This window comes from Kitasatospora sp. NPDC058444 (assembly GCF_042721415.1).
GTDB lineage: Bacteria > Actinomycetota > Actinomycetes > Streptomycetales > Streptomycetaceae > Kitasatospora.
In genome coordinates this window covers 56,038-145,156 of sequence record NZ_JBHXLL010000023.1, presented here as the reverse complement: position 1 = coordinate 145,156, position 89,119 = coordinate 56,038, and the positions used below count along the sequence as shown (strand labels likewise).

The window sequence follows — 89,119 nt, the reverse complement described above, 5'->3', positions numbered from 1 at the left end:
GGGGGGCCCCGGTTTTTTTTCATTTCCCGGGGGGGGTCTGGGGGGGGGGGCGCCGGCCCCGGGGGGGGGCCCCCCCCGGGGGGGCGGGCCCCCCCCCCCCCCCCCCCGACCGCGCACCGGGCCCGACGGTTCCCACCGTCGGGCCCGGTGCGCGCGGCGCCGTTGTCAGTACCCGGCGACCTCGTCCAGGCCGTGGCCGCGCAGCGGGACGAGGAAGCTGCGCTCGAACACCACCACGACCTCGCCGGTGGACTTCGCCCCGCTGGTGCGGCAGCGCACGATGCCCTGCCCGGGGCGGCTCTCGGACACCCGCTTGGCGAGGGTCTCCGTCTCCGCGTAGAGGGTGTCGCCGGTGAACACCGGATGGGTCATCCGGATGTTCTCCCAGCCCAGGTTGGCGATGGTGCGCCCGCTCGTCGACCGGGCGGTCATCCCGCCGACGATGCTGAGCGTCACCAGGCTGGAGACGATGGGCTTTCCCCAGGGGGTGTGCGCGCTGTAGGCGGCGTCGATGTGCAGCGGGGCGTCGTTCATGCTCAGCATGCTCATCAGCACGTTGTCGAGCTCGGTGACGGTCCGTCCGGGGCGGTGCTCGACCACCTCGCCGACCTCGAACTCCTCGTAGTAGCGCCCGACCACCTCGCGGTAGCGGCGCTCGCCGATCCGCCGGTAGCCGGCGGGTTCGGTGGTGTCCATCGCGGCTGCTCCCTGGTCCTAGAGGTCGGCGGTGAGTTCCTTGACGTGGCCGGCGAACTCGCGGATCAGCCGCTCGTCCATGTCGGCGCGCAGCATCAGCCGGAGCCCGGCCTCGCCCTTGGGCACGATCGGGAAGAACACCGCGGAGCTGTAGAAGCCGCGTTCGAAGAGCTGGGCGGACAGCTTGACCGCGCGCTCGCCCTCCCCGACGTCGACCCGGCGCACGGGCAGGCCGTTGCCCGCGAAGGTGGTCGGCAGCAGCTCGTCGAAGAGCTCGATGTTGCGGGCCAGCTTCGCCTGGAGCTCGCCCAGTTCGGGGGAGCGGTGGATGGCCGCGCTGGCCAGCGAGGCGCCGACCATCGGCAGCGGGATGTTCTGCGACCAGCCGATCGGGCCGGCGTGCCGGTGCAGGAACTCGAACTGCTCGCGGTTGCCGAGCATCGCGACGCCGCCGCTGGTGCCGAAGGCCTTGCCGAGGCTCGCGGTGATCACCGTCAGCGGGTTCATCTCCAGCCGGGAGCGGACGTAGCCCTCGCCGCGCTCGCCCGCGATCGACAGCGAGTGGGAGTCGTCGATGTAGAGGAACAGCCCGTAGCGGTCCTGGAGTTCGAGCAGGCCGTCGAGGGCCGCGGTGCCGCCCATCGAGTAGGCGCCGTCGGCGACGTAGGCGACGCGCGGGTACTTGCGGCAGATGTCCTCCAGGTAGTTCAGGTCGTTGTGCGGACAGGTCAGCACCAGCGACTCGTCCGCGCAGACCGGCTTCATGTACGCCATGCAGAAGTGGCAGAAGCGGTCGAAGACCATCACCCGGGGCCCGCCGCCGCCCTGACAGGTGCCGTCCAGGTGGCCGGAGGCGATCAGCGGCAGGATGCCGGCGGTGAGCGTGGTGCAGGACGCTCCCGGCAGGATGTGGGCGCCGAACAGCTCGCCGAGTTCCTCTTCCATGCGCACCAGCAGGTTGTGCCGGATCCGGGTGGTGGAGAGGACCAGCGAGGTGCCGCGGGCCTCGGTCAGCGCGTCCACCGCGCCGGCCAGGATCGCGGGGTGGTTGTTCAGGCCCAGGTACGAGCAGGAGACCATGTTGGCGAACTCGTGGCCGGTCTCGCGGACGATCAGCCGGTTGTTGGACTCCGAGTCCGCCGTGATGCCGATCAGGCCGTTGGCGGCGGCCGCCTGCCACACCGGGTCGGCGGCGGCCAGCATGGCATCGGCGTTGCGGTACCGGCGCGGGCCGAGGATGGATTCGGTCATCGTCACTTCTCCGTCGCGTGGGTCGGGGGGTCGGTGGGCGCGTGGTCCTGCGGTCGGTGCGGTGCGTGCGGTGAGGGGTGAGCGTGGTGCGCGTGGGGTGAGACGTCGGGCCGGGGCGGGTCGAACTGCTCGATCAGGCGCTGGGAGGCCTCGAAGAACGGCATGCCGACCATCACCCCGTCCACCACGGTGACCGAGCGGCCGTTCTCCAGACCGGCCGCGACCACCCGGCGGGCTCGTTCCAGCAGCTCCTCGTCCGGGCTGAACATCTCGTTGATCAGCGCGAGTTGGCGCGGATGGACGGCGATCTTCCCGCTGAACCCGAAGTCCCGGGCGAGCCCGGCCTCCCGGCGCAGCCCGACGAGGTCCGAGACCTCGAAGAACGGCGCGTCCATCGCCTCCACCCCCGCCGCCCGGGCGCTGTTGACGACCCGTCCGCGGGCGTGGGACAGGGCGTCCCAGGAGAGCCGGGCGCCGACCGCGAAGGCGTAGTCCGCCGAGCCGAAGACCAGCCCGCGCAGCCGGTGTCCGGCGGCCGCGATGGCGGGCGCGTGCTCGATGCCCAGCGGCGTCTCCACGACCGCCAGGAACTCCGTCTCCGGGCAGTCCGCGCCGAGCGCGCCGGCGGCGATCTCGATGTCCCGGGGGGACTCCGCCATCGGGATCAGCACCAGGTCCGGTTTGACGCGGTACCGGGCGATGGCGATCAGGTCGCGCAGACCGTCCGGTCCGGACAGGGTGTTGATGCGCACCGCGCTGCGCGCGAGCTTGGCGGACGGCAGGGCGAAGAACTCCTCGGCGAGGTGACGGGCCTCCTCCTTTCGGGCGGGTGGGACCGAATCCTCCAGGTCGACCATGGCGATGTCGGCCCCGGACTGGTGGCTCTTGGTGTACCGCTCCACCGCCATCGCGGGTGTGGACAGGAGGGAACGGCAGTACCGCGTGAACCTCATGGATATCTCCGAAGTCAGCGAAGGCTGCGGGTTCCGGTTCTATCCCAACGGCTTTGTTCGGCGCCGTGCGGCTGGACATTGAACATCAACTCGGAACAACCGACCCGCACGCACCATTGTTTGACGCCAACGGTCCTGTGCATGATGAATCACCGGGGGGGATGGACACGAGGCGCGCGCGGCGCGTGTGACGCGTGAGCACTCAAGGTTTCAGGACACCGCTTCAACGGAGAAGGGGGCCGTAGTGCCGCGTCGGGAAAGTCCGCTGGACCCTGGTGACGGGCCGCTGCTGCGCTTCGCGGGCGATCTACGGGCCCTTCGGCAGAGCGCCGGAAGTCCGCCGTACCGTCAACTCGCCCTGCGGGCCCATTGTTCGGCGGCCAGCCTGTCGGTGGCCGCGGGCGGCCGTCGGCTGCCCAGCCTCGCCGTGACCGTCGCCTATGTGCAGGCCTGCGGCGGGGACGTGCGGGAGTGGCGGCACCGCTGGCAGCTGCTCGCCGCCGAACTGGCCGCCGACACCGCCGCCCGGCGGCGCTCCCAGGACGCCGGACGCGCCCCCTACCCGGGCCCGGCCGCGTTCGAGGCGGTCGACGCCGAGCGCTTCTTCGGCCGGGAGGCGCTGCTGGACCGGCTGGCCGCCCTGCTGGCCGAAAAGCGGCTGGTGATCCTCTCCGGGCCGTCCGGGGCGGGCAAGTCCTCGCTGGTCAGAGCCGGTCTGCTGGCCCGGCTCGGCGGGGCCGCGGGCGCCGCGGCGCCCGCGGGGAGAGCCGGGGCCGGGGGCGGAGCGCGCCGGCCCCCGGCCGACGGCGGTGCTCCGGTGGCGCTGCTGACCCCCGGTGAACGGCCGATGGAGGCGTTCGCGCTCGCGCTCGCCCGGCTCGGGCAGCGGGCCGGGGAGACGGCGCGGGGTACGGCCGGTCCGACGGCCGGGGATCCGGTGCTGGTGGTGGACCAGGGCGAGCAACTGCGCACCCGCTGCCGGGACGCCGCCGAGCGGGCACGCTTCCTGGACGCGCTGCTGGCGACCGCCGGGGGCGCTCCGGGCGAGGCGCCGGACGGGCTGCCGGTGCCGGCACCGGCCCGGTGCCGGGTGGTGCTGGTGCTCCGCTCCGACCAGTGCGGGCCGCTGTTCACCGAGCACGCCGGGCTGGCCGAGGCCGGCCGGCACGCGATGCTCTCGGTGGGCCGTCCGGCGCCGGACGAGCTGCGGCGGGCGATCACCGAGCCGGCGTTACGCTCCGGCTGTACCGTCGAGGGCGCCCTGCTGGCCGTCCTCATCTCGACCGCCGCGCAGCAGCCGGGCGCGCTCCCGCTGGTGTCCGCGGCGCTGCTGGAGACCTGGCGGCGGCGCAGCGGCAACGCGCTCACCCTGGCCGGGTTCCAGGCGACCGGAGGTTTCGAGGGCGCGCTGGCCCGGACGGCGGAGACGCTGTACAACGGGCTGGATCAGGCCGGCCAGGAGCGGGCGCGCGCGGTGTTCCTGCGGCTCGGCGGGGAGTTGCTCGGGGCCGGCGAGGACGCGGCCGGCGGCGCGATGGCCCTGGACGACGGCTTGACGCCGGGCGGTGGACTCCTGGCGGCGGACCTGCTGCCGGGAGGCGACGAGGGCACCCGCCGGCCGGTCCGGCGGGCCGAGTTCGACGACCCCGGCGTGCCCGAGGTGATGGAACGGCTGGTCCGGGCCCGGCTCGTGGTGGTGGACCGGGACACCGTCGAGCTGTCCCACCACGCGCTGCCGCAGGCCTGGCCCAGGCTGCGCGAGTGGCTGGCGGAGGGCCGCGAGGGGCTGGGGGAGCAGCGCAGGCTCTCCGCGGCCGCCCGCGGCTGGGCGGCCTCCGACCGGGATCCGGAACTGCTGTACCGGGGCGTCCGGTTGGAGCAGCTCATGCGGCGGGTGGCGACCGGCGAGCTGGCCGCGGCCGGGGTCGAGCGGGCCTTCCTGGCGGCCTCCGCCCAGGCGGCCGTCGCGGACCGCCGCCGGGCGCAGCGGCAGAGCCTGACGGTGGCCGGGGTCGCCGCGGCGGGCGGGGCGCTGCTGGCCCTGGCGGGTGGGAGCCGGATCCGCCGGGCCTGGCGGTGGTGAGCCCCGGGACGTGGGGCGCAGCCGCGTCGGCCGGGTGGTGATCGGGCCGGTCGTCGGGGTGTTGATCAGCGTCGGAGTGCGGGAGTCGAACAACGGGCGGGCCGGGCGGAGGGGCGTGGCGGCGGCCTGTCCGGTGCCGATCACGGTCCTTGCGCGGCCGTCGGTCGTCCGGGTAGCTTGACGTCGATCCCGGCCTTCGAAAGGTGAATTCGGCTGCCCGGCCGGGGATTTCCCGTACGCCGCGGTCGGCCGGAGCCGGCCCGGCGATTGATCCGTCCCGATTTCCGTCGCTGGTTCCGCGTGTTCGGGGCCTCCGCTCCGTCGGCGGCGCACGGTCTTTCGGCGCCGACCGGGCGCTGCCGTCCCGCGGTGCGCTTCCACCCCGTCCGGTTCCGATCCGTTCGGCTTCGATCCGTCGCGTGCGCCGTCCTGTCTGCGTTTTTCCCCAAAACCCGTGTCAAGGGAGAGCCATGTCCGATTCGGCCCGTCCGGTCCACAGCTGGGACGAATTCACCACACTGCGGGAGATCGTGGTCGGGACCGCCGTCGGCGCCCGGCTGCCCGAGCAGACCGAGCCGTCCTCCTGGCTGTCCTGCTTCCCGAAGACCAGTGCCGCCGACCTCGCCTCGATCGAGGTCGGCCCCTACTCCCGACAGGTCGTGGAGGAGACCGAGGAGGACCTGGACGCGCTGGTGGCCACCCTGCGCGGCCTCGGCGTCACCGTCCACCGGCCCGAGCCGGTCGACCACGCGGCCGAGTTCGCCTCCCCGCTCTGGAAGGCCGACGGCGGCTTCCACTCCTACTGCCCGCGGGACCTCACCCTGGTGGTCGGCGAGACGGTGATCGAGGTGGCGAGCCCGATGCGGCAGCGCTACTTCGAGGTGTTCGGCCTGCGCGGACTCTTCCAGGACTACCTGCGCCGCGGCGCGCGCTGGGTGGCCGCTCCCCGGCCGCAGCTGAGCGACGCGCTCTTCGAGCTCGACGAGGACGGGCTCCCGCTGCTGGGCGAGGCCGAGCCGGTCTTCGACGCCGCGAACGTGCTGCGGCTCGGCCGGGACGTGTTCTACCAGGTCTCCCGAAGCGGGAACGAACTCGGCCTGCGGTGGCTGGAGTCCACCCTCGGCCTGCTCGGTGACGGCGGACTGCGGCTGCACCCGCTGCGCGACATCTACGGCTACACCCACATCGACAGCACCATCGCGCTGCTGCGGCCGGGCCTGGTGCTGCTCAACCCCGAGCGGATCAGCCCGGACACCGTACCGGAGCCGCTGAAGGGCTGGGACGTCCTGTGGTGTCCGCCGGCCGAGCCCGCCGGGGACACGCCCGAGCACGCGCTCAGCGAGAGCTGGATCAGCATGAACCTGCTGATGGTCTCCCCGGACACCGCGATCGTCGAGTCCGGCCAGGAGAGCCTGATCAAGCTGCTGGAGCACGCCGGGATCACCGTCCTGCCGCACCGGCTGCGGCACTCCAGGGTGCTCGGCGGCGGCTTCCACTGCGTCACCCTGGACACCCGGCGCGACGGTGGGCTGGAGGACTACCTGTCCTGACCGGGCGGGCGCGCGAAGAGCCCGGCCGACGTCCGTCGGCCGGGCCCGTGCCGCCCGGGGTCCGCGCAGCTCGGTTCGACGAGCCGATCAGCGCTTGCGGGCCAGCGCGCAGGAGATCATCCGCTCCCACACCGTGCCCTGCTCGCTGTGGCGTCCGGACGCCGGGGCGGGGAACGGAGTCGCCGCGGGCGACGGCGATCTGACGGGGGCAGGGCTGACAGTGCCGGATGGCAGAGTGCACCCCATGAACATCACCACCACGCCGCACAGTTGGGACGAGTCGGTGGCCCTCTTCGAGCGCCGCGGCCTGCCCGTCTCCTCGTACGAGAACCTCTACGAGGAGTCGTACGACGTCCACGCCGGCGCCCTGTCGGTCGACGGGCACCTCGACCTCGACGCCGCGGAGCCGGAGGGCACCGGCTGGATCGTCGACGGGGACCTCGACGTCACCGGCGCCGTCCTCAACACCGACGACGGCTGCCCCGCGCTGATCGTGCTCGGCGACCTGCGGGCGGCCGCCGTCTACCTGGAGGGGGACGCCAAGCTGCTGGTGCGCGGCAGCGTCCACGTGGAGGCCTTCGTCGGCAACATGACCGACAAGCTGGTCATGCTCCACGGCGACCTGCACGCCCGGGTGACGGTACTGTCCGGGGAGTTCGAGCCCGACCTGATCGAAGGCACCCTGCACGGCCCCGTGCTCGCGCCGGCGTACCTGGCGCCCTCCGGCACCGGGATACCCGCCGCCGGGACGGTGCTGGTGCCCGAGGTCCTGTGCACCGGCACCGACGACGACCCGGACGACCTGCGCGGCTTCGACGCCCCCGGCGTCCACGGCGGCCGCCTGCTGCGCCGGATCGAGGCCGGGCTGCCCGTCACCCTGGCCGTCGGACGTGCCTAGGTCTTCCGGATATCGGGCGCGACCACTCGCCCCCGTGGCGCAGACTGGGGGCGCGAACTTTTCACACTGGAGGACGGATTCTCATGGCTGACCGGCCGTTGACGCTGATGGCGGTGCACGCCCACCCCGACGACGAGGCCACCGGGACGGGGGGTGTCCTCGCCCGGTACGCGGCGGAGGGCATCCGCACGGTGCTCGTCACGTGTACGGACGGCCGGTGCGGGGACGGGCCGGGAGGGGTCAAGCCGGGCGAGCCCGGGCACGACCCGGAGGCCGTCGCCGCGATGCGCCGGCAGGAGCTGGAGGCCAGCTGCGAGGTGCTGAAGGTCAGTCACCTGGAGCTGCTGGAGTACGCCGACTCCGGGATGATGGGCTGGGCGAGCAACGACGCGCCCGGGTCGTTCTGGCGCACGCCGGTGGAGGAGGGCGCCGCCCGCCTCGCCGAACTGATGCGGCACTACCGGCCCGACGTGGTGGTCACCTACGACGAGAACGGGTTCTACGGCCACCCCGACCACATCCAGGCCCACCGCATCACGATGGCGGCACTGGAGTCGGTCGAGGAGCCGGCGTCGAAGGTCTACTGGACGACGGCGCCGCGCTCGGCGATGCAGCGCTTCGGCGAGGTCATGCGCGAGTTCGGCGGGGACTGGGAGGAGCCGGACCCGGCGGAGGCGGCCGAGATGCCCGACATGTCGGAGATCGGCCTGCCGGACGAGGAGATCACCACCTGGGTGGACACCACCGCGTTCGGCGGCCGGAAGTTCGACGCCCTGGCCGCGCACGCCAGCCAGGGGGAGAACATCTTCTTCCTGAAGATGGGCAAGGAGCGGTTCGGCGAGCTGATGGGCGTGGAGACCTTCCTGCGGGTCAAGGACACCACCGGCGCGGCCCTTCCCGAGAACGACCTCTTCGCCGGCCTGCGCTGAGCCCCCGTCCGGGCACGGAAACGGGCCGACTGCGAGGCGGATGGGCCTCGCAGTCGGCCCGGTGCGGACGAGGTGTCCGCAGGTGGGTCCCGTCAGAGCAGCGCGGCGCCGACGATCGGGCCCACCGTCTTGACGACGCTCCAGGCGTCGTCCCAGAAGCTGTCCGCCTCCACACCCGGATTCCGGCCCAGGGCACCGCCGGTGCGGCCGGTGCGGTCGACCGGCGGGGCGAGCCTCGGGAGCTGCGGGGTGGGGGACCACGCCCGGTGTTCCTCGCGGACGTTCTCCATGGTCATGGTCGCTCTTCCCTTCGTGTGTGCGGGGATGGGTGGCAGTGGTCAGTAGAGGCCTCCGATGGGGGGTGGCGGGGGCGGCAGGCAGCCGGGGGTGGGGGCGCCGCCGCAGGCCCAGGGGGCCGGGTCCGCGAAGCTGGGGCCGTAGATCCCTCCGGGGCCGTCCATGATCAGTGTGGTCGGGTGCTCGGCGGGATCCGCGCCCGCCTTCAAGGCGGGGGCCACCACGCCGGTCGGCCGGGGGCCGCCGGTGAATCCGACGGGCATCCGGACGGGCGGTGAGACCGCGTTCCGGTCGTCGCCGACGTCGACGGTCTCCTTGTACACCTTCAGGTACGCGTCGTAGCCGACCGTGCGGTCGATCGGCGGCCTCTGGGGCGGTGGCTGCTCGTACATGGTCCTGCCTCTCCTGTTCGGTGCTCCGGTGGCCGGCCGCGGACGGCTCCGTCACCGGGCGGGGTGGCCGGCGACGGACCGCTCGGGCCCGTCGCCGGCACGGGGTACCTCGTCAGAAGATGCTGGAGGCCACGTTCGCGAGAGTGCCCGCGAGCTTGCCCCAGTCGAAGTCGGCCTCGACGCCCGGGGTGTCGCCCAGGGCGCCGCCGGTGCGGCGGGTACGGTCCACCGGCTCGGCCAGCTTCGGGAGCTGCGGAGTGGGGGACCACGTCCGGCGTTCCTCACGGAATTCTTCGTTGGTCATGTCTGCTCATCCCTTTCTGGTGGTGCTGGTGACACTCCGTCCTGCGCCGGTCCCGCGGGGGCGGGCCGTCAGAGGGCGGCGTAGCACATGCTCCGGGCGGGGCCGGTGAGGCCGGCGCAGGTCGATCGGGCCGGTGCGACGCCCGGTCCGCCGGGCAGCGGGCCGGCCTCGTCCCGGCCGTCCCGGCGGACGGGTTGGGCGAGGACCGGCAGTCTCGGCGTGGGCTTGGGGAGCGCTGCGGGGGTTTTCATGATCCGCCTCCTCCTGACGGGTGGCGTGGGCGCGTCCGGTCGATGCGGACACCGGCGGTGCCGGGTGTTCAGGACTCGAGGAACTGGTGGGCCGGCGCCAGGGTGACGGGGAACTCGTCGCTGACGTCGATCGTGAACAGCATGGACACCCGCGCGTGCCGGTCGTCCTCGGGGTCGAAGAAGGTCACCTTCACGTCCTGGCAGTCCGATCCCATGCGGCAGTACGGGCTCTTCGCGACGGAGATGGTGTCGATGCAGTAGAGGGAGATCGGCTGGTCGGCCCTGCGCACGGTGCTGGGGACGCTCTGGCCCAGCAGCATGGCCTTGCTGATCGGGCCGGCGACCGAGAACGCGTTCGTCCCGGCCGAGTTCAGCGCCCGGTCGGCGGAGGTCTGCCCGAGGTTGCGGAACTGGTAGTAGACCTTGTCCAGGAACGCGTCCATGGTCTTGCGGATGTAGGCCTCGTCGACCGTCAGCGAATCGTGCACCGCCTGGTGCAGGACGGCCTGCACCACGGCGTCCACCAGCTGCTTCTGGTACCAGATGTAGACGCCGCGGCTCTTGACCTCGACGACCGGCACGACCTGTCCGGAGAACAGCCGGACGGTCCGGTCGGTCAGCCGGCCGGGTATCGAGATCCGGGAGATGTAGCCGTCCTCGTCCTGGGTGTACTTGTGCTGGCCGAGGTACGCGTCCCGGAACGACCGGTAGATCGTGGACACCGGGGCGGCGGGCGCGGCGAGTGCCAGCAGGGCGTCCGCGAGCCTCCTGCGGTCGTTGACGATCGCCTCCACCTCCGCCCTCGACCCGAGCTGCACCAGGGGGTTGCTGGTCCAGTCCATGCCGGCCGCGGGTTCGGCCTCCAACGCGTAGACCGGTGTGCTCTCCAGGTTCAGCGTCCAGGTGACCTTGTCGGAGGCCCACGGGTTGGCGGTCAGGTACTTGTGCAACTGGTCGGCGTCGTAGGGGTTGGCGGGCAGTTCCTTCGTCACACCGGGCTTGCCTTCGACCGGCACCTCGACCGGGTCCATCAGCTGGCGGAAGCTGTCCCGGCGGGCCTCGGTCTGGAAGTCCACGCCGACCTGGCCGATCGCGAACACCAGCGGGCGGTTGTTGGTGGAGGCGCAGGAGGGCCGGACGCCGCCGCCCGATGACGCGCCGCCCGATGACGCGCCGCCCGACGGAACGGACCCTGACGGCGCGGCCCCCGGCAGCCCGGCCCCCGAAGGCCCGCCGCCCTGGCACGCGCAGGGGGCCGCCGGGGCCTGGCCGAGCGCCGTCACGCCGGTGGACGGCGCGGGCGCGGCCGGGGCGGGCGCGGCCAGTGGCGTGGGCGGCGGGACGGCGGTGGCGCCCGCGGGCTGCGCGCCCGAGGCGGTGGCACCCGTCACCCCGGCGGCGGCTCCGGCCGGGGAGAGGGCTTCGTACGGCGCGCTCTGCGCGGCCTGGTAGGCCTGGACGGCCTCCGGACCCGGTGCGGCCTGCGCCGCGGGGACCGCCTGCGCGACGACCGGGACCGCCTGCGCGGCCGGTGCGGCCTGGGCGGCTTGAACGGCCTCGGCGGTGGCGACGGGAACGCTCTGGGTGTCCATGGTGCTGGCTCCCTCGTGCGAGTCGTAAGGGGAGGTCCCGAGCAGCGAGGGTGCGCCGGCCGTGGCGACCCCGACCTCGGGGGAGAGGGTGGTGCGGCGGGTGCCGTCCGCCGTGGGCCCGGCACCGGCCGGGCGGTCCGTCAGGTCTCCTCGGGTGATCAGCTCGTAGGCCCGGGCCGCGTCCAGGTGGCCGACCAGTCGGCGCCGGCACTCCGGTGCGTCGGCGGGTGAGCAGGGCACGGACCGCGCGCCGCGCAGCAGGGCCTGGCCGGCCGCCCGCGGGTCGGGCGGGTGCCCCGCGCGCACCTGCGCGCCGAGCAGCACGGCGGCGACCCCGGACACCAGCGGTGTGGCGAAGCTGCTGCCGGTCAGGGCCACGCTGCCCCCGCCCGGGGCGGCGCCCTCGATGTCGCTCCCGGGGGCGAGGACACCGCGGGTGGCGTACGCGGAGCCCCAGTTGCTGATCTCCAGCGGCTCGCCGTCGGGCCCCGCCGCGCCGACGGCGAGCACCGTCGGGACGGAGGCGGGCACCTGGGCGCAGTCGCAGCCGTCGTTGCCGACGGCCGCGACCACCAGGACCCCGCTCTCCTCGCACAGCCGCAGCGCCCGCTCCAGCATGGGGTCCGGCTGGACGTCCCGGCCGGCCTCGCCGCCGCTGATGTTGATGACGTTCGCTCCCTCCTGCACCGCGCGTTCCACCGCCCGGGCCAGGTCGAGTTGGGGCACCCGCCCCTCGCCCGCGTCCGTGAAGACCGGCAGGAGCAGTCCGCGGCAGTACGGGGCGATCCCGGGCAGCGGGCCGTCGGGCCGGCCGAAGAGCAGGCTCGCGACATGGGTGCCGTGCAGCGACATCGGGCCGGAGCCGGCGGGTTCGGTGACCAGGGTGTCCAGCCGGGTGAGGTCCGCCCCCTCGAAGCAGGGGTGCGACAGGTCGACGGGACCGTCCAGGACGGCGATGCACACGGCCGGGTCGCCGAGGAGTCCGTCCTCGGGGGCGGGCACGCCGCGCAGCACCGATCTGGCCTTCATGGGGGATCGCCTTCCGGTGGTGGGCGGGACGTCGGATGCGCGCTCCGCCGATCAGCAGGTGGTGCCAGTCAACGGGTCGCCCGTCGCGCGGGTGTGCCGGGCAGCGTCACGGCCGGCGCGGGGGCGCCGTCGCGGACGCGTCGCCTCCGCGTGGCGGATCCGCCGTGGCCGTTCTCCGCGTCACCGGCCGGTGGATGCACGCACCGTGACCGCCGACGGGCCCGCGGATCGGACGACGATTCCACGACGAACCGGCTAAGCCCCCAACACCCGTTCGGGGGCGGCCCATTAGGGTGTCGGCCGGTCGACCGCGGGGCGTGGTCGTGACGGTCGGCGACGACGGCCGTGACGCCAGGGCGGCGTCACCGCGACGCCGCCGCAACGTCCGGGCGACGCGCGCGCGACGGAGATCCGGGGCCGGACGGACACGGCCGTGACGGGCCACGGCCGCAACCGGGCCGCGCCCGAACGGGTGCGGGCGGCGGTGTGCCGCGCCAGAGTGGGGGTGTGGTGTGGGACGGTCCGCGCATCGAACTGCTCCGGGGCTTCGAGGCCACCGGTGAGGGGCACCGTGTCGCCCTCCCGGTGAGTGCGCAGCACCTGCTGGCCTTCCTCGCCCTGCACGACGACGGTGTGCCGCGCGGAGCGGCCGCCGAGCGGCTCTGGCCGGACTGCACCCAGCGCCGCGCGGCCGCGAACCTGCGCACCGCCCTCTACCACGTGCGGCGGCGCGCGTGGGCCGTCCCGGTCGAGAGCCCGGGGCAGTGGCTGCGCCTCGCGCCGGCGGTCCGGGTGGACCTGCGCGCCGCCCGCCGCTCGGCACGCCAAGTCGTCGCCGGGCTCGACCGGTTGCCGACGAGCTGCGACGAGATCGTGGACGACCTCGCCGCCGAACTGCTGCCGGGCTGGGAAGAGGAGTGGCTGACCCTGGAACGCGAGCGGTGGGACCAGCTGCGGCTGTACGCCCTGGAGGGCCTGGCCCACCAACTGTGCGATGCGGAGCGCTACTTGTCGGCGCTCCAGACCGCGCTGGTGGCGATCGCCATCGACCCCGTCCGGGAGACGGCCCACCGGATCGTGGTCGAGGTGCACCTCGCCGAGGGCAACCTCGCCAGCGCGCTGCGCTCCTACCAGCACTACCGCTCGTTCCTTCAGCGGGAGCTCAACGTCGCCCCCTCGCCGAAGATGACCGGCCTGGTGCGCAACCTCCAGCGGATGTGACGGCCCGCCGGGATCCGTCGGATCCGGCCCTACAGCCCGCGCAGGACGGAGAGCAGCAGGTCGATCTCCTCCGGGGTGTTGTAGACGTGCAGGCTGACCCGCACCGAGCTGTCGCTCTCGCCGGCCCGTGCCTGGCAGTGGCCGTCGGCGCGCACCATCAGGCCGTGGCTGGCGAGGATGAAGCCCAGGTCGTTGGAGCCGATCCCGCGGTGCCGGAAGGTGACGATGCCCTCGCGCCGCTGGACCTCGGAGTCGGCGGCCAGGCTCGACTGGCAGCCGAGGACCTCGTACGGGGCCAGGGTGCGCAGCCCGTCGGTGAGTCGGGCGGCCAGGGCGGTGTTCCAGCGCTGGATGCGGTCCGGCCCGGCGGCGTCGAGCCAGTCCAGGGCGGCTTCCAGCCCGGCGATCCCGCTGGTGTTGGGGGTGCCGCTCCAGCCGCCGGGGGTGAAGACCGGGCCCCGGGTGTTGCGGGCCCACACCGCGCCGGTGCCGGGCAGGGCCATGGCCTTGTGGCCGGAGAAGACCACGAAGTCGACGTCCAGGGCGCCGACGTCCACCGGCAGGTGGCCGACGCTCTGCGCGGCGTCCAGGCAGATCGGCACCCGCGGGCCGACGGCGGCCCGGATGCGGTGGACGTTCATGTCGCCGCCGTACACGTGGTGGACATGGGTGGCGGCGACGAACGCGGTGCGCGGGGTGACGAGTCGGGCCAGCGCGCGGTGGTCGTAGTCGTGCGAGGCCGGGTCGTACGGCAGCTCGCGCACCGTGATGCGCATGCCCTGGGCGGCCAGCAGCCGCTGGGCCTCCAGCCAGGGCAGGGCGTTCGCCTGGTGGTCGGCGAACGGCACGATGATCTCGTCGCCGTCCCGCAGGTGGTGGGGGAGCCAGTCCCGGGCCACCGTGCGCAGCCCCTCGGTCGCGCCGCTGACGAAGTGGACGCCGGAGCGCTCCTGCGGGGCCGGGTCGCCGAGGAAGCGGGCGACCCGGGTGCGGGTGCGGTCGACCAGCGCGGTGGTGGCGTTGGCCCAGGTGTAGGTGCCGCGGCCGGCGTTGGCGTTGGCGGTGGTCAGGTAGCGCTGGACGGTGTCGAGCACCGCGCGGGGCTTCTGGGAGGTGGCCGCGCTGTCCAGGTAGGCCTGGTCCGGGTTGCCGGTGACGATGGGGAACTGGGCGCGCAGTTCGCGGTGCCAGTCGTGGAGTTCGGCGAGGATCGCGTCGGGGGTCGTCATGGCCGGCGCCGCTCAGTCCCGGACCAGCGGGGCGCCCGCGTCGCGCCAGGCGATGATGCCGCCGGTGAGGCTGCGCGCGTCCCGGTGTCCCATCCGGCTGAGCAGCGCGGCGTACCGGGCGGACTTCTCGCCGACCGGGCAGGCCAGCAGCACCGGCTGGTGGGTGCCGAACGGCAGGCCGCCGTGCAGGAGTTCGTCGAACAGCTCGTCGACGATGTTGATCGATCCCTCGATGTGCAGGGCCGCGTAGGCCTGCGGGCCGCGCAGGTCGACCACCAGCGGGCGCTCCTCGGCGATCCACTTGCGGGCGGCGTCGACCTCGATGGTCCGGGCGGCGGCCAGCTCGGCCGGTGTCACGGCCTCCACCGAGTTCGGCCGGGCGGGCTGGTTGAACAGTTCGGGCCGCCGGCGGCGGACGTAGCTGAGGTAGCTCTCCACCCGGTCGCAGGCGATGAACACGGCGGTGCGCCGTTCGCCGGTGCCCTGCCGCGTCAACTCGGCGTCCACGGTGCGCAGGTGGCGCAGCGCGCCGAAGAGGGCGCCGCCGCTGGTGGGGCCGGCCGGCAGGCCGCAGCGGCGCACCAGGGTGAGCATGCCGTCGATGGCCTCGTCGGCGGTGACCGACGCGATGGTGTCATAGGTGGCCGGGTCGAACAGCCCGACTTCGTGCACCTCGTCGATGGTGCGGATGCCGGGGATGAAGTCGGACTTGTGGGCGACGAGTCCGAGCACCTCGACGGCCGGGTGGTGGGCGCGCAGCACGGCCGCGACGCCGGTGGACGAACCGGCGGTGCCGACGCAGGCGATGAAGTGGTCCGGGGCGCGGCCGTCGAGGTCCCGGACGATCTCCGGCCCGGTGCCGGTGAGGTGGGCGTCGACGTTGAGCCGGCTGAAGTACTGGTCGGTGTGCAGGTAGCCGGAGTCGGTCTCGGAGAGCATCCGGTGGATGCGGGTGAGCGGGTCGTCGGTGTCGGTCGGGTCGAGGCACTCGGTGCGGCCGGGCAGTTCCTCGATCTCCGCGCCCAGCAGCAGGAGCAGGTCCTTGATCTCGGGGACCTTCATCCGGTTGGTGACGCTCCTGAAGGGCAGCCCGTGCAGGCCGGCGATCAGTGCGAGGGCCTTGGCGGTGTTGCCGCTGGACAGTTCCACGATGGTGTCGCCGCGCTCGACGGCGCCGGGCAGGGCCTCGCGGGTCATGTTCCAGGCGGCGCGGTCCTTGACGGACCCGAAGGGGTTGAGCATCTCCAGCTTGGCGTACAGGTCGATGTGCCGCAGGCCGGTGACCGCCGGGTCGATCCGGACCAGCGGGGTGTTGCCGATGGCGTCGGTGATGCTGTCGTACCTCATGGCTGTCCGTCCCCCCGGTGTTCCTCGGCCGTCGTGACGTCGACGGGCCAGTACTGCTCGTCCAGGCGCCAGCGCCAGGCGCCGTCCTGCCGGTACGCGGCGACCTTGCGCGCCACGGGCTGGCGCAGCGCCCGGCCGGCGCTGAAGTCCATGAGGTAGCCCGCGGTGTTGGCGAAGGCGAGCAGGTCGCCGGGCGCGGGGAGGCGGGGCAGGAAGACCGTCCGGCGGGTGATCAGGTCGGTCTCCAGGCAGAGGTTGCCGATCAGGTAGACCCCGACCGGGTCCCCGTCCGGGGCCCCGGCGGTGCGCTCCGGCGCGCCGGGCCGGGGGACCAGCAGAGGGTCCATCAGTACCCCGTGCTCCTCCAGGCCGACGTCCCGCGCGTTCATCTCCAGCCGCACCAGGGGTTCGCCGGCCGCCGTGCGCCGCACCTCCAGGACGCGGGCGAGGGTGGCCCCGCACTGGTCGGCCAGGGCCCGGCCGGGCTCCACCGCCAGGTCGTAGAGGTTCTCCAGGAGCAGTGTGCCGAGCGGCCGTCCGAGCGTGGGCGCCGGGGAGGAGAGCAGTTCGTCCAGGTAGGCCGCGGCGGCCACCGGGCGGTGCGCCGGGTACAGGCCGAGGGCGCCGCGCAGCCGGCCGGACTCGGCGCGCAGCCCGTAGCCGTGGCCCTGCCAGGTCAGCGGGGGGCGCTTGCCGAGGACGGCGTCGGTCAGTTCGGTGGTGTACCGCTCCCACTGGGCGCCGTCGGCCAGGTAGTCGACGCCGAAACCGCCGCCGATGTCGACGGTGCGGGGCCGCAGTCCCCGGCGCCGGCACTCGTTCATCACGGTGACGCAGGACTCCAGGGCGACGGCCTTCTCCGCCAGGCCGGTGGTGTCCAGGTGGTAGGCGACGCCGGTCGTCTCCACGGCGTCGCGGTGGCGTTCCAGCGCGTCGAGCAGCTCGTCCAGTTCGGCGACGTCGGTGCCGAACCGGCTGGGCCGGGTGAGCACCGTGACCCCGGGTGCCAGGAAGCCCGACAGCCGGGGCATGACGCGCACCCGGGGCAGGGCCTGCTTGCGCACCAGCTCGGCCAGGTCGTCGAGTTCGGCGCGGGAGTCCAGGTGGACGGTGACGCCGGTGCGGGCCGCCAGCCAGAGGTACTCGCGGTTCTTCGGCCCGGTCGCCATGATCCGCTCGGGAAGGCAGCCGGCCCCGAGCGCGTGCTGGAGTTCGGCGAGCGAGGCGACGTCCACTCCGGCGTCGGTCGCGGCGAGCCGGCGGACCAGGGCGCTGGAGCGGTTGGCCTTGTGGGCGAAGTGGATCCGGCCGGTGAGGTGGTGCTTGCGGTAGACGGCCTGGAAACGCGCCAGGTTGTGCGCGATCTGCTCGGGCAGGAGCAGGTTGAGGGGCGAGCCCAGGGCGTCGGTCAGCGTGTGCAGGAGGTCGCGTTCCTCCAGGAGGGACCGGAGCGGGGCCTCCAGGCGTGGTTCGAGATACAGCGGTAAGGGCCGCATGCGAAACCAGCTCTCCGTGAGAAGTCGGCGTGCGGGGGCAGCAGCCGCCGACAGGCTGCCCCGTGTCGGCCCGCGTCCCCCGGCGGTCCGCGCGTCGGCGTGGGCGCGCGCGGTCGGACGCCGCGTGCGGCTCCCACCGCGGCGGGCGTCGGCGACCGAGGGAAACCGTAACCCTTTCCCCGGGTGATCGACAGGGCGCGTTCGCCACGCCATCGCAAAGACTGTGCCAGGGCGGAACGGGCTGGTCCGGATGGGTCCGGCGGGCGGGTTCGGCGGGCGGGGTCAGCGCAGGGCGACCAGGACGGAGCTGGTGCCGTACTGCCACACCGGTCCGGCCTGCCGGAAGCCGGCCTCGCGCAGCAGTTCGCCGTGCCGGGCCGCCGACAGGCCGTTGCCGGCGCCGTCGGTCGGGGGCAGCTGGCGCTCACGGGCCGTCAGCAGGTCGGCGAACTCGGGGACCCGCCCGGCCGCGGCCCACCACTGGGACCAGTCCTCGGCGGCGTCGGCGCCCCGGCGCTGGGCGCGGCGCCGGCCGATCGCGAGGGCGAGCTCGGCGAGCGGGCGGTCCTCGGGGATGAGGTGGTCGCCGTTGACCAGGACGCCGCCGGGCCGCAGCGCGCCGGCGAGGTCGCGGTAGATCCCGAGCAGGGCGTCCGGCGGCGGGTAGTGCAGCGCGGTGGTGGACATCACGGCGTCCAGCGGGCGGTCGAGTCCCAGCTCCTCGACCCAGCCCGGGCGGCCGATCAGGGTCTCGACCCAGCGGGCGACCTCGGGGTGCCGGGCGCGGCCGAGGGCGAGCAGCAGCGGGTCGATGTCGACGGCGAGGATCTCGGCGTGCGGCAGGCGGGCCGCGACGCGCGCCGACAGCGATCCCGGGCCGCTGCCGAGGTCGGCGATCAGTGGCCGCTCGCGGTGGCCGACGGTCTGTTCCAGCACGTCGGCGATGACGGTGAACCGCTCCTCGCGTTCCACCGCGTAGCGTTCCTGCTGGCGCTCCCAGCGGTCCACCCAGGTTCCGGCCAGGGCGGCGTCCACTCGCATCCCGACTCCCGCCGTGTCCGTGCGCATTCGAGGCTTCGCCTTCCGCCCATGCTTGTCATGTTCATCGAGCCCCGCAACCGGTTCGGCGCGAGATATGCAGCGAAACGATATCCGTTTTCATCTGAAGGTTTCCACTCGATGTGCCGGGAACGGTCGCAGGACCGCCGCCGGAGCCGACGAAGGCCCGGGCGCACGCACCCGCCCGGACCAGCCGGACTGCGGCCCCGGCGCGGTCGGGACCAGGCTGGACCCTGAGCCCGGTGACGGCGGGCCACCGCCCGGTGCGATCCTCCGCCGCCGTCGAGTCGAGGAGGAGAGATGGCCGACCAGCCTGAGGACAAGGGCCGCATCGTGGTCGGGGTGGACGGCTCGGAGCCGTCCGAGCGGGCCCTGCGCTGGGCCGTGCGCCAGGCGGAGCTCACCGGCGGCGCGGTGGTGGCGGTGATCGCCTGGGAGTACCCGACCTACCACGGCGCGCGCGGCTGGTTCCCCCCGGGGATCACCGACGAGGCGGCGCTGGAGGGCCGGGCGCGGCAGGAGGCCGACCGGGCCGTCCGGCAGGCCGTGGGGGAGGACCCGCCGGTGGAGGTGCGCACCGAGGCGCGCCACGGCTCCCCGGCGGGTTCACTGGTCGAGGCGGCCCGGGGGGCGGACCTGCTGGTGGTCGGCAGCCGTGGGCTGGGGGGCTTCGCGGGGATGCTGCTGGGCTCGGTGGCCCAGCACTGCACCCGGCACGCCACCGTCCCGGTCGTGGTGGTGCGCGACGAGGAGACGTGAGCGACCGGCGGCCCGGGCCCAGCCCGGGCACCGTGGTCAGCCGAAGAGGACGGCGGAGGCCGACGGGACGGCCAGCGAGCCCGCCCGGCGCGGGACTCCCGTCGCGCCGTCCACGTCGAACCAGGTGACGTCGCCGGAGTGCTCGTTCGCCGCGTACAGGCGGGTGCCCGTGGGGCCGAGCACCAGGTCGCGCGGCCAGCGGCCCCCGCAGGGCACCGAGGTGACCACCCGGGCGCGCTCGCCCGTGCCGTCGAGGGCGAGCACCACGATGGTGTCGGTGCCGCGCTCGGCCGCCCACAGGAACCGGCCGTCGGGGGAGACCACCGGGGCCGACGGGGAGACCGGGCCCTCGACGCCCTCGGGGAACAGCGGGACCTCCCCGACCGGGTCGAGTGCCCCGGCCGCCGCGTCCCAGCGGCAGACCGTCACGACGGGGCGCAGCTCGCCGAGCACGTACGCGTGGCGGCCGGAGGGGTGGAAGGCGAGGTGCCGCGGGCCGGTGCCGGGCGGCAGTGCGGTCTGCGACCGCACGGCCAGCTCGCCCGTCGCCGGGTCCAGGGCGCAGATCCGCACCGAGTCGGTGCCGAGGTCGACGCTGAGCACCCAGCGCCCCGAGGGGTCGGGGAGCACCTGGTGGGCGTGCGGGGCCTCCTGGCGCTCCGGGTGCGGCCCGCTGCCGCGGTGGCGCAGCACGGTGCTTGGGGGCCCGGGGGTGCCGTCGTCGGCGAGCGGCAGCACGCTGACGCTGCCGGAGCCGTAGTTGGCGGTCAGCAGGTGGCCCTGGCCGAGGCTCAGGTGGGTGGGGTGGTCCCCGTCCACCGGGACCGGGGCGCCGAGCGGGCGGGGCGCCGGACCGGCGATGTCGTGGGCAGTGACGGCGCCCGGCTGCGTCTCGGACACGGCGTACAGCACCGGCCCGTCCGCGGCCTGCCCGACGGCGAGGTAGGACGGGTCCACGGCGTCGACGACACCGGTGGCGGTCAGCGCCCCGGTGTCCGGGTCCAGCGAGGCCAGGACGATCCCGCGCCCGCCCGTCGAGGTGAACGACCCGATGAAGGCCCGCTCCGCGCCCCTGTCAACCATCGCAACCTCCGCCGTCCGCCGTTTCGCGCTCAGACGCTAGCAGCTGCCCCGGTCGCCCGGCAGGGCCACGCGGGCGCCGGGCGGGCGCCGGGCGGGTCGGCTCCGGGCGCGCGGTGCGCCGATTTTCACCGGAATGCACCGCTGCCGGCGGCGGCCGGATCGCGGGCGGGCCCGATCCCCGGGAACGTGGGAGCCGTCGGCCGCGCGGCCCGGAGGACGTCGTGCCGCCGGTGGTCACCTCCCGGGTGCCCGCCGCGGACGACCTCCCCTTCGACCGACTCCCCCGGCACCGCGGAAGCGAGGCGGCATGCACGACCCCGACCCACCGTTCCGGCCGGTCCACCGGCGCAGGGGCTACCTGCCGCTGGAGGACCTCGGCCTCATCGGGAACGGCGCCACCGCCGCCCTGGTCGGCCTGGACGGCTCCATCCCGTGGCTGTGCCTGCCCCGGTTCGACTCCGACCCGCTGTTCTGCGGCCTGCTGGACCACGCGCGGGGCGGCCACTTCACCCTCGCCCCGCAGGACCTGGTCGAGGCCCGGCAGCGCTACGAACCGGACACCGGCGTCCTGACCACCGAACTGCGCGGCCCCACCGGCCTGGTGCGCGTCACCGACGCGCTGACCCTGCGCTCCGGCGCCGACCTCACCGACGACGTGCCGGCCGACCGCGGCGAACTGGTGCGCTCGGCCGTGGTGGTGGAGGGAACCGTCCGCCTGCGCGCGGAACTGGAGCCGCGCGGCGGCGCCCAGGCCCGGGCCCTGTTCAGCGGACTGGAGGTACGGCCGAACCGGCGCCCGGACCTGCGCCTGCACCTGCGCTCCAACCGTCCGCTGACCGGCCTGCACAGCATCCACGAGCTGCGGCAGGGCGAACGCCTGGACCTCGTGCTCTCCTGGGGCCGCTTCCACCGCCACCACCGCTTCGACACCGACGCCACCCTGAAGGGCACCGCCGAGGCCTGGCGCCGCTGGATGGGCCACTTCAGCTACGACGGCCCCCAGGAGCCGCTGGTCCGGCGGGCCGCGATCACCCTCAAGCTCTGCGACGACTGGGCCAACGGCTCGCTGGTCGCCGCCCCCACCTCCTCCCTGCCCGCCCCGATCGGCGGTGTCCGCAACTGGGACTACCGCTACAGCTGGATCCGCGACGCGGCGTTCGCCGTGTTCGCGCTGCGCCGGATCGGCTTCCGCGGCGAGGCCGACGCCTTCCTCGGCTGGGTCCTGGACGCCTTCGAGGCCAGCCGGGGGCCCCGGATCATGTACGACCTGCGGGGCGGCCTGGTGCCGGACGAGGTGGAGGACGGGGAGCTGGAGGGCTACCAGCGCTCCGCCCCGGTGCGCTGGGGCAACGGCGCGGCCGACCAGCGCCAGCACGACGTGTACGGCGAGATCCTGGACTGCGCCGACCAGTGGCTGCGCGCCGGCGGCGAGATCCAGCCCGCGCTGTGGGCCGGCCTGGCCGGGCTCGCCGACGCCGCCGGGCAGGCCTGGCGGCAGCCGGACCAGGGCATCTGGGAGGTGCGCAGCGAGGGCCGGGTGTTCACCTATTCGGCGGGCCTGTGCCAGGTGGCCCTGGACCGGGCCGCGCGGATCGGCGAGCGGCTCGGCCTGCCCGCCGGGACGGACCGCTGGCGCGCCTCGGCCGAGGAGCTGCGCCGGCTCGTCCTGGAGCAGTCCTGGGACGAGGACGCCAAGACCCTCAGCGCCCACCTGGACGGCGGCGGCGCGCTGGACGCGAGCCTGCTCGCGCTCCCGCTGCGCCAGGTGGTGCCGGCCGACCACCCGCGGATGGTGGCGACCGCCGCGGCCGTCGCCGAGCGCCTGTCGGCGGGCGGCGGGCTGCTCTACCGCTACCTGCACGAGGAGTCCCCGGACGGCCTGCCGGGCGACGAGGGCGCCTTCGTCCTGTGCAGCTTCTGGCTGGTCGACAACCTGATCGGTCAGGGCCGGATCGAGGAGGCCGGGGAGCTGTACGACTCGCTCTGCTCCCGGGCGAGCCCGCTGGGGCTGATGTCCGAGCAGATCAACCCGTCCACAGGAGAGTTCATGGGCAACTTCCCCCAGGCGTTCAGCCACATCGGGATCATCGCGAGCGGCGTCAGCCTCGGCCGGGCGCGGGCGGGCGGGCGGGCATGATCGACCGGCTCGCGATCCTCGGCGCGACCGGGGACCTCAGCGCCCGCTTCCTGCTGCCGGCGCTGGCCGCGCTGCGGGCGGCGGGACACATCGGCGACGCGCCGCGGGTGACCGGGGCGAGCCGGGAGGACTGGGACACCGAGCGGTACCGCAGCTGGGCCGCGGCCCGGCTCGACCAGCACGGCGGCGACCTCCCGGCCGAGGCGAGGGCGGCGGTGGCGGGCGCCCTCCGCTACCGGCCGGCCGACGTCACCGACCCGGCGGACGTCGCCGCGGTCGTCGCCGGCGAGGGACCGGTGGCCGTCTACCTCGCCCTCCCGCCGGCCCTGTTCCCCGCGGTGGTCACCGCCCTGCACGCGGCGGGCCTGCCGGCCGGCAGCCGGATCGTCCTGGAGAAGCCCTTCGGCGAGGACCTGGCCGGCGCGCAGGAGCTGAACCGGCTGCTCGCCGACCTCGTGCCGGAGCGGGCGGTGTTCCGGGTCGACCACTTCCTGGCCATGACGACCGTCCAGAACGTGCTCGGCAGCCGGCTGGCCAACCGGGTGCTGGAGCCGATCTGGAACAGCACCCACATCTCCCAGGTGGACATCGTCTGGGACGAGACGCTGGCGCTGGAGGGCCGGGCCGGGTACTACGACCGGGTCGGGGCGCTCAAGGACATGATCCAGAACCACCTCCTGCAGCTGCTCTGCCTGGTGGCCATGGAGCCGCCGATCACGCTCGGCGAGCGGGACCTCCGCGACCGCAAGGTGGACGTGCTGCGCTCGGTGCGGCCGCTGACCGAGCACGACGTGGTGCACCGCACCCGGCGGGCCCGCTACCTGCCCGGCCGGATCGGGCGGCGCGACGTCCCCGCCTACGCCGACGAGGAGGGCGTGCGCCCGGAGCGCCGCACCGAGACCTTCGCCGAGGTGGAGCTGGAGCTGGACAGCTGGCGCTGGGCCGGGACGCGGTTCCGGCTGCGCAGCGGCAAGGCGCTGGGCGAGGACCGCAAGGAGGTCGCGGTGCACTTCCGCCCGGTGCCCCACCTGCCGTTCGGGCACAGCGGGGAGGCCCGGCCCAACGTGCTGCGCTTCGAGCTGGAGCCGGAGGGGCTGACCCTGGAGCTGACCGGCATCGGCGCCCACGCCCACGGGCTGGCTCCGGTGGTGCTGACCGCGGGGATGGAACCGCAGCGGCTGCCCGCGTACGGCCGGCTGCTGCTGGACGTGCTGAACGGGGACCCGGCGCTGTCCATCCGGGGCGACGAGGCCGAGGAGGCCTGGCGGGTGCTCGAGCCCGTGCTGACCGGCTGGGAGCGGGACCTGGTCCCGCTGGAGGAGTACCCGGCCGGCTCGCAGGGCCCGCCCCCGCAGTACTGGCAGTAGGCGCTCCGACGGCCCCCGGCAGCGCGCGCCGCGCCCCGTGTGTCGTGGTCATGGGGGTGGCCGGCTGGTCGACGGCCCTGGACCTGCTGCCGGGCCCGGGCGGTTTCACTCGCGGCTCAGCCGATTGATTGCGTCGCTTTACGGCACATCCGTCACAGGAGTCCGAGAAATCACTCGGATATTGCGGCGAATAGCTGTTCGAGTTGCTGGTGAGATCTGAACCTCATATTTTCAGCCAAAGAATTCGCGCCCCTGGTCGGGCGTTCCGGGCGCGGCCGGGAGTCGCACCTGGGATTTTGGCGTTCCGATTACCGATGGAGTCGCTTTCCGTTCAATCGGAAGGGGTTGCGAGCGGCTGACCCGCCGTGAAGACTGTTGCGCGTTCGTCGTCCGGACGTTCGGGACGGCAGGGATTCCGCGACACCTCGGCCGGGTCGGCGCGTTCCGCGCGACGGGTCCGGGGCGGATCGCGAAAAAGGGGGATGGACATGCCGGGTACGGCCGTTGCGCAGGTGGGGGCCGGGAGAGCGGCCGGTCGCCGGGGGACGGTATTCTGTCCCACCGTTCCGGCGGGGTAAGGGTATTCGGCCGTTCGCGGTTCACCGTGCGCAGGCCCGCCGTTCATCGTGCGGCGGGAATTCCGGTCGCATTCGCACCGTCCGCTCCGGGCGCGTCGATGCGCCCCGGAACGGCTCCGCGAGGGCGGGCGCGGCGCCCGGCCGCGAGTGCCCCGGGGATTCCCGGTCCCGGGCGGCCGGTCGTGAGCGACGGGGCTTCCCGCGATTCCCCTCGTTCCCGCGCGTCCTGAAGCGGGCTGCGGCGGCCGGAATTCCCGCCGTGCCGCACTCCGAACCGCAATTCCACCGCGGGCGCCCGGCGCGCCCGCACCCGAGAAACCAGTCAACGGGAGCTTCGCCATGCCGTACGCCAGTCCGGCGCCCACCCGAGAACGGGCGCCGCTCCTCCCGCGCAGCGAGCTGCAGCACCGGCTCGACGTGCTCGCGCGCGCCCACCGGGTGCCCGGCGCCCAACTGGTGCTGGACACCGGCGCGGAGACCGTCGTCCTGCACACCGGGGCGGCCGACACCGGCACCGGGGCGCCCTTCACCGAGGACACCGCCGTCCCGGTGGGATCGCTCACCAAGCCCTACACGGCCGCCCTGGTGATGCTGCTCGCCGACGACGGCGACCTCGACCTCGACGAACCGGTCGCCGAGCACCTTCCGGAGCTGAGACAGCTGCCAGAAGTAACGATTCGTCATCTCCTCGGCCACACCGGCGGACTGCCCACCGGCCCCGACTCCGACGCCGCCGCCCGCACCACCGCGACGCGCTACCTGTCCGCCGTCTGCACCGCCCCCGACGCGCTGTTCCGGCCCGGCACGGACTTCTCCTACTCCAACGCCGGCTACGTCGCCGCCGGGCGCCTGGTCGAGATGGTGACCGGGATGCCCTGGCACGAGGCGGTGCGCGCCCTGCTGCTCGAACCCTTCGGCACCGGGCCGGTGTTCGTCGACACGGCCGAGCCCGGGCGGCCGGTCGCCGCCGGACACGCGCTCAACGCCGCGACCGGCCGGCCCCGGGCCGTCCGGCAGAACCTGGCCCCGCTGGAGGCCCCGGCCGGCGCCCTGCTGGCGAGCGCCGCCGACCTCGCCGCCCTCGGCGCCGCCCTGGTCGGCCGGTCCAAGGCGCTGCCCCCGGAGGTCGCCGAACTGATGCGCCGCCCGTACCCCGCCGCCCGGCCGGGAGCGCTCGCGGACGGCTGGGGCGCCGGCGTGGCGCTCTACCGGCAGGACGGGAAGGCCTGGTGCGGCCACGACGGCAACGCCATGGGCACCTCCTGCCACCTGCGGGCCGACCCGGACAGCGGGACGGTGGTCGCCTTCACCGGCAACGCCGGCGCCGCCACCGCGCTCTGGCGCGAACTCGCGGCCGAACTGGCGGAGCTGACCGGGGTGCGGGTGCCCGCGGCGATCGAGCCGGTGGCCGCGGGCGGGCCCGTGCCGCTCGCCGAACCCGGCGCCCTGGCCGCCTGCGCGGGCGACTACCGCAACGGCTCGGTGCGCTACCGGGTCGAGTCGGCCGGAGACGGATCGGCCACCCTCTCGGTGGACGGCGACCCGCCGATCCCGCTGCGCTGCTACACCGACCTCTCGTACGACCTGATCGCCCCCGACACCGGCCGACCCGAGCCCGGCGGGCGCTTCCACCGGGACCTGGCCACCGGCCGGATCGACCGGGTGCAGGTCTCCGGGCGCACGGCCCGCCGGGCCGCCTCCGGTTGACCCGGCCCGGCCCCGCCGCCGTACGCCCGCACCACCCCGCACCGCCGCACCACCCCGACCCACGTCTCCCGGGCCCGAGGGCCGGCTACCGCCTGCCCCGGCGCCCTCGTCGTCGCCCCCATCGGAAGGACCTTCCGCCATGGCCGACCGGCCTGCCCAGCCCGTGCGCCCGTCCGCCCCGCCGCAGGCCGGCGGCACCACCGAAGCCGTCGGAGACACCTCCCGGACGCCTCGGACCCTGGACGCGCTGTTCGCCGCCCAGGCGGCCCGCACCCCGCTCGCGCCCGCCGTGACCGACGGCCGGCGCAGCTGGACGTACCAGGAGCTCGCCAGACGCGTCGAGCGGCTGGCCGGCGAGCTGCGCCGGCGCGGCGCCGGCCCGGAGCGGACGGTGGCGCTGGTGCTGCCGCGCTCCATGGAGCTGGTCGCCGCCGAGCTGGCCGTCGTCCGGGCGGGCGCCGCCTTCCTGCCCGTGGACCCGGCCTACCCCGCCGAGCGGCGGGCGCTGATGCTCGCCGACGCCGCCCCCGCGATCGTCCTGGACGATCCCGCCGCCGTCCGCGCGGCCCTGGAGACCGGGCCCGCCGACCAGGACCCGGCCGCGGACGCGCCGGCCGCCGTGGACGGCACCGACCACCCGGCGTACGTGATCTACACCTCGGGCTCCACCGGCACCCCCAAGGGCGTCGTCGTCACCCACCGGGGGATCGCCGGCTTCACCGCCGCGGCCGTCGAGAACTACGCCGTCCGGCCCGGCGACCGGGTGCTCCAGTTCTCCTCGCCCAGCTTCGACGCCTCCGTGCTGGAACTGTTCGTCTCCGTCCTCACCGGCGCCGCCCTGGTGATCCCCCCGGACGGCCCCTGGCTGGGCGAAGAGCTCGCCGCCGTCCTGGACGAACACCGCATCACCCACACCCTGATCCCGCCCGCCGCCCTGGCCACCGTCCCCGCCGGCGCCGGCCGCCACCTGCGCACCCTGATCGTCGGGGCCGAGGCCTGCTCCGCCGAGCTGGTCGACCGCTGGGCGCCCGGCCGGCGCATGATCAACTCCTACGGCCCGACCGAGGCCACCATCGTCGCCACCTGGACCGGCCCGCTCACCGCCGGCACCGGCGCCCCCACCATCGGCGCCGCCCTGCCGCACGCCCGGGTGTACGTGCTCGACGAGGCCATGCGCCCCCAGCCGCCCGGCACCGACGGCGAGCTGTACCTCGGCGGCGAGGGCGTCGCCCGCGGCTACCTCGGCCGGCCCGGCCTGACCGCCGCGCGCTTCGTCGCCGACCCCTTCGGCGCGCCCGGCGCCCGGCTCTACCGCACCGGCGACCGGGCCCGCTGGACCGCCGACGGGCAACTGGAGTTCCTCGGCCGGCTCGACCGGCAGGTCAAGGTCCGCGGCTTCCGGATCGAACCCGGCGAGATCGAGGCCGCGCTGCGCGCCCACCCCGCCGTCGACCAGGCCGTGGTGACGGTCCGCGAGGACGAGCCCGGCCACGCCCGGCTGGTCGGCTACGCCACCCCCGCCGACCCGCGGCACGCCCCCGACCCGGCCGAACTGCGCACCGCCCTGGCCGCCGCGCTGCCCGCCCACCTGGTGCCCGCCGCCGTCGTCGTGCTGGCCGAGTTCCCGCTCACCCCGCAGCTCAAGATCGACCAGCGGGCGCTGCCCGCACCCGCCCGGCAGGGCGCCGCCTCCGCACGCACCGCCCTGCGCACCGAGCGGGAGCGCGCCCTGGCCGCCGTCTGGGCCGAGGTCCTCGGCCTCGACGCGGTGGGCGCCGAGGACGACTTCTTCGACCTCGGCGGCGACTCGATCCTCGCCGCCCGCACCCTGGCCCGGACCACCGAACGCCTCGGTGTCCGGCTCACCCTGCGGGACGTCTTCACCGCCCGCACCGTCGCCGCCCTCGCCCCGCTGCTCGACCAGGTGCCCGCCGCCCCGACCGGGCCGATCCCGCCCGCCCCGCGCGGGGAGCCGCTGCCGCTGTCCAGCGCCCAGCGCCGGCTCTGGTTCCTGGACGACCTCGCCCCCGGCGGCACCGAGAACCACACCGGGGTCTCCCTGCGGCTGCACGGCGCCCTCGACCGGGACGCCCTCACCCGGGCCCTGCACCGGCTCACCGCCCGGCACGACTCGCTGCGCACCACCGTCGCCACCGTCGACGGGCAGCTCGTCCAGCACGTCGCCGAGCAGGCCGAACTGCCGCTGCGCACCGAGGACCTCGGCGCCCTGCCCGCCGGGGAGCGTGCCGAGGCCATCGAGCGCCTGCTGACCGAGGAACTGCAGCGGCCGTACGACCTGGCCCGGGGCCCGCTCGCCCGGGTGCTGCTGGTCCGGCTCGCCGCCGACGAGCACCTGCTGCTGCTGGCCCAGCACCACATCGTCACCGACGGCTGGTCGGTGGGCGTCCTCACCCGCGAACTGGCCGCCCTCTACCGGGCCGAGGCCACCGGCGAGCCGGACGCCCTGCCCGCCCCCGCCCTCCAGTACCCCGACTTCGCCCACTGGGAGCAGCACCGCCGGACCGACCACGCCCCGGACCTCGCCTACTGGAAGCAGACCCTGGCCGACCTGCCGACCCTGCGGCTGCCCACCGACCGCCCCCGGCCCGAGCAGCGCACCACCGGCGGCGCGGCGCACCGCCACCACCTCCCCGCCGACCTGGTCGAGCGGCTGCGCCACCTCGCCGCCGGCCGCGGCACCACGGTGTTCACCCTGTTCGCCGGGGCCAGCGCGCTGCTGCTCTCGCGCCACTCCGGCCAGCGGGACGTCGCCTTCGGCACCGTCACCAACGGGCGGGAGCGACGGGAACTGGAGGAGGTGACCGGCTTCTTCGTCAACACCGTGGTGCTGCGCGCCGACGTGGACGAGCGGGCCACCGTCGACCACTTCGTGGAGGGCATGCGCACCACCCTGCTGGACGCCTTCGCCCACGCCGAGGCGCCCTTCGACCGGGTCGTCGAGGAACTGGCCCCGCCCCGCGACCCCAGCCGCACCCCGCTGGTCCAGGTCGTCGTCGTCCAGCAGACCCCGGTCGCCCCGGAGCCCGCCGGGGGCCTGCGCTTCACGGACCACCCGCTGCCCCGCCCGGCCGCCCGCTTCGACCTGGTGCTGGAGTTCACCCCGGACGCCGACGGCGGCTGCACCCTGACGGCGGAGTACAACACCGACCTGTTCGACCGGCGGACCGTGACCGCGCTGGCCGGCCACCTGCACCGCCTGCTGGCCGGGATGGCGGACGGGCCGCAGCGCACCCTCGCCGAGCTGCCGATGATCCCGGAGGAGGAGCAGCGGGCACTGCTCGACAGCTGGAAGCCGGACACCGAGCTGCCCGGGGCGCTCACCACACCGCCGGGCTGGACCCGCGGGTACGTCCTGGACCGCGCGCTGCGGCCCCAACCCCTGGGCGTGCCCGGTGAGTTGTACCTCGCGGGGGACTTCCCGGGCCAGGCCGAGCGGCTCGTCGCCGACCCGTACGGCGCGGGCGGGGAGCAGCTGTACCGCACTGGGGAGCTGGTGCGGTGGACCGCCGGCGGCGAGCTGGAGCACCTCGGCCGGGTCGACCAGTGGGCCCGGCCCCGCGGGCTGCGGGTCGACCCGGAGGAGGCGGCGAGGGCGCTGCGGGCCTGCGCCGGGGTGGCCGAGGCGGCCGCCGTCCTCACCGAGGGCCCCCGGCGGCTGGTCGGCTACGCGGTGCCCGTCCCCGGCGGCCGGATCGAGCCCGAGGCGCTGCGCCGCACCCTCGCCCTGACCCTGCCCGACCACCTGGTCCCCGCCGTCGTGGTGCCGCTGCCCGCGCTGCCGCTGGGCCCCGACGGCACGCTCGACCACGGCCGGCTGCCCGACCCCGGGCCCGCCGCGCCCGCCGTCCGTCACGTCGCCCCCCGTACCCCCGCCGAACGCGCGCTCGCCGGCATCTGGGCCGAGGTGCTGCGGCTGGAGCGGGTCGGCGCCGACGACAACTTCTTCGACCTCGGCGGCGACTCCATCCTCGGCATCCAGGTGGTGGCCCGCTCCCGGCAGGCCGGGCTGGCCGTCACCTCCCGGGACCTCTACCGCCACCAGACCGTCGCCGCGCTCGCGCTGGCCGCCGAGGACGCCGAGGCCCCGGCCGCGCCCGCCCCGGTGGCCGCCACCGGGGAGGCCGTGCCGACCCCGATCCAGCGCTGGTGGCTCGACCGGGCCGCCGGCCGGGCCGGCCACTTCGGCCAGGCGCTCTCCCTGCTGCTGCCCGGCGACCTCGACCGGGCGGCCCTGGAGGAGGCCCTGAACGACCTGGTCGCCCACCACGACGCGCTGCGCTCGGCCTTCACCGCCCCGGACGGCGCCGGCACCGCGCGCTGGCACATCCGGCCGCCGGGCGCCCGGCTCACCCTGGCCCGGCACACCGGCCCGGACCGGGACACCCCGCACTTCGGCCCGCACGACCTGAGCGGCACGGAGCCGCTGCTGCGCGCCGTGCTGCACGAGCGCACCGAGGGGCGGCCCCCGGTCCTGCACCTGGCCGTCCACCACCTGGTGGTCGACGGGGTCTCCTGGCGGGTGCTGCTGGAGGACCTCGACACCGCCTACCGCGCCCGCCGCGAGGGCCGCGACGGGGCGGCCGCCCTGCCCGGGAAGTCCTCGCCGCTGCGGCAGTGGGCCGAGCGGCTGAGCACCTTCGCCGCCGAGGGCGGCTTCGAGGACGAGACCGCGTACTGGGCCCGGGCCGTGCCCGCGCTGCCCGGCGACACCGAACCGCTGCCCGGCGACACCGAGGCGCTGTCCGGGGCATGGCCGGCCGCCGAACTCGACGGCCCCGACACCTACGCCACCGAACGCTCCGTCACCGTCCGCCTCAGCCCCGCCGACACCGCCGCCCTGCTGCGCACCCTGCCCGACACCTACCGCACCCAGGCCAACGACGTGCTGCTGAGCGCGCTGGGCCGGGCGCTGTGCGGGGCGAGCGGCCTGGAGCGGGTCCTGGTGGACGTCGAGGGCCACGGCCGCGAGGAGCTGTTCGCCGACCTCGACCTCAGCCGTACCGTCGGCTGGTTCACCACCCGCCACCCCGTCGCCCTGGCCGCGCCCTCCGGGGACGACTGGGACACCGTCCTCAAGCGGGTCAAGGAGCAGCTGCGCGCCGTCCCCCGGCGCGGCCTCGGCTTCGAGGCGCTGCGCTACCTCGGGCGCCCCGGCACGGCGCCCGAGACGCCGCCCGCCCGGATCGCCTTCAACTACCTGGGCCGCATCGCCCTGCCGCAGGACGCCGACGGGCTGTTCCGCGGCACCTTCCGGCCGCTGGAGCTGGACGCCGACCCGGCCGTGGAGCGCCCCCACCCGCTGGAGGTGGTCGGCCGCCTCGACGGCGACGCCCTGGAGTTCACCTGGTTCCACTCCGCCGCCGTCCACCGCAGGGAGAGCGTCGAGGCGCTCGCCCGGCGCTTCGCCGAGGAGCTGGCCGACCTCGCCCGCCACGCGGCCCGCCCCGGCGCCGCCGGGCGCACCCCGTCCGACTTCCCGCTGGCCCGGCTCGACCAGGCGGCGGTCGACCGGATCACCGGCACCGACCCGGGCGCGGTGGAGGACGTGCTGACGCTCACCCCGACCCAGTCCGGGATGCTCTTCCACGGCCTCGCCGAGGAGGACAGCGGCGCCTACTTCCAGCAGCTGGACTTCGTCCTGGACGGCGTGCCCGACCCGGCCCGCCTCGCCGCGGCCTGGCAGTGGGTCACCGATCGCACCGGGGTGCTGCGCGCCCACGTCCGCTGGCAGGAGGTGCCCGAGCCGCTGCTGGTGGTGCACCGCCGGTCGGCGGTGCCGGTCACCCACCTGGACTGGCGCGAGCTGCCCGAGGAGGAGCGCCGGACCAGGCTCGCCGAGCTGCTGGACCGCGACCGGGCCCGCGGCCTCGACCTGGCGCTGGCCCCGCTCCAGCGGCTGCTGCTGATCCGGCTCCCGGAGAACCGGGTGCGGGTGCTCTGGTCCTTCCACCATCTGATCCTGGACGGCTGGAGCCTCTTCCAGGTGCTCTCGGACGTCTTCGCGGCGCACGCCGCCCTGGCCGGACCGGGCCGCGACGGCGAGGTCCCGTACGGCGCCGTGCCGGAGCGCCGGCCCTACCGCGACTACCTGGCCTGGCTGGCCGAGCGCGACCACGCGCAGGACGAGGGGCACTGGCGCACCCGCCTCGCCGGCCTGGCCGAGGCGACGCCGCTGCCGTACGACCGCGAGCCGGTGCAGAGCCACCGCGCCGAGTCCACCCGGGCCGTGCCGTTCACCCTGCCCGCCGCCGCGACCAGGGCGCTGGAGGACCTCGCGCGCGGCGCCGGACTGACCCTCAACACCCTGGTCCAGGGCGCCTGGGCGGTGCTGCTGGGCCGCCAGGCCGGGCGGGCCGAGGTGGTGTTCGGCACCACCTCCTCCGGGCGGCCGCCCGAGCTGCCCGGCGTCGAGTCGATGACCGGCCTGTTCATCACCACCCTGCCGACCCGCACCGCGGTGCCCGCCGAGGGCACCCTGCTCGACTGGCTCAGGACCCTCCAGCGGGAGCAGAGCGAGGACCGGCGGCACGGCTTCGTCGCGCTCACCCGCCTGCGCGCCGGCACCGAACTGCCCGAGCAGACCGCCCTGTTCGACAGTCTGGTGGTCTTCGAGAACTACCCCGTCGACGAGGAGGCGGCCGACGCCCACGGCCTGCGGCTGCGGGACCTGGACGGGATCGAGACCACCAACTACCCGCTCGCCCTGCTGGCCTACCCGGGCCCGGAGCTGTCCCTGCGGTTCTGCTACGACCCGCGGCTGTTCGACGAGTCCACCGTGCGGCGGCTGGCCGGACAGCTCACCGCCGTGCTGACCGCCCTGCCCGAGGGCGCCCACCGGCCGCCCGCGCGGCTGCCGCTGCTGACCGAACGGGAACGCCGGCGCGTCCTGGTCGAATGGAACGCCACCGCCGTCGAGGAGCCCGCCGCCGACATCGCCGAGCTGTTCGCCGCCCAGGTGCTGCGCACCCCCGCGGCCGTCGCCCTGGAGGCCGGCGACCAGCACCTGACCTACCGCGAACTCGACGCCCGCGCCGCCGAGCTGGCCGGACGGCTGGCCGCGCGCGGGGTCCGGGTGGAGCAGCCGGTCGGGGTGCTGATGGAGCGCTCCGTCGAGCTGGTCGTCGCCCAGCTGGCGCTGGTGCGCGTCGGCGCGGTCTACGTGCCGCTGGACGGCCGGGCGCCGCGCGAGCGGCTGCACCGGATGCTCGCCGAGGCCGGCGCCGACCTGCTGCTCACCGACGCCCACCGGGCGGACACCGCGGCCGAACTGCGCCCCGCCGACCAGGTGTTGCGGGCGGACCGGCCCGGCGCCCGGCAGGCGCCGATCCTGGCGGGCGTCCATCCCGACAACGTCCAGTACCTGATGTTCACCTCGGGCTCCACCGGCACTCCCAAGGGCGTCGCGGTGCGCCGCCGGGACGTCGCCGCGCTCGCCCTGGACCGCGCCTTCACCGGCCACGACCGGGTGCTGGTGCACTCCCCGCACGCCTTCGACGCCGCCACCTACGAGCTGTGGGTGCCGCTGCTGCGCGGCGGCACCGCCGTCCTCGCCCCGCCCGCCGACCTGGACGCCGCCGCCGTCCGGCACGCCGTCACCGAGCAGGGCGTGACCTGCCTGTGGCTGACCGCCGGCCTGTTCCGGCTGCTCGCCCAGGAGGACCCGGGCTGCCTGCGCGGCGCCCGCGAGGTGTGGACCGGCGGCGAGGCGGTGCCCGGCGCGGCCGTCCGCAAGGTCCTGGCCGCCTGCCCCGGCCTCACCGTGGTCGACGGCTACGGCCCCACCGAGACCACCACCTTCGCCACCCGCCGGGCCTTCCGCGCCGGCGACGAACTGCCCGCCGTGCTGCCGATCGGCCGCCCGCTGGACAACACCCGGGTGTACGTCCTGGACGGCGCGCTCCAGCCGCAGCCGCCCGGCGTCACCGGCGAGCTGTACATCGCCGGGGCCGGCCTCGCCCGCGGCTACGCCGGCCGCCCCGGCGAGACCGCCGCCCGCTACCTCGCCGACCCCTTCGGCCCGCCCGGCGACCGGATGTACCGCACCGGCGACACCGTCCGCTGGAGCGAGGACGGCGAACTGCACTTCGTCGGCCGCGCGGACGACCAGATCAAGATCCGCGGCTTCCGGATCGAACCCGCCGAGATCGAGGCCCGGCTCACCGCCCACCCGGCCGTCGCCGAGGCCGTCGTCTCGCTGCACCAGGACGCCGGACGCAAGCGCCTCGCCGCCCACCTGGTGCCCGCCGAGGGCGCCGAGCCGCCCGGCGCCGCCGAACTGCGCGCCCACCTGGCCGCCGACCTGCCCGACTACATGCTGCCCGCGGCCTTCGTCACGCTGCCCGAACTCCCGCTCACCGCCAACGGCAAGGTGGACCGCCGGAGGCTGCCCGCCCCCGACTGGTCGGCGGGCGGCGACCGCCCGCACCGCGCCCCCGGCACCGACCGCGAGCGGCTGCTCGCCGCGATCTGGGCGGAGCTGCTCGGCGTCGAACGGGTCGGACTGGACGACGACTTCTTCCTGCTCGGCGGCGACTCCATCCTGAGCATCCAGGTCGTCTCCCGGGCCCGCGCCGCCGGACTCGCGCTCTCCCCGCGCGACCTCTTCCGGCACCCCACCGTGGGCGCGCTGGCCGCGGCCGCCGGCAGCGCCGTCACCGTCGCCGGCACCGAACCCGTCAGCGGCGAGGTCGGCCTGACGCCGATCCAGCACTGGTTCCTCGACCCGAACCCGCCCACCGCCGGGCACTTCGACCAGTCCCTGGTGGTGGAGGCCCCCGGGGCCGTCGACCCGATGGCGCTGCGCCGCGCGCTCGCCGCCCTGTGGGCGCACCACGACGCGCTGCGCTCCCGCTTCACCCGCGGGGAGGACGGCGCGTGGCGCCAACACTGCGCCCCCGCCGAGGAGGCCGCGCCCGACCTGCTGGAGGTCCACGACCACGGCACCGAGGCGGCGGTGACCGAGGCCGCCCACGCCTCCTTCCGGCTGGACGGCGGACCGCTGGTCACCGCCCGACTGTTCACTGGCACGGACGGCGGCCGCGACCGGCTGCTGCTCGCCGTCCACCACCTCGTCGTCGACGGCGTCTCCTGGCGGGTGCTGCTGGAGGACCTGGAGACCGCCTACCGGCAGGCCGTCGAGGGCCGCCCGCTGCGGCTGCCCACCCGCACCAGCTCCGTGCGCGAGTGGGCCCGCCGGCTGGCCGAGCACACCGCCGCCGGCGGCTTCGCCGGACAGCGCGCCCACTGGGAGGCCGCCGCCCGGGCCTGCGCCCGGCCGCTGCCGGTGGACGGCGACGGCGGCAACACCGCCGCCGACCTGCGCGAGGTGACCGTCCACCTGGACCGCGAACGCACCGACGCCCTGCTGCGCGAGGTCCCCGCCGTCTACCGCACCCGGATCGACGACGTGCTGCTCACCGCGCTCGGCCGGGTCCTCGCCGAGTGGACCGGGCGCGGCACCGTCGCCGTCGGCCTGGAGGGCCACGGCCGCGAGGACCGGCTGTTCGACGGCCTCGACCTGTCCCGCACGGTCGGCTGGTTCACCTCGCTCTTCCCCGTCGCCCTCGACGTCCCGGCGGGGGACTGGGGCACCGCCCTGAAGGCCGTCAAGGAACAGCTGCGGGCCGTGCCGGACCGCGGCCTCGGGTACGGCGCGCTGCGCCACCTCGCCCGGGACGGGGCGCTCGCCGACGCGCCCGCGCCCGGCATCAGCTTCAACTACCTGGGCCGTTTCGACTGGTCCGCCGACGGCGCCGCCCTGGTCCGCGCCGTCCCCGGCGGTCTCGGCGGCGCGGAGGCGCCCGGCACCGAGCGCCCCCACCTGCTGGACGTGGTCGCCCGGGTCGAGGACGGCCGGCTGGAGATCGGCTGGTACTACAGCGCCGGCCGGCACCGCGCCGACACCGTCACCCGGCTGGCGCAGGCCATGCTGGACGCGCTGGAGGAGATCGTCGCCCACTGCGCCGAGCCCGGCGCCGGCGGCCGCACCCCCGCCGACTTCCCGCTCGCCCGGCTCGACCAGGCGGCGGTGGACCGGATCGCCGGGGACGGCCGCTCCGTCGCCGACGTCTACCCGCTGACGCCGATGCAGGCCGGGATGCTCTTCCACAGCCTGCTCGACCCGGACGGCGACACCTACGTCAACCAGGTCCAGCTGGTGCTCACCGGCGTCACCGACCCGCACGCGCTCGCCGAGGCCTGGCAGCGGACCGCCGACGCCAACGCCATCCTGCGCACCCGGCTCAGCTGGCAGGACGGCGCCGAACCGCTGCAGGTCGTCCAGCACCGGGCCACCGTCCCGGTCACCCACCACGACTGGACCGGCCGCCCCGCCGAGCAGGTCGAACGGGACACCGCCCGGCTGCTCGCCGAGGACCGGGCCGCCGGGCTCGACCTCACCGAAGCGCCGCTGCTGCGGCTGACCCTGATCCGGCTGACGCCCACCCGGGTGCGGGTGGTGTGGACCTTCCACCACGTGCTGCTCGACGGCTGGAGCGCCGCCCAGGTCTTCGACGAGGTGTGCGAGCGCTACGCCGCCCTCACCGCCGGACGCCCACCCGCCCCGGTCCAGCGCGCACCCTACGCCGACTACCTGCGCTGGCTGGCCGGCCAGGACCGGGCGGCCGTCGAGCGGTACTGGCGCGACACCCTGGCCGGCTTCCCCGCCCCCACCGAACTGCCCCGGGACCGCCGCCCGGCCGGCGCCCACCGCGCCTCCTCCTCGGCCACCGTGCGGGTCGCCCTCGGCGCCGGACTGTCCGAGCGGCTGCGCGACACCGCCCGGCGGGCCGGGCTGACCGTCAACACCGTGCTCCAGGGCGCCTGGGCGCTGCTGCTCTCCCGCTACGGCGGCGGTCCGGACGTGGTGTTCGGCACCATCGTCTCCGGCCGGCCCGCCGAACTCCCCGGCGTCACCACGATGGTCGGGCTGTTCATCAACGCCCTGCCCACCCGGGTGCGGATCGACGACCGGCGCCCGCTGCTGGACTGGCTGCGGGAGGTCCAGGACCACCAGTCCGAGGCCCGCCGGCACGACGCCGTCTCGCTGGCCCAGCTCCAGGGCTGGAGCGAACTGCCCGGCGGCACCGCCCTGTTCGACAGCATCGTGGTCTTCGAGAACTATCCCTTCGACGCCGAGTCGCTGACCCGGCACGGCCTGGGCGTGGAGACCGAAAGCGTGCTGGAGCCCACCAGCTACCCGCTCAGCGTGGTGGTGGCGCCCGGCGAGTCCATCGAGGTCTCCCTCGACCACGACCCGGCCGCCTTCGACGCCGCCACCGTCGAACGGCTCGGGGCGAGCCTGCGCACCCTGCTCGCCGGGATGGCGGCCGGCCTCGACCGGCCGACGGGCGAACTGCCGCTGCTGGAGGCGGCCGAGGGACGCGAGCTGGTGGAACGCCTCGGCGGCCCGGTGCGCGAGGCGCCCCGGGGCACCCTGCCCGAGGCCTTCGCCCGGCAGGCCGCCCGCACCCCCGACGCCCCGGCCGTGAGCTCCGGCGTCGAGCTGCTGACCTACCGGGAGCTGGACGAACGCTCCAACCGGCTGGCCCGGCTGCTGATCGAGGCCGGGGCCGGCCCGGAGCGCTTCGTCGCGCTCGCCCTGCCCCGCACCGTCGAGCTGGCCGTGGCGCTGCTCGCGGTGCTCAAGAGCGGCGCCGGCTACCTGCCGGTCGACCCCGGGTACCCGGCCGAGCGGATCGCCTACCTCTTCGAGGACGTCCGGCCCGACGCCGTGGTCACCTCCGCCGCCACCGAAGGACGGCTCCCCGACGGCCCGTACACCCGGATCGCGCTGGACGACCCCGCCTGCCGGGACCGCCTGGCCGCCGCCCGCACCGAGGCCGTCCACGACGAGGAGCGCCGCGGCGCCCTGCTCCCCGAGCATCCCGCGTACGTCATCCACACCTCCGGTTCCACCGGCCGCCCCAAGGGCGTGGTGGTCGCCCACGCCTCCGTGCTCGCCCTGACCGACTGGGCCGCCGCGGAGTTCGCCGGCCACGGCCTGGAGCACGTCGTCGCCGCCACCTCGCTCAACTTCGACGTGTCGGTGTTCGAGATCTTCGCGCCGCTGCTCTCCGGCGGCCGCGTGGAACTCCTGCGCGACCTGCTGGCCCTCGCGGAACGCCCCGCGGAAGCGAGTTTGACGACCGGCCCCTGGCGGGCCGGACTGCTCAGCGCGGTGCCCTCCGCCCTCGGCGGACTGCTCGCCGACGGGGCCGTGCAGCTGGCCGCGGACACCGTGGTGCTGGCCGGCGAAGGGCTGCCCGCCCGCACCGTGCGCCAGGTCCGCGAGGCCGTCCCCGGCTGCCGGGTGCTGAACATCTACGGCCCCACCGAGGCCACCGTCTACGCCACCGCCCACACCTGCGACCCCGCCGACCCGGACCGCGACCCGCCGATCGGCCGCCCGGCCGGCGGCGCCCGGGCCTACGTCCTGGACGAGCGGCTGCGCCCCGTACCCGTCGGCGCGCCGGGGGAGCTGTACCTGGCCGGCACCGGCGTGGCGCGCGGCTACCTGCGCCGCCCCGGGCTGACCGCCGGCCGGTTCCTGCCCGACCCCTACGGCCCGCCCGGCAGCCGGATGTACCGCACCGGCGACCGGGTACGCTGGAGCGCCGACGGCGAGCTGGACTACCTCGGCCGCGCCGACGACCAGGTCAAGGTGCGCGGCTTCCGGATCGAACTCGGCGAGGTCGAGGCCGCGCTGGCCCGCCACCCGCGGGTGGCGGCGGCCGCCGCCCGGGTGGTCGACCAGGACGGCCACAAGCGGCTGGTCGGCTACGCGGTGCCCCGCGACGGCGCCCTGCCCGATCCGGCCGAGTGGCGGGCCTTCCTCGGCCGCACCCTCCCCGACCACCTGGTGCCCGCCCTGGTGGTGCCGCTGGAGCGGCTGCCGCTCGGCGCCACCGGCAAACTGGACCGGCGCGCCCTGCCCGCACCGACCCCGGCCGCCCGGTCCGCGAGCGGCGAGCGGCCGCCGCGCACCGACGCCGAACGCGCCCTCGCCACGATCTGGCGCGAGGTGCTCGGGGTGCCGGAAGTGCACGCGGACGACAACTACTTCGCGCTCGGCGGGGACTCCATCCTCGGCATCCAGATCGTCTCGGCGGCCCGCCGGGCCGGCCTCGCGCTGACCCCCCGGCACCTGTTCGCCCACCAGACCCTGGCCGAACTCGCCCGCGCCGCCGAACGCTCGCCGAGCCCCGGGGCCGCCGCCGACCAGGGCGCCGTCACCGGCGAGGCCCCGCTCACCCCCGTCCAGCACTGGCTGCTGGACACCCTCGACGGCGACCCGGCCCGGCTCACCCAGTCCGTCTCCTTCACGCTCGCCCCCGACACCGACGAGCCCACCCTGCGGGCCGCGCTGGCCGCCGTCCTGGAGCACCACGACGCGCTGCGGCTGCGCTTCGAGGAGCCCGCCGACGGCCGCCGGCGCCAGCACGGCACCGAACCCGGACAGGCCCCCGAACTGCGCGTCCACCAGGCGGCCGAGGGCGAGGACCGGGAGGCCGTCCTGCGCGAACTCGGCGAGCGCCTCGCCGAGGGCTTCGACCCGGCCGCCGGAGGGCTGCTGCGGGCCGCGCTCTGCCGCTTCGCCGGCGATCCCCGCCCGGTGCTGCTGCTGGCCGCGCACCACCTGGTGGTCGACGCGGTGTCCTGGCGGATCCTCCTGGAGGACCTGGAGCGCGCCCACGGCGCGCTGAGCGCGGGCGAGCGGCCCGACCTCGGCACCAAGAGCACCTCGTTCCTGACCTGGGCCGAACGGCTCGCCGCGCACACCGCGGCCGGCGGCTTCGACGCCGAACTCCCGTACTGGCAGGGCCTGGCGGACGGCGCGGCCACCGCGCTGCCCACCGACCTCGACGGCAGCAACACGGCCGACACCGAGGAGTCGCTGACCCTCGCACTGGGCGCCGAGGACACCCGCCGGCTGCTCCAGGAGGTCCCGGAGGCCTACCGCACCCGGGTCAACGACGTCCTGCTCTGCGCCCTCGCCCGGGTGCTGACCCGCTGGACCGGACGGGACCGCGTCCTGGTCACCCTGGAGGGCCACGGCCGCGAGGAACTCCTCGACGGCGTCGACCTGTCCCGCACCGTCGGCTGGTTCACCGCGATGTACCCCGTCGCCCTGGACGTGCCCCGGGACGCCGACACCGGCACCGCCCTGAAAGCCGTCAAGGAGACCCTGCGCGCCGTCCCCGGCGGGGGCCTGGGCCACGGCGCCCTGCGCCACCTCAAGCCGGAGCCGGGCCTCGCCCTGCCGCGGATCGGCTTCAACTACCTGGGCCGGCAGGACTGGAGCGCCACCCCCGGCGGCCTGCTGCACGCCCCGGCCGGCCCGCTCACCGGCGGCATGGACCGCGCGGCCCACCGCCCCCACCTGCTGGACGTGCTCGGGCAGGTCGCCGACGGCCGGCTCTCCTTCACCTGGTCCTACTCCCGCGCGGTGCACCACGGCGCGACGATCGCCCGGCTGGCCGCCGAACTGCTGGACGAGCTGCGGGAGATCGTCCGCCACTGCGCCGAACCCGGCGCCGGCGGCCGCACCCCCTCCGACTTCCCGCTGGCCGGCCTGGACCAGGCCGCCGTCGACCGGCTGGCCGGCACCGGACGCGAGGTGACGCAGATCCAGCCGCTCACCCCCACCCAGACCGGCATGGTGGTGCACGGCCTCGACGAGGCCGAACACGGCCTGTACGTCGAGCAGATCACCTTCGTCCTGGACGGCGCCCGCGACCCGGGCCTGCTGGCCGCCGCCTGGCAGCACGTCGTCGACCGCACCCCGGTGCTGCGCACCTCGGTGGTGCTGCGCGACGTCCCGGTGCCGCTCCAGCTGGTCCACCGGCAGGCGACGCTCCCGGTCACCGAGCACGACTGGAGCCGCCTGGGCGCGCCGGAGCGCGAAGCCCGGCTGGAGGAACTGCTCGCCGAACGCCGGGCCCACCCGATGCCCCTGGACCGGGCCCCGCTGCTGCGGCTCGACCTGATCCGGCTCGGGCCGGACGCGGTCCGCGTGGTCTGGGCCTTCCACCACGTGCTGCTGGACGGCTGGAGCGTCTTCCACGTCCTCGGGGACGTGCTGGCCGCCCACGCCGCCCTCGCCCGGGGCGAGCGGCCCGAGCTGCCCGAGCGCCGGTCCTACGCCGACTACGTCGGCTGGCTCGCCGCCCGCGACACCGGCGCCGCCGTCGAGCACTGGCAGGGCGTCCTGGCCGACCTCGCCGCCCCCACCGCGCTGCCCTACGACCGCCGGCCCGCCCAGGGCGACACGGCCCGCTCCGGGCAGTGGCTCTCGCACCGGCTGGACGAGGAACGGACCGAGCGGCTCCAGGAGTTCGCCCGCCGCCACCGCCTCACCCTCAACACCGTGGTGCAGGGCGCCTGGGCGCTGCTGCTCTCGCGCTGGAGCGGCGAGCGGCGAGTCTGCTTCGGCACCACCGTCTCCGGCCGGCCCGCCGACCTGGCCGGCTCCGACGGCATCGTCGGCCTGTTCATCACCACCCTGCCCGCCCGGGTCGCCGTCGACGGCCGACAGCCCTGCGCCGACTGGCTGCGCACCCTCCAGGAGGAGCAGGCCGAGGACCGCCGGTTCGACCACCTGCCGCTGGCCCGGATGCACGGGCTGAGCCAGGTCCCCCCGGGCACCGAGCTGTTCGACAGCCTGGTGGTCTTCGAGAACTACCCGGTGGGCGACGCCACGGCCGGCGCCCACGGCCTGCTGGTGCGCGAACTGGACGCCCGGGAGGCCACCAACTACCCGCTCACCGTGGTCGTCTCGCCCGGCGAGCGGCTCGCCGTGGAACTCGGCCACGACCCGCGCTTCCTCGACCGGCAGAGCGCCGGTCGCCTCGCCGACCAGCTGCTGCACACCCTGTCCGCGCTGGCCGCCTCGGACGGCACCACCCCGCTGGACGAGCTCGACCTGCTGCCGCCCGGCGAACGCGAGCGGCTGCTGCACGGCCCGGCCCGCCCGGCGCTCGCCCCGGTGCCCCCGGCCACCCTGCCCGCGCTGGTCGAGGCCGCCGCGGACCGGTGGCCGCGGGCCGTCGCCCTGAGCGCCGCCGGCCTGGAGCTGACCTTCGCCGAGGCCGAGGCGCACGCCAACCGGCTGGCCCACCGCCTGATCGCGCGCGGCGCGGGCCCCGGGGAGATCGTCGCCCTGCTGCTGCCCCGCTCGGCCGACACGGTGCTCGCCGAACTGGCGGTGGCGAAGACCGGCGCGGCCTTCCTGCCCGTCGACCCGCACTACCCCGAGGAACGGATCGAGGCGATGCTGCGCGACGCGGCGCCCGCCCTGACCCTGGACGCCAAGGAGGTCGCCGAGCTCCTCGCCGCCGAGCCGGACGGCGCCCCGGGCCACCGCCCCACTGACGCCGACCGGACCCGCCCGCTCGACCCGGACGACCCCGCGTACGTCATCTTCACCTCCGGCTCCACCGGCACCCCCAAGGGCGTCGTCGTCACCCACCGCGGGATCGCGGCCTTCGCCGCCGCCGAGGCCGAGCACTACCGGGCGGCCCCCGGGGACCGGGTGCTGGCCTTCGCCACCCCCAGCTTCGACGCCTCGGTGCTCGAACTCTGCCTGGCCCTGCCGCACGGCGCCCGGCTGGTGGTGCCCGAGCCCGGCCCCCTGCTCGGCGCCCAGCTGGCCGCGCTGCTCCGGGCGGAGCGGATCACCCACACCCTGCTGCCGCCCGCCGCCCTCGCCACCCTGCCGGCCGACACCCCCGGCAGCCTGCCCGCCCTGAAGACGCTGATCGTCGGGGCGGAGGCCTGCGGCGCCGACCTGGTCGCCCGCTGGGCCCCGCACCACCGGATGGTCAACTCCTACGGCCCCACCGAGGCCACCGTCGTCGCCACCTGGTCCGCGCCGCTGACCGCGGACGGCGCCGCCCCGCCGATCGGCCGCCCGCTGCCCGCCACCGGCGCGTACGTGCTGGACGCCCGGCTGCGGCCGGTGCCCGACGGCGTCCCCGGCGAACTGTGGCTGAGCGGACCGGCCCTGGCCCGCGGCTACCTCGGCCGCCCCGGCCTGACCGCCGCCCGCTTCACCGCCGACCCGTACGGCCCGCCCGGCGGCCGGATGTACCGCACCGGGGACCTGGTGCGCCGCGACCGCCACGGCGAACTGCACTACCTGGGCCGCACCGACCACCAGCTCAAGCTGCGCGGCCACCGGATCGAGGCGGGCGAGGTGGAGGCCGTGCTGGTGCGCCACCCGGCCGTCCTGGACGCCGTGGTGAGCATCCGGGAGGACGAGCCCGGACTGCCCCGGCTGGTCGCCCACCTGCTGGCCGCCCCCGGCACCGAACCGCCCACCGGCGCCGAACTGCGCGCCCTGGCCGCCCGCTCCCTGCCCGGCCACATGGTCCCCTCGGCCTTCGCGGTGCTGGAGCGCTTCCCGCTCACCGCGAGCGGCAAGACCGACCGCGCCGCCCTGCCCGCCCCCGCACCGGAGGAGGCCGGGCCGGCCGAGCGGGTCGAACCCCGCACCCCCACCGAGGAGGCGGTGACGGAGATCTGGGCCGAGACCCTGCACACCGCCGTCGGCGCCACCGACGACTTCTTCCAGCTCGGCGGCGACTCCATGCGCGCCCTGCTGATCGCCTCCCGGGCCAACGATGCCTTCGGCGTCACGCTCACCCCCCGCGACGTGCTGGTCTCCCGCACCGTGGCCGCCCTGGCCGACCTGGTGGAGGACCTGGTGCTCAGCGAACTCGAAACCGCCGCGCTGGGCGGCCCCGACGAAGCCGCCATCAGCGGACCCGACGAAGCCGCCGACTCCGGCAGCCACGACGATGACGAACGGTGAGGAGCCGACGACCATGACTTCGACGCCTTCGAAGCGAGACCGCGCCGCCGCCCTGCCCGCCGACCTGCGCGAGGCCCTGCGCCAGCGGCTGGCCGGCCGGGCCGGCGGCGCCCAGGCCGCGGCCGAACGGGCCATCCCGCGCGCCGACCGCAGCCGTCCGCTGCCGCCCTCCTTCGTCCAGCAGCGGCTCTGGTTCCTGGACCGGCTGCGCCCCGGCGACCCGCGCTACAACAGCGCCGTCGCCCTGCGGTTCACCGGAGCGCTGGACCGCACGGCGCTCGCCGCGGCGCTGACCGCCGTGGTGGCGCGCCACGAGGCGCTGCGCACCACCTTCGGCGAGGACGACGGCCGGCCGGTGCCGACCGTCCGTCCGGCCGGGCCGGTGGAGCTGCCGGTCCGCACGCCGTCCGACGGCGAGAGCCTGGACGCGATCCTGCTCCAGGAGTACTCCCGGCCCTTCGACCTCGCGCGGGGCCCGCTGCTACGCGCCCTGCTGGTCGCCGAGTCGCCGGACGCCCACGTCCTCCAGCTGACCGCCCACCACATCGTCACCGACGGCTGGTCGATGGGCGTCGTGCTGGACGAGCTGTGCACCGCCTACGACGCCCTGGCCCGCGGCGCCGAACCCGAGCTGCCCGAAGTCGCCGCCCAGTACCCGGACTTCGCGGTGTGGCAGCGCGAACACCTCTCCGGCGACCGGCTGGATCGCCAGCTCGCCCACTGGAAGGAGAAGCTGGCCGGCGCGGTGCCGCCCGACCTGCCGCTGGACCACCCGCGGCGCGGCGAGGAGGCCGGCCCCGGCGCCCTGCACACCTTCACCGTCCCCGCGCCGCTCACCGCCCGGCTGCGCGAACTCGCGGCCGAACGGCAGGGCACCCTCAACACCGCGCTGGTGGCCGGCACCCAGGCGCTGCTGGCCCGCTGGTCCGGCCAGGAGGACGTCACCGTCGGCTCCCTGATGGCCGGCCGCACCCGCACCGAGCTGGAACGGGCCGTCGGCTGCTTCGTCAACACCGTGGTGCTGCGCACCCGGGTGGCGCCCGACGCCTCCTTCCGCGAGCTGCTCGCGGCCGCCACCGAGACCGGCAACGACGCCCTCGCCCACGGCGACACGCCCTTCGAGCGGCTCGTCGAGGCGGTCGGCGCGCCCCGCGAGGCCGGCCGCAACCCGCTGTTCGACGTCCTGGTCCTGCTGCACCCCGCCCCGCCCGCGGCCGGCGACCCGCACGGCCTCGCCACCGCCCCGGTCACCGTGCCCCGGCAGGCCGCCACCTTCGACCTCAGCGTGGAGTTCGTCCCGGACGGCGAGGCGCTCACCGGCGTCCTGGAGTACCGCGCCGACCTCTTCGACGCCCCCACCGCCCGCCGGACGGCCGACCAGCTGCTGCGGCTGCTGGAGGGCGCCGCCGCCGAACCGGACCGCCCGCTGGCCACCCTGCCGCTGCTCTCCGCGCGGGAGACCGAGCGGGTCACCCGGGACTGGAACGGCGCCGTGCTGCCCGTCGAGGCCGTGACCCACCCCGAACTGTTCCGCCGCCGGGCCGAACGGACCCCGCACGCCCTCGCCCTGGTCGCGGGGGAGGAGCGGCTCGACTACGCGGCCCTCGACGCCCGCGCCGACCGGCTCGCCCGCCGGCTGGTCGCCCGCGGAGCGGGCCCCGAACGGCTGGTCGCGCTGCGGCTGCCGCGCACCGCCGAGCTGGTGGTGGCCGTCCTCGCGGTCTGGAAGGCCGGCGCCGGCTACCTGCCGCTGGACCCGGCGCTGCCCGAGGAGCGCGTGCGCTACCTGCTGGAGGACGCCCGCCCGGCCCTGCTGCTGGACGAGGAGACCCTGCGCGCCCTGACGGACAGCGACCCCGGCGACACGGGCCCCGGCGACACGCACCCCGGCGACACGCACCCCGCCGACCCGGACCCCGGCGACACCGGCCCGCTCGCCCCGCCGGACCCGGAGTCCACCGCGTACGTGCTCTACACCTCCGGCTCCACCGGCCGCCCCAAGGGCGTCACCGTCCCGCACCGCGCCCTGGCCCACCTGCTCGCCGCCCACCGGGCCGGCTTCGTCGCCGACGCCGGCGGCGGGCCGCTGAACGTCGCGCTGACCGCCTCCCTCTCCTTCGACACCTCGCTGGAGGGCCTGCTGCTGCTGGCCGACGGCCACCCGCTGCACCTGGTCGACGAGACCACCCGGATGGACCCGGCCGCCCTGGTCGAGTACGTCGTGCGCCACCGGATCGACTTCCTCGACCTCACCCCCTCCTACCTGCGCCAACTGCTGCCCGCCGGGCTGCTCGACGACCCCCGCCACCGCCCCCGGGTGCTGATGCTCGGTGGTGAGGCCGTCGCCCCCCGGCTCTGGCGCGAGCTCGCCGCCCGCCCCGAGGTGGCCGCCTACAACTACTACGGCCCCACCGAGTGCACCGTCGACGCGCTCGCCTGCCAGATCGACGCCGGGGACCGGCCCCTGGTGGGCCGTCCGCTGCCCAACGTCCGCGCCTACGTCCTGGACGGGCGGCTCCAGCCGGTGCCGCCCGGGGTGAGCGGCGAACTCCACCTGGCCGGCGAGCAGGTCGCCCGCGGCTACGCCGGCCGCCCGGGCCTGACCGCCGCCCGCTTCACCGCCGACCCGTTCGGCCCGCCCGGCAGCCGGATGTACCGCACCGGCGACCTGGCCCGCTGGACCGCCGACGGGCGCCTGGAGTACCTCGGGCGCGCCGACGACCAGGTCAAGGTGCGCGGCCACCGGATCGAACCCGGCGAGATCGAGGCCGCCCTGCTCGACCTGCCGGAGGTCGCCGCGGCCGCCGTGGTCGCCGTCCCCGACGCCCACGGGCAGAACCGGCTGGCCGCCTACCTGGTGTTCGCCGACGGAGCCGCCCGGCGGCCCTTCGCCGACCTGCGCGCGGCCCTGCGCCGGGTCCTGCCCGACCACCTGGTGCCGTCCTCCTTCACCGTGCTCGACGCGCTGCCGCTGACCACCAGCGGAAAGCTCGACCGCCGCGCCCTGCCCGCCCCCGAGACCGAGGGCCGCGAGGGGGAGTACGTCGCCCCGCGCACACCGGAGGAGGAGACCCTCGCCGCGATCTGGGCCGAGGTGCTCGGCGTGCCCAGGGTCGGCGTCACCGACAACTTCTTCGAACTCGGCGGCGACTCGATCCTGAGCATCCAGGCCGTCTCCCGGGCCCGCGCCGAAGGCCTGCGGATCGGCTCCCAGGACGTCTTCCGCCACCAGACCGTCGCCGACCTGGCCGCCGCCGCCCGCACCGCCGGCGACCAGGCCGCGGCCGACCGGGCCACCGCCGAACCGCGCCGGGAGGAGGGACCCGCCCCGCTCACCCCCGTCCAGGCGTGGTTCCTCGCCGCCCACGGTCCGCTGCGCCACTTCACCATGTCGATGCTGCTCGACCTGCCGTACGAGCTCGACGAACCGGCCCTGGCACGGGCGCTGACCGCGCTGGTCGCCGCCCACCCCGCGCTGCGCACCCGCTTCACCCGCACCGGGGCCGGGTGGCGGCAGGAGCCGGTCGCGGACGCCGGAGGGCTGCTGGCCGTCCTCGACCCGGGCGCGGACCGGACCGAGGCCGCCGAGGCCGCCCGCGCCGAACTGGACCCGGCCACCGGCGCCCTGCTGCGCGCCGTCCTGTTCCGCCCCGCCGACGGGGCCCGGCCCCAGCTGTTCCTGACCGCCCACCACCTCGCCGTGGACAGCGTCTCCTGGCGGGTGCTGCTCGCCGACCTGCCCGAGGCCTACCGGCAGGCCGCCGCGGGCGCCACCCCCGAACCCGCGCCCGAGCCCACCGCGTTCACCGACTGGGCCCACCGGCTCGCCGCGCTCGTCCGCTCCGGCGGCCTGGACCAGGACCTGCCGTACTGGACCGCCGAGACCGCGGCCCCCGCCGCGCCGCTGCCCGTCGACCTGCCCGGCACCCCCACGGCCGGCTCGGTGCGCACCCTGCGCAGCAGGCTCGACCGGGCCACCACCGAGGCGCTGCTGCGCAAGGCCCCCGAGGTCTACCGCACCCAGGTCAACGACGTGCTGCTCAGCGCGCTGGGCCGGGCCCTCGCCGACTGGACCGGCACCGGGAGCGTCACCGTCGCCCTGGAGGGCCACGGCCGCGAGGACCTCTTCGAGGACCTCGACCTCTCCCGCACCGTCGGCTGGTTCACCACCCAGTACCCCGTCACCCTCACCCCGGCCGGCCCCGCCGACGCCCCCGACTGGGCGGCCACCCTCAAGCGGGTCAAGGAGCGGTTGCGCGCCGTGCCCCGCCGGGGCCTGGGCTACGAGGCCCTCGCCCGGCTCGGCTCGCCGGCCCCCGGCGCCGACGCCCTGCGCGACGTCCCGCTGCCGCAGGTCTGCTTCAACTACCACGGCCAGTGGACCGCCCCCGAGGCCGGCGACTTCGCCCCCGCCGGGCAGGCCCCGGGCCGGGACCTCGCCCCGGACGAGGCGCCGGCCCACCTGCTCGACGTCTCCGCCGTGGTCGCCGACGGCGAACTCGAACTCACCTGGCACTACAGCGAGGTGGTCCACCGGGCCGACACCGTCCGGCGACTGGCCGAGGCCGTGACCGCCGCCCTGCACGCCCTCGTCGAGCACTGCGCCCGCCCCGGCGCCGGCGGCCGCACCCCCTCCGACTTCCCGCTGGCCGGCCTGGACCAGGACGCGCTGGACCGGCTCGTCGGCGACGGCCGGGAGGTGACGGACCTGCTGCCGCTCACCCCGCTCCAGGAGGGCATGCTCTTCCACCGCCTGGTCGGCGGCGAGGACGACGTCTACCTGGACCAGGCCGCCCTGCTGCTGGACGGCGTCGCCGACCCGCAGGCCCTCGCCCTGGCCTGGCAGCGGGTCGCCGACCGTACGCCCGCGCTGCGCACCTCGGTGGTCTGGGAGGGCGTCCCCGCCCCGCTCCAGGTGGTGCGCCGGGGCGTCCGGCTGCCGGTGACCCACCTGGACCTGCGGGACGCCGACCCGGCCGAGCGCGCCGACCGGCTGGCCCGGCTGCGCGCCGAGGACCTCGCGCTCGGCCTGGACATCGCCACCGCCCCGCTCACCCGGCTCACCCTGGTCCGGCTGCCCGAGGCCCGGCTCCAGCTGCTGTGGACCTCCCACCACCTGATCCTGGACGGCTGGAGCCTCGCCCAGGTGCTCACCGACGTGTTCGCCGAGTACGCGGCGCTCACCACCGGCGGCGCGCCCGCCCCGGTGGTGCGCCGGCCCTTCGCCGACTACGTGCACTGGCTCGCCGGGCAGGACGCCGAAGCGGCCCGGGCCCACTGGCGCTCCGTCCTGGACGGCTTCGCCACCGCCACCTCGCTGCCCGCCGACCGCGTCCGGCGCGAAGCCCACCGGGCCCGCTCGGCCGGCACCCACAGCGCCGCCCTGTCCGAGGAGGCCTCCGACCGGCTCGCCCACACCGCCCGCCGGGCCGGGCTCACCCTGGGCACCGTGGTGCAGGGCGCCTGGGCGCTGCTGCTGTCCCGCTACAGCGGCGAGCCGGACGTGCTGTTCGGCACCACCGTCTCCGGCCGCCCCGAGGAACTGCCCGGCGTCGAGTCGATGATCGGCATGTTCATCAACACCCTGCCCACCCGCGTCCGGGTGGACGGCGCCCGCACCGCCGCCGACTGGCTGCGGGAGCTCCAGGACGACCAGGCCGAGGCCCGCCGGCACTCGGCGGTCTCGCTCGCCGAACTCACCGGCTTCAGCGACCTCCCGTCCGGCAGCGCGCTGTTCGACAGCATCGTCGCCTTCGAGAACTACCCGTTCGACGACGCCCGGGCCGCCGGTACCGGGGTGCGCCTGGTCGAGGTCTCCTCCCGGGACGCCACCAACTTCCCGCTGGTGCTGCGCGCCTACCAGGGCGGGCAGGTCGGCTTCGACCTCGCCTACGACCCCGAGCTGTTCGACGCCGCGACCGTGCGCGGCCTCGCCGAGCGGCTGTGCCTGCTGCTCACCGAGCTGGCCGCCGGACTGGACCGCCCGCTGCGCGCGCTGGCCTGGACCACCGCCGAGGAGCGGCGCCGGCTGCTGGTCGACTGGAACGGCACCGCCCAGGGCCGGCCCGGGCGCAGCCTGGTCGAGCTCTTCGAGGAGCAGGCCGCCCGCACCCCGGAGGCCGTGGCCGTCACCTGCGGCGAGGAGCACCTCGACTACGCCGGGCTGGACGCCCGGGCCGACCGGCTCGCCCACCGGCTGGCCGAGCTCGGCGCCGGCCCCGAGCGGTACGTCGCCCTCGCGCTGCCCCGCACCATCGAGCTGGTGGTGGCCGTCCTCGCCGTCCTCAAGACCGGCGCGGCCTACCTGCCGCTCGACCCGAACCTGCCCGCCGAACGCAGAGCCGAACTGCTGCGCGACGCCGCCCCGGTGGCCCTGGTGACCCTGGAGGAGCCCACCGGCGTGGACGTCCCCGTCCTCGCCCTGGCCGAGCCCGGGGTGCGCGCCGACCTGGCCCGGCGCCCGGCCGGACCGCTCGACCGCAGCGGAGGCCCCGGGGGAGCCCCCGGCCGGCGCCCGCTGCCCGACAGCCCCGCCTACGCCATCTACACCTCCGGCTCCACCGGCCGCCCCAAGGGCGTCGTGGTGCCGCACGCCAACGTGGTCCGGCTGTTCGAGCAGACCCGGGAGCTGTTCGGCTTCGGCGCCGAGGACGTCTGGACGCTCTTCCACTCCTACACCTTCGACTTCTCGGTCTGGGAGCTGTGGGGCCCGCTGCTGCACGGCGGCCGACTGGTGGTGGTGCCCGAGGACACCGCCCGCTCCCCGGAGGACTTTCTGCGGCTGCTCGCCGACGAGCGGGTCACCGTCCTCAACCAGACCCCGTCCGCCTTCCACCAGCTGGCCCGCGCCGACGCCCAACACCCGGACGTCTCCGCCCGGTTGGCGCTGCGCACGGTGGTCTTCGGCGGCGAGGCGCTGGACGTCACCCGGCTCGCCGACTGGTACGGGCGCCACCCCGAGGACGCGCCGCGCCTGGTGAACATGTACGGCATCACCGAGACCACCGTGCACGTCACCCACACCGCCCTGGACCGCGCCACCGCCACCGCCGGCGGCCCCGGCCCGATCGGCACCGGCATCGCCGACCTGCGGCTGTACGTGCTCGACGACGACCTGGCCCCGGTGCCCCCAGGCGCGGTCGGCGAACTGTACGTGGCGGGCGAGGGCCTGGCCCGCGGCTACCTCAACCGGCCCGGCCTGACCGCCACCCGCTTCCTCGCCGACCCGTTCGGCGCCCCCGGCACCCGGATGTACCGCACCGGCGACCGCGCCCGCTGGCAGGCCGACGGCACCCTGCGCTACCTGGGCCGCGCCGACCAGCAGGTCAAGATCCGCGGCTACCGGATCGAACCCGGCGAGATCGAGGCCGCCCTCCAGACCCACCCGGGCGTGGGCCTGGCCACCGTCGGGGTCTACCAGGACGCCGCCGGCACCCGCCGGCTGGTCGCCCACGTCGTCGGCGAGGGCCCGCAGGCGCCCCCGAGCGCCGCCGACCTGCGCGCCCACCTGGAACGGCTGCTGCCCGCCTACCTGGTGCCCGCCGCCTACGTCCCGCTGGCCGCCCTGCCGCTCACCCCCAACGGCAAGCTCGACCGGCGCGCCCTGCCGGTGCCGGGCCCGGACGGCTTCGCCGCCGGCCGCGAGCGCACCGCGCCCCGCACCCCCGCCGAGCGCCTGGTCGCCGAGGCCTGGACGGAGGTCCTGGACACCGGCGAGATCGGCGCCGAGGACGACTTCTTCGCCCTCGGCGGGGACTCCATCCTCGCCGTGCGGGTCACCGCCCGGCTGCGTGCCGCCTTCGGCTCCGCCGACCTCTCGCCCCGGCTGCTGTTCACCCACCCCGTGCTCGCCGACCTCGCCGAGGCGCTCGGCGCACCCGGCCCGGGCACCGCCCGGACCGTCATCCCCGCCGCCGACCCGGGCGCCGAGGCGCCGCTCTCCTACGCCCAGCAGCGGCTCTGGTTCCTCGACCGCTTCGAACCCGGCAGCACCGAGTACACCTCGCTGTCCGTGCTGCGGCTGCGCGGAAGCCTCGACCGGGCGGCGCTGGGCGGCGCCCTGGACGCCCTCGTCGAGCGCCACGAGGCGCTGCGGACCACCTACGCCGAACGGGACGGCCGGGCCCGGCAGGTGGTGCGGCCGCCGCACCCCGTCGAGCTGCCCTGCGAGGACGTCGCGCCGGCGGACCTGGACGCCCACCTGGAGCGGATCGCCGCCGCCCCCTTCGACCTCGAAGCCGGCCCGGTGCTGCGCGCCCTCCTGGCCCGTACGGCCGCCGACGAGCACGTCCTCGCCCTGGCCGTGCACCACATCGCCACCGACGGCTGGTCGATGGGCGTGCTGGGCCGCGACCTCGGCGAGCTGTACGCCGCCGCCCTCGAAGGCCGCCGCCCGCGGCTGTCCGCGCCGCCCGTCCGGTACACCGACTACGCGGCCTGGCAGCGCACCCGCACCGCCGCCGCCGAGGCCGACCTCGACCACTGGCGCCGGGCCCTGGACGGCCTGGCCCCGCTGGAGCTGCCCACCGACCGGCCGCGCCCGGCGGTGCGCACCCGGGAGGGCGCGCTGGTCACCTTCACGCTGCCCGCCGACCTGACCGCCCGGCTGCGCGAGCGCGGCCGGGAGGCCGACGGCACCCTCTACACCGTCCTGCTGGCCGCCTGCCAGGTGCTGCTGGCCCGCTGGTCCGGGCAGACGGACATCGCCGTCGGCACCGTCACCTCCGGCCGTGAACAGGGCGAACTCCACGACGTGGTCGGCATGTTCGTCAACACCCTGGTGCTGCGCGGCGACATCCGCCCGGAGCCGACCTTCCACGAGCTGCTGACCGCCGCGCAGGCCACCGTGCTGGACGCCCTGGCCCACCAGGAGGTGCCCTTCGAACGGCTGGTGGACGTCCTCCAGCCGGAGCGCGACACCAGCCGCACCCCGCTGTTCCAGGTCATGGTGGCGCTGCACAACCTCGGCGCCGAGGCGCCCCGGCTGCCCGGCCTGACGGTGGAGCCCGTCACCCCGCCCGTCCGCAGCGCCGCCTTCGACCTCTCCTTCGACTTCGCCGAGCACGACGGCGGCCTGACCGGCTACCTGGAGTACAGCACCGGGCTGTTCGACGCCCGGACCGTCGAGCAGCTCGCCGAACGGCTGACCACCCTGCTGGCGGCCGTCGCCGAGGAACCCGGAACGGCCGTCGGGGCGCTGCCGCTGATGACCGGGGAGGAGCGGCGGCGGGTGCTGCGCCAGGGCCGGGGCGAGCCGCTTCCCGGGCCCGACACCACCTTCACCGCCCTGTTCGAGGAGCAGGCCGCCCGCACCCCCGACGCCACCGCGCTGGTCGCCCGCGACGCCACCCTCGACTTCGCCGCACTCAACGCCCGGGCCAACCGCCTCGCCCGCCACCTGGCGGCCCTCGGCGCCGGCCCGGAGCAGGTGGTCGCGGTCCGGCTGCCGCGCACCTCCGACCTGCTGGTGGCGCTGTTCGGGGTGCTCAAGGCCGGCGCCGTCCTCCAGTTCGTCGACCCGGACCTGCCCGAGGAGCGGGCCGCCCTGCTGCTCGACGACACCCGGCCCCGCACGGTGCTGACCGAGCAGACCCTGCGCGAGGTGCCCTGGGAGACCCTGCCCGGCCACGACCTGACCGACGCCGAGCGGACCGCCCCGCTGCTGCCCGGGCACGCCGCCTACCTGATCCACACCTCCGGCTCCACCGGCCGCCCCAAGGGCGTGGTCGTCGAGCACCGCCAGCTCGTCAACCTCTGCCGCGACCACCGGGAGGGGATGCTCGTCCCGCACACCGTCGACGGCCGCCGGCTGAAGGTCGCCCTCAGCGCCTCCCTCTCCTTCGACACCAGCTGGGAGGGCCCGCTGCTGCTGGTCTGCGGCCAGGAGCTCCACCTGGTCGACGAGGACGTCCGGCTGGACCCGCAGGCCTTCTGCGCCCGGATCGTCGAGCAGCGCCTCGACGTCGTCAACGTCACCCCCTCCTTCCTGCGCGAGCTCACCGCCGCCGGACTGTTCGCCCCCGCCGCGCACCACCCCCGGCTGCTCCAGCTCGGCGGCGAGGCGATCCCGGCCGCCACCTGGCGCGAACTCTGCGCGGCGCAGGCCGAGTTCGGCATCAGCACCTACAACCTGTACGGGCCCACCGAGTGCACCGTCGACTCCGCCTACGCCCGCGTCGCGGACCACCCCGAGCGCCCGGTGATCGGCCGGCCGGGCCGCAACACCACCGCCTACGTACTCGACGGCGCGCTGCGCCCGGTGCCGCCCGGCATGCCGGGGGAGCTGTACCTGGCCGGCGAGCAGGTCGCCCGCGGCTACCTGGGCCGCCCCGGACTGACCGCCACCCGCTTCCTCGCCGACCCGTACGGGCCGCCCGGCACCCGGATGTACCGCACCGGGGACCTGGCCCGCTGGGACGCCGACGGCCGGCTGGAGTTCCTCGGCCGGGCCGACGAGCAGGTCAAGATCCGCGGCTTCCGGATCGAGCCCGGCGAGGTGGAGGCCGCCCTGCTGACCCACCCCGGCATAGCGGACTGCGCCGTCGCCGCCCGCGAACAGGGCGGCCGGACCCTCCTGGTCGGGTACCCGGTGCCGGCCGGCGCCGTCGTGCCGCCCGCCGAGGAGCTGCGGGCCTGGCTGCGGCGCACCCTGCCCGACCACCTGGTGCCCACCGCGTTCGTCCCGCTGGCCCGCATCCCGCGCACCACCAGCGGCAAGACCGACCGGCGGGCCCTGCCCACCCCGCCCACCCAGCCGGACCGCACCACCCCGTACGTCGCCCCGCGCCCCGGCACCGAGGAACGGCTCGCCGCGATCTGGGCCGAGGTGCTGGGCGTGGAGCGGGTCGGCGCCCGGGACAACTTCTTCGCCCTCGGCGGCGACTCCATCCTCAGCATCCAGATCGTCTCCCGGGCCCGCGCCGCCGGACTCGCCCTCACCACCAAGGACGTCTTCCGCTACCAGAACGTCGCCGAACTCGCCCTCTGCGCGGGGGAGCTGACCGATCCGGCGACGGCCGGCGAGGAGGCCGAACCCGCCGAGGCGCCGCTCACCCCGATCCAGCACTGGTACCTGGACGGCCGCCGGCCCGGCGAGGCGCTGCGCTTCACCATGACCCAGCGCCTCGCGCTGGCCCCGGACACCGACCCGGCGGCCCTGCGCAGCGCCGTGCTCGCCCTGGCGGAGCACCACCCGGCGCTGCGCACCCGCTTCCGGCACGGAGGGTCGGGTTGGCACCAGCAGGTCCTGGAGCAGGCGCCGGACGGCGTCTTCACCCACCACCCGGCCGCCGTCGAGGCCGAGGTGCAGCGGGCCGCCGACCAGGCCCAGAGCTCCCTCGACCCGGTCGAGGGCCGGATGCTGCGCGCCCTGTTCTTCGACGGCACCGCCGAGGGCGGCTCGCACCGTGGCGAGGGGCAGCCCGCCCAGCTCGTGCTGACGATCCACCACCTGGCCGTGGACGGCGTCTCCTGGCGCATCCTGCTGGCCGACCTCGAAGCGGCCTACCGCGCCGCCCGTGCCGGCGCACCCGTCCGGCTGCCGGAGCCGGGCACCTCCTACACCCGGTGGGCCACCCGGCTGGAGCGGCACACCCGCTCCGGCGCGCTGGACGGCGACACCGCGTACTGGACCCGCACCGGCGAGGCCCCGGCCGAGCTGCCCGCCGGTCGGCCCGGCCCCAACACCCACGGCACCGCCGCCACCGTCACCGTGACCCTGGACGAGCCGACCACCGAGGCGCTGCTTCGGCACGTCCCCGAGGTCTACCGCACTCAGGTCAACGACGTCCTGCTCAGCGCGCTGGGCCGCACCCTGGCCCGCTGGTGCGGCCGGGACTCCGTGCTGATCGCGGTGGAGGGCCACGGCCGCGAGGACCTCTTCGCCGACCAGGACCTCTCCCGGACGGTCGGCTGGTTCACCGCCGAGTTCCCGCTCGCCCTGCGCGTCGACCCGGAGGCCGGCTGGCACGACACCCTGCGCTCGGTCAAGGAGCAGCTGCGCGCCGTCCCGCTGCGCGGACTCAGCCACGGCGCCCTGCGCCACCTCCACCCGTCCGCCCTGCCGGCCGACGCCGCCGTGCCGCAGTTCGGCTTCAACTACCACGGCCAGTGGGACGCCCGCGGCACCGCGGCGGACGGGCTGCTGCGCGGCTCGCTGCCCCCGGCCGGGCGCGACACCGACCCCGACGAGCCCCGCCCCTACCTGCTGGACGTCATCGGGGCGGTCCAGGACGGCCGGCTCGAACTGGGCTGGACCTACCCCGCGGCCCGCTACGACGAGGCCACCGTCCGCGCGCTCGCCGAGCAGACCCTCCAGGCGCTGCGCGAGCTGGCCGAGCACTGCGCGAGCCCCGGCGCCGGCGGCCGCACCCCGTCCGACTTCCCGCTGGCCGGCCTCGACCAGCAGCGGCTGGACGCCCTCGTCGGCGACGGCCGGGAGGCCGAGGACGTGCTGCCGCTCACCCCCCTGCAGTCCGGCATGCTCTTCCACGGCCTGGTCGACCAGGACGGCGCCTACGTGGACCGGATCGCCGTGCGGCTGGCCGGCGTCGCCGACCCGGCGGCCTTCGCCGCCGCCTGGCAGCGGGTCGTCGACCGCACCCCGGCGCTGCGCACCTCCGTGCACTGGCGCGGCCTGCCGCACCCCGTCCAGCTGGTCGCGCGCCGCGCCGTCCTGCCCGTCCGCCACCTGGACTGGCGGGCGCTGACCGCCGGACAGCGCGCCGAGGCGACCGAGCGGCTGCTCGCCGAGGAGCGGGCCGCCGGGATGGACCTGGGCACCGCGCCGCTCAGCCGGCTGGCCCTGGCCGCGCTGCCCGGCGAGGAGGTGCTGCTGCTCTGGTCCACCCACCACGTGATCCTGGACGGCTGGAGCACCGGACAGCTGCTCACCGAGGTGTGCGAGGAGTACGCCGCGCTGACCGGCGGACCGCAGGCGCCCCGCCCGGTCCGGCGCCCCTTCGCGGATTTCCTGGCCTGGCTGCGCGAGCAGGACGAGCAGGCCGCCGAGGACCACTGGAGCGGCGCCCTGACCGGGTTCACCGAACGGACCGCGCTGCCCTACGACCGCCGGCCCGCCGGCGCGCACCGGGCCCGGGCCACCGCCGCCGTCCACCGCGCCCTCGACGAGGCGCTCTCCGCGCGCCTGCGGGAGAACGCCGCCGCCGCCGGACTGACCGTCAACACCCTGGTCGAGGGCGCCTGGGCGCTGCTGCTGGCCCGCTACGGCGGCACCGCGGACGTCGTCTTCGGCACCACCGTCTCCGGGCGGCCGGCCGAACTGCCCGGCGTCGAGACGATGATCGGCCTGTTCATCAACACCGTGCCGTGCCGGGTCGAGCTGCCCTCCGGCGGTGTGCGGCCCTGGCTGCGGGACCTCCAGGACCGGCAGAGCGACGGCCGCCGGCACGACCACCTGGCGCTGCCCCGGATCCAGGGCCTGAGCGAACTGCCCGCCGGGGAGCCGCTGTTCGACAGCATGGTGGTGTTCGAGAACTACCCCGTCGACGAGTCGGCCGCGGACCGCACCGGCGTGCGGGTGGTCGAGGTGCGCGCCGACGACGCCACCACCTTCCCCTGGTGCCTGCGCGCCCACCTGAGCGGACAGCTCGCCTTCGACCTGGCGTACGACCCCGCGCTGTTCGACGAGCGGACCGTCCGGGACGCCGCCGACCGCCTCGCCCTGCTGCTGACCGCCCTCGCCGACGGCCTGGACGGCGACCTCGCCGCGCTGGACCCGCTCACCGCCGCCGACCGCGCGCTGCTGGCCTCCTGGCACACCACCGCCCGCCCGCCGGCGCCGGACAGCCCGCTGCGGATCTTCGCCGAGCAGGCCCGCCGCACCCCCGACTCCCCCGCCGTGCGGGACGGGGAGCGGGAGCTGACGTACCGCGGGCTCGACGCCTGGTCCGCCCGGCTGGCCGCCCGGCTGCTCGCCGACGGCCTGGCGCCCGAGGACCGGGTGGCGCTGGCGATGGACCGCGGCGCCGAACTCGTCGTCGCCCAGCTGGCCGTCCTCAAGGCGGGCGGCGCCTACCTGCCCGTCGACCTGCGCGCCCCCGAGGAGCGCCGCCGCGCCCTGCTCGACCGGGCCGGCGCCGCCCGCACCCTCACCGCCGAGCAGGTCGCGGCCGTACGCGACGGTGCGAGCGGTGCGCTGCCGCCCGCCGGGGCCGTACGTGACGATGCGCCCGCTGCGCTGCCGCCCGCCGACCCCGACCGGCTGGCGTACGTGATGTACACCTCCGGCTCCACCGGCGAGCCCAAGGCCGTCGCCGTCCGGCACCGCGACGTGGCCTCGCTCGCCACCGACAGCCGCTTCGCCGACGGCAGCTGCGCCCGGGTGCTGCTGCACTCGCCGGTCGCCTTCGACGCCGCCACCTTCGAGGTGTGGGCGCCGCTGCTGAACGGCGGCTGCGTACTGGTCGCCCCCGAGGGGCCGGTGGACGCCACGCTGCTGCGCCGGCTCGCCGGAGCGGACGGGCCGACGGCCCTGTGGCTGACCGCCGGGCTGTTCCGGCTGCTCGCCCAGGACGCGCCGGACTGCTTCGCCGGGCTGCGGGCCCTGTGGACCGGCGGGGACGTGGTGCCCGCCGCCGCCGTGCGCCGCGTCCTGGCCGCCTGCCCCGGACTGACCGTGGTGGACGGCTACGGGCCCACCGAGACCACCACCTTCGCCACCGCCCACGCCCTCGCCGACGCCGCGGGCGTGCCCGACACCGTCCCGATCGGCCGGCCGCTGGACGACCGGCGGGTGCACGTCCTGGACGCCCGGCTGCGGCCCGTCCCGCCGGGCTGCGCGGGCGAGCTGTACCTGGCCGGCGAGGGCCTGGCCCGCGGCTACCTGGGCCGCCCCGGCGCGACCGCCGCCCGCTTCCTCGCCGACCCCTCCGGCCCGCCCGGCGCCCGGATGTACCGCACCGGGGACCTCGCCCGGCGCCGCGCCGACGGCACCGTCGAGTTCCTCGGCCGCGCCGACGACCAGGTGAAGATCCGCGGCTTCCGGGTCGAGCCCGCCGAGGTGGAGTCCGCCCTCGCCGCCCACCCGGAGGTCGCCGACGTCGCCGTGGTCGTCCGCGAGGACCGGCCCGGCGCCCGCCGGCTGGTCGCCTACGCCGTCGGCGCCGAGGGCGCCGTCGACCCCGAGGAGCTGCGGGCCTTCGCCGCCCTGACCCTGCCCGACTACCTCGTCCCGGCCGCGATCGTCCCGCTCCCCGCCCTCCCGCTGAGCCGCAACGGCAAGGTCGACCGCTCCGCCCTCCCCGCCCCGGAGCGGGAGCCCGGCGGCGGGCGGCGCGACCGGGTCGAACCGCGCACCGCGGCCGAACGCCGCACCGCCGAGGTCTTCGCCGAGGTCCTCGGCATCCGCCCGCCCGGCATGGACGAGGGCTTCTTCGACCTGGGCGGCGACTCCATCCTCAGCATCCGGCTCGCCGCCCGCCTCACCGAGTCCTTCGGCACCGAGCTCGGCCCCCGCGCCGTCTTCGACCACCCCACCCCGGCCGGCCTGGCCCGGCTGCTCACCGAGGAGCCCGCCGCCCCGGCCCGCCCGCCCGTCGTCCCGGTGCCCCGCACCGGCGCGTCCCCGATGTCCCACGCCCAGCAACGCCTCTGGTTCCTGGAGGAGTTCACGCCCGGCGTCGCCGAGAACGTCGCGCTCGCCCTCCGGCTGCGCGGCGCCCTCGACCCCGACGCCCTCGGCGCGGCCCTGGACGCCCTGACGGCCCGGCACGAGTCGCTGCGCACCACCTTCGACAGCGTCGACGGCCACGGCGTCCAGCTGGTCCACCCGCCGCACGTCGTCCCGCTGCCGCGGCACCACCTCTCCGACCGGCCCGCCGACGAGCGGCCGGCGGCCCTGCGCGAACTGCTCGCCGCCGAACGCGCCCGCCCCTTCGACCTGCGCCGCGGACCCCTGCTGCGCGCCACCCTGGCCCGACTGGCCGACCGCGACCACGTGCTGGTGCTGACCCTGCACCACATGGTCACCGACGGCTGGTCCACCGGCGTGCTGCTCGACGACCTCGCCCACTTCTACCGTGCCGAACTCGGCTCCACCGAAGCCGAATTGGCGCCACTGCCGGTGCAGTACGCCGACTACGCCCACTGGCAGCGCACCGCGGGAGCCCCCGCCGGGGAACAGCTCGCCTACTGGAAGCGCCAACTCACCGGCGCGGTACCGCCGCCGCTGCCCACCGACCGGCCCCGGCCCGCGGTGCGCACCGCCAACGCCGCCAACGCCGCCACCGTCCGGCTGGAGCTGCCCGCCGACACCGCCCGCCGGCTGGCCGAGGTCGGCCGGGAGCGCGGCGCCACGCTGTTCACCACCCTGGTCGCCGCGGCCCAGGCCTACCTGGCCCGGCTCTGCGGGGACACCGACATCACCGTCGGCACGATCACCTCCGGCCGGCAGCGGCCCGAGGTCCAGCAGCTGGTCGGATTCTTCGTCAACACCCTGGTGCTGCGCTCCCGGGTGGAACCCGGCCAGTCCTTCGACGCCCTCCTCGGCGAGGTGCGGCAGACCGTCCTCGACGCCTTCGCCCACCAGGACGTGCCCTTCGAGAAGGTGGTCGACGAGGTCCAGCCGGTGCGCGACACCAGCCGCACCCCGCTCTTCCAGGTCCACGTGGTGCTCCAGAACGCGCCGTCCGCCGAACTCGACCTGCCGGGCCTCGACGTGACCGGCATCGAGCCCGACGCCGTACGGACGGCCTTCGAGCTGGCGCTGGAGTTCGTCGAGACCGACAGCGGAGCGCTGCACGGCCTGTTCACGTACAACACCGACCTGTTCGACGCGGCCACCGTCGAGCGGATGGCCGACCAGCTCGCCACCCTGCTGACCGCCGTCGCCCAGGACCCCCACCGTGCCGTCGGCGCACTGCCGCTGGCCGGCCCGGACACGCCGCCCACCGAGCCGGGCGGCACCTTCCGCCGGGTGCCCGAGGCGACCCTGCCCGAGCTGTTCGAGCGCCGGGCCGCCGCCACCCCCGACGCGCCGGCCCTGCTCGACGGCGAGCGGGAACTCTCCTACGCCGAACTGGACCGGGCCGCCAACCGGCTGGCCCACCAGCTCATCGGGCGCGGCGTCGGACCCGAGCGGCTGGTCGCCCTCGCGCTGCCCCGCTCGGCCGCCATGGTGGTCGCCCAGCTGGCCGTCGCCAAGGCCGGCGGCGCCTTCCTCCCGGTCGACCCGGACTACCCGGCGCCCCGGCGGGAGTTCATGGTCCGCGACGCCGGCGCCCACCTGGTGCTCGACGACCCGGACCGGGTCTGGGCCGCCGAAGGGCCGGACACCGCGCCCACCGACGCCGACCGCATTGCCGCCCTCACCCCCGCCCACCCGGCCTACGTCATCTACACCTCCGGCTCCACCGGCACCCCCAAGGGCGTCCTGGTGACCCACGCCGGCCTCGCCGTCTTCGCCGCGGCCGCCGCCGAGCAGTACGCCGTCGGCCCCGGCGACCGGGTGCTCCAGTTCGCCTCGCCCAGCTTCGACGCCTCCGTGCTGGAACTGTGCATCTCCCTGCTCTCCGGGGCCGCCCTGGTCACCGGGGAGGAGGGGCCGCTGGTCGGCGAACGGCTCGCCGAGGTGCTCGCCGCACGCCGGATCAGCCACACCCTGATCCCCCCGGCGGCCCTGGCCACCATGGAACCGGAGACCGCCGCCGCCCTGCCCGACCTGCGCACCCTGGTGGTCGGCGCCGAGGCCTGCCCGGCCGACCTGGTCGACACCTGGGCCCCCGGCCGACGGATGATCAACTCCTACGGTCCCACCGAGGCCACCGTGGTCGCCAGCTGGACCGGCCCGCTCGCCCCCGGCACCGGCAGCCCCGCCATCGGCCGCCCCAGCGGCGCCACCCGCGCGTACGTCCTGGACACCGCCCTGCGGCCGGTGCCGCCCGGCGTCACCGGGGAGCTCTACCTGGCCGGCCCCGGCCTCGCCCGCGGCTACCTCGGCCGCCCCGGCCTCACCGCCCAGCGCTTCCTGCCCGACCCGCACGGCGCCCCCGGCGAGAGGATGTACCGCACCGGCGACCTCGCCCGCCACGACGCCGACGGCCGACTGCGGTTCGCCGGACGCGCCGACGAGCAGATCAAGCTGCGCGGCTTCCGGATCGAACCGGGCGAGATCGAGAGCGCCCTGCGCCGCAGCCCCCTGGTGCGCGACGCCGTCGTCACCGTCCGCGCCGACGGCCCCGGCGGCGGCCGGCTGGTCGGCTACGTCGTCCCGGCCGACGCCACCGCGGGCGCACCCGCCCTCGACCTGCGGCTCCACCTCGCCGAGTCGCTGCCCCCGCACCTGGTCCCCGCGGCCTTCGTCCCGCTGGAGCGCCTGCCGCTCACCCCCAACGGCAAACTCGACCGGCGCGCCCTGCCCGACCCCGGCCCCGCCCACGCCACGGCCGGCCCGGGCCGGGCACCGGAAACCGACCTCGAACGCCGGATCGCCCGGATCTGGGCCGACGTCCTCGGCCTCGACGAGGTCGGCGCCGACGACAACTTCTTCCTGCTCGGCGGCGACTCCATCCTCAGCATGCAGGTGGTCTCCCGGCTGCGCCGCGACGGCCTCCAGCTGGCCACCCGGGACCTGTTCAGCCACCAGACGGTGGCCGAACTCGCCACCGTCGTCCGCGCCGCCACCGAACGCCCCGACGACGGCCCGGTGACCGGCGACGTGCCGCTCACCCCCATCCAGGAGTGGTTCCTGACCACCCCGCGCGCCGCCCACCACCACTTCAACCAGTCCACCCTGCTCGAACTCGGCGCCGCCCCCGACCCGGAGGCGCTGCGCGCCGCCCTCGACGCCCTGCTGGAGCACCACGACGCGCTGCGGATGCGCTTCACCCACGACGAGGCCGGATGGCACCAGTTCAACCCGCCGCCCGCCCCCGCCGAGGACCTCCTCGCCCGCCACGACCTGACCGGGCAGAGCGCCGAGGCCGCCGACGCGGCCATGGAGAAGGCCGCCGACGAACTCCACGCCGGCTTCGACCTGGCCCGCGGCCCGCTGCTGCGCGCCGCCCTGTTCACCGGCCACCCGGACCACCCCGCCCTGCTGCTCCTGGTCGCCCACCACCTGGTCGTCGACGCCGTCTCCTGGCGGGTGCTGCGCGACGACCTGGAGAGCGCCCACCGACAGGCCCTCCGGGGCGGGCCGATCAGCCTGGGGGAGCGCGGCACCTCCTTCCGGGACTGGGCGCACCGGCTCGCCGCCCACGTCGCCGACGGCGGCCTGGACCACGAACTCCCTTACTGGGAAGAGGCGGTGAACGCCCGGACGGCCCTGCCCGGGGGCCCGGCCGAACCCGGCGACGACGGGAGCGCGGCGGTCACCGTCGAACTCGACGAGGCGGACACCGAGGCACTGCTGCGCGCCGCCCCCGCCGCCTACCGCACCCGGGTCAACGACGTGCTGCTGGCCGCCCTCGCCCTCGCGCTGGCCCGCTGGAGCGGACGGCAGCGGATCGCCCTGGACCTGGAGGGACACGGGCGGGAGGACCTGCTGGAGGACGTCGACCTGTCCCGTACGGTCGGCTGGTTCACCACCGTCCACCCCGTCACCTTCGACGTCCCCGACCCCGCCGACCTCGGCCCGGACCGCGACTGGCGCGCCCTGGTGAAGTCCGTCCGCCGGCAGCTGCGCGCGGTGCCCGGCAACGGCCTGGGTTTCGGCGCCCTGCGCACCTTCGGCACCCCCGAGGTCCGCGAGCGCCTCGCCGCCGGCGGGCACGGCCAGGTGGTCTTCAACTACCTCGGCCAGTGGGACGCCCGGCCCGAGACCGAAGGCGACGGCCTGGTCCGCGCCGAACTCGGCTCCTTCGGCCAGGACCACGACCCCCGGGACGGCGGCTCCCACCCGCTGGAGGTGGTCGGCGCCGCCCAGCACGGCCGCCTCGCCTTCACCTGGCACCACCGCCCCGCCGTCCACGACACCGGGGCCGTCCGCCGGGCGGCCGAGGACTTCGCCGACGCCCTGCGGCGGATCGCCCGGCACGCCCGGGAAAGCCACTGACCGCACACCACCATCGACCCCCGTCCGTCCGACGACAGAGGAGCCCGACATGGACGAGAACACCCGCTACCAGGTGCTGCGCAACGACGAGGAGCAGTACTCCCTCTGGCCCGCCGACCTCGACGTCCCGGCCGGCTGGCAGCCCGTCGGCACCGACGGCACCGAGGCCGAGTGCACCGCGTACGTCGACGAGGTGTGGACCGACATGCGCCCCAGGAGCCTGCGCGAGCGCATGGAGAACGCCGGCGCCTGACCGGCCGAGGGGACGGGGCCGCCGCTCGCGCCGGTGCCGAGCGGCCCCGTCCCGGAGCCACCGCACCACCGAACCACCACGACCTTGAGGAGAGCCGCATGACCCCTCCGCTGCGCACCGAGCACGTGGAGTTCATCCCCTACCGGCCCGAGGACGAGGACGCCTTCGTCTCCCTGCTGCGCGACGCGGACGTGTGCCGCTGGATGGGCCAGGACCTCGTGCCCGAGCCGGACATCCGCACGCTGTTCCGCGCGATCCTGAGCGACGTCTACCCGCAGAACCTCTTCGACGTCTGGGGCCTGTGGCTGGACGGGGCGTACGCGGGCCACGCCGAGGTCAAGCGCGCCGGCAACGTCGACGGCCACGAACTGGTCACCGCGCTGGCCCCCGCGTACTGGGGCCGGGGCCTGGGCGGCGAGGTGGTCCGCGGGCTGATCCGCTACGCCGGCGACGAGCTGGGGCTCAAGGAGGTCTACGGCATGGTCGGAGCGGAGAACACCCCGAGCCTCGCCATGTGCCGCCGCCTGGGCTTCCGCCACCTGCGCGACGTCGTCGGCGACGACGGCTCGGTCACCAGCCTGCTGGCCGTCTCCACCACCACCGACGAGGCCTGAGCCGGCCCGGCACGCGAGGATCCGGTGCGGTCGGGTCGCCCCGCCGGATCCCGGCCCGCCGGGGGTGGGCCCGGATGCGGGGCAGGTCGCGGCCCGCGGCTCCGCCCGGGGGCCGTCCCGGAATCCGTCCGGCCGCCATCCTCCGGTCCGCCCCGTGCACCGGCCGCGTACCGCCGGCCCGGGGCCGCGGCCGGGTCCGCCCTCAGCCCGCCACCGCCGCGACCAGCGGGCGGTGGCAGGCCACCGTGCGGCCGGGGGCCGCCGTCCGCAGTCGGGGCTCCTCGGTGGCGCAGCGGTCGTCCGCCAGGGGGTAGCGGGTGCGGAAGCGGCAGTCGCTGGGTGGGGCGAGCGGGGAGGGCGGGTCGGCGGGGAGCAGGCCGGTGTCGCGCAGCGGGCGGCCGGGCTCGGGGACGGCGGCGAGCAGGGCGGCCGTGTAGGGGTGGGCCGGGGCGGCGAGGACGGCCTCGGTGGGGCCGCGCTCGCAGATCCGGCCGAGCTGGAGCACGGCCACCTCGTCGCTCACCGCCCGGACCACGCCGAGGTCGTGGGAGATGAACAGGCCGGCCAGTCCGCGTTCCTCGGTGAGCCCGCGCAGCAGGTTGAGCACGGTGGCCTGGGCCGAGACGTCGAGGGCGGAGACGGCCTCGTCGGCGATCAGCACGCGCGGTCCGGCGGCCAGCGCCCGGGCGATGGCCACCCGCTGGGCCTGTCCGCCGGAGAGCTGGTGGGGCCGGCGGTCGCCGAACAGGGCGGGCGGCAGGCCGACGGCCTCCAGCTGCCGGGTGACGACCTCCTCCCGGTCGCGGGCCGGGTCGGGGTGGGCGTCGAGGGGCTCGGCGACGAGGTCGCGGACCAGGCGGCGCGGGTTGAGCGAGGAGAGCGGGTCCTGGAAGACCATCTGGAGGCGGGGCCGGACGGCCCGCAGGGCGCGCGGGGAGAGGGTGGCGAGGTCGGTGCCGTCGAGGGTGACGGTGCCGGTGGTGGGCGGGGGCAGCCGCAGCAGGGCCTTGGCGATGCTGCTCTTGCCGGAGCCGGACTCGCCGACCAGGGCGAGGGTACGGCGCGGGTACAGGGCCAGGTCGACACCGCTGACGGCGTGCAGCGGGCCGGAGCGGGTGCGGTGGACGACGCTGAGGCCGGTGGCCTCCAGGACGGCCGTGCCGGGGCCGTCCGCGGTGTGGGGGGCGGCGGCTTCGGGGGCGGTGGTCATGCCGCGGACTCCAGTCCCTCGGGGGCGGTGGTGTCGGGAGCGTCGAGCGGGAAGTGGCAGTCGGCGGTGTGCCCGTCCGGCGCCGTGTGGGTGGGCGGCGCGGTGGTGGTGCAGAGCTCCGTCGCCCGCTCGCAGTGCGGGGCGAAGGGGCAGCCGGGGATCGGCAGCGCCCTGAGGGGCGCGAACCCGACGGTGCTCCGGCGGCTGGACGCCGGGTTCGCGGTGATCGGCGACGTGCAGTTCCTGCCGGGGTATTCGGTCCTGCTGGTGGACGAGCCCGACGTGCAGCGGCTGTCCGACCTTCCGCGCGGCAGGCGGACGGCCTTCCTCGCGGACATGGACCGGCTGGGCGAGGCGGTGGAGCGGGTCTGCCGGCGGCTGGACGCGCAGTTCCGGCGCGTGAACCTGGAGATCCTCGGCAACGCCGACCACTTCCTGCACGCACACGTGTGGCCGCGGTTCGAGTGGGAGAGCCCGGACCTCGTCCGTCGCCCGGTGTGGCTGTATCCCGCGGAGAACTGGCGCGATCCCGAAACGGCACTCGGACCGGAGCACGACGGACTGCGCGAGGCGATCGGTCGCGAACTCGACGGGTTGTCCGTGCCCGCCGCCGGTCCGGAGCGGTCGGTCAGTCGCTGACGGCGAGGTGCAGGACGGTGGCCCAATCGTCGGTGACCAGCAGCAGGTTGCGCCACCAGATGTAGCTGGTGTGCGGCCCCCCGACGTCGCCGCAGCCACGGACGGGGCCCAGGTGCGCCTCGACGAGGTCGGCGATGCCGTCGGCGAGTTCGCCGGCCCGCCGGATGTCGTCGGGCGCGTGCCGGTCGGGTGCCGTGTGCCCGTACCTTCGGGCGGGCCGCATGTAGCCCTCGGTCACCTGGCCGCGGAAGATGTCCCGCCAGGCCCGGGGCGACGCGAACGGCCGTACCGGTCCTCCCACCTGGTAACCGCTGCCCCAGCCGCCGGCGTCGAAGACGGCTTGGGCGAGAACCTGCATCCGGTCGCGCCCGGCTGTCGTCCCGGTCGCGGGGACCACGTGCAGCAGCTCGATGAACGGCTGGAAGGTGTTGTCCTGGAGCAGATCCTCGAGGGGTTCCACCGCGGCCGACAGCGCGTCCGGTGCGGCGAGCGGGTCGAGCATGGGCGTCCGGGGCCTCTCGTCCGATGTCGCGGTCCGGCCCCATGATGCCGGCCGAGCGCCCGTTCGTGCGACGGGGTTTCCACGGCCTCCCGCGGAGGCGGCGGTTCCGAAGCCGCCCCGGACGCGGAAAGGCCCGCACCGGCAAGCGGTGCGGGCCTTTCGCTGCCTGGCGGGTGCCGTGGCAGGAAAAACTACAGCGGGCGGATGTTCTCGGCCTGCGGGCCCTTCTGGCCCTGCGTGACGTCGAACTCGACCTTCTGGCCCTCGAGCAGCTCACGGAAGCCGTTGGCGTTGATGTTCGAGTAGTGGGCGAAGACGTCCGGGCCGCCACCCTCCTGCTCGATGAAGCCGAAGCCCTTTTCCGAGTTGAACCACTTCACGGTGCCGTTAGCCATGGAAATCTCCTTCAGAGGCTGTCCGAAGCCCGCACAGCGCGGACCACGAGTCGCCGCACAAGCACCCACCCGGAAAAGACCGGGTAAACAAAAATGCGCCTGCAAAACATCAGCAGGCGCACACAAAGTTCATGGGAACCACTACTGCAACAAAAACGACTCTAGCAGGCCGGAGTCCGTTGCGGGCGAATATTCCGCTCCCGATTTCGGGGAGCGCCCTCCGCGGTCGTCGGCCTTGATCCTTCGGGGAGTGCCAACGCGCCATGGGTGCACGCTGGTTGGCGCGGGCCTGCGCCCGGGCTCCGGCGGCCCGGGAGGGCGGATTCCTGCGGGCGCGGTGCGGTCGGCCCGCGTGGCGCCGGGTGGCCGGCGTCATCGAGTGCCATCGAGTGTCACCGAGCGCCACTGCCGGTGCCGGGTCCGTCCGGCGCCTGGGTTCAGTCCAGGCCCCGGGCGCGGCGGAAGCGGGCGGTGAGGGCGTCCGGGGCGATGAGCGGGGCCGGGTAGTCGGGGGCGGGGTCGAGCAGCCAGGGGCGGTGGACGGCCGGCCCGGGCAGATGGGCGAGTTCCGGCACCCAGCGGCGCACGTACGCCCCGTCGGGGTCGTACCGGTCGGCCTGGCGCAGCGGGTTGAGCACCCGGTTGGGGCGGGTGTCGGTGCCGGTGCCCGCGACCCACTGCCAGTTCAGCTGGTTGTCGGCCACGTCCCCGTCGACCAGCAGCGACAGGAAGTGGGCGGCGCCGATCCGCCAGTCCAGGTAGAGGCATTTGGTGAGGAAGCCCGCGGTGAGCAGGCGGGCCCGGTTGTGCATCCAGCCCTCCTCGGCGAGCTGGCGCATTCCGGCGTCGACGATCGGGTAGCCGGTGCGGCCCCGCCGCCAGGCCTCGGCCTCGCGCTCGTCCCGGTGCCAGTGGTCGTCCCTGGTCCGGTAGTCGCGGTGCGCGGCGTCGGGGCGGGCGGCGAGGACCTGGTGGTGGAAGTCGCGCCAGGCGAGCTGCCGGACGAAGGACCGCGCCCCCTCGCCGTCGTGCCGCAGCGCGCGTTCGACGAGTTCGGTGGGGGACAGGCAGCCGAAGTGCAGGTACGGGGAGAGCCGGGAGGTGGCGTCGGCGGCGAGGTCGTCGTGGACCCGCGCGTACGCGTCGACGTCCCAGCGCCGCCACCGCTGCCTGGCCGCGCTCTCGCCCCCGGGCGGCAGGGCGGGCGAGAGCGGCCCGGTGAGCAGCAGGTTCTCGCTGCCGATGCCGGGCGGGGTGTCGAGCGCCCGCGGCGCGCCCAGCACCGTGCGGCGGGGCGTCCGCTGCCAGGCCCGGTGGTACGGGGTGAAGACCGCGTAGTGGTCCCGGCCGGCCGGGGTGATCCGGCCCGCCGGGACGACCGTCACCGAGGCGTCGTGGACGTGCAGGCGGTCGCCGAACACCTCGCGCAGCCGGGCCTCGCGCCGCTGCGCGAAGGCGCTGACGCCCGCGGCGACGTGCACGGTGGTGGTCCCGGCGTCTCCTCCGGCTCCGGCCTCGACACGCGCTCCGGCCTCGGCCTCGGCCGCGACCCTGGCCGCCTGCTCGGCGGGCTCGCCGCGCCGTACGACCAGCCGGGAGCCGATCCGGCGCAGCGAGGCGTCCAGGTCGGCGAGGCAGTCGGCGAGGAACGCCTGCCGGTTGGGCGCGGCGAATCCGGCGCCCTCGACGGCCGGGTCCAGCACGAACAGCGGGACGACCCGGTCGGCCGCGGACCGGGCGGCGTGCAGCACGGGGTTGTCGTGCAGCCGCAGGTCCTGGGTGAACAGGGCGATCGATACGCTCACGGGTGGGCCTCGCAGGTGGTGCCGTCGGGAGTCCGGGTGTTCCGAATGCTTCTACCGCTTCGTACTGTTTCTCCCGGACGTTCGGAGCGGCCCGCGACGCGGATTGGTCCGAACGGTTCCGCAGGTCACGCGGGGTGCCGGCCGGCGGGACTGCGGTCGTGCGTCGGGCAGGGGGCGTGTTGCGGCGCGGGCGCCGCGTGAGAGGCTCGTCCCATGGAACAGCGCGTACTCGGCCGCACCGGCCGCCCCGTCTCGATCGTCGGCCTCGGCACCTGGCAGCTCGGCGCGGACTGGGGGGACGTCCGGGAGGAGGACGCCCTGGCCGTGCTGGAGGCCTCGGTGGAAGCCGGCGTCACCCTCTTCGACACCGCCGACGTCTACGGCGACGGCCGCAGCGAGCGGCTGATCGGCCGTTTCCTGAAGGACCGCCCGGACGCCGAGGTGTTCGTCGCCACCAAGTTCGGTCGCCGGGTCGAGCAGCGGCCCGAGCACTACAACCTCGCCAACTTCCGTTCCTGGGCCGACCGTTCACGGGACAACCTGGGTGTGGAGCGGCTCGACCTGGTGCAGCTGCACTGCCCGCCGACGCCCGTCTACTCCTCGGACGAGGTGTTCGACGCCCTGGACACCCTGGTCGAGGAGGGCCGGATCGCCGCCTACGGGGTGAGCGTGGAGACCTGCGCCGAGGCGCTGACCGCGATCGCCCGCCCGAACGTCGCGAGCGTGCAGATCATCCTGAACGCGTTCCGGCTCAAGCCGCTGGAGCAGGTGCTGCCCGCCGCCGAGGCGGCCGGAGTGGGAATCCTCGCACGGGTGCCGCTGGCCTCGGGCCTGCTGTCGGGCCGGTACGACGCCCACACCGTCTTCGCCCCGGACGACCACCGCACCTACAACCGCCACGGCGAGTCCTTCGACCAGGGGGAGACCTTCTCCGGGGTGGACTTCGCGACGGGCGTCGAGGCGGCGGTGGAGTTCTCCGCGCTCGCTCCCGAGGGCGCGAGCGCCGCGCAGACGGCGCTGCGCTGGGTCACCCAGCAGCCGGGGGTGACGACGGTGATCCCCGGCGCCCGCAACGTGGCGCAGGCCCGGGCCAACGCGGCCGCCGCCGACCTGCCGCCGCTGCCGTCCGCCACCCTGGCCGCCGTGCGCGACCTCTACGACCGGCGGATCCGGCCGCAGGTGCACGACCGCTGGTGACGGTGCTCCCCGCGCGGTGCCGCCCCGACGCGTGGGAGTGCCGGACCGGGGCCGTCGCGTGACCCGCCCGTCCCGCCCGCCGGGCGGCGTGCCCGGTCCGGCCCGGTCGGGCCGCCCCGGCGGCGGGGCGGGGTGACGTCAGGGGAGCAGGTGGGCGAGGGCGGCGTCGACGTCCAGGTGCTCGGTCTCGGCACCGGCCGGCACCAGGCGGAAGGAGTCGAGGAGGAACGCCGTCACGACGGCGGCCGGAACGCTGATGACGGCCCGCGCGGACGGGGAGCGCAGGGTGATCAGCACGCGGTCCTCCGGCCCGGGGGCGACGGTCACGTCCCCGAGGCCGACCGGTCCGTGCCGGCCCCGGTCGAGCAACTCGCGGCCGAACGTCCACTGCGCCGCGTCGTCGTCGCCGAGCGGCGGGAACGCCAGGCACACCGCGTACGGCGACGCGGTGTCGAAGCGCAGCTGCGCCTCCACGGCGACGTCGGGGAACGGGCCTTCGGGCAGGGTGACGGCGGTGGACCAGGAGGTGGCGACGGTCATGCGACGAACTCCCATTCTGGCGGTGGCACCGGGTTCTCCTCCGGCCTCGGCGGCCGGGGGTGGCAGCGCTCGGTTACCCGCGTGCCCGGGGTGCATTCCTCGTCTCTCAACGCGGCCGGGCCGCCCGGCGTGATCCCCCGCTCGGGTGGTTTCCCGCCCTGCCGGGCCCGGGCAGCGAGGCCCCGCCCCGGCGTACGGTCGCCGGGGCGGGGCTTCGGGTCACCGCGCGGTCGTGCGGGGCCTCACGGCGCCACGGTGTCCGCCGCGGGCGGCTCCGGCCCCTCGTGCTCGGGCTGCTTCGCCTTCCGTCGCACGTCGGCCGGGGTGGGCGTGCTGATCGAGCGTTCCTCGGCGGAGCGCTCCCGGGCTCCGACCCGGCCCTCGGCCTTCGCCCGGACGTCCGCCGGGGTCGGGGAGGTGATCGCGCGTTCCTCGGCGGACCGTTCCCGCGTCGGTTCGTCCGGCTGCGTTCCGTGGTCGTCGGGTGTGGTCATGGGCTCGTTCCCCTTTCCGGTCCTGGGCTTCGACGGGTGGGACACCGGGCGGCTGCCCCGGATGTCCGGTTCCGAACCGGTTTCCGAGCCGGTTTCCGAACCGAGGGATGCCCCGCGGCCGTCGGCCCCCCGACGGTAACCCGGGGCCGGAAGGCGCGCTGTCGGAAGGCGCGCTGCCGGACGCGGTGGCGGACGCTCCCGGTCCCGGTGCGAACCGGTGGTGCGGGGTCAGGGCCGCTCGTCCCGGTCGCCGCCGTCCGGGGTGCGGGTTCCACGCCGGTGCCGGCGCAGGTACCAGACGACGAGGGCGAGGACGACGCCCGCGGCGATCGCGAGGGCGAGGACCCGGCCGACGGTGCTCTCGACCCGGGTGTAGGCGGCTCCGGCGAAGTAGCCGAGGAGGGTGAACCCGACGCCCCAGAGCAGGCCGCCGAGGGCGTTGAACAGGAGGAAACGCCGGTAGGGCATGCGGGACATGCCGGCCAGGGTGGGCACCATGGCGCGGAAGAAGGCGACGAAGCGCCCGAAGAAGACGGCGGCCGGCCCGCGCCGGCGGATCAGGTCCTGGGCCTGGTCGACCCGGGTCGCATGGCGCCGCATCGGGCGGGTGTCGAGGATCCTCGGGCCGATGTGGCGGCCGATCTCGTAGCCGACGGTGTCGCCGAGGACGGCCGCGCAGACCACGAACACGACGAGCCAGCCGAGCGAGATCCTGCCCTGGTGGGCGAGGAAGCCGCCGAGGACGGCCGCGCTCTCGCCGGGTACGACGAAGCTGAAGAAGAGGGCGTCCTCGACGAGCACGAGACCGGCGACCACCGCGTACCCGACCGGACCGGACAGGCCGCTCAGCCAGGCGGTGATCGAGTGCATCAGCCTCCCCGTTCCGGACCGGCGCCCCTCTCCGCCTCAATGTAACGCTCACGGTCGGCGACGACCCGCCGGCCCCGGCCCCGGCCCCGGCCCCAACCCCAACCCGGCTCAGGCCAGCACCAGCGAGCGCAGCAGGTCGAGCTCCTCGAACTCGAACCCGGCGAGGACGGTGGCGAGTTCGCAGGCGCCGGGGGCGAGCAGATCGACGGTGGCCAGGACGTCCCGTCCGCCGGCGCGGTCGAGCTCGTCCAGCGCGCGGGGCAGGTTGCGGCGCCACAGGACGGCCGGTGCGGGCGGTCCCACGGCGCCGCGGTCGCGGTGGAGGGTGCCCTCCGGGGACACCCAGAGCGGCGGGGCGCCGGTCGGACCGGGGCCGTCGGCGGCGGGCGCGGCGGGGCGGTGCAGCAGCAGGCGGTGGTCCATCGCGCGGAACCCGTGGGCGAGGAACGCCCGAGTGGTGACCGGCCGGCGGTGGAGCGGCAGACCGGCGAGGTGGGGCGGCCAGGGCGGGGGATCGGTGAAGGCGGTGACGGCGGTCAGGCCGCCGCTCCCGGCCAGGAGCGTCCGGACGAGGACCTCGGCCGCGGCCGGGGCCTCCCGGCAGTGCAGCCAGGCCACCCCGCCGGTGAGACGGCCGGGTGTCGTCCGGCGGTCCACGGCCATCGCACCGTGGAGCCGGCCGTCCGCGTCGTGGAGGACGAGGACGGTCCGGTCGGCCCGGGGCTCCCAGCCGACGGGGGCCTCCGCCGCGGGGAAGGGCACGGCAGGCCGGTCGGCCGCGATCAGCCGGACCACCTGGGCCCGGTCCTCGCGGGTCGCGGGCCGGACCCGCAGCGCCCGCTCCGCCCCGAGCGACACCTTCATCGCGCTCCTGTCCATGCGCACGTCCACATCCACGTCCTCGTTGCCGTCCTCGCCGACCGCCGGCCCGGTGGGTTCGGCACCGACCCGGATCCGGATGGGCGAAGGCAGCCGGCCTCACCCGAACGAGGGACATCCGGCGCCCGGGTGACGGCCGCGCGGGTCATCCCGCACCCGCGGTGACGGTCCGCTCCAGGAGGTCGAGGGCGCTCGCCAGACTCTGCGGGCCCGCGGTTCCGCCCGGGCCGCCGGAGCGGCCCCAGCCGGGGCCGGTGGCCAGCACCAGGGCCCGGCCGTGGGACCCGCGCGCGCCCCAGGTGGAGTCGGTCACCCGCCGGACCAGCTCGTGGTCGGCGGTGAGCGGGAGCTGTGACCAGAGCATCACGGCGCCCGGGCCGATCCGGTGCACCGCGTCCAGCAGCGCCCTGGGCGGGACGGCCGCTCCCAGCATCCGGAAGGGCAGCGCCCGCTCACCCAGGCCCGCCGCGGTCGCCTCCAGCGCCAGGCTGTGCTGCTCGTCGGGCATCGCGGCCAGCAGGACGGGCGGGACGGGCGGCGCGTTCCAGGGCCTGGCGGGCCGCACGGCCACGGCCCGCAGGACGGTGGACACGTGCCAGGACAGCAGGTGCTCGACCTCGACGTACTGTTCGCCGGAGGAGGCCCACTTGCGTCCGGTCGCGCGCAGCGCGGGCATCATGACCTCCGTCCAGGCGTCGACGACCCCGAGCGAATCCACCGCCTCCCGCAGGATCCTGGCGACCTCGGGGGAGTCCAGGCGGACGGCGGCCCGGGCCAGGCCCCGGCACTCGGGGCGGACCGCTCCCCGCCGCGGCGCGCGGCCGACGGCCGGGCCCCGGGCGGCCTCCGGCCCGGACCGCGGCGCCTGCTCGGGCGGCAGGCCGACCGCCGACGGCGCCCCGGCGGCCGGTGCGGCTCCGGGCACGGTCTCGGGCCTGGCTCCGGGAGTCGTCGCGCGGTGGGAGGCCAGCACGGCCCTGGCGGCTTCGGCCGGGCGCACACCGCGGGCCGCCAACCGGCACATCGCTTCGAGCAGCGCGATGTCCTCCGGGCTCCAGCGGCGGTGGTGGCCGGGGTCGCGCCGGGAGGGGCCGATGCCGTAGCGGCGCTCCCAGGAGCGGATCGTGGTGGGGGACACCCCGAGGAGCCGGGCCACGCTCCCGGTCGGCATGCCCGCCTCGTCGGCCCCCATCGCTCTCCTCCCGTGGCAGTCCCGGGTGTCCTCGTGGCCGGGGCGGCGTCCGTCGCCGCTGCCATGATCCCTCGCGGCGCCGGGCGTCAGGCTCCGTCGAAGGCCGCCCGCAGCCGCAGCAGCCCGTCCCGCATGCGTGTCTTCACCGTGCCCAGCGGCACCCCCAGGGCCCGGGCGATCTCGCGCTGGGAGTACCCGCCGTAGTACGCCAGCACGAGCGACTCGCGCTGGACGCCGCTCAGCCGGGCGAGCGCGGACCTCACCCGGCCCGCGTCGAAGGCCCGCTCGACCTGCTCGGCGACCGGCTCGGCGCCCGGCTCGCGGACCGGCTGCTCCCGCAGCGCCACCCGCAGTTCGCGGTCGGCGGCCGCGCGCGCCGCCCTGGCCCGGTCCACCGCGCGACGGCGGGCGATGGTGAGCACCCAGGCCATCACCGTGCCGCGGCCCGGCCGGTAGGCGGCCGCCGTGCGCCAGACCTCCAGCAGCACCTCCTGCGCGACCTCCTCGGCCTGCGAGGGGCTGCGCAGCGTCCGCAACGCGGTCCCGTACACCGGGGCGGCCACGGCCCGGTACAGCCGCGCGTACGCCGTCCGGTCCCCCCGGGCCACCGCGGCGACCAGTCCGCCCAGCTCCGCGGCCGGCGCGGGGCGGGGTGCGGCGGAGGGGGAGGCACAGTCTCGCGTGGTCACCCCGGCACTGTGCAGCGTTTCGGGACCCCGGGACCAGCCGCACCCTTTGTGCAGCGTTTCTCCCTCCGGCGGCCGGAGGGCCGCCCGCGTCGAGGCCGCGGCCGGCCACGGCAGCACTCCCTTGCTGAGGAGAGCCGGGGAACCCGTTCGCCGAGCCCTCGTCCGATTACACCCGGTTGCGGCTCGCGGCGGGTGGGACATCACGTTCCGCATATGAATGAATGCGGATCGTCCCGGATCGCTCCGGATTGTTCCCCCCTCCTCGCGAGTCTCGACGAAAGGGCACAGGCATGCCTTCGGCCATGCGCAAGACGACCACATCACCGGTGGCACGGCGGCTGACCGCGGCGGCCGCCGCGCTGGGCAGCTGCCTGGCGCTCGCGGGCCCCGCCGCGAGCGCCGGCGCCGCCGCGCCCGCCGAGCCGGTACCGACGGTCTTCTTCGGCGACTCCTACACCTCCAACTACGGCATCGCCCCCGTGAACCACCAGGACGACCCCAACAGGTTCTTCTGCTTCCAGGCGAAGGAGGACTACCCCGCCGTCGCCACCCGGCGCCTCGCCGACAAGGGCATCACCCTCGACGTCCAGTCGGACGTCTCCTGCGGCGGTGCCCTCCTCCGCAACTTCTGGGAGGAGCAGCAGACGCTGCCCGGCGCCGACCTGAAGGTCCCGCCGCAGCAGGACGCGCTGAAGCCCGACACCCGGCTGGTCGTCGGCGGCCTGGGCGGCAACACGCTGGGCTTCACCCGCATCCTGAAGCAGTGTTCCGACAAGCTCCGCAGCCCGGAGAACGCCCTGCTGCCCGGAGAGCCGGTGGATGCGGACCAACCGGCGGCCACCTGCCGGGAGTTCTTCGAGTCCGGCGACGGGAAGCTCTGGCTCGACGAGCGGTTCGACCAGGTCGGCTGGGAGCTGGAGGAACTGCTCGACCGCATCGCGTACTTCGCCCCCGACGCCAAGCGCGTCCTGGTCGGCTACCCGAGGCTCGTGCCGGCGGACACCGACAAGTGCCTGACCCCGGCACCGGGTCAGACGGAGCTGCCGTTCGCCGACATCTCCAAGGACGCCCTGCCGTTCCTGGACCAGGTCGAGAAGCGGCTGGACGACCTCATGAAGAAGACCGCCGCCGATGCCGGTGCCGACTTCGTGGACCTCTACGCCGGCACCGGCACCAACACCGCCTGCGACGGCGCAGACCGGGGCATCGGCGGCCTGCTGGAGGAGTCCCAGGTCAAGTTCGGCGAGCAGGCGCTCCCGTGGTACGCGCACCCCAACGAGAAGGGCCGCGACATCCAGGCCCGGCTCGTGGCCGACAAGACCGAAGAGGTCCTCAACCGGTAGAGGGGAAGGCCCGGCCCGCCGTCGGGCGGTGGGCCGGGGCCGCCCCCGCGGGTAATTCGGTTGACCGGGCCGCTCAGTGACGCTGCACTTCGGGGGGTGCCACACGGGGTGGCGCCGGTTTCGCGGGGAGGCAGCAGCACCATATGGAGATCCGTTCCACGACCGACCAGGACCTCGGCGCCTTCGTCGACACCTTCCACGCCGCGCTGGGGCGCTTCCCGGACGCCGCGGACGCGAACGGCGGCGGGGTCTGGTGGGCGGCGACCGAGATGGACCGCAACCTGCTCGCCGTGACGGCGGACGGGCGGCCCGTCGGCACCGCCGGTGCGCACACCTTCGAGCTCACCCTGCCCGGGCAGGTCGTCGTCCCGGCCGCCGGGGTGACGTCCGTCGGTGTCCTGCCCACCCACCGGCGCCAGGGCGTGCTCACCGCGATGATGCGACGTCAGCTCGCCGACCTGCGGGCCCGTGGGGAGTTCCTCTCCGTGCTGCTGGCCTCCGAGGCCGGGATCTACGGCCGGTTCGGCTACGGTCCGGCGACGTACACCCAGCGGCTGACGGTGCGGCGCCACCAGGCCGCCTTCACCGCACCCCGGGCGCGGCGAGAGGCCGACGCCCCGGCGGGCGGCTCGGTCGAACTGCTGCGGCGGGCCGACTGCGGGGAGATCGTGGAGCAGGTCTACGACCGCTACCGCCGGGCCCAGCCCGGCGCGCTGTCCCGGCCGCGCCGCTGGTGGGAGCTGGGTGCCGGGCAGGTCCCGATCGCCCCGACGCCGCGCTACGTGGCCGTCCACCGGGACGCCGACGGTACCCCGGACGGGTACGCCAGCTACTGGAAGGACGCGGACACCCTGATGGTGGACGAGACCGTCGCCGTCGACGACGCCGTGTTCACGGACCTGGCCCGGTTCCTGCTCGGCCACGACCTGGTGGACCGGGTCGGGTTCCGCCACTACCCGCCGGAGCACCCGCTGCGCTGGCAGCTCGCCGACTTCAACTCGGGAGAGCTGAGCAACCACACCGACTGGCTCTGGGTACGACTGCTGGACGTGCCTCGCGCGCTCACCGCGCGCGGCTGGTTCGCCGACGGCGAGCTGGTCCTGGACGTCGACGACCCGTTCCTCGGCGAGCACCACCGGTACCTGCTGACCGTCCGGGACGGGAAGGCCGAATGCGTCCCGACCGACCGGGAGCCCGATCTCTCCCTGGACGTAAGGGACTTGGGCGCGGTCTACCTCGGCGGCACCGCTCCGAGCGTGCTCGTCCGGGCCGGGCACATCCGGGCCCACCGCCCCGGCGCGGCCGTCCTCGCCGACGCCCTGTTCCGCGCCGAGCGCGCGCCGCACTGCCTGCACTGGTTCTGATCCGGCGGCTGAAAGCCGCGGCCACGCCGAACGCCGAACGTCGAACGCCGAACGCCGGCCCCGCCCTGACCAGGGCGGGGCCGGCGTTCGGCCTTTTCGGGGCACTGCGCACCGCCCGTGGGGGCGCGGCCGGTTGCCCTGGAGGGCCTGGCCGATTGCCCTCAGGGGACAGACCGCGGCGTGTCATGGGCGGGTCGGCTTTGTTCGTACGGGTGCACGATGCAACAGTGTCCGTCGAGTGTTGACATGGTCACGAGATGTGAGCGGACGTGCGGGAGGAGCAGGAAATCCGAGACGAACGGGCCGGAGTCGTTCAGTTCCCCGGCCGAATGTCGCTCAACGTCCCGCTGATGTTGAGGAGTTCGTGGCAGCTGGGCGCCTGCTTGCCCGAGGCCGGGGTGCCCGGCACCTCGCAGGTCACGTTCGCCGTCACGGCCTGGTCCTCGGGGACCTGGAGGGGAGTCACCCAGTGGTAGTCCTGATTGCGGAAGGTCTCCAAGGCGATCGTGGTGATCGTCTTGTTGCCGGCCGTGATGGTCACCAGCCCCTGGTCGCCCTGGAAGTTGGCGACCACGAGGTCCGTGATGTCGAAGACCTTCCCGTGCGGCACCTGGTAACTCCCGGTCGCGGCAGCGCCGCTCCCGGTCTGCACGTCGATCGTGGCGGAGCTCTGCTGGCCGGTCCCCGGCACCGCCAGGCCGCCCGGACCGGGCCCGCCCTGGCTGCCGGGGCCGGTGGCCGGCTTTCCAGCGCCGGGCTTGGTCTGGCCGCCGGGAGCGCTCCCGTTGGAGGGGGTGCCCGGGGTATCACCGGCCGGGACGCCGGCGGGCGGGGCCGGGGTGGCGTTCTGCTGGGCGACGGCCTTCTCGGCCGCCTGCTTGGCGGAGCTGCGCACCGCAGGGCGCACCAGGGCGAACCAGGCCAGCAGCAGCGCGATCAGCAACGCCAGGAGCGCCAGCAGCCACCGGGGGAAGATCGGCAGCTGGAGGAACTCGCCCTCCAGGACCGGCTTCTGGGCCTCCGGGGCGGTGGCGGCCGCCGGGGCGGCCGAGGTGCTGCCGCCCGCACTGTCGCCGTCCTTGCCGTCCTTGCCGTCTTTCCCGTCCTTGGTGTCCGCCCGTTCCTCCGGGCCCACCGTGACCTCGAACGGCCAGGTCGCCGGCTTGCCGAACCAGATCAGCTTGCGGGTGCGCGCCTGCACCCGCACCTCCCCGGACTCGCCGGGCTCCAGGCGCAGCTTCTCCGGCGCGACCCCGAACCGCAGGTCCTCACCGGCCTGTCCGGGCGTGAAGGCGACCGTGGTGGGCGCGTTCCCCTGGTTGCGCACCGAGGCCCGGTAGCGTCCGCGCAGCCAGCCACGGCGGCGGCGCGGGGCGAGCGCGGCCCGCAGCTCGTGGAACGGCGTCACCGTGACGGTGGCCTCCGGCACCGCCACCAGATCGGGGCGCTCGACGGGCAGCACCCGGATGCCGAGCGGGAACTCCCCGGCCCGGGTGGCGGGGGAGCGCGGCGGAGCCAGCCGGACCGTCACCGTCTCGGAGGTCCCGGGGTAGAGCGAGATCCGGGTCGGCTCGACGGTCGTCCACGCGGCACAGTCGCCGACCACCTCGAAGGTGTAGGCCTCAACGATGTCGAGGTCGTTGCGTACCGTCAGGGTCGTGGTGGCCACGCCACCGGGGGCCACCGTCAGTGCTGGCAGGCCGAGTTCGGCGGATGTGGTCATAGCGTGACGGTAGGGCGGTACGGCTCCGGGCGAGAGGGCCGTACGGGCAAGCTATGGGCACACCCCTTGCCCGCGCCGACCGACCGGAGACCCCGCCCGGTGCGTTCGCGGGCCCGTCCCGGCCGCGCGTGACCCGCTCCCACAGTCCCCCGGCCGGCCCCGCCCCGCGGCGGCCGGCCGTCACCCTCGCAGGACCAGAGAAATGGAGTAGTTCGATGACGTCGACCGATACAACCCGTGAGGAAGTCGTCACCGCCCGCCGGACCGGGGTTCTGCCGCGCTCCGGCACCGCCACCGTGCCGCGCGTCCCCGAGCAACTGCGCGGCAGGCGGGCCCAGGTGCGGGTGGCGGTCTTCGCGGAGGACATCATCCTGCAGACCGGCGTCGTCCAACAGCTGCGCCAGCGGCCCGAGGTGGAGCTGCTGAACGAGAGCGAGGCCGGCCGGGCGGAGGTCTCCCTGCTGGTGGTCGACGCGCTGACCGAGACGGTGACCGAGCACCTGCGCCGACTGCGCCTCGCCACCTCGGGCCGGATAGGCCTGGTGGTGGGGCACTTCGAGGCGGGTGGGCTGCAGACCATCGTGGAGCACGGGGTCGCCGCCGTGCTGCGCCGCTCCGAGGCCGACCAGGACCGGCTGGTGCACCTGATCACCGCGCTCGCCAACGGCGAGGGCGTGATGCCCGGGGACCTGCTGGGGGAGCTGCTCGACCGGATCGGCATGCTCCAGCGCACCATGCTGGACGGGCGGGGCCTGACCCTCTCGACCTTAACGGCCCGGGAGGCCGAGATGCTGAAGCTGGTGGCGGAGGGCTTCGACACCAGTGAGATCGCCGCCAAGACGTCGTACTCCGAGCGGACGGTGAAGAACGTGCTGCACGAGATCATCACCCGCCTCGGCCTGCGCAACCGCGCCCACGCCGTGGGCTACGCCATGCGGCGCGGGCTCATATAGGCGGCAGCGGCACAGGCGGCAGCGGTGCCTCGCCCGCGCCGGGCGGGGCACCGCTCGGCGCGGCCGGGGTGAGGCCTGAGGATCCGCACGGGTCCGTTGCGGGCTCCGCCAGGACCAGATCGAGGAGGCCGGGGAACCGCCGGTCGAATTCCGGGCGGCGGAGCCGGTTGAGCCGGCGGGGTCCCTCGTCGCGCTGCTCGACGAGGCCGGCGGCACGTAGCACGGTGAAGTGGTGACTGCGCGTCGCCTTGCTCACCGGAAGGTCGAACGTGCCGCAGGCCCGGGTCCAGTCGGGGGTGCCGGCCAACTCCCTGAGGATGGTGCGTCGTACGGGGTCCCCGACGGCATCGAGCGCGTCCTGGAGTGGCACCTCGGCCGGATGGGCGTGGGTGAGGCTGCGGGTGCGGGCTGACATGGACCGGTCCTCTGCGGAGTGTTCGACGATCGTCGTCCACTGATATGGTCGATGTTCATCGAACACTCTAGCCGGACCTGTCGGAAAGCGAGCGTTCCCATGCCTCTGGTCCGCATCGACCTGTCCGCCGGTCGGCCGCCTGCCGTCCGACGTTCGATCGCCGACGGCGTTCACCAGGCCCTCGTCGACGCCATCGGCATCCCGGCCGATGACCGCTTCCAGATCGTCACCCCACACGATCCCGAAGAGCTGATCTTCGACCCGAACTACCTGGACGTGGCCCGCCGGGACGTCGTCTGCGTCCAGATCACCCTGGTGGCGGGTCGGCCCCGGGAGCTCAAGCTCGACCTGTACCGGCGGATCGCAGCCAACCTGACCGAGGTCGGCGTGCGGCCCGAGGACGTGTTCGTCACGCTCGTCGAGAACGCCCTCGACAACTGGTCGGTGGGCAACGGCAGGGCGCAGCTGGTGGAGCTGGGTGCCGTGGCGGGAACGCGCGCCGAGCCGTGATCCGGCCCGCTCGGTGGCGCGGGCATGCGTGGGAAGTCGGCCCGGCCGACTTCCCACGCGCCCGGCCCGGCTACAGTCCTGGGATCCGGGCTCGCCGCGCGTGCAGTTCGGAGCGGACGAGTTCGAGGAGACGGCCCGTCCAGTTGCGGCCCCGGCCGGCGTTGTCGCCCCAGAAGTCCGAGTCCGTGTCGTCGTAGATCACGGTGGCGTCGTCCGTCGCCAGCAGGATCCCGACCAGTTCGGGGTGCTGGTCGTACGTGGCGCGCAGCAGGGTGGTCATGACGGCGGTCCGGGCGTGTTCCCAGCCGTCGCGGCGCGGTGCCTTGGCCACGAACTCGCGTGCCGCGTAGGAGGTTTCCGCCGTCGCGATCTCGGCTCGGACCTCGGGCCGGGTGACCGACAGGGCCCAGTAGGCGTGGGCGACGGAGGGGTAGCCGACCTCGCCCACGGTGATCGGGGCGGGGTAGTCGGTGACCGTGGTTTTCTTCGTCCGGTCCGGCCCCCGGGCCAACGTCGACCGGACGGTTCCGGCCGCTCCCGGCCACCGAGGCCTGCCCTTCGGGGACACCGGTTGTTTCCCCCGCCGAGGGTGCCCGGGCTCTCCCGCGGCACGCCTGCGGCGGGGAGACTGCGGGCAGACCGCCCCTGCAACCTGTGAGGTCGAGCGTGATCGGCGCCACCGCCACCCCCCGCTCCGTCCGGCGGCCGGCCCGGGCCGCCGCCGCGGTGCTGCTCGCGCTCGCCGCGGCCCTGGCGACCCTGACCGGTGCCGCGCCCGGTGGGCAGGGCGCCGCCGCGGCCCCGGTGGCCGCCGTCGACCCCGCGGCCGGGCGGATCGTCTTCGCCGGCACCAACCACCGCGGCCTCGGCAAGGTCACCGGCACGGAGTCCAGCACCCCGCTGTTCGGGCCCGGCCCGATCCACTTCGACCGCGACCCCTCGGCCCGCGGCGACGAACTGGTCTTCACCAGCCTGCGCGACGGCCCGCTGCCCCAGGTGTACCTGCGCGACGCGGCCGGCGCGGTGCACCGGCTCACCACCGGCATGGACACCGCCCACCCCGCACTGGCACCGGACGGCAAGGGCGTCGTCTTCGAGGCCCTGGAGGCCCGCGGCGGGGACGGCGGCACCCAGCACGTCCTGTGGGCCGTCAACCGGGACGGCAGCGGACTGCGCCGGATCACCGACGGCGCCGCCGACGAGACCCACCCGACGGTCTCGCCCGACGGCAAGTGGATCGCGTACTCCTGCGACGGCGAACCGGAGCACCGTCAGATCTACCTGCGGCCGTTCGAGGGCGGCGCGCCCGTCAAGGTCACCAACGTGACCACCGGGGACGCGGTCGACCCGACCTGGAACCCGGTGAACGACGACGCCCACCGCAACGAGATCGTCTACACCTGGGACCAGCGCGACCAGGGCAGGACCCTGATGCTCACCTCGCCCACCGGCGGCGACAAGGCGTTCTTCCCCGGCACCGGCTCCACCTGGAAGACCGGCTCCGCCGCCTGGACGGCCGACGGCAAGGGGGTGGTGTTCCTCAGCGCCGACCTGCTCGACCCCGCGAACCCGAGCCCGCAGCCCGACCCGTCCCGGCCGCCGGTGGTGAACCTCTACCACGCGCTGACCTGCAACTGCGAAGCGCCCCGACTGCTCTACCGCGCGGACCGGTTGGTCGCCGCACCGACCTGGCTGGGCCCGCAGGAGGGCGGCGGTGCCGTCGTCGAGCAGACCAGCGCCTCCGGCTCCAACGTCGCGAACGTGGAGGACATGCGCCCCGACGGCGGCGACCCGCGCGACCTCGGCATCAGCGTGCTCCGGGAGGACCCGGCCGCCGACAGCACCACCAGTACCGACCCCGGCACCGACCCGCTGTTCCACCCCCGCCCCGGCTTCGACCCCTGGTTCGAGCGCCAGACCTACACGCCCGACGGCCGGCAGATCGTGGTGACCCGCTACGAGGACGGCCCCGCCGGCCGGATCCAGCGGATCTGGATCGCCGACGCCGACGGCGCCGACCCGCAGCCGATGAACCTCGCCGGACGCGGCCCGAACGACCGGGACACCGACCCGTCGATCTCCCCGGACGGCCGGCTGATCGTGTTCAGCCGGAGCTCCCCGGCCACCGGCGACCAGCCGGCCCGGCCCGGGCGGGTCCTGATCGCCGAGGTGTCCACCGGTCGGATCGTCGGCACCGTCCAGCCGCCGGCCGGCCAGCGGGGCGCCTCCGACGGCCAGCCCTTCTGGTCCCCCGACGGCAAGCTGATCGCCTTCTCCCGCACCGCCGTGGTCAACGAGAACGCCGGCAACCTGCACGTCTGGACGGTCCCGGCGGACGACCTCACCCGGCAGACCGACCTGAGCCGGACGGCCTGCCCGGGCAACTGCAACGTCATCGACGACAGCCCCGCGTTCGCCCCCGACGGCCGCCGGATCGCCTTCAACCGCAAGGCCGGCGACGGCGGGAACAACCAGCAGGACGGCGTGGTGGTCACCACGCCCACCGGCGCCGACTGCACGGTGATCGTGCCCGCCGGGCTCGGCGCCGGCGCCTGCACCCGGCCGCTGCCCGACCGACCCACCACCGGGCCCTTCCAGCCCCGCGACGTCGCCTGGACGGCCGACAGCGCGCAACTGCTGATGACCTCCCGCCGGGTTGCTCCGCCCAGCTCGCCGGAGGGTCTCAAGGTCTACGACTTCGCGAGCGCCAAGCTCACCGAACTCGACTGGCGGCTGCCCGGCCGTCAGAAGGAGCCCGCCGTGCAGCAGTCCGTCGACCTGGCGGTCAGCGTGCCCGAGCGGACCCCGGCCGTCCCCGTCGACGGCAGCACCGAAGTCACCGTCACCGTCACCAACAAGGGCCCCGCGCCCTCACCCGGCACCGCCCTCACCGTCTCGGTGCCGACCGGCGCCCGGCTCGGAAAGCTGACCACCCCGACCGGATCGTGCGACGCGGCCGCCCTGCGCTGCGAACTCGGCACCCTGGCACCGCGCGCGGTGATCCGGATCAAGGCCACCCTGATCGGCACCCGGCCCGGACTCCCGGACTTCGGCTGGAGCGTCACCGGCGCGGTGGTCGACCCGAACCCCGACGACGACTCCGCCCGGACCTTCCTGCCGGTGCTGGAGCCGCCCACCCCCACGCCGACCGCCACCCCGTCGCCGACCGCCTCGCCGAGCCCGACCCCGACGCCGACCCCGACGTCGAGCCCGACGTCCACGCCCAGCCCGACCGCCACGCCCACCTCAAGCCCCGTACCGCCCCCGCCCCCGGCCCCCGCCCCGCCGCCGCAGGCCGGCCCGGAGGTCGCGGTCGACGCCCAGCCGAACCCCGGCTACGTCGGCGGCCACGTGACCGTCAGCTACACGGTGCGCAACACCGGCCAGGCCCTCGCCACCGGACTGCGCCTGACCCTCGGCCTGCCCGCCGGAGTGCCCACCGAGGCGCTGCCCCCCGGCTGCCGCAACGGCACCTGCGCGGTCGGCGACCTGGCCCCGGGCCGCACCAAAGTGGTCCGGGTGGTGCTCTCGCCCGTGGCGGCGCTGGACACCACCCTCACCACCGAGCTGACCACCACCGGCACCGACGCCACCCCCGGGCCGCACCGGGCGAGCACCCCGCTGCGCATCCTCCAGCCCCGCATCGTCGCGGTGCCGCCGATCGGCAAGCCCGGCTTCGTGACCTCGGTGCGCGGCGTGGACTTCCCGCCCGGCACGCCGGTGACCTTCACCTGGAAGCCCGGCATCACCGCAGCGGCCGCGCCCACCCGCCCGAAGGGCGACGGGACCTTCGCCGGCCAGCTGCTCATCCTCCCCAAGGACGAGACCGGACCGCGCACCATCACCGCCGAGGGCCCCGGATTCTCCCCGGTGACCTGCCCCTTCCTGGTGGTCGAGGGCAGCATCGGCCCGCCCGGGGAGGTGGAGCGGCGGTGATCCACGAGGTCGACGAGGCGCTGCGGCAGCTGCTCGCCGAGACCGGTCTGCCCGAACGCGGGATCGAGGTGGTCTTCGACGCGCCCACCCGGGACTTCGCGGCCCGGCGCAACGCGCCCACGGTCAGCGTCTTCCTGTACGGGCTCCGCGAGGACACCGGCCGCCGCCAGGCCGGCACCGTCGCGGAGTACGACGCGGACGGCCTGGTGACCGGCCACCGACCCGCGCCGCGCTGGTTCGAGCTGGCCTACCTGGTCACCGCCTGGACCAACCGGCCGCAGGACGAACACCGGCTGCTGGCCGAGGTGCTGCAGTGTCTGACCGCCACCGACGCGCTGCCCGCCCGGCTGCTCACCGGTTCGCTCGCCGAGCTGGGACTGACCGTCGCGGTGGACATCGCCGGGCGTGACAGCGGCCTGCCGTCGGTGTCCGACGTCTGGTCCTCGCTCGGCGGGGAACTGCGGCCCTCGGTCGACCTCCGGGTGCTCGCCCCGCTGCCCGGCGGGCGCACTGCGGCGGGGCCGCCGGTCACCGAGGGGCTGGTGCTGCACGCCGACCAGAGCACCCCGGCAGACTCGCCGCCCGCCGAGGGCCCGGCGCCCGCCGACGGCCCGGGCCGCCGGCTGCGCTACCAGGGCACCGGGGACCCGGGGCCGGACGGCTTCGCCGCGCCCCGGGAACGCGGGCTGCCGCCCGGCCGCCGCCCCCGGGGCAGGGCGCGATGAGCCTCGACCTGGAGCAGAAGGTGAACGGTTCCCCGCCCGCCCCCGACCACCTCTGGGAGCGGCTGCACCGGGTCGAACGGCGGGTCCGCGCCGCGGTGCGCGAACGCCGGGCCGACGACCCGGACCCGGACGACCCGTACCGCGGCCAGTACCTCGGCCCGGAGGCGGTGGAGCGCATCCTGGCGGCCTCCGCCACCGCGCACCGGGGCGCCGCGGACCCCGGCGACGGCCCCGCGCCGCCGCCCGGCTCCCGGCTCGGACGGCTCAGCGCCGCCTTCGGACTGCTCCCGGTGGACCTCGACCTGCTGCTGGTGGCCCTCGCCCCCGACCTCGACGCCCGCTTCGAACAGCTCTACGGCTACCTCAACGACGACCTGACCCGCCGCCGGGCGACCATCGGGCTGGCCCTCGAGCTGTGCGGACTGTCCGGGGCCGGCGCCGGCCGCTTCCGGTTCTCCGTCCGGGCCCCGCTGATCGCCGGCGGCCTGCTGGAGATCACCGAACCGGACCGCCCGCTGCTCTCCCGCACCCTGCGCGTGCCGGACCGGGTGACGGCCCATCTGCTCGGCGACGACGAGCCGGACGGCACCCTCGCCGGACTGGCCCACCGCGCCGGGCCCGGCCCCCGCCCCCACCAGCCCCTCGAACAGCTGCGGGCGCTGGCCGCGGACGGCGGCCTGGTGCACCTGCTCGACCGGGGCGGACACGCCGGCCCGCTCGCGGTGGCCGCCCTCGCGGCCGACGGCCCGCCACCCCTGGTGGTCGACGCCGCCGCCCTCGCCGCCCGCCCGCCGGAGGCCACCGTACGGGTGCTCGCCCGAGAGGCGCGGCTGGGCGGGGGCGGCGTGGTGCTCGGACCGCTGGACCGGCTCGAACCCGAACGGCCCGAGCGGGCCGCCCTGGTGCGCGAGCTGTGTGCGCAGCTCGCCGGCGTCCCGCTGGTCGTGCACGGCCCGCAGGTCTGGGACCCGGCCTGGGCGGCGCAGAGCCCCGTGGTGCTCACCGTCCCGCCGCCGGACGCGCGCGGCCGGGCCGAGCAGTGGGCGCACGCGCTGGGTTCGGACCCGAGCGCGGACCCGAGCGCGGAGCTGGGCGAGGAGCTGACCGAGGCGGTGGCCGCCTACCGGCTGGACCAGGAGCAACTGGCCCGTGCCGCCTCGGTCGCGGCCCGGACGGCGGCCGCCGAGCGGCGCCCGGTGCGCGCCGAGGACCTGCGCACGGCGGTACGGGCGCAGAACGCCGCCGGCCTGGCCAGGCTCGCCCGCCGGATCGAGCCCGCGGTCGGCTGGTCCGACCTCGTCCTGCCCGCCCCCACCGCGGGCCGGCTGCGCGAACTCGTGCTGCGCGCCCGGCACCGCGACCAGGTGCTCGGACACTGGCGGATGCGCCCGGGCGGCGGCCGGGGCAACGGCGTGATCGCCCTGTTCGCCGGGGAGTCCGGCACCGGCAAGACGATGTCGGCCGAGGTGGTCGCCGCCGAACTCGGCATGGAGCTGTACGTGGTGGACCTCTCCACCGTGGTGGACAAGTACATCGGCGAGACCGAGAAGAACCTGGAACGGATCTTCACCGAGGCCGCGCAGGTGAACGGCGTCCTGCTGTTCGACGAGGCGGACGCGCTGTTCGGCAAGCGCTCGGAGGTCAAGGACTCCCGGGACCGCCACGCCAACGTGGAGACGGCCTACCTGCTCCAGCGGATGGAGTCCTTCGACGGGATCGCCGTGCTGACGTCCAATCTGCGGGCCAACCTCGACGAGGCGTTCACCCGGCGGCTGGACGTCATCGCCGAGTTCCCGCTGCCGGACGAGGCCCAGCGGCGCCTGCTGTGGGACCGCTGCCTCGGACCGCTGGTGCCCCGCGGCGACGACCTGGACCTGGACTTCTGCGCCCGGAACTTCGAGCTCACCGGCGGCTCCATCCGGGCCTGCGCCGTCTCCGCGGCCTACCTGGCCGCCGGGACGAGCGCCCCGCTGGGCATGGCGCAGCTGGTCTCCGCGGTGGTCGGGGAGTACCGCAAGCTCGGCCGGCTGGTGCTGGCGAGCGAGTTCGGGCCGTGGCTGGGCGTCCTCGGGGACACCGGGCACGGCTGACCGCCCCGGGGCACTCGGGGCACCCGGGGCGTCTGAGGGGACGTACAGCGGTGTCCGCCGGGGGCAGCGGTTCCTGCCCCCGGTCCGGGACCTGCGGACATGTTTCCGGGTGGCGTCCGGGCAGCAGACTCGGGGGCGAATGACCGGCGAAATTGATTGGCCAGCCGAAGGAGCGCGTATGCCGTCGTACCTCACCCCGGGCGTGTACGTGGAGGAGGTCCAGTCCGGTGCCCGGCCGATCGAGGGCGTCGGCACGGCCGTCGCCGCCTTCGTCGGCTTCGCCGAGACCGGGCCCTTCCACGAGCCCACACTGGTGACCAACTGGGACCAGTACGTCCAGCGGTTCGGCGGCTTCACCGAGGGCACCTACCTGGCGCACTCGGTGTACGGCTTCTTCGCCAACGGCGGCGGCTCCGCCTACGTGGTGCGGGTCGGCGACCCGGCCCGGCGCACGCCCGGCGCGGCCCCCGCCGTCACCGCGGCCCCGCCCGTCGAGATCGCCGGGTTCCTCTTCTCCGCCCTGCCGGGCGCGGGCGCCGAGGTCTCCGTCGAGGTCGCCGACCTCGAGGGGGAGAACGTCCCCGAGGACCGCTTCCGGCTGCTGGTGCGCCGGGGCGCCGAGGTCGCCGAGACGTACGACGTCTCCACCCGCAAGAGCACCAAGGGCTACGTCGTCACCCAGCTGCGCGAGTCGAAGCTGGTGGCCGTCGCCGAACAGCCCGGCACCGC

Annotated in this window: 48 protein-coding genes and 1 pseudogene (1 of these 49 cut by a window edge); 23 read left to right on the top strand and 26 right to left on the bottom strand. The window is 75.7% G+C overall.

The annotated features are described in order from the left end of the window. Positions 1-165: 165 nt before the first annotated feature. Genes ACFWP2_RS23800 through ACFWP2_RS23790 form a run of 3 tightly spaced genes read right to left on the bottom strand, consistent with a single transcriptional unit; the run spans position 166 to position 2,900 of the window. Positions 166-696 carry a MaoC family dehydratase gene (locus tag ACFWP2_RS23800; RefSeq protein WP_380454594.1) on the bottom strand — a complete coding sequence of 177 codons (531 nt, stop codon included), beginning with the start codon at positions 694-696 and terminating at the stop codon, positions 166-168. Positions 697-714: 18 nt separating this feature from the next. After that, a complete protein-coding gene (locus tag ACFWP2_RS23795; RefSeq protein ID WP_380454592.1) occupies positions 715-1,947 on the bottom strand; it encodes an aminotransferase class I/II-fold pyridoxal phosphate-dependent enzyme in 1,233 nt (410 codons plus the stop codon). Positions 1,948-1,949: 2 nt separating this feature from the next. Continuing rightward, entirely contained in the window at positions 1,950-2,900 is a 951-nt protein-coding gene (locus ACFWP2_RS23790) for an HpcH/HpaI aldolase/citrate lyase family protein (RefSeq protein WP_380454590.1), read from the bottom strand. A 244-nt stretch (positions 2,901-3,144) separates the two neighbouring features. Here ACFWP2_RS23790 and ACFWP2_RS23785 point away from each other — a divergent pair, with 244 nt between their 5' ends. The 4 genes from ACFWP2_RS23785 (at position 3,145) to ACFWP2_RS23770 (ending at position 8,360) form a co-directional block, all read left to right on the top strand. Next, entirely contained in the window at positions 3,145-4,983 is a 1,839-nt protein-coding gene (locus ACFWP2_RS23785) for a hypothetical protein (RefSeq protein ID WP_380454588.1), read from the top strand. Positions 4,984-5,453: 470 nt separating this feature from the next. Then, entirely contained in the window at positions 5,454-6,533 is a 1,080-nt protein-coding gene (locus ACFWP2_RS23780) for an inosamine-phosphate amidinotransferase 1 (RefSeq protein ID WP_380454585.1), read from the top strand. A gap of 244 nt (positions 6,534-6,777) precedes the next feature. Further along, positions 6,778-7,431, top strand: coding sequence for a hypothetical protein (locus ACFWP2_RS23775; RefSeq protein ID WP_380454583.1), 654 nt, complete (start codon positions 6,778-6,780; stop codon positions 7,429-7,431). Between the two features lie 83 nt (positions 7,432-7,514). Continuing rightward, on the top strand, positions 7,515-8,360 hold the full coding sequence (locus ACFWP2_RS23770) for a PIG-L family deacetylase (RefSeq protein ID WP_380454581.1): 846 nt from the start codon (positions 7,515-7,517) through the stop codon (positions 8,358-8,360). Between the two features lie 92 nt (positions 8,361-8,452). Here the strand turns inward: ACFWP2_RS23770 and ACFWP2_RS23765 are convergent, their stop codons facing one another. The 5 genes from ACFWP2_RS23765 to ACFWP2_RS23745 form a co-directional block, all read right to left on the bottom strand. Continuing rightward, the gene (locus ACFWP2_RS23765; RefSeq protein ID WP_380454578.1) at positions 8,453-8,656 is read right to left on the bottom strand and encodes a hypothetical protein; all 204 of its coding nucleotides are present in this window, start codon (positions 8,654-8,656) and stop codon (positions 8,453-8,455) included. A 42-nt stretch (positions 8,657-8,698) separates the two neighbouring features. Beyond that, positions 8,699-9,049, bottom strand: coding sequence for a hypothetical protein (locus tag ACFWP2_RS23760; RefSeq protein ID WP_380454576.1), 351 nt, complete (start codon positions 9,047-9,049; stop codon positions 8,699-8,701). 112 nt (positions 9,050-9,161) lie between these two features. Then, a complete protein-coding gene (locus ACFWP2_RS23755; protein ID WP_380454574.1) occupies positions 9,162-9,353 on the bottom strand; it encodes a hypothetical protein in 192 nt (63 codons plus the stop codon). A gap of 68 nt (positions 9,354-9,421) precedes the next feature. Next, the gene (locus ACFWP2_RS23750; protein WP_380454572.1) at positions 9,422-9,604 is read right to left on the bottom strand and encodes a hypothetical protein; all 183 of its coding nucleotides are present in this window, start codon (positions 9,602-9,604) and stop codon (positions 9,422-9,424) included. Between the two features lie 68 nt (positions 9,605-9,672). Then, positions 9,673-12,225: a S8 family serine peptidase gene (locus ACFWP2_RS23745; RefSeq protein WP_380454570.1), complete on the bottom strand. Its 2,553-nt coding sequence runs from the start codon at positions 12,223-12,225 to the stop codon at positions 9,673-9,675. Between the two features lie 507 nt (positions 12,226-12,732). Here ACFWP2_RS23745 and ACFWP2_RS23740 point away from each other — a divergent pair. Next, the gene (locus tag ACFWP2_RS23740; RefSeq protein ID WP_380454568.1) at positions 12,733-13,446 is read left to right on the top strand and encodes a BTAD domain-containing putative transcriptional regulator; all 714 of its coding nucleotides are present in this window, start codon (positions 12,733-12,735) and stop codon (positions 13,444-13,446) included. Positions 13,447-13,475: 29 nt separating this feature from the next. Here ACFWP2_RS23740 and ACFWP2_RS23735 read toward each other — a convergent pair whose 3' ends face one another. The 4 genes from ACFWP2_RS23735 to ACFWP2_RS23720 form a co-directional block, all read right to left on the bottom strand. Next, the gene (locus ACFWP2_RS23735; protein WP_380454566.1) at positions 13,476-14,675 is read right to left on the bottom strand and encodes an aminotransferase class V-fold PLP-dependent enzyme; all 1,200 of its coding nucleotides are present in this window, start codon (positions 14,673-14,675) and stop codon (positions 13,476-13,478) included. Between the two features lie 12 nt (positions 14,676-14,687). Continuing rightward, complete coding sequence (locus tag ACFWP2_RS23730) at positions 14,688-16,022, bottom strand: pyridoxal-phosphate dependent enzyme (RefSeq protein ID WP_380454564.1); 1,335 nt, start codon at positions 16,020-16,022, stop codon at positions 14,688-14,690. Beyond that, positions 16,019-17,518, bottom strand: coding sequence for a Y4yA family PLP-dependent enzyme (locus ACFWP2_RS23725; protein ID WP_380454562.1), 1,500 nt, complete (start codon positions 17,516-17,518; stop codon positions 16,019-16,021). Before ACFWP2_RS23725 ends, ACFWP2_RS23730 begins: the two co-directional genes overlap by 4 nt. 282 nt (positions 17,519-17,800) lie before the next feature. Then, the gene (locus ACFWP2_RS23720; RefSeq protein ID WP_380454560.1) at positions 17,801-18,559 is read right to left on the bottom strand and encodes a class I SAM-dependent methyltransferase; all 759 of its coding nucleotides are present in this window, start codon (positions 18,557-18,559) and stop codon (positions 17,801-17,803) included. 318 nt (positions 18,560-18,877) lie between these two features. Between ACFWP2_RS23720 and ACFWP2_RS23715 the strand changes: the two genes are divergently transcribed. Then, positions 18,878-19,336, top strand: coding sequence for a universal stress protein (locus ACFWP2_RS23715; RefSeq protein WP_380454558.1), 459 nt, complete (start codon positions 18,878-18,880; stop codon positions 19,334-19,336). A gap of 36 nt (positions 19,337-19,372) precedes the next feature. On the opposite strand, the gene ACFWP2_RS23710 is transcribed toward ACFWP2_RS23715, so the two are convergent. Next, positions 19,373-20,419 carry a lactonase family protein gene (locus ACFWP2_RS23710; protein ID WP_380454556.1) on the bottom strand — a complete coding sequence of 349 codons (1,047 nt, stop codon included), beginning with the start codon at positions 20,417-20,419 and terminating at the stop codon, positions 19,373-19,375. A 307-nt stretch (positions 20,420-20,726) separates the two neighbouring features. Between ACFWP2_RS23710 and ACFWP2_RS23705 the strand changes: the two genes are divergently transcribed. The 7 genes from ACFWP2_RS23705 (at position 20,727) to ACFWP2_RS23675 (ending at position 64,919) form a co-directional block, all read left to right on the top strand. Beyond that, entirely contained in the window at positions 20,727-22,556 is a 1,830-nt protein-coding gene (locus ACFWP2_RS23705) for a glycoside hydrolase family 15 protein (protein WP_380454554.1), read from the top strand. Then, positions 22,553-23,923 carry a glucose-6-phosphate dehydrogenase gene (locus ACFWP2_RS23700; protein WP_380454552.1) on the top strand — a complete coding sequence of 457 codons (1,371 nt, stop codon included), beginning with the start codon at positions 22,553-22,555 and terminating at the stop codon, positions 23,921-23,923. Before ACFWP2_RS23705 ends, ACFWP2_RS23700 begins: the two co-directional genes overlap by 4 nt. Before the next feature lie 917 nt (positions 23,924-24,840). Further along, on the top strand, positions 24,841-26,208 hold the full coding sequence (locus ACFWP2_RS23695) for a serine hydrolase domain-containing protein (protein ID WP_380454549.1): 1,368 nt from the start codon (positions 24,841-24,843) through the stop codon (positions 26,206-26,208). Positions 26,209-26,347: 139 nt separating this feature from the next. Then, positions 26,348-44,041, top strand: coding sequence for a non-ribosomal peptide synthase/polyketide synthase (locus tag ACFWP2_RS23690; RefSeq protein WP_380454547.1), 17,694 nt, complete (start codon positions 26,348-26,350; stop codon positions 44,039-44,041). Positions 44,042-44,054: 13 nt separating this feature from the next. Continuing rightward, positions 44,055-64,052 carry a non-ribosomal peptide synthase/polyketide synthase gene (locus tag ACFWP2_RS23685; RefSeq protein WP_380454545.1) on the top strand — a complete coding sequence of 6,666 codons (19,998 nt, stop codon included), beginning with the start codon at positions 44,055-44,057 and terminating at the stop codon, positions 64,050-64,052. 49 nt (positions 64,053-64,101) lie between these two features. Continuing rightward, the gene (locus tag ACFWP2_RS23680) at positions 64,102-64,305 is read left to right on the top strand and encodes an MbtH family protein (RefSeq protein ID WP_380454542.1); all 204 of its coding nucleotides are present in this window, start codon (positions 64,102-64,104) and stop codon (positions 64,303-64,305) included. Positions 64,306-64,403: 98 nt separating this feature from the next. Beyond that, the gene (locus ACFWP2_RS23675; protein WP_380454540.1) at positions 64,404-64,919 is read left to right on the top strand and encodes a GNAT family N-acetyltransferase; all 516 of its coding nucleotides are present in this window, start codon (positions 64,404-64,406) and stop codon (positions 64,917-64,919) included. 202 nt (positions 64,920-65,121) lie between these two features. Here ACFWP2_RS23675 and ACFWP2_RS23670 read toward each other — a convergent pair whose 3' ends face one another. After that, positions 65,122-66,129 (bottom strand): oligopeptide/dipeptide ABC transporter ATP-binding protein, encoded by a 1,008-nt coding sequence (locus ACFWP2_RS23670; RefSeq protein ID WP_380454538.1) that lies wholly within the window; start codon positions 66,127-66,129, stop codon positions 65,122-65,124. A gap of 159 nt (positions 66,130-66,288) precedes the next feature. On the opposite strand from ACFWP2_RS23670, the gene ACFWP2_RS23665 reads away from it, so the two are divergent. Next, a complete protein-coding gene (locus tag ACFWP2_RS23665) occupies positions 66,289-66,768 on the top strand; it encodes a diadenosine tetraphosphate hydrolase (RefSeq protein ID WP_380454600.1) in 480 nt (159 codons plus the stop codon). Here the strand turns inward: ACFWP2_RS23665 and ACFWP2_RS23660 are convergent. The 3 genes from ACFWP2_RS23660 to ACFWP2_RS23650 form a co-directional block, all read right to left on the bottom strand. After that, positions 66,758-67,270 carry a hypothetical protein gene (locus ACFWP2_RS23660; RefSeq protein ID WP_380454536.1) on the bottom strand — a complete coding sequence of 171 codons (513 nt, stop codon included), beginning with the start codon at positions 67,268-67,270 and terminating at the stop codon, positions 66,758-66,760. The two genes, ACFWP2_RS23665 and ACFWP2_RS23660, sit on opposite strands and share 11 nt — an antisense overlap. A gap of 191 nt (positions 67,271-67,461) precedes the next feature. Next, positions 67,462-67,665 carry a cold-shock protein gene (locus tag ACFWP2_RS23655; RefSeq protein ID WP_045694210.1) on the bottom strand — a complete coding sequence of 68 codons (204 nt, stop codon included), beginning with the start codon at positions 67,663-67,665 and terminating at the stop codon, positions 67,462-67,464. A 437-nt stretch (positions 67,666-68,102) separates the two neighbouring features. Next, entirely contained in the window at positions 68,103-69,470 is a 1,368-nt protein-coding gene (locus ACFWP2_RS23650) for a cryptochrome/photolyase family protein (RefSeq protein WP_380454534.1), read from the bottom strand. A gap of 213 nt (positions 69,471-69,683) precedes the next feature. On the opposite strand from ACFWP2_RS23650, the gene ACFWP2_RS23645 reads away from it, so the two are divergent. Further along, positions 69,684-70,667 carry an aldo/keto reductase gene (locus ACFWP2_RS23645; protein WP_380454532.1) on the top strand — a complete coding sequence of 328 codons (984 nt, stop codon included), beginning with the start codon at positions 69,684-69,686 and terminating at the stop codon, positions 70,665-70,667. 138 nt (positions 70,668-70,805) lie between these two features. On the opposite strand, the gene ACFWP2_RS23640 is transcribed toward ACFWP2_RS23645, so the two are convergent. From ACFWP2_RS23640 to ACFWP2_RS23615, 6 genes are all read right to left on the bottom strand, one after another. Beyond that, on the bottom strand, positions 70,806-71,207 hold the full coding sequence (locus tag ACFWP2_RS23640) for an SsgA family sporulation/cell division regulator (protein WP_380454530.1): 402 nt from the start codon (positions 71,205-71,207) through the stop codon (positions 70,806-70,808). Between the two features lie 242 nt (positions 71,208-71,449). Beyond that, on the bottom strand, positions 71,450-71,701 hold the full coding sequence (locus ACFWP2_RS23635) for a hypothetical protein (RefSeq protein ID WP_380454528.1): 252 nt from the start codon (positions 71,699-71,701) through the stop codon (positions 71,450-71,452). 228 nt (positions 71,702-71,929) lie between these two features. Continuing rightward, positions 71,930-72,571, bottom strand: a complete 642-nt coding sequence (locus tag ACFWP2_RS23630) for a DedA family protein (RefSeq protein ID WP_380454526.1) — start codon at positions 72,569-72,571, stop codon at positions 71,930-71,932. 108 nt (positions 72,572-72,679) lie between these two features. Then, complete coding sequence (locus ACFWP2_RS23625; RefSeq protein ID WP_380454524.1) at positions 72,680-73,450, bottom strand: hypothetical protein; 771 nt, start codon at positions 73,448-73,450, stop codon at positions 72,680-72,682. A 145-nt stretch (positions 73,451-73,595) separates the two neighbouring features. Continuing rightward, on the bottom strand, positions 73,596-74,642 hold the full coding sequence (locus ACFWP2_RS23620; RefSeq protein WP_380454522.1) for a MerR family transcriptional regulator: 1,047 nt from the start codon (positions 74,640-74,642) through the stop codon (positions 73,596-73,598). Between the two features lie 86 nt (positions 74,643-74,728). After that, positions 74,729-75,331: a sigma-70 family RNA polymerase sigma factor gene (locus tag ACFWP2_RS23615; protein WP_380454520.1), complete on the bottom strand. Its 603-nt coding sequence runs from the start codon at positions 75,329-75,331 to the stop codon at positions 74,729-74,731. Positions 75,332-75,633: 302 nt separating this feature from the next. Between ACFWP2_RS23615 and ACFWP2_RS23610 the strand changes: the two genes are divergently transcribed. Next, positions 75,634-76,674 carry an SGNH/GDSL hydrolase family protein gene (locus ACFWP2_RS23610; protein WP_380454517.1) on the top strand — a complete coding sequence of 347 codons (1,041 nt, stop codon included), beginning with the start codon at positions 75,634-75,636 and terminating at the stop codon, positions 76,672-76,674. 143 nt (positions 76,675-76,817) lie between these two features. Next, positions 76,818-78,038: a GNAT family N-acetyltransferase gene (locus tag ACFWP2_RS23605; RefSeq protein ID WP_380454515.1), complete on the top strand. Its 1,221-nt coding sequence runs from the start codon at positions 76,818-76,820 to the stop codon at positions 78,036-78,038. A gap of 313 nt (positions 78,039-78,351) precedes the next feature. Here ACFWP2_RS23605 and ACFWP2_RS23600 read toward each other — a convergent pair whose 3' ends face one another. After that, positions 78,352-79,761 (bottom strand): hydrolytic protein, encoded by a 1,410-nt coding sequence (locus ACFWP2_RS23600; RefSeq protein WP_380454513.1) that lies wholly within the window; start codon positions 79,759-79,761, stop codon positions 78,352-78,354. A 215-nt stretch (positions 79,762-79,976) separates the two neighbouring features. Between ACFWP2_RS23600 and ACFWP2_RS23595 the strand changes: the two genes are divergently transcribed. Then, positions 79,977-80,714 (top strand): LuxR C-terminal-related transcriptional regulator, encoded by a 738-nt coding sequence (locus tag ACFWP2_RS23595; protein ID WP_380454511.1) that lies wholly within the window; start codon positions 79,977-79,979, stop codon positions 80,712-80,714. A gap of 103 nt (positions 80,715-80,817) precedes the next feature. Here the strand turns inward: ACFWP2_RS23595 and ACFWP2_RS23590 are convergent. Beyond that, positions 80,818-81,129, bottom strand: a pseudogene (locus ACFWP2_RS23590) (ArsR/SmtB family transcription factor); the annotation flags it as partial. A gap of 99 nt (positions 81,130-81,228) precedes the next feature. On the opposite strand from ACFWP2_RS23590, the gene ACFWP2_RS23585 reads away from it, so the two are divergent. Further along, entirely contained in the window at positions 81,229-81,639 is a 411-nt protein-coding gene (locus ACFWP2_RS23585) for a tautomerase family protein (protein ID WP_380454509.1), read from the top strand. A gap of 70 nt (positions 81,640-81,709) precedes the next feature. Here ACFWP2_RS23585 and ACFWP2_RS23580 read toward each other — a convergent pair whose 3' ends face one another. Beyond that, on the bottom strand, positions 81,710-82,150 hold the full coding sequence (locus ACFWP2_RS23580) for an NADAR family protein (RefSeq protein ID WP_380454506.1): 441 nt from the start codon (positions 82,148-82,150) through the stop codon (positions 81,710-81,712). 143 nt (positions 82,151-82,293) lie between these two features. On the opposite strand from ACFWP2_RS23580, the gene ACFWP2_RS23575 reads away from it, so the two are divergent. The 4 genes from ACFWP2_RS23575 to ACFWP2_RS23560 all read left to right on the top strand — a co-directional run. After that, positions 82,294-85,575: a hypothetical protein gene (locus ACFWP2_RS23575; protein ID WP_380454504.1), complete on the top strand. Its 3,282-nt coding sequence runs from the start codon at positions 82,294-82,296 to the stop codon at positions 85,573-85,575. Beyond that, positions 85,572-86,300 (top strand): DUF4255 domain-containing protein, encoded by a 729-nt coding sequence (locus ACFWP2_RS23570; protein WP_380454502.1) that lies wholly within the window; start codon positions 85,572-85,574, stop codon positions 86,298-86,300. Before ACFWP2_RS23575 ends, ACFWP2_RS23570 begins: the two co-directional genes overlap by 4 nt. After that, positions 86,297-88,390, top strand: coding sequence for an ATP-binding protein (locus ACFWP2_RS23565; protein WP_380454500.1), 2,094 nt, complete (start codon positions 86,297-86,299; stop codon positions 88,388-88,390). The genes ACFWP2_RS23570 and ACFWP2_RS23565 overlap by 4 nt, the downstream gene beginning before the upstream one ends. A 178-nt stretch (positions 88,391-88,568) precedes the next feature. Next, positions 88,569-89,119, top strand: partial view of a phage tail sheath family protein gene (locus tag ACFWP2_RS23560; protein ID WP_380454498.1) — the 5' portion only. It continues 982 nt past the right edge of the window; 551 of the gene's 1,533 nt are visible here — the first part of the coding sequence; its start codon is at positions 88,569-88,571; the stop codon falls past the right edge of the window.

Excerpts from the sequence above, each read along its gene's own strand:
- ACFWP2_RS23800 (WP_380454594.1), bottom strand. The coding sequence starts at position 696 with ATGGACACCACCGAACCCGCCGGCTACCGGCGGATCGGCGAGCGCCGC.
- ACFWP2_RS23795 (WP_380454592.1), bottom strand. The coding sequence starts at position 1,947 with ATGACCGAATCCATCCTCGGCCCGCGCCGGTACCGCAACGCCGATGCC.
- ACFWP2_RS23790 (WP_380454590.1), bottom strand. The coding sequence starts at position 2,900 with ATGAGGTTCACGCGGTACTGCCGTTCCCTCCTGTCCACACCCGCGATG.
- ACFWP2_RS23780 (WP_380454585.1), top strand. The coding sequence starts at position 5,454 with ATGTCCGATTCGGCCCGTCCGGTCCACAGCTGGGACGAATTCACCACA.
- ACFWP2_RS23775 (WP_380454583.1), top strand. The coding sequence starts at position 6,778 with ATGAACATCACCACCACGCCGCACAGTTGGGACGAGTCGGTGGCCCTC.
- ACFWP2_RS23770 (WP_380454581.1), top strand. The coding sequence starts at position 7,515 with ATGGCTGACCGGCCGTTGACGCTGATGGCGGTGCACGCCCACCCCGAC.
- ACFWP2_RS23765 (WP_380454578.1), bottom strand. The coding sequence starts at position 8,656 with ATGACCATGGAGAACGTCCGCGAGGAACACCGGGCGTGGTCCCCCACC.
- ACFWP2_RS23760 (WP_380454576.1), bottom strand. The coding sequence starts at position 9,049 with ATGTACGAGCAGCCACCGCCCCAGAGGCCGCCGATCGACCGCACGGTC.
- ACFWP2_RS23755 (WP_380454574.1), bottom strand. The coding sequence starts at position 9,353 with ATGACCAACGAAGAATTCCGTGAGGAACGCCGGACGTGGTCCCCCACT.
- ACFWP2_RS23750 (WP_380454572.1), bottom strand. The coding sequence starts at position 9,604 with ATGAAAACCCCCGCAGCGCTCCCCAAGCCCACGCCGAGACTGCCGGTC.
- ACFWP2_RS23745 (WP_380454570.1), bottom strand. The coding sequence starts at position 12,225 with ATGAAGGCCAGATCGGTGCTGCGCGGCGTGCCCGCCCCCGAGGACGGA.
- ACFWP2_RS23735 (WP_380454566.1), bottom strand. The coding sequence starts at position 14,675 with ATGACGACCCCCGACGCGATCCTCGCCGAACTCCACGACTGGCACCGC.
- ACFWP2_RS23730 (WP_380454564.1), bottom strand. The coding sequence starts at position 16,022 with ATGAGGTACGACAGCATCACCGACGCCATCGGCAACACCCCGCTGGTC.
- ACFWP2_RS23725 (WP_380454562.1), bottom strand. The coding sequence starts at position 17,518 with ATGCGGCCCTTACCGCTGTATCTCGAACCACGCCTGGAGGCCCCGCTC.
- ACFWP2_RS23720 (WP_380454560.1), bottom strand. The coding sequence starts at position 18,559 with ATGCGAGTGGACGCCGCCCTGGCCGGAACCTGGGTGGACCGCTGGGAG.
- ACFWP2_RS23715 (WP_380454558.1), top strand. The coding sequence starts at position 18,878 with ATGGCCGACCAGCCTGAGGACAAGGGCCGCATCGTGGTCGGGGTGGAC.
- ACFWP2_RS23710 (WP_380454556.1), bottom strand. The coding sequence starts at position 20,419 with ATGGTTGACAGGGGCGCGGAGCGGGCCTTCATCGGGTCGTTCACCTCG.
- ACFWP2_RS23705 (WP_380454554.1), top strand. The coding sequence starts at position 20,727 with ATGCACGACCCCGACCCACCGTTCCGGCCGGTCCACCGGCGCAGGGGC.
- ACFWP2_RS23700 (WP_380454552.1), top strand. The coding sequence starts at position 22,553 with ATGATCGACCGGCTCGCGATCCTCGGCGCGACCGGGGACCTCAGCGCC.
- ACFWP2_RS23695 (WP_380454549.1), top strand. The coding sequence starts at position 24,841 with ATGCCGTACGCCAGTCCGGCGCCCACCCGAGAACGGGCGCCGCTCCTC.
- ACFWP2_RS23690 (WP_380454547.1), top strand. The coding sequence starts at position 26,348 with ATGGCCGACCGGCCTGCCCAGCCCGTGCGCCCGTCCGCCCCGCCGCAG.
- ACFWP2_RS23685 (WP_380454545.1), top strand. The coding sequence starts at position 44,055 with ATGACTTCGACGCCTTCGAAGCGAGACCGCGCCGCCGCCCTGCCCGCC.
- ACFWP2_RS23680 (WP_380454542.1), top strand. The coding sequence starts at position 64,102 with ATGGACGAGAACACCCGCTACCAGGTGCTGCGCAACGACGAGGAGCAG.
- ACFWP2_RS23675 (WP_380454540.1), top strand. The coding sequence starts at position 64,404 with ATGACCCCTCCGCTGCGCACCGAGCACGTGGAGTTCATCCCCTACCGG.
- ACFWP2_RS23670 (WP_380454538.1), bottom strand. The coding sequence starts at position 66,129 with ATGACCACCGCCCCCGAAGCCGCCGCCCCCCACACCGCGGACGGCCCC.
- ACFWP2_RS23660 (WP_380454536.1), bottom strand. The coding sequence starts at position 67,270 with ATGCTCGACCCGCTCGCCGCACCGGACGCGCTGTCGGCCGCGGTGGAA.
- ACFWP2_RS23655 (WP_045694210.1), bottom strand. The coding sequence starts at position 67,665 with ATGGCTAACGGCACCGTGAAGTGGTTCAACTCGGAAAAGGGCTTCGGC.
- ACFWP2_RS23645 (WP_380454532.1), top strand. The coding sequence starts at position 69,684 with ATGGAACAGCGCGTACTCGGCCGCACCGGCCGCCCCGTCTCGATCGTC.
- ACFWP2_RS23640 (WP_380454530.1), bottom strand. The coding sequence starts at position 71,207 with ATGACCGTCGCCACCTCCTGGTCCACCGCCGTCACCCTGCCCGAAGGC.
- ACFWP2_RS23635 (WP_380454528.1), bottom strand. The coding sequence starts at position 71,701 with ATGACCACACCCGACGACCACGGAACGCAGCCGGACGAACCGACGCGG.
- ACFWP2_RS23630 (WP_380454526.1), bottom strand. The coding sequence starts at position 72,571 with ATGCACTCGATCACCGCCTGGCTGAGCGGCCTGTCCGGTCCGGTCGGG.
- ACFWP2_RS23625 (WP_380454524.1), bottom strand. The coding sequence starts at position 73,450 with ATGGACAGGAGCGCGATGAAGGTGTCGCTCGGGGCGGAGCGGGCGCTG.
- ACFWP2_RS23620 (WP_380454522.1), bottom strand. The coding sequence starts at position 74,642 with ATGGGGGCCGACGAGGCGGGCATGCCGACCGGGAGCGTGGCCCGGCTC.
- ACFWP2_RS23610 (WP_380454517.1), top strand. The coding sequence starts at position 75,634 with ATGCGCAAGACGACCACATCACCGGTGGCACGGCGGCTGACCGCGGCG.
- ACFWP2_RS23605 (WP_380454515.1), top strand. The coding sequence starts at position 76,818 with ATGGAGATCCGTTCCACGACCGACCAGGACCTCGGCGCCTTCGTCGAC.
- ACFWP2_RS23600 (WP_380454513.1), bottom strand. The coding sequence starts at position 79,761 with ATGACCACATCCGCCGAACTCGGCCTGCCAGCACTGACGGTGGCCCCC.
- ACFWP2_RS23595 (WP_380454511.1), top strand. The coding sequence starts at position 79,977 with ATGACGTCGACCGATACAACCCGTGAGGAAGTCGTCACCGCCCGCCGG.
- ACFWP2_RS23585 (WP_380454509.1), top strand. The coding sequence starts at position 81,229 with ATGCCTCTGGTCCGCATCGACCTGTCCGCCGGTCGGCCGCCTGCCGTC.
- ACFWP2_RS23565 (WP_380454500.1), top strand. The coding sequence starts at position 86,297 with ATGAGCCTCGACCTGGAGCAGAAGGTGAACGGTTCCCCGCCCGCCCCC.